At 51.3% G+C, this 115,343-nt stretch carries 85 protein-coding genes, 1 tRNA gene and 1 pseudogene (2 of these 87 running past the window's edge); 40 read left to right on the forward strand and 47 right to left on the reverse strand.

What is annotated here, in order from left to right:
- From HY774_13185 to HY774_13210, 6 genes are all read left to right on the forward strand, one after another.
- Window positions 1-203, forward strand: the 3' portion of a protein-coding gene (locus HY774_13185) for a serine/threonine protein kinase (protein MBI4749438.1). It extends 1,033 nt beyond the left edge of the window; only the last 203 of its 1,236 coding nucleotides appear in the window; the start codon falls outside the window, past its left edge; it ends in the stop codon at window positions 201-203.
- A 134-nt stretch (window positions 204-337) separates the two neighbouring features.
- Window positions 338-1,108 carry an FHA domain-containing protein gene (locus tag HY774_13190; GenBank protein MBI4749439.1) on the forward strand — a complete coding sequence of 257 codons (771 nt, stop codon included), beginning with the start codon at window positions 338-340 and terminating at the stop codon, window positions 1,106-1,108.
- Window positions 1,109-1,205: 97 nt separating this feature from the next.
- A complete protein-coding gene (locus tag HY774_13195; GenBank protein MBI4749440.1) occupies window positions 1,206-2,141 on the forward strand; it encodes an FHA domain-containing protein in 936 nt (311 codons plus the stop codon).
- The gene (locus HY774_13200) at window positions 2,138-3,718 is read left to right on the forward strand and encodes a protein phosphatase 2C domain-containing protein (protein ID MBI4749441.1); all 1,581 of its coding nucleotides are present in this window, start codon (window positions 2,138-2,140) and stop codon (window positions 3,716-3,718) included. Before HY774_13195 ends, HY774_13200 begins: the two co-directional genes overlap by 4 nt.
- Before the next feature lie 308 nt (window positions 3,719-4,026).
- A complete protein-coding gene (locus HY774_13205; protein ID MBI4749442.1) occupies window positions 4,027-5,691 on the forward strand; it encodes an SUMF1/EgtB/PvdO family nonheme iron enzyme in 1,665 nt (554 codons plus the stop codon).
- 282 nt (window positions 5,692-5,973) lie between these two features.
- A complete protein-coding gene (locus HY774_13210) occupies window positions 5,974-6,549 on the forward strand; it encodes a Uma2 family endonuclease (GenBank protein ID MBI4749443.1) in 576 nt (191 codons plus the stop codon).
- Window positions 6,550-6,905: 356 nt separating this feature from the next.
- On the opposite strand, the gene HY774_13215 is transcribed toward HY774_13210, so the two are convergent.
- Window positions 6,906-11,129, reverse strand: coding sequence for a hypothetical protein (locus tag HY774_13215; GenBank protein ID MBI4749444.1), 4,224 nt, complete (start codon window positions 11,127-11,129; stop codon window positions 6,906-6,908).
- Window positions 11,130-11,285: 156 nt separating this feature from the next.
- Between HY774_13215 and HY774_13220 the strand changes: the two genes are divergently transcribed.
- Entirely contained in the window at window positions 11,286-11,537 is a 252-nt protein-coding gene (locus HY774_13220) for a hypothetical protein (GenBank protein MBI4749445.1), read from the forward strand.
- A 66-nt stretch (window positions 11,538-11,603) separates the two neighbouring features.
- Entirely contained in the window at window positions 11,604-12,134 is a 531-nt protein-coding gene (locus HY774_13225; protein MBI4749446.1) for a GIY-YIG nuclease family protein, read from the forward strand.
- Window positions 12,135-12,188: 54 nt separating this feature from the next.
- Here the strand turns inward: HY774_13225 and HY774_13230 are convergent, their stop codons facing one another.
- The 5 genes and pseudogenes from HY774_13230 to HY774_13250 form a co-directional block, all read right to left on the reverse strand.
- Window positions 12,189-12,527, reverse strand: a complete 339-nt coding sequence (locus tag HY774_13230) for a hypothetical protein (GenBank protein ID MBI4749447.1) — start codon at window positions 12,525-12,527, stop codon at window positions 12,189-12,191.
- 45 nt (window positions 12,528-12,572) lie between these two features.
- Window positions 12,573-13,310 (reverse strand): annotated as a pseudogene (locus HY774_13235) (TetR family transcriptional regulator).
- 52 nt (window positions 13,311-13,362) lie between these two features.
- Window positions 13,363-13,722: a DUF393 domain-containing protein gene (locus HY774_13240; GenBank protein MBI4749448.1), complete on the reverse strand. Its 360-nt coding sequence runs from the start codon at window positions 13,720-13,722 to the stop codon at window positions 13,363-13,365.
- Between the two features lie 94 nt (window positions 13,723-13,816).
- Window positions 13,817-14,218 carry a hypothetical protein gene (locus tag HY774_13245; GenBank protein MBI4749449.1) on the reverse strand — a complete coding sequence of 134 codons (402 nt, stop codon included), beginning with the start codon at window positions 14,216-14,218 and terminating at the stop codon, window positions 13,817-13,819.
- 256 nt (window positions 14,219-14,474) lie between these two features.
- On the reverse strand, window positions 14,475-16,976 hold the full coding sequence (locus HY774_13250) for a transglycosylase SLT domain-containing protein (GenBank protein ID MBI4749450.1): 2,502 nt from the start codon (window positions 16,974-16,976) through the stop codon (window positions 14,475-14,477).
- A gap of 217 nt (window positions 16,977-17,193) precedes the next feature.
- On the opposite strand from HY774_13250, the gene HY774_13255 reads away from it, so the two are divergent.
- A complete protein-coding gene (locus tag HY774_13255) occupies window positions 17,194-18,459 on the forward strand; it encodes a sigma-54-dependent Fis family transcriptional regulator (protein ID MBI4749451.1) in 1,266 nt (421 codons plus the stop codon).
- 115 nt (window positions 18,460-18,574) lie between these two features.
- Here HY774_13255 and HY774_13260 read toward each other — a convergent pair whose 3' ends face one another.
- The 11 genes from HY774_13260 to HY774_13310 all read right to left on the reverse strand — a co-directional run bounded on the left by HY774_13260 (window position 18,575) and on the right by HY774_13310 (window position 30,751).
- Window positions 18,575-19,861: a peptidase S41 gene (locus tag HY774_13260; protein MBI4749452.1), complete on the reverse strand. Its 1,287-nt coding sequence runs from the start codon at window positions 19,859-19,861 to the stop codon at window positions 18,575-18,577.
- Window positions 19,862-19,877: 16 nt separating this feature from the next.
- Complete coding sequence (locus HY774_13265; protein ID MBI4749453.1) at window positions 19,878-20,492, reverse strand: DUF4276 family protein; 615 nt, start codon at window positions 20,490-20,492, stop codon at window positions 19,878-19,880.
- Entirely contained in the window at window positions 20,489-21,805 is a 1,317-nt protein-coding gene (locus tag HY774_13270; protein ID MBI4749454.1) for an AAA family ATPase, read from the reverse strand. The genes HY774_13265 and HY774_13270 overlap by 4 nt, the downstream gene beginning before the upstream one ends.
- 243 nt (window positions 21,806-22,048) lie before the next feature.
- On the reverse strand, window positions 22,049-23,020 hold the full coding sequence (locus HY774_13275; GenBank protein MBI4749455.1) for a zinc-binding dehydrogenase: 972 nt from the start codon (window positions 23,018-23,020) through the stop codon (window positions 22,049-22,051).
- 485 nt (window positions 23,021-23,505) lie between these two features.
- Window positions 23,506-25,437, reverse strand: a complete 1,932-nt coding sequence (locus HY774_13280; protein MBI4749456.1) for a hypothetical protein — start codon at window positions 25,435-25,437, stop codon at window positions 23,506-23,508.
- 19 nt (window positions 25,438-25,456) lie between these two features.
- Window positions 25,457-26,680, reverse strand: a complete 1,224-nt coding sequence (locus tag HY774_13285; protein MBI4749457.1) for a DUF4185 domain-containing protein — start codon at window positions 26,678-26,680, stop codon at window positions 25,457-25,459.
- Window positions 26,681-26,819: 139 nt separating this feature from the next.
- Window positions 26,820-27,584 carry a hypothetical protein gene (locus HY774_13290; GenBank protein MBI4749458.1) on the reverse strand — a complete coding sequence of 255 codons (765 nt, stop codon included), beginning with the start codon at window positions 27,582-27,584 and terminating at the stop codon, window positions 26,820-26,822.
- Window positions 27,585-27,860: 276 nt separating this feature from the next.
- The gene (gene queC / locus HY774_13295; protein MBI4749459.1) at window positions 27,861-28,550 is read right to left on the reverse strand and encodes a 7-cyano-7-deazaguanine synthase QueC; all 690 of its coding nucleotides are present in this window, start codon (window positions 28,548-28,550) and stop codon (window positions 27,861-27,863) included.
- A gap of 39 nt (window positions 28,551-28,589) precedes the next feature.
- Window positions 28,590-28,859 (reverse strand): hypothetical protein, encoded by a 270-nt coding sequence (locus HY774_13300; GenBank protein MBI4749460.1) that lies wholly within the window; start codon window positions 28,857-28,859, stop codon window positions 28,590-28,592.
- A gap of 281 nt (window positions 28,860-29,140) precedes the next feature.
- Window positions 29,141-30,694: a 16S rRNA (cytosine(967)-C(5))-methyltransferase RsmB gene (rsmB, locus tag HY774_13305; protein MBI4749461.1), complete on the reverse strand. Its 1,554-nt coding sequence runs from the start codon at window positions 30,692-30,694 to the stop codon at window positions 29,141-29,143.
- A tRNA-Leu gene (locus tag HY774_13310) sits at window positions 30,668-30,751 on the reverse strand. The genes rsmB and HY774_13310 overlap by 27 nt, the downstream gene beginning before the upstream one ends.
- Window positions 30,752-31,021: 270 nt before the next feature.
- On the opposite strand from HY774_13310, the gene HY774_13315 reads away from it, so the two are divergent.
- Window positions 31,022-32,026: an NADP-dependent oxidoreductase gene (locus HY774_13315; protein MBI4749462.1), complete on the forward strand. Its 1,005-nt coding sequence runs from the start codon at window positions 31,022-31,024 to the stop codon at window positions 32,024-32,026.
- Window positions 32,027-32,616: 590 nt separating this feature from the next.
- Here the strand turns inward: HY774_13315 and HY774_13320 are convergent.
- The 4 genes from HY774_13320 to HY774_13335 form a co-directional block, all read right to left on the reverse strand.
- Window positions 32,617-35,475 (reverse strand): pre-peptidase C-terminal domain-containing protein, encoded by a 2,859-nt coding sequence (locus HY774_13320; protein ID MBI4749463.1) that lies wholly within the window; start codon window positions 35,473-35,475, stop codon window positions 32,617-32,619.
- Window positions 35,476-36,165: 690 nt separating this feature from the next.
- Window positions 36,166-39,387, reverse strand: coding sequence for a hypothetical protein (locus HY774_13325; GenBank protein MBI4749464.1), 3,222 nt, complete (start codon window positions 39,385-39,387; stop codon window positions 36,166-36,168).
- 321 nt (window positions 39,388-39,708) lie between these two features.
- Window positions 39,709-41,775: an O-antigen ligase family protein gene (locus HY774_13330; GenBank protein ID MBI4749465.1), complete on the reverse strand. Its 2,067-nt coding sequence runs from the start codon at window positions 41,773-41,775 to the stop codon at window positions 39,709-39,711.
- 221 nt (window positions 41,776-41,996) lie between these two features.
- Window positions 41,997-43,388 carry a radical SAM protein gene (locus HY774_13335; protein ID MBI4749466.1) on the reverse strand — a complete coding sequence of 464 codons (1,392 nt, stop codon included), beginning with the start codon at window positions 43,386-43,388 and terminating at the stop codon, window positions 41,997-41,999.
- 210 nt (window positions 43,389-43,598) lie between these two features.
- Here HY774_13335 and HY774_13340 point away from each other — a divergent pair, with 210 nt between their 5' ends.
- Window positions 43,599-45,560 (forward strand): PhoX family phosphatase, encoded by a 1,962-nt coding sequence (locus tag HY774_13340; protein ID MBI4749467.1) that lies wholly within the window; start codon window positions 43,599-43,601, stop codon window positions 45,558-45,560.
- A gap of 111 nt (window positions 45,561-45,671) precedes the next feature.
- Here HY774_13340 and HY774_13345 read toward each other — a convergent pair whose 3' ends face one another.
- Window positions 45,672-45,878 carry a hypothetical protein gene (locus HY774_13345; protein ID MBI4749468.1) on the reverse strand — a complete coding sequence of 69 codons (207 nt, stop codon included), beginning with the start codon at window positions 45,876-45,878 and terminating at the stop codon, window positions 45,672-45,674.
- Between the two features lie 23 nt (window positions 45,879-45,901).
- Window positions 45,902-46,681 carry a prolipoprotein diacylglyceryl transferase gene (locus HY774_13350; protein ID MBI4749469.1) on the reverse strand — a complete coding sequence of 260 codons (780 nt, stop codon included), beginning with the start codon at window positions 46,679-46,681 and terminating at the stop codon, window positions 45,902-45,904.
- A gap of 168 nt (window positions 46,682-46,849) precedes the next feature.
- Here HY774_13350 and HY774_13355 point away from each other — a divergent pair, with 168 nt between their 5' ends.
- Window positions 46,850-47,371, forward strand: a complete 522-nt coding sequence (locus HY774_13355) for a zinc-ribbon domain-containing protein (protein MBI4749470.1) — start codon at window positions 46,850-46,852, stop codon at window positions 47,369-47,371.
- An 82-nt stretch (window positions 47,372-47,453) separates the two neighbouring features.
- Here the strand turns inward: HY774_13355 and HY774_13360 are convergent, their stop codons facing one another.
- Both HY774_13360 and HY774_13365 read right to left on the reverse strand, forming a co-directional pair.
- A complete protein-coding gene (locus HY774_13360) occupies window positions 47,454-48,500 on the reverse strand; it encodes a hypothetical protein (GenBank protein MBI4749471.1) in 1,047 nt (348 codons plus the stop codon).
- Between the two features lie 85 nt (window positions 48,501-48,585).
- Window positions 48,586-49,920, reverse strand: a complete 1,335-nt coding sequence (locus HY774_13365) for an FAD-dependent monooxygenase (protein MBI4749472.1) — start codon at window positions 49,918-49,920, stop codon at window positions 48,586-48,588.
- A gap of 87 nt (window positions 49,921-50,007) precedes the next feature.
- On the opposite strand from HY774_13365, the gene HY774_13370 reads away from it, so the two are divergent.
- Complete coding sequence (locus tag HY774_13370; GenBank protein ID MBI4749473.1) at window positions 50,008-52,152, forward strand: SUMF1/EgtB/PvdO family nonheme iron enzyme; 2,145 nt, start codon at window positions 50,008-50,010, stop codon at window positions 52,150-52,152.
- Window positions 52,153-52,364: 212 nt separating this feature from the next.
- Here HY774_13370 and HY774_13375 read toward each other — a convergent pair whose 3' ends face one another.
- Both HY774_13375 and HY774_13380 read right to left on the reverse strand, forming a co-directional pair.
- Complete coding sequence (locus HY774_13375; GenBank protein ID MBI4749474.1) at window positions 52,365-53,387, reverse strand: intradiol ring-cleavage dioxygenase; 1,023 nt, start codon at window positions 53,385-53,387, stop codon at window positions 52,365-52,367.
- Between the two features lie 282 nt (window positions 53,388-53,669).
- The gene (locus HY774_13380; GenBank protein MBI4749475.1) at window positions 53,670-54,491 is read right to left on the reverse strand and encodes a Spy/CpxP family protein refolding chaperone; all 822 of its coding nucleotides are present in this window, start codon (window positions 54,489-54,491) and stop codon (window positions 53,670-53,672) included.
- Between the two features lie 243 nt (window positions 54,492-54,734).
- Between HY774_13380 and HY774_13385 the strand changes: the two genes are divergently transcribed.
- Together HY774_13385 and HY774_13390 are read left to right on the forward strand one after the other, a co-directional pair.
- Window positions 54,735-55,445, forward strand: coding sequence for a response regulator transcription factor (locus HY774_13385; GenBank protein MBI4749476.1), 711 nt, complete (start codon window positions 54,735-54,737; stop codon window positions 55,443-55,445).
- 362 nt (window positions 55,446-55,807) lie between these two features.
- Entirely contained in the window at window positions 55,808-57,187 is a 1,380-nt protein-coding gene (locus HY774_13390; protein ID MBI4749477.1) for a HAMP domain-containing protein, read from the forward strand.
- A gap of 103 nt (window positions 57,188-57,290) precedes the next feature.
- On the opposite strand, the gene kynU is transcribed toward HY774_13390, so the two are convergent.
- The 6 genes from kynU to HY774_13420 form a co-directional block, all read right to left on the reverse strand.
- Complete coding sequence (gene kynU / locus HY774_13395; protein MBI4749478.1) at window positions 57,291-58,553, reverse strand: kynureninase; 1,263 nt, start codon at window positions 58,551-58,553, stop codon at window positions 57,291-57,293.
- A gap of 153 nt (window positions 58,554-58,706) precedes the next feature.
- Window positions 58,707-60,764, reverse strand: coding sequence for a dehydrogenase E1 component subunit alpha/beta (locus HY774_13400; protein ID MBI4749479.1), 2,058 nt, complete (start codon window positions 60,762-60,764; stop codon window positions 58,707-58,709).
- Between the two features lie 280 nt (window positions 60,765-61,044).
- The gene (locus HY774_13405; GenBank protein ID MBI4749480.1) at window positions 61,045-62,067 is read right to left on the reverse strand and encodes a ketopantoate reductase family protein; all 1,023 of its coding nucleotides are present in this window, start codon (window positions 62,065-62,067) and stop codon (window positions 61,045-61,047) included.
- A gap of 5 nt (window positions 62,068-62,072) precedes the next feature.
- Window positions 62,073-62,429 carry an Hpt domain-containing protein gene (locus tag HY774_13410; GenBank protein MBI4749481.1) on the reverse strand — a complete coding sequence of 119 codons (357 nt, stop codon included), beginning with the start codon at window positions 62,427-62,429 and terminating at the stop codon, window positions 62,073-62,075.
- 358 nt (window positions 62,430-62,787) lie between these two features.
- Window positions 62,788-63,582 (reverse strand): hypothetical protein, encoded by a 795-nt coding sequence (locus tag HY774_13415; protein MBI4749482.1) that lies wholly within the window; start codon window positions 63,580-63,582, stop codon window positions 62,788-62,790.
- A gap of 173 nt (window positions 63,583-63,755) precedes the next feature.
- Window positions 63,756-64,679, reverse strand: coding sequence for a GntR family transcriptional regulator (locus tag HY774_13420; GenBank protein ID MBI4749483.1), 924 nt, complete (start codon window positions 64,677-64,679; stop codon window positions 63,756-63,758).
- Window positions 64,680-64,967: 288 nt separating this feature from the next.
- Between HY774_13420 and HY774_13425 the strand changes: the two genes are divergently transcribed.
- Window positions 64,968-67,175, forward strand: coding sequence for an ATP-dependent RecD-like DNA helicase (locus HY774_13425; protein ID MBI4749484.1), 2,208 nt, complete (start codon window positions 64,968-64,970; stop codon window positions 67,173-67,175).
- A 573-nt stretch (window positions 67,176-67,748) separates the two neighbouring features.
- On the opposite strand, the gene dauA is transcribed toward HY774_13425, so the two are convergent.
- Window positions 67,749-69,770, reverse strand: a complete 2,022-nt coding sequence (gene dauA, locus HY774_13430) for a C4-dicarboxylic acid transporter DauA (protein MBI4749485.1) — start codon at window positions 69,768-69,770, stop codon at window positions 67,749-67,751.
- A gap of 150 nt (window positions 69,771-69,920) precedes the next feature.
- On the reverse strand, window positions 69,921-71,885 hold the full coding sequence (locus HY774_13435) for a hypothetical protein (GenBank protein ID MBI4749486.1): 1,965 nt from the start codon (window positions 71,883-71,885) through the stop codon (window positions 69,921-69,923).
- Window positions 71,886-72,268: 383 nt separating this feature from the next.
- Between HY774_13435 and HY774_13440 the strand changes: the two genes are divergently transcribed.
- On the forward strand, window positions 72,269-74,248 hold the full coding sequence (locus HY774_13440; protein ID MBI4749487.1) for a hypothetical protein: 1,980 nt from the start codon (window positions 72,269-72,271) through the stop codon (window positions 74,246-74,248).
- Window positions 74,249-74,671: 423 nt separating this feature from the next.
- On the opposite strand, the gene HY774_13445 is transcribed toward HY774_13440, so the two are convergent.
- On the reverse strand, window positions 74,672-77,209 hold the full coding sequence (locus HY774_13445) for a PAS domain-containing protein (protein MBI4749488.1): 2,538 nt from the start codon (window positions 77,207-77,209) through the stop codon (window positions 74,672-74,674).
- A 140-nt stretch (window positions 77,210-77,349) separates the two neighbouring features.
- Between HY774_13445 and xseB the strand changes: the two genes are divergently transcribed.
- The 8 genes from xseB to HY774_13485 all read left to right on the forward strand — a co-directional run bounded on the left by xseB (window position 77,350) and on the right by HY774_13485 (window position 87,299).
- Window positions 77,350-77,631, forward strand: coding sequence for an exodeoxyribonuclease VII small subunit (gene xseB / locus HY774_13450; protein ID MBI4749489.1), 282 nt, complete (start codon window positions 77,350-77,352; stop codon window positions 77,629-77,631).
- Between the two features lie 12 nt (window positions 77,632-77,643).
- On the forward strand, window positions 77,644-78,612 hold the full coding sequence (locus HY774_13455; GenBank protein ID MBI4749490.1) for an FHA domain-containing protein: 969 nt from the start codon (window positions 77,644-77,646) through the stop codon (window positions 78,610-78,612).
- 270 nt (window positions 78,613-78,882) lie between these two features.
- The gene (locus HY774_13460; protein ID MBI4749491.1) at window positions 78,883-79,779 is read left to right on the forward strand and encodes a polyprenyl synthetase family protein; all 897 of its coding nucleotides are present in this window, start codon (window positions 78,883-78,885) and stop codon (window positions 79,777-79,779) included.
- Between the two features lie 136 nt (window positions 79,780-79,915).
- Window positions 79,916-80,665: a DUF4412 domain-containing protein gene (locus HY774_13465; protein ID MBI4749492.1), complete on the forward strand. Its 750-nt coding sequence runs from the start codon at window positions 79,916-79,918 to the stop codon at window positions 80,663-80,665.
- A 354-nt stretch (window positions 80,666-81,019) separates the two neighbouring features.
- Window positions 81,020-82,151 (forward strand): peptide chain release factor 2 gene (gene prfB / locus HY774_13470; protein ID MBI4749493.1). Its coding sequence is split into 2 segments (ribosomal slippage): window positions 81,020-81,094 and window positions 81,096-82,151, totalling 1,131 coding nucleotides; the frame shifts between segments, so codons are not numbered across the junction.
- A gap of 594 nt (window positions 82,152-82,745) precedes the next feature.
- On the forward strand, window positions 82,746-85,250 hold the full coding sequence (locus HY774_13475; GenBank protein ID MBI4749494.1) for a DUF87 domain-containing protein: 2,505 nt from the start codon (window positions 82,746-82,748) through the stop codon (window positions 85,248-85,250).
- 124 nt (window positions 85,251-85,374) lie between these two features.
- Window positions 85,375-85,878, forward strand: a complete 504-nt coding sequence (locus HY774_13480) for a dual specificity protein phosphatase family protein (GenBank protein ID MBI4749495.1) — start codon at window positions 85,375-85,377, stop codon at window positions 85,876-85,878.
- Between the two features lie 167 nt (window positions 85,879-86,045).
- Entirely contained in the window at window positions 86,046-87,299 is a 1,254-nt protein-coding gene (locus tag HY774_13485) for a phosphatase PAP2 family protein (GenBank protein MBI4749496.1), read from the forward strand.
- Window positions 87,300-87,311: 12 nt separating this feature from the next.
- On the opposite strand, the gene HY774_13490 is transcribed toward HY774_13485, so the two are convergent.
- From HY774_13490 to HY774_13540, 11 genes are all read right to left on the reverse strand, one after another.
- Window positions 87,312-87,626, reverse strand: coding sequence for a type II toxin-antitoxin system PemK/MazF family toxin (locus HY774_13490; protein ID MBI4749497.1), 315 nt, complete (start codon window positions 87,624-87,626; stop codon window positions 87,312-87,314).
- A complete protein-coding gene (locus HY774_13495) occupies window positions 87,604-87,810 on the reverse strand; it encodes a hypothetical protein (protein MBI4749498.1) in 207 nt (68 codons plus the stop codon). The genes HY774_13490 and HY774_13495 overlap by 23 nt, the downstream gene beginning before the upstream one ends.
- A gap of 60 nt (window positions 87,811-87,870) precedes the next feature.
- On the reverse strand, window positions 87,871-88,065 hold the full coding sequence (locus tag HY774_13500; GenBank protein MBI4749499.1) for a hypothetical protein: 195 nt from the start codon (window positions 88,063-88,065) through the stop codon (window positions 87,871-87,873).
- Between the two features lie 28 nt (window positions 88,066-88,093).
- A complete protein-coding gene (locus HY774_13505) occupies window positions 88,094-89,251 on the reverse strand; it encodes a hypothetical protein (protein ID MBI4749500.1) in 1,158 nt (385 codons plus the stop codon).
- An 18-nt stretch (window positions 89,252-89,269) separates the two neighbouring features.
- A complete protein-coding gene (locus HY774_13510) occupies window positions 89,270-89,920 on the reverse strand; it encodes a carboxypeptidase regulatory-like domain-containing protein (GenBank protein MBI4749501.1) in 651 nt (216 codons plus the stop codon).
- Between the two features lie 134 nt (window positions 89,921-90,054).
- Window positions 90,055-91,269, reverse strand: a complete 1,215-nt coding sequence (locus HY774_13515) for a redoxin domain-containing protein (protein ID MBI4749502.1) — start codon at window positions 91,267-91,269, stop codon at window positions 90,055-90,057.
- Window positions 91,270-91,399: 130 nt separating this feature from the next.
- On the reverse strand, window positions 91,400-92,686 hold the full coding sequence (locus HY774_13520; GenBank protein ID MBI4749503.1) for a redoxin domain-containing protein: 1,287 nt from the start codon (window positions 92,684-92,686) through the stop codon (window positions 91,400-91,402).
- A gap of 142 nt (window positions 92,687-92,828) precedes the next feature.
- Complete coding sequence (locus HY774_13525; GenBank protein MBI4749504.1) at window positions 92,829-94,979, reverse strand: glycogen debranching enzyme family protein; 2,151 nt, start codon at window positions 94,977-94,979, stop codon at window positions 92,829-92,831.
- Between the two features lie 153 nt (window positions 94,980-95,132).
- On the reverse strand, window positions 95,133-96,488 hold the full coding sequence (chrA, locus tag HY774_13530; protein MBI4749505.1) for a chromate efflux transporter: 1,356 nt from the start codon (window positions 96,486-96,488) through the stop codon (window positions 95,133-95,135).
- A 214-nt stretch (window positions 96,489-96,702) separates the two neighbouring features.
- Window positions 96,703-97,782 (reverse strand): PilT/PilU family type 4a pilus ATPase, encoded by a 1,080-nt coding sequence (locus HY774_13535; protein ID MBI4749506.1) that lies wholly within the window; start codon window positions 97,780-97,782, stop codon window positions 96,703-96,705.
- 253 nt (window positions 97,783-98,035) lie between these two features.
- Window positions 98,036-99,016 (reverse strand): VWA domain-containing protein, encoded by a 981-nt coding sequence (locus HY774_13540; GenBank protein ID MBI4749507.1) that lies wholly within the window; start codon window positions 99,014-99,016, stop codon window positions 98,036-98,038.
- A gap of 158 nt (window positions 99,017-99,174) precedes the next feature.
- Between HY774_13540 and tgt the strand changes: the two genes are divergently transcribed.
- From tgt to HY774_13615, 15 genes are all read left to right on the forward strand, one after another.
- Window positions 99,175-100,302: a tRNA guanosine(34) transglycosylase Tgt gene (gene tgt / locus HY774_13545; protein ID MBI4749508.1), complete on the forward strand. Its 1,128-nt coding sequence runs from the start codon at window positions 99,175-99,177 to the stop codon at window positions 100,300-100,302.
- A gap of 72 nt (window positions 100,303-100,374) precedes the next feature.
- The gene (gene yajC / locus HY774_13550) at window positions 100,375-100,692 is read left to right on the forward strand and encodes a preprotein translocase subunit YajC (protein ID MBI4749509.1); all 318 of its coding nucleotides are present in this window, start codon (window positions 100,375-100,377) and stop codon (window positions 100,690-100,692) included.
- A 95-nt stretch (window positions 100,693-100,787) separates the two neighbouring features.
- Window positions 100,788-102,470, forward strand: a complete 1,683-nt coding sequence (gene secD / locus HY774_13555; GenBank protein MBI4749510.1) for a protein translocase subunit SecD — start codon at window positions 100,788-100,790, stop codon at window positions 102,468-102,470.
- A gap of 206 nt (window positions 102,471-102,676) precedes the next feature.
- A complete protein-coding gene (gene secF / locus HY774_13560) occupies window positions 102,677-103,852 on the forward strand; it encodes a protein translocase subunit SecF (protein MBI4749511.1) in 1,176 nt (391 codons plus the stop codon).
- A 622-nt stretch (window positions 103,853-104,474) separates the two neighbouring features.
- On the forward strand, window positions 104,475-105,257 hold the full coding sequence (locus tag HY774_13565; GenBank protein MBI4749512.1) for an energy transducer TonB: 783 nt from the start codon (window positions 104,475-104,477) through the stop codon (window positions 105,255-105,257).
- Between the two features lie 233 nt (window positions 105,258-105,490).
- Window positions 105,491-106,243: a MotA/TolQ/ExbB proton channel family protein gene (locus tag HY774_13570; protein MBI4749513.1), complete on the forward strand. Its 753-nt coding sequence runs from the start codon at window positions 105,491-105,493 to the stop codon at window positions 106,241-106,243.
- Window positions 106,244-106,246: 3 nt separating this feature from the next.
- Complete coding sequence (locus tag HY774_13575; protein MBI4749514.1) at window positions 106,247-106,675, forward strand: biopolymer transporter ExbD; 429 nt, start codon at window positions 106,247-106,249, stop codon at window positions 106,673-106,675.
- Window positions 106,676-106,837: 162 nt separating this feature from the next.
- Entirely contained in the window at window positions 106,838-107,278 is a 441-nt protein-coding gene (locus HY774_13580; GenBank protein MBI4749515.1) for a biopolymer transporter ExbD, read from the forward strand.
- Window positions 107,279-107,307: 29 nt separating this feature from the next.
- A complete protein-coding gene (locus HY774_13585; GenBank protein ID MBI4749516.1) occupies window positions 107,308-107,754 on the forward strand; it encodes a biopolymer transporter ExbD in 447 nt (148 codons plus the stop codon).
- Between the two features lie 101 nt (window positions 107,755-107,855).
- Complete coding sequence (locus HY774_13590) at window positions 107,856-108,734, forward strand: hypothetical protein (GenBank protein MBI4749517.1); 879 nt, start codon at window positions 107,856-107,858, stop codon at window positions 108,732-108,734.
- A gap of 347 nt (window positions 108,735-109,081) precedes the next feature.
- Entirely contained in the window at window positions 109,082-111,289 is a 2,208-nt protein-coding gene (locus HY774_13595) for a bifunctional (p)ppGpp synthetase/guanosine-3',5'-bis(diphosphate) 3'-pyrophosphohydrolase (protein ID MBI4749518.1), read from the forward strand.
- A gap of 251 nt (window positions 111,290-111,540) precedes the next feature.
- Window positions 111,541-112,965 carry an alpha-amylase gene (locus tag HY774_13600; GenBank protein ID MBI4749519.1) on the forward strand — a complete coding sequence of 475 codons (1,425 nt, stop codon included), beginning with the start codon at window positions 111,541-111,543 and terminating at the stop codon, window positions 112,963-112,965.
- 25 nt (window positions 112,966-112,990) lie between these two features.
- Window positions 112,991-113,887: a class I SAM-dependent methyltransferase gene (locus tag HY774_13605; GenBank protein MBI4749520.1), complete on the forward strand. Its 897-nt coding sequence runs from the start codon at window positions 112,991-112,993 to the stop codon at window positions 113,885-113,887.
- A 286-nt stretch (window positions 113,888-114,173) separates the two neighbouring features.
- Window positions 114,174-114,437: a hypothetical protein gene (locus tag HY774_13610; protein ID MBI4749521.1), complete on the forward strand. Its 264-nt coding sequence runs from the start codon at window positions 114,174-114,176 to the stop codon at window positions 114,435-114,437.
- Between the two features lie 393 nt (window positions 114,438-114,830).
- Window positions 114,831-115,343 carry the 5' portion of a protein kinase gene (locus HY774_13615; GenBank protein MBI4749522.1) on the forward strand. Its footprint extends 2,538 nt past the window's final position, so only the first 513 of its 3,051 coding nucleotides appear in the window; the start codon lies at window positions 114,831-114,833; the stop codon falls past the right edge of the window.

Below are 115,343 nucleotides of genomic sequence, written 5' to 3' on the forward strand. Positions count from 1 at the left end.
TGCGTCCAGTTTTTTTGATTGTATCCCTTTTGTTTGCTCTGTTAGGGAGCTGGCAATTTTTCGGGTTTCAACATACCAAAGAAGAAAATACACATTTTTGGGTTGCGATTGGATTGTTTTTGATTTCGTTTGGCTGTGCCTGGCTTTTTTTCTTTCTGAGTATCAGAAAGAAAGATTCAGAGAAACCAAACACTCTGGTTTAGGAATGGCATCCTCATATGACCAGGAAGCGAAAGAACTGGAAAAATTGGATTTCCCCGCAACCGGAACCCGGTATCTTGAACCCGAATTGGTATCACAAAACACGAAACCACCAGAATTCATTACGTGAGGCATTATGGGTATTTTTGATAAACTATTTGGAGGCAGACACCGCCAGCCACTCGAAATCCTGGACGATATTTTATACGAAGTTGAGTCCTACATTCAGCCCATTGGCAATGGACACAAGATATTTCCCCATCCTGTGATTCAGGTTCAACTGGCGGCAGCGGATGATGCCCACTGGGCCGTTCTGCAAGCTGCCTTTATCCAGGAAAAGCGTCTGGAGACTTCGATCAAGCAACGCTTGCAAAAATCAGGGTGTGACACCACCCAACTCCAGGTATTGGTCGCTCGGGCGGCACCAGATACGGCTGAGATTGGTCGGAACGGGTATGTGATTGAGTTATCGGCAACCCCACAGGTGATAGCAAAAACCGGAAGACTTGGCCCCCAGGTTCCCCCCGCCAGACTTGAGGTAATGGATGGTACGGCTGGTGTCTCGGCTTCAGATATTACCAAATCTCCATTTTTCATTGGACGCACTCCCGAAGTCAAAGATACCGCTGGGCGGATTATTCGGAGAAACGATCTGGCGTTTGAAGATGATGGGACGCATATAAACAAAACAGTCAGTCGTGAGCATGCCCGGATTGTCTATGTATCAAGCGAAGATCACTTTCGGCTCTGTGATGAGGGAAGTAGTAAGAGAACCAGCATTTTCCGGAACAATCAAACCATCCAGGTGATTGCCAATGACCCACGGGGTGTGGCACTCCACAATGGGGACGAAATCTACTTTGGACGGGCACGAGTCAAATTCAGTATCCTTGAAGAAACCGCATAGCCCGCTGTTTATTTTGCCTGGTGGTTGCCTTGACGGTAAGTGTCTGTTGAAGAAAATGGTTGAAGGTTGTGATAGACAGAAAAAAAGGAGCTGACCAATGCCCGAGCGAGCAACTGGACGTGATATCGTTTTTGAGATTCTGAAAAATATGCGTGAGAGTGCCGAACCCCTCACCCGCGATGTTCTGGTCCCAGGGATTTATAACGTTTACCTTCATATTGAAGACCATACCCGGCTGGCCGCGATTCAAGGAGATATCGCCACCGATGCCAAACAGGCGTTGGAAAATGAAATCGACCGGTCAAACCAGTTGCAAACGCCAAAGCCGCTTGACCGATTGAAGGGGATGTTTCGAGGCGGGACTGACAAATTAGGGGAAACGCTCCCGTATCGCAAACCGGTCAGTGGCTGGCAAATCATTTTTCACATCGCCACCGAGGCCGAGTTTCTCCCAGGTGAAATCGAAATCCACTCACAGTTTGCCCACAATGTAAAAACCAATCGTGGTGGCCAGGAGACCGTCATGACTGAAATGCGCCAGGGAACAGGGACTACCCGGACTGCTATGTCTCCGAAAAGCCGCCAACCGGTTGGTCCTGCGCTGGCTGAAGAACAAACTCATGTCCGAGATGGTGGCAGCGTCCCGTTTGCGCAATCTGGTGTCCGCCCATTTGCAGTTCTTCGATATGAGAGCAAAACTGGGCCGAAGGTGCTTTCAATTCGCAAAGACGATATTGTAATTGGTCGCGGCGGTCCGAATTGCTGGGTTGATTTCCGGATTATTGCCCCGTTTGAAGCGGATACCAAAATGGTATCGAGCGAGCATATCCGGCTGAGGCGTGACCCAACGACAGGCAAGTTCTTTATCAAAGACACCAGTTCAAATGGAACGACCGTCAATGGACAACGAATCCCACCAAGTTTAGATAATGGAACCCCCCGACGGGATCGCAATGTCGAAGTTCCGCTTCCTGAGAGTTGCCGAATTGGGCTGGCGGATGTCGTTTTTCTGGAGTTTGAGGTGTGTCAATGACCCTAAGTCCCCCTGCGCTCAATTCAGGTATCCGTCCGGTTGCCTCCGCTGGGGCGACGGACCCCGGCTTGATTCGTGCCAACAACGAAGATCGATTTGGATCCACCCCTGATGCCGGGTACTTTTTTGTGGTTGATGGGGTTGGCGGCCAGGCTGCCGGAGAGATTGCCGCCCAGATTGCCGCTGATTCCCTTTCGGCTCGATTACACCGCCGGGTCGGTACGCCTGAACGACGAGTCCGCGAAGCGATCACGATTGCCAACAACAACATCTTTGCCCGTGCCAGTGAAAACCCGGAATGGTCAGGGATGGCCTGTGTGTTGACGGTTGCGGTACTGGAGCAAGAGCGGTTGACGATTGGGCAAGTCGGAGACACGCGGTTGTACCTGATCACGGCTGATGAGCAAACTCAAACCACCACTATTCACAAAGTAACGCACGATCATTCGCCGGTGGGTGAACTTGAAGACGCCGGAGACCTCACTGAGCAGGATGCCATGCTCCATCCGGATCGGAACCAGGTCAACCGGCAGGTCGGCATTGAGGACCATACTCCAGATGACGAGGCATTCATTGAAATCACGGAAATTGTGTTTCCTCCGTCAAGTGCGCTGGTTTTGTGTAGTGATGGGTTGAGTGATGTGGTGACCTCCGATCAAATTCGAAGTTGTGTCCAGGAATCGGCTGGAAACCCGCACGAAACAGCACTGGCTCTCATTACCGCCGCCAATGCCGAAGGCGGCAAGGACAACATCACCGTCGTGGTGGTCGAAGGCGAAAGCTTTTCCAAAGCGGTGCGATCTCAGGTGATACCTCTAACTGAAGTGTTGCCGCTCTCACCACCGGTTCCGAAACGGCCTCGCCGGTTTTCCATTCCAGGCTGGTTGCTGTTTGTCTTTGGTGTTGTGGTTGGAATTGCACTTTCAACTGTTTTTTGGAAACGATTTCCAGTGGAGTTGCCGCCAAAGCCGATTTCCAAACCAGTTCCCGTGTCAAAGATTCTTCTGGTTGGTCCAGATCGTCAATTTGCCACAATTTCAGAAGCACTCCTGGTTGCCCGCGCTGGCGATACGATTTCCGTTGCTCCAGGCGAATATCGTGAGCAAGTTAAACTCAAGAATGGAGTTACAGTCATTTCGGAAGAATTTGGAAAAGCAGTGATTCTCCCTACGACAACTCCCGGTGCGGCGGTGATTGCCGAACAGGTTTCCAATGCACGCTTTGCGGGATTCAAAATCCTGGGCGAAGAAACAACCCCGCTGGCAGTCGGATTGTTTATCAACGGTGGGTCACTTGAGGTTGAAGATCTTGAAATTTCACAAACCAGGCAATCTGCGATTGAAATGACCGGCAATGTTTCTTCCGTATTGCGGGCGAATTATCTGCATGACAATGCCGGAAACGGGATTGTGGTGCGGGGTCCGGCGGCTGTACCACGCCTGATCGGCAACATTATTGTGACAGTTGGACGTGACACGCCAGCACGAAAGACCGGAATTGTGATTCTGGACGGTGCTGCTCCTCGTGACGAACGAAACCTCGTGACACCTGTACTCATTATGAAGGATGAGTTATGAATGAGCTATAGCTTTTCAGATAAATATTTCCTGAGTTTCTATTTTTTGAAATCTCATAAACCATTGAAAAAATTGGATTTATTTTCCGTGTATTCCGTGTATTCCGTGGTTTCTTTATCTGAAATTCTATAACCACCTGATTTCCAATCAAATGACTCCAGGTTGTTAATTAACCGATATGAAGTCACCTGAATCTCAGCCGGCGAAGTTGACGATAGAGAGGAGTCAAACGTTGCTATCAACTACTTGCGGACGCAGGTGGTGGTGATACACATCCTTGGTGTATCGAATTTCCTGGAGACGATGACATGTTGCCAAAATTGCTGAGCAATCGGTATCTGTTGATTGAGAAATTGGGTTCAGGTGCTTTTGGGGAAACTTTTTTGGCGGAAGATACCCAGAGTCCATCACAGCGAAGGTGCGTTGTGAAGCGGTTGAATCCAACGGGAGCGTGCGATTTTCAACTGGCCAAAGAACGGTTTGACCGGGAAGCTGTGGTACTGGAATCTCTTGGCGAAAAAAACCGACAGATTCCACGGTTGTATGCCCATATTGTGGAAAACAACGAGTTTTATCTGGTTCAAGAACTGATCGAAGGACCTACGCTAACGCAAAAGCTCGCGAGTCAAGGCCCCTTGTCCGAAGCGGCGGTGCGTGGAATTTTGGTGGGACTCCTGCCGGTATTGGAGTTTATCCACAGCCAGGACATCATCCATCGAGACATCAAGCCGGACAACATCATTCTGCGAACGAAAGATACTCTTCCAGTATTGATAGACTTCGGCGTTGTCAAGGAAGTCACTCAGTTGGATGCATTTGGGAATCCAACCAGTTCAGTTCTGGCGGGAACCCCGGTGTTTATGCCGCTGGAGCAGGCGGCAGGACATCCGATGTATAGCAGCGATTTGTATGCCTTGGGAATGACCGCCATTCAGTTGCTAACTGGAAAAAGATTGAGCGAGATGCAAGATCGTCGGAAAGGAACCCTGAATTGGAGACCTCATGCCACAGGTATCAGCCTGGAATTGAGTGAAGTCTTAAATCGGGCGACGGAGAGGTATCCTCAAGACCGTTATGAAACCGCATCGGAAATGCTCACGGCACTGGATCAACCGCGGTTTCAATTAGATCAACGTCGAGTTGAACCGGTGGTGATTCCACCGCCACCGGTTATCGTGACTCCCAATCCAGAAAACCCGATTTTGGGTGGGATGAGAAAGTTATTCGAGGGATTTAGTCGAAAATCAGGACCGCCACCGCCGCCACCAAAACGAGTTGAACCGCAACCACGGGTTCAGCTTCCCAGTGAATTCAAGAACAGTCTGGGGATAGAATTTGTGTTGATTCCAGCCGGAGAATTCCAAATGGGATCAACCCAGTTTGGTGATGAAAAGCCAGTGCATAAAGTGAAGATCTGCCAGCCGTTTTACCTGGGAAAATATCAGGTGACACAAGCGCAGTGGCAAGCGGTGATGGGAAGCAATCCGTCATATTTTAAGGGAGAAGACCTGCCAGTGGAAAATGTGTCATGGGACAAGGTGCAAAGGTTTATCAAGGCGCTGAATGGGAGAGGGGATGGACCCTACCAGTTGCCGACAGAGGCGCAATGGGAATACGCGTGTCGAGCGGGGACGACAGGAGATTATGCGGGAAATTTGGATGAAATGTGTTGGTATGAGGGTAATTCAGAAAGTAAAACTCACCCAGTAGGTCAAAAGAAACCAAATGGATGGGGGCTGTACGACATGCACGGGAACGTGTGGGAATGGTGTCAAGACTGGTATGACAACGGATACTCCGCGAAGAGCGCTGGGAGCGATCCGAAAGGTCCCAGTGATGGCTCGGCCCGGGTGTATCGGGGCGGCAGTTGGTTCTACACCGCCATCTACTGTCGGTCGGCGAATCGTGCCCGCAACACGCCGGGCACCCGCAACAACGACCTGGGTTTCCGCCTTGTGAGGACGGCTCGGTAACGCTTTGCACTTTTACCCTTTTACGCTTTGCCTGGGTTTGGGGCGCGGCGAGCGAGAACGAAGCCGAGGAGCAGGAGCGAAGCGAAGCCGCCCCTACCGGAAGGAATGAAGGGTGAAAGATGGAGAACAGGAAACTGCCTACCCTCGATTTCAATGGTTTCCAGATTGAGTATCACCATGCTATATAAAAACACCCAATTCGAGATTTGGCAGTTCCCAACTTCATTTTTGGCCAGAATGTTATGTCGGACCTGGGCGTCCAGGTAACAAAAGGAAAAATCCATGTCGTCCCATCCCAAACATTTTTACACGCTGGAAGAATATTTTGCTTTAGAACGGGTGGGAAATTCCCGGTATGAATATTGGGATGGCGATATTGTGTGCATGAGTGGCGGGAGCGAAGCCTACGGACGCATCACCGGCAATGTGCATGCGGAGTTACATGCTCAATTAAAAAAGAGTGCCTGTACCCCGTTCAACACTGAAATTCCAATCAAAACACCATTACTCCCACCATATCGTTACCCGGATGCCAGCGTGGCTTGTGGGACTCCGAACTTTGAAAAAATCTTTGGAATTGATGTTTTGACCAATCCGGTACTGGTGGTTGAAGTTCTGTCGCCATATACGGAAGCCGTTGACCGAAAAGAAAAATTTGAAGCCTACAAAGCTATTGAAACGGTGCGGGAATATCTCTTGATTGCACAAAATGCGCCACTGATCACTCATTACGTCAAACAGGAAAATCACGAGTGGAAACGGTTTGACACGGCAGACCTGACCGCCACTTTAACCTTGAAGGCAATTGGGGGCACTCTGGCGGTGAGTGATGTGTACGCAGGTGTCGAATTCAAATAAGGGAGCGTTAAAAAACGAATCAGATAAATATTTCTGTTCAGAGTAACGCCTTCAGGCGTGAGACGTGCCGGGTGGGACGGAAGAAAAAACCTCTCGTCTAAAGACGATACTCTGAACCTTTTTCTGAAGATCTATAGACTGTCCGGCTAAACTTGCTCCATCCTTCCAGGATGAGAACGAATGGGCTCAATACTGATCGAACCCAAACAAAAAACCTGCACGTGAAAAGGCTGACGCACCGGCGATTGGTATGTCGTCCCTGCGGGACTAAACCCACCCGCTGATGCAGGTGGTACTGACAAAGACCCCCCACCCGCTGACACAGGTGGTACTGACAAAACTCGATGCTCAGGTGTTTATCTCCAGCCTGATAGGGTTCGACGGCTGTTTTCGAATTGTTGCTGGAGATTCGCCTGAAATTCCTCAAGTTCACGCCGTTTTCGACTGATGGCCCACCCTGAGCCAAACAACACCGCTCCAACAACCGCCAGATACACCGCGTAGTGAATCTGTCCCCACGGCACGCTGTGCAGCGTTACCACTGTCAAATGAAAGATTGCCGTGGCCAATCCGAGCAAGACCGGCGCCCGAAGCTGCAACAGGATTCCAACCACGATCATTCCTAGCGCCACCGTGTCAAGACCGATGTCAATCCACAGGGATGACTGTTGCGCTACAAACCGCAGATGCAGGGCATGCAGCAACATTGGACCGCACAAAAGCAGACTCCCTTGCCAGATGCAGAACAGATTGAGTTGTTCGTTTTCGTCGCTTCGACGCAGACCCAGATAGCCGACCAGTAACAGCGCGGCCCCAATCGGCAAGCTGAATACTTCGATGTCTCTGAACAACCCATAGCCCAAAAACAACCCCATCCGAACATAGAACAGCCCTCCCAGCAGGTAACTCGCCGGGGCATAGAATTTTCGCCAGGCTGTTCCACGGGTGATGATGCTGATCAATGTCGTTGCGAGCAATCCGAGCATCAACGCCACCAGCAAATATTGCTCATCGCGACGAATATCCGGTAGCCAGACCAGCGCCTGTCCCACCAGCCCCGCCAGCGAGACCAGACTGATGAAATGGCCGATGTGCTCAAGCGGGTTGGCCAAAACGTGGGATGTTTCACGGTTGCGGTTCAGACGTGGCAGGAGCTGAAGGCTCAGCACCAGCAACAGGAATCCAAGGAACAGGTAGGCGGCTGGGAAATAGGCTGGCTTGATTCCTAAATAATTGAGCACCACCGCCCAGGTTGACGAAAGCGACACCCCCAACCCGATCTTGTGGTACCAGGTCGTTTGTGAACTCAACACCCATCCGGCCCAGATAACGGTAATCAGCGTGAAAGTGAGTAACTCAGCTTCTTTGGCCGGGAATGATTCCACCACGGCCATTGGGAGAATGAAAAAGTTGACGACCAGCACCGGGAAGGCACACAGGTCATTGGTCAATCGGGCGGCTTTTGCCCACCGTTCGTCTTCCGTCCAGCTTTGAGAAGCAGCTACCCGCGCAAATCCATGCTGGACAAGCAGCCAGAGCGCAATCAATGGCATTTCCCATCGCTGATTTTTCAATGGCAAGTAATCAATCAACGCCGCATAGCCGAACGCAATCAGACCCATTCCGCCGATTAAATGCACGATGCCCAGGTGTCTCTGGCGAATCCAGTGCCCGCAAATCAACAGCAGGCCGGCGAGTTCTATCGTCAGAAGGACGCTTGGCCAGATCAGGTAAAATGGATGTGAGCGGTTTGGCCAGGTGTAAAACAGCATTTCCAGCCCTACTGCCAGGACCACATAACTGACTGCCCAGAGTGTTTGACCAATGATTCGCTGCCGAACGGCTTTGGTCTGATATTCAGGCAAACCGTTGGCGACCAGAACTTCCTGCTCTGTGGCTTTTCGGAATCGGTCAAGTGCAGCCCAGAGCAGTATATATCCTGCCGTTGCCCAAATGATGGTTTGTGGAAGGTAGCTCCAGCGATCAGGAAATTTGAGGAAAGAAACTGCGTGCCACCACGACCCAAGCAACGACATCCAGGCCGTCAGGCACAACCACCCAAGTTCCACTTCCGTTTTCACCATCCGCGAAGTCACCAGCGTCAGGGTCGCCAGTTCAACTCCGAGGCCAATCGCCGCCATTCGTGGTGAAAACAACATCGCATACCCGACCAGAACGGCTGACCCAAGCGCCACAAGCTGGGCGACCCAGGTCAGTTCGGTTACATAATGAACTGGTGAAAGTGGGTGAAGTTCTTTGTCTTCTTCGAGTTGTGGTTCACGATGAAAGCGAATGGCGCATCCGGCAAGGCCAAACCCGGCGAGCATCCACAAGGCAGTTCGCAGGTCATTTGAAAAGTGCAGCCGATTCTGAACACCAATCACAGCCGTGCAAAAACTTCCGGTCAGCGCCACGCCAATTCCCAACCCAATCCAGCTTTGAATCAATCGAGTTTGAGCCGTGATCACCCAGGCCGCAATCCAGGCCCCAATTGCCAGGAAGGCGATTGACCCATAAAAGGGTTGATCCCACATCAGATGATCGGCAATCAACAGCGCTTTGAAGGCAAACAGACATTCCCAAACACAGAGTGAGCCTCGGAGCCATTCGGTTGCTGTTTCAAGCCGATCTTCCCAGGCTTCCAGGTCAGGTTCAATCAGCCAGCGTCCACAGCGCGGCACCACAAACAACCCGGTGGTTGGCAGTGCCAGCAACATCACGACCAGCCCAGGAATGGTGACGATGGTTGGCCAGGCCATCCGCAAAGCGGCCAGCCCTGAAAGGCTCATCAAAAACGCAGTGCTGGTGCCAAAGAGGATGCCAATGCGCAGAAATGCTTCAGATTGACTGGCCCAGCGTGTCCCAATCGCAAAAAAAGTGGTTAAGACCAGCGCCGTCAGCGCAAACCAGAGCGCATCAAGTGGTGTGCGGAACCAGCCTTGAACCAGACTGAAATCCTCGGTGAAAAAGGCATGCAAGATGGGGAAGAGTGGCGAAACTGTGGTCAGTACGGCCAGAACCCAGGCGGCCTGATGGTTTGGCTCAGTCAGAATTCGCAGCCGTTGGTTTGACGAGAAAATGACTTCGGTTCGTGAAGCGAGCAGGAGCCCCAGGGCGCATAACGCGAAAGTGAGCAGCGTGATGACAAACGGAGCGTGAAACCAGATGAGTTCGTTGACGGCAACCGTGAGGAGTAACCCAGTCGAAAGATAGCTCCAGGCAGAGTTTTGCCGGGTGTAGGCGGTCATTCCATAGAGCGCGGTGCCGACGAGCGTGACCCCAATCAAGGCTGGATGTGAAATCGTCCCAACCAGATTGCCAGCCACCGCATTGAGTGCCGCCAGCACTTCGAACGGAAGCCAGCGGAACAATCCGGTATAGACAAACAATCCTGCCGCCAGGATCAGGTGACCTGAAATGAAAAACGGTTTTTGGACTTCACGAGCAAAATCTTGATCTGACTCAAGTTGGGGGAGTTTTTGTTCCAACACGAGCAGCCCGCCAGCAAAAAGAACCGTGACGGCGGCATAGACATCAGGCGGAGCGTGAACCACCGCGCCCAAAAATCCATACACACTGGCCAGCAAGGCTGGAATTGCCAGATACAGCATCAGTGTTTCGCGGAGCACCATCGCCGTTGTCGCATACAGCACCGCGCACAGGAGTCCCACCATCCAGGCCCGGTTGCCACGGGCAATCAATCCAGAATGCACCAGAAACCATGGATTGGCGGGTACTAAAAGCGACCCAAGCAGCAGCAAACCGCGTCCGGCGAGTTCTTCCTGGGTTCGGCGCAAGAGCCACACGCCCGCGCCAAACGTGGCCATCGTCAGGAGTGCCAGCAAGCCCGCCTGAACCACAGGTCGTTGTAATTGCAGGCTAATGACGTCGCGCAAGTAAATAATCGTCCCGATCACAAACATCATAGCGCCGCTATAGACCATCCAGCGGAGCATTTGCGGGTCAGACAGCCGTTCCAGCAAACTGACTTCGGGAACTGGTTCGGGTTGTGGAATTGGGCGAGGTGGAACTGGGTAGGCTGTCTTTGGTGGCTCAGCGGAGGTGCTTTTCGGAGGAGTTTCACTAAGTTTGGCTGCAAATTGCTCGGCACGACCTGGGGGAGCTGGTGTCACGGGGGCCTGGGGCACCACCGGTGGGGCGTGTGGAACCGTTTCCGTCCTGGCTGGGGCTTTCTGGAGCAACCGGTCTACAATCTGCTGCCGATACCCTCGATAATAGGTGCCAATTTTTTCCTGCAGAAACTGATTGGTCAGATTGCGTTGCGGCCAGGTATTGATCTCAGCCAGCAGGAAGTCAATATGCGAAATAAATTCCAGCGCCGGGGTGTCGAGCTTGAGGCCGCAGGTGATACAAAACGTCCAGTGCGGTTCAAGGGCGCTTCCACAGTTGCAACAGGTTTGGCGATATCCGGGCAGTTCAGGATGCGAAGATTCAGAGCTGGTTTGCGTCATAGGGTTCCCTCCGATGCTCATTCTTAAATGAACAGCGCGAGTGTAGGCAAGCAAGCCACCAGCATTTGGTGGAATCTGTGTCACTTCACCAATTGACACAGATTTCATTTTGGCCTGATATGCGACCAGACGCAAAGGTTTCTTTTAGAGGTAAAACTCACTTATTTCCGCATATTTGGAGGGAATCGCTGTGCAAGGAGCGCAAAAGTTGGTAAGCTACCGGCACTCGTTCACGTTCAACATTCCACGCGGAGTACCAAAGCCATGCGGCTCTTTTGGATCGTCTACATTGCCGGTGTCATTCTTTCTTCTCCATTATTCTATGGATACATGAAGAAGTATGAGTTTGCCCTGCGCCATTTGATCGAGCGGGAACTCGAACTTGACGACGATCCGGAAAACGACAAATTGAACGAATGGATTTATGACAATGCCGTGGTCTTGATGACCTGTTTGCTCAGTCTGAGCTGGCCAGTCTCGCTGCCGGATTTGTTTAAGGACAGTGATGGGCTGTGAGCTTATTTGCAAAGATTAGTTTGAGTTGATAAACCTTCTATAAAGTGTTGGATGAGGATGAGTTGTATGGGAAATGAAGGTTTTGTTTATATACTAACAAATGAGTCAATGCCTAGTGTTATTAAGATTGGACGGACACAAGATGTAGAGGGGCGTGTAAAAACACTGTCTCAGTCAACTTCAGTTCCAACCCCCTTTAAAGTTATTCACCAAGTCCGGGTAAGTGATTGCGTCAAAGTAGAAACAGAGGTACATCAAATTCTGACAAAGCAAGGATATAGGGTTAATAAGAAAAAAGAGTTTTTCCATTGTTCAACATCTACTGCTATTGAAACTTTGAATTCTATTTGTGGGTATCCAGTTCCCCAAATTGAGATCGAAAATAGGAATTTACCTGAACATACCTCAAAACCTCTTGATCCGTTTAATCGAGTGAGGCGATCCGCTGATTCTCCTCAACTTAAGTCAGCGAGTGAAAGTGAAAAAGCTACATGCGGTTTATTAGTGGTTTATTTTCTTATTTTTAGTGTGGTTGCTTCTTATACGGTCGGCAAATTGATAATTGCTATCTTGAAAACCTTACTATCGATAAATTGATTTTTTTCAACTTGAACTAACCAATCCCTTGCCGGAGTACCAGGCAAACAGGTTTTATTTTGGTGTCTTGAGATAGTCTCTAAGTACAAGTCCCCATAAATTGGGGATGGAATTTGGTTCTTTGATCGAATCAACTCGGTTTTCGCCCGCAGGGCGGCGGAAAGTAGCCGGTGGTTTGCCGCTTTGGGCATACCACCGGAGTTCAACCCACCCAGCCTTGCGCCCGGATGGGCGCTGGAACCGGTCATCGGCCCGGTTCATCATCCGTTCTCGCTGGCTGAATCCAGCGCCCATCCGGGCGCGAATCAGTTTGCGGCCTGGATTCCGGTGGGTGCGCTGCAAAGCCAGCTTCCCACCGGCTACTCTCCATCGCCCTTCGGGCGGAAACCACATTTGATTTTATTTCATCCCTTTTTTATGGGGACTTGTACTAAGTCATTATTCAGCCACTGAGTCGGTTTCCTCAAATTCTTCTGATTCTTCCAGCTCAACTGGCAGTGTATCTGGTGTTCCGATCTCCACGGCGGTCTGGCGCAGGTCAGTCATCATTCGCAGAATTTTCTTTCGCAGTGGAATCAACAGCGGCGTGCTGGCCAGTGCAATCAGTTTCACAATGATATCAACCGTGTGGTCAATCAGCAGATGTGTCCGCCGACAACCTGGAGAATTGTCGTGAATCCAAAAAAGCACCACGCCCATGTGATAGACCCAGAGCAGGTTCGCCAGTTCGGATTGTAATTCCAGCGGCACTTTTCCCTTGGCGCCGCGCAGCACTTCGGCAAAAAGTTCGGTGCTTTCTTCACGGGTGCGGGCTGAGTCTTCACTGAACGGATTGAGCGGACTTTTTGGATCCGCTGCTGTTTTAAAGAGCACTCCAGAGAAGGTGTGATACGGTTGAATGGTCGTCAATTTAGCTTTCATCACCCCGAGCAGTCGGCCTTTGAGCGTTTTTTCCTGGGCCAAAACCGGCGCGCTGGCAGCGACGTGTTCGCTGTGGGTGTGGGCGTAAAATTCCTGGATCAGGACTTCTTTCGATTTAAAGTAATAATAGGTATTGCCCAGGGAAATATTGGCGCGTTCGGCGATGGCCCGCATCGTGGTTTCTTCGTAACCGCGTTCACGAAACAGATCCAGCGCGGTTTGTAAAATCAATGAGCGGGTTTGTTCAGATTTCGAAAGTTTCGGTGTTGACTCAGCCGGTGTTCCCACGGGTTACTTGCCTCCAGGATCAAAAAAGTGATGAGCGGCGAAACCGGTGCCGATTGCGCGAGATCATTGAAACAAACCGGCGCACGGTTGGCAAATACTCTGGCGCTGCAAGTTTCAATGACCAGTGGCGATATTCACGCAGCGCCCACAAACACATCAGCCAGCCCTTCGCCCCGTAGTAAACATCACCTTTGTCGCTCACCACAGTTAAATCCTGAAGCGTCGCCGGGTGGTTTAAATCCGGAAACCGACGCCGGGCAAACTCCGATGCTGCCGGGACAAACAGCATTTCGATATATTTTGGCTGCTTCTCAAGCCAGGTTCGAATGCTGGTGCACAACTCACAGTTGATGTCATAGAGCACGGTCAGATTTTTCATAGCAGCACCATTTTAGGGTTCAGGGTTCAGGGTTCAGGGTTCAGGGTTTCAAATTTTTGTCCCTTTTGTCCCTTTTGTCCTTTTTGTTGTCCTGTTAAACCTCATGGCAGTTGATGCAGGCATCTGGCATGACTGGCGGAGGAACGTTGTCGAGCATCGCCCGTCGCCGCAACCGGCTGAAAATGTAGAGGTTAAAGAAGTGCATTCCACCCAGGACAATCGCCACTGTTCCAATCTTTGACGATAAGGCTTCGATTCCAACTTGTGTGCTGTCAACTTGATACCCCAGTTTAAGGGCCAGGCTGATATAACCCAGATTGATCAAATAAAACCCAACCACGAGCAAATGGTTGACTGAGTCGGCCAGTTCGGTGTTGCCGTGAAACACATCCACCAGAAAAACCCGCCCGTTTTTGTGGAGCGTTTGTGCAACCCAAATTGTCAAAATAATACTCAGGACCAGATAGGTCAGGTAGGTCATTACAATGATGTTCATACAGCTACCTCTTTGAAGATTGTTTTTGAACGTGTTCAAAAAAGAGAGTACGCCGTTCGAAGACCAGTGTCAATAACTTTTTTGAACGTGTTCAAAAAAATAAAAAGGAGGCTGTTCGAGTGCAAAGTGGCGTTAAGCCGCCGCACTCCAGACGTGTACCGTGCCCTAAGGTTGCTGAGCGGTTGAATTTTGTAAGTGTTTGATTCTTTTCGTGTATTTCGTGTATTTCGTGGTTAGAAATGGCTTGGATTTTATTTTAGTGTTCTTTCAAGATCGCCACTGCGCCGCCTTCGACCAGTGCCATCGCCAGTTCGTGAAGCTGGGAACTGGCTGTTTCATCCCGGGTTTGTGGGATTGTCGAAGCCGACTGGCTGGCTTCTGGCTCGGTCAGATCACGTTGATAGAGTTGGCGATAGGCGGCGTAGTTGTTCATGACAATAAAGACGTAATCCTTGGTTTCAGCAAACCCGACTTCGGGGGTAAACCGGTCTACGTCGTCACTTCCAGCCCGTTGCAGCCATCGCCGGACACCGGCTTCACCCCCATTGTATGAGGCTACGACTGCCTGTGGGTGGCCAGGGAACTGCTTAAACAGGTTTGAAACGTATTGGGCGCCAAACAACACCGCATATTTGGGCTCATACAAATCATCTCGCGAGTAGGTATCGAGTTTCAGTTGAGCGGCAATCTGATCGGCGGTCGAATCAATAAATTGAAACAGGCCGCGTGCGGCGGCGGCTGATTTCACCCACGGACGGAAGCGCGATTCCTGCCGGGCAATCGCCAGCAGGAGCCGTGGATCAACCTGCCGTGGGCGAGTAGCTTTGAGGATTGCCGGACGGTACGGCGCGGGATAGAGCAATTCGGCCACATCGCGAGGCATCAATTCGAGCCGAAAATCAGCCGGGAGTGACCCAAAAACCCGTTCGGCGTAATCAATGGCCTGCCAGGCCCGATTTCCCCGATTAGAGTACACCGCCAGTGAATAATTCCAGTTGTCATTCCCACCTGCTTTGACCCGTGGGGCTGGAAGTTCGGAAATACCTTCATCAAACAGGCCCAAAAAGCAAAGTTCATCACCTAAATCACGCTGGACTGGAGTGTTGCTGGCACTGGTGATGACATTCCGGCCAACAGGAACAAGCTGGTAATTCCAGGCTCGGGCATAGTCGGGCAGGTTGCGATAGCAGGTTTCAAGCAGCCGAAACAATTCACGCTGGGTGGCCAGGTCGGTTGTCAACCGGAGCGCCTGGTGGGCTGCGTATTTCGCTTCCCCATAGCGTCCTGCCGTGCTCGCCGTTCGGGCCGTGGCCAGCAAGGTCGTCAATCGTTTGCTGAATTCATTGGCCGCGCTGCCTTTGAGTGTTTCCCGCAAGTTCATCAGGCGTTCGGTGGCCCGCTGGCCATAATATTGATTTCGTTCGTCTGGAAGCCCAAGGTAAACGTCAATCGCCGGACTATATTGCTTGAGTTGCTCCAGGCAATAGCCGCGCAGAAAGTTCACTTCGCCCCGGTTGGTTGCACCCGGTGCCCGACGTCCAAGCGGCTCATTTTGGAGTTGATTTAAGACATTGAGCGCCGCCTGGAACTGGTTCAAATTCATCAGAATTTTGGCTCGCAGGAATTTGGCTGTGACTCCGGCTACTTCGGTTGACAGTCGTGTTTCCGTGCGGGCGCACCAGTCAAGCGCCGCCGTGGTATCTCCGGCCAGTCGAAGGGTATCAATCGCATTTAAGTGGGCACCGCCCAGGGTTTCACTCTTTGGGTACTCCGCAATAAAGGCTTCATACTGGGCAACGGCTTCACGCGCCCGGCCAGCGTTTTGATGGGCGTGTCCAAGCTGGTAAAAAGCCAGTTCACCATCCGGGGTTTTGGGAAATTCACGATGCGCGCGGTCATACCAGGTAATGGCTTCATCCCAGCGTTCTGAAATGTAGTGGGCGCGTCCGATTCCAAACAGGACTTCGGGCATTTGTTTGCAGGCCGGGTATTGTCGGACGATGGTCTGAAAGTGGCGAATTGCCCCTTCCGCGTGGCGATTTTTGAGAAACAGTCGTCCGCGAGCGAGGTGGTCAGCTTCAGTGAGTGTTTCGCCGCCGAGTTCGTCCAGGTTTTCAGCCGCCAGCAGGGCCTGGTCATCTTTCCCGGTTTGAAGCAGGCGTTGAAAAATCAATCGGGCAGCATCGGCTTTATCCGCTTTGCGCAGTGCGATTGCCGTTTTTCCCAAAATTTCGCGGTCGGTGGTTGAAATATTCTGGTACACGCTGGCGGCAGCGCGGTAATTGCCGCTGTGCTCATAACTTTCAGCCAGTTTCCCCAGCGTCCCTTTCACCGCCGGGCTATTCGGATAGGAGGTCCGCAACAATTGCCAGTACACCTGTTCGTTTTTGAAGTCTTTGCGCTCGTGCTGGAGTTCAGCCAGGTGCCGCATGGCAAACGGGGATAATTTATTCTTTTGTTCAGCCACGGTGCGATAGAGTTGAATCGCTGTTGCCCCATCACCTGTCCAGTCAGCCAGTCGGGCGCGCAAATACTCATAATTGTTGAGCTGATACAGTTCCGGCTCGGCTTTTTTCAATTCATCAAGCAGGCGGATGGCAACCTGGTAGGTGCGACGCGCCATGGCTTCCTGGATTTGGGCATGGTGGGAGGCAATTGAAAGCTTCGCTGTTTGGGCTGAAAGTGGAGCAACCATTCCGGTCATTCCTGAAAAAAAGACAAGGATCAGGCAGGCAAGTCGCCGCAGTTGATTGCGCATGATGTCACCATTGATATACGAGTTATGAATTATGAATTATGAAGAGAGTAAATGCTTTGTTTTCAATGAAATGATCTTTTTATGATTCGTCTGGTTGTTGAGAGGGGGAATGGTGTTGGGAAAAGTATCGCACACGTTTCATTGGGTGTGGTATGTTTACGCGCTCCCTTCTTGGATTTTAAACCTCAAAAAAGTCTGTTTCTACCCTTAAAAATTTATGCGTTTTCCTTCACGTTCCGAGTCATTTGACCGCATTCGTGAAAAGGTGATTTCTGGCCAGGCGGCCCTTGAATTTGGAGATTCAGCCCAGGCCCTGACGTTGCTCGACGAAGCTGTGGGCCAGGTGTTATCGCTTGATTGGTCGGATGAGACCGTCTGGAAGCGATGGCCCGTGATGCAGGGGGTTCTGCAGTTTGCCAAACAATATCTTGATCAGGAAATTGCGGAAAGCTCGCTTGCCCCGGATGTCTCGGAAAATTCAGATGAACCACGGTTTCTGACATCAATTCCCGAGTTAATGATTGTCAATCGTGAAATGCGGGCCATCATTGATCAAATTGTGCGCATCCGGCATACCCGGATGAATGTGCTCATCACGGGTGAATCTGGCGTTGGTAAAGAGTTGCTGGCGAAAGCGATCCACGTCGAAAGTGATCTGCGCGATAACGTCTACATTCCCTTCAATTGTGCTGCCGTTGCTCCTGAACTGCTTGAAAGCCGGCTCTTTGGCCACCGCCGGGGTGCCTTTACGGGTGCGGTCACCGACCAGCGCGGCGTGATTCGAGCGGCTGAAGGCGGAACTTTGTTTCTGGATGAAGTTGGGGAACTCCCGCTTGAGGTCCAGCCGAAATTGCTTCGGTTCCTTCAGGAAGGCGAAATCCAGCCCTTAGGCGAAGACCGTCCGATCAAAGTGAAGGTCCGTATTGTCGCCGCGACCAACCGCCATCTGGAGGCCCAGGTCGCTGAAGGGAATTTTCGCGAAGATTTATTTCACCGGCTCAACGTGATTCGGCTCGATGTGCCACCGCTTCGTGAACGTCGCGAAGAGATTTTGCCGCTCGCCCAGCGGTTCTTGAAAGAACTGGCTAGCCGGGCCAAAAAAGACCTGCAACTCTCGGAAGGCGCTGCCTTTATGCTCCAGAATTACAACTGGCCGGGCAACATTCGCCAACTTCGCAATGAAATGGAGCGAATGGTGGCCTATACCGAAGATAAACAGCTTATTACGCCCCGAATGTTATCTCCGGAAATTACATCGTTCAAACCGGTGACATCGGCCACCGTTGGTTCAAGTCGTTCAGATGGAAGCATCCGGGTTGAGTTTCCGCCTGGTCTGGAACTGGCTCAGATTATGGACGCGGTCGAAAAGCAGATCATTACCGAAACGCTGGCACGCAATAAGAACAACATTTCCAAAACCGCCCGTGAATTGGGGATTACTCGCAAAGGGCTGCACATCAAGCGGGACCGACTCGGGATTTGAGAGAGGAATAAAGTCAGTACCACCTGCGTGAGCGGGTGGGTCTGGTTGCTTTCAACTTCCACCCGCTCACGCAGGTGGTACTGACTTGACGATGACTTATCTCCAAACTCCACAATTATTTGGCTAAAATAGCCGCCAGGATCGGGTCACGGGCATTTAAAAAGTCATCTATTGAGGTTCGGACATCAACATCCGGCAGCATCGAAGGTTCGTCTTTGTCCGAAGTCTTGAAGTATTTGGTCGAATAGGAAACTTCAAGGCCGGAATTGGGGAGTTTGAACGATTTGACTTCACCGAAGGCATTTGGTTTTTGCCCGGTTGGCTCTCCGAAGATCGTGGCTTTGGTTTGTTGTCGCAACTCAAGTGCATTTAAATACCCGGATGAAAACGTTCCTCGACCAATAATGGCAAAGAGCCGTCCGGGCTGGTTGATGGCAGTTCGTTTTTTGATTTCTTCCAGCATTGGCCGGAAAATCACTGAATTCCCGCCGCCATTGTGCCGCAAATCAATCACCAGCCGATCTACCTGGTGCTGGTCAGCAAAAGCCCAGAGATCCTGATTAAATTTGGCAAAGGGCAGGTCATCCATATCCCGGCAGCGGTTGTATTTGACAAACAGCGTTTTCGACTCAGCTAGATATTCAAACCAGTAGTTGAGTTGTTGTTTCTGCCGATAAAGCGGGGCGCCACGTTTTTCAGGATCCAGCGCCTGAACCCAGGAAATTCCGTCAAGTTTCTCAACCGAATTGATTTCAACGGTGTGCGTTTGTCCTTGACGATCCTGATAGGTCAAACTGGCTCGGATGTCATCCGGAATGATTTTGAGGACCTTTAAAATTCCTGGATTCATCAAATACTGAGGGCTTTCAGTCAAGAGCCACTGGTCGTTTTCATATGAAATCAATGGTTTCACCAGTTTGAACGCCTGATCAATCGGTGTATTTCCAATTCGGATTAGTTTGCAGCCGAGCAATGCCTGATGTTCTGCTGGGGACCGCAACAGATACAACCCATCTTTGAACCACAGATGCGCCAATGGAAGCACTTTTTTAAACTGCGGATTGAAATCCGTGTGCGCATCATTGACTGAAGCCACAATTCGCATCAGCTCAACTTTGATTTCATCATCCGACAGCTTTGGAAGTGTTTTGTCCAGTTGCTGAATAGATCGGTTGAAATCGGCTTTTTTGAGGTGAAAAAAGAGATTTTTGTGACGCGCCGGGAGTTCTTTGGCCAGGAACTGCACATCCTGGCGCCACTGCTCATCACGCGAGAGAGCTGGGGGAGATGCAGTTTGGCCAAACCCATCACTGGAAAATATTCCACATCCGAGCGTAAGGAGAAGACTCCAGACGAACAAAAAACGAAACCACGGTTTTTCAGGAACAGAGATCTTCATCATAACCTTCAATTGAAAGTTAGCTTCGAAGCTGGTTCAAAAGAGATTCCACATCACGGTAAAGTTTTCGAAATGAAGCAGATCGCTCCAATGCTAATTCGAGGTCGAACTGCGCCGTAAGTGCTGCCTGATCAACTGTTGGGCTGTATTTTTGACCAGAGGGAAGGCGTTTGGTGAGCCATTCTTTGGTCCCTCTGATGGACTCAGGTTCTGGCGGTGTTTCTAAATTGCCAGGAAGTCCACGGATACCTCGCAATGATTCAGCCGCCGCCAGAAACCAGGCTTCATATTCGCGGTGTGCAAAAATAGTCACGATTGGCACATCAGTCCGAAGTCGTTTGGCTTCTTGGAGCAATGCTGGACCAAGTTGAGCCGGGCAATCATCGTCACTATCAAGCAAAATGAGAATGGCACCTGGACCATTCAGTTTGGCAATGGCCAGGCGGAGTGCTCGTTCAAATTCTCCACTTTGAGCAATTTGACCTTGTCTAACAATTTTCGAACGATCAGTTAGGACTGGCTGCGGCACATCAACCCACAACTCAGGATCAATCCGTTCTCGAATCCGGCGGATCAGAATCGGTAAGGCGACAACTTCTCCTTTTCCTTCAACAATGCAACTGATACAGATCATTGTGCCTCGACCCCGAGATCAAAAAGATTGGTTCTGGTGTCAGCCACCGCTATTATTGGGGTAAGCTGGTCCATTCGAAGGAGTTCACCCGGAGTGAAGAGGTGATCTTTCAGAACAGTCATCCCTGCCTGTGAGAGGTGACCAATTTGAGAAGCACCTTTGTCAGAGATAACCGCCAGGATTGAGTCTGGATTCACGGTGTGATCATCGAGAATGTCAGGGCTGTGGCAGGTGACGATGACCTGTTTCGTGAGGCTAGCTTCTTCCATTGCCTCGCGCAGGACTGCTGCAGCGGCTGGATGCAAGTAAAGCTCAGGTTCTTCAATGCAAACGACATTGACTGGGTGGGGGCCAGTTTGAAAAAGAGCGGTCAGGATTCCAAGGATTCGCAATGTTCCATCTGACATTGCTGAGGCTGCAAAGGCAGACTTTTGAGCCGCTTGGCCATTTGGTGGAATCTGTTCAAAGACCAGTAATGCTTCCTGAAAGCCGTGTATAACTGATGTGCCGGGGAAAAGAGTACTTGAAGGTATTACTTTGATCCCATGAACTGATGGGACAACAGCTTTGAGGTAGTTTTCAATACGTTCTTTTATTTGTGGATATTCATGAGCAAGAAAATTGATGATGCTTGCAAGATTATCTCCGTTCATACTCAACGGATAGCTGTTGGTTAATTGTTGGATTTGCCTTATTTCAAAAAGGTTATCAAAATCATATAGATTGATTTGAGTGAGCGCCGTATAAACTTGGCGAAATGGTTCAAATCCGGATAAACCTATTAAACATAAAGATGTTTGGGGAGGAATCGGAGTCCAGGAAGTAACCTGAGAAGGAGACCATTGAAAAAGCGGTTCAAGGTTAGTTTGAATTATCTTCCCTTTATGAGCGCGAAAGAAAATCTCTGTTTGGCCAGGTGGGTTAGGAAAAGGTGACAGTACTAACTCTTCATCCTGAACCTGAAAATCAGCCGTTGGAGTAACCTTTGATTTTAAACGCAAAGCATAATGTCCTGTTTGGCCTGATGGAAAAGCAAACTCCAACCGTATGCCAAGCATTCGGTTGGGTTGTGGGGCTTGAAATGATTCGTAGAGGCCATGAGATGAGTACAATAAACTCGAAAAACCACCTCTTCTTTTAACCACCTCATTTAGTGAATATTGCAAGCTAGCGGAAACAAATCGCAAAGCTTGCAAAAAGTTCGTCTTTCCCGCTCCATTTGGTCCGACAAGGTAAGTCAACGGGCCAAGCTCAACATCGCAAAAGGCGATGCTTTTGAAATTCTCGATGACGACTCGCTTTAGAAAAACCATACTTCACCAGCCTGTTTCCTGGCAAAAAACTCAACATTTTTTCCAGCGCCCATCCGGGCGCGACGTGAAATTGGGCGGTGACCCGGTGGTAGCGCTCAAAGCAGCGCGACCACCGGCTATTTTCCGGCGCCCATCCGGGCGAAAACCAGATGTGCCAACTTGGGCAAACCCTCGATGATCTGGAGTGATCCTTTACCCAAAAAATTTGGTTTTCTCTCAGCCCAAACCCTCAGCCTTCAATCCTTATGGAATCAGCAGTAATTTCCCCATCACGTTTCGGCTTTCAAGTTCGCGATGGGCATCAGCCGCATTTGCGAGTGAAAATGTCTGGGCAATGTGGGGAACGAAGGTTCCTTCCGCGACATATCGCAGGATATGCGACATATCCGAATTGGGAAGGTAGCGCCCGGAAGCCAGCAGGTTTCCATACTGAAAGCCAAAAATCGCTGCATTTTTCGGGTAAAAATCGCGCGTGTTGATCAGGCTGTCTTCCAGCGTGACATTGGCCAGGGCGGCGACGCGGCCAAACGGTGCCAGGACTTTGAGCCCCTGAGCAAAGACTTTGCCTCCAACGGCGTCGAGGAAGGTATTGATGCCTTTGCCATCGGTGGCTTCACGAACAGCGCTCACCAAATCCTGACTCGTGTAGTTAATCATCACATCCGCGCCAAGTTGCTGCGCCATCGCCAGTTTTTCATCGCTGCTCGCGCTGGCAATGATCCGGGCTCCGATTTGGCGGGAAATCTGAATCGCGGCATGTCCGACACCGCTCACGGCGGCTGGAATCAGGATTGTCTCTCCGGCCTGGAGTTTTAAGAGTGAATGGATGCAATACCAGGCGGTGAGCCAGTTGATTGGTAAGGCAGCGGCCTGTTCGTACGAAGTCCCGTCTGGAATCAACGCCATATGTTGTTCCAGTGCCACCGTTTCCGTTGTATAGAGGCCCGTTCGGTTTGAAAAAATCACGACCCGGCTGCCAACCGGGAAACTGGCCGAAGTTGACTCGACGACCTCACCACTGGCTTCAATGCCAGGTCTGGCCGGCACCTGGGCGCCATGGTAGGCGCCGCTTCGCAAGAGTACATCCGCACGATTAACCCCAATCGCCCGAATTGCCACCCTGGCCGCGTTTTCTCCGAGTGGAAGTGAGGCTTCTTCCACGAGGTTGAGTTGTTCTGGTCCACCAAAAGCTTCGACAAGAATTGAATGACGCATAAGACAGAATGAAGAATTGAGAATGAAGAATTGAGAATGAAGAATGAAGAATGAAGAATTGAGAATGAAGAATTGAGAATGACCTGAATTTCGCCCAAAATAGCACCACTTTGCTGAAAAATCAGTACCGACCAGGTCGGGACACACCTCGTGACCAAAAAGCGGCCAAGTCATTGAGTGGAATCGAAATTCACCGAAATTGAGCCTTCGCAATCACGAACCTGACTTCCAACCTGTCTTTTATGTCCTTTATGTCCTTTATGTCCTTTATGTCCTTTTCGTCCTTTGGCTCTGGCTCAATCAACCACCTGTGTGACCAAAACTGAGGACAAGATCGGTATTTTGGGCGAAATTTGGGGAATGAAGAATGCAGAAAACAATGAGTGGTTCGCGGTTAGTTCTTGATTCTTGGAAAGTATTGGTTCCAAAGTACTAAGTACCAAGCACTCAATTCTTCATTCTCAATTCTCAATTCTTCATTCCTCTTATTCTTCCCATTTGAGCCGCACAAAGTAGAACTCTTCGCTGCGACTCGCCGGGGTGACTCGAAGGCGAGCGGTATAGTTGTTCTCGCGGCTTGGTTTTTCAAGCAGAATGACCCGGCCTGAGCCTTCTCGCTGCTTGACCGTGAAACCTGAAACTTCAAAGCGCGGCAACGGGTCACGAAAATCAGAATCGGCATTGCGGAATTGCCGGCGGCGTTCCTGGGGGCTGTAGAGTTCGCTTCCTGAAACTTCGATTTCCACATCATCGGTCCCACTGACATAAAATTTCAGGTCGCATCGTTTCCGATTGAGGCTGGTTCGTCCATCGCGGTCCCGATTCCGGTCAGTGCTGGAAAATCGGTCATTGGGTCCGGAAACGGGTTCGTCGTCCCAATCATCATCCGAACGGCGGCGAGTGTCTCCGGTAGTTGTGCGCGGACGCTCGCTTCGGTCTGGCTGGTATCGCGAAGCCGATGACCGCCGATCAATTCCAAGGAAGGGATTGTAAATATATTCGAGCGAAAATGACGACTGGTCGGGAAAGCTGAGGTTGTTGCGCGCACCATAGGCCGGATCAAGTCCCCACTGGCCAACCGCAAGCAGGTTTTTCTTCTTGGTGGCTTTGTCTTCCCAGCCCCAGAATGGTTTGGCTTTGTCCGCAGCTTCTTTGCGTCCATAAAACGACCCGGCAATTTGATCTATCTGTGGGCGTGGACGATTTCCAAATGGCTGATAAGCATAGTATTTATCAAAGGTTCGGTCTTCGCGCCCGGCATTGGAATTGGCTCGTTCCCACCACTCCTCATAGATTGGGAGCAGGGCATATCCGACTTCGCGGTCATTAGCGTGGCGTGGGCGCTCAGCCCGTCCGCGATAGACAAAGGTCACCCCGGTTCCGGTTGAAAACGTGTCATTCGAAAGCGAATACCGCGAGTTTTTGCCCTGGCTGCCATACACACCGTGTCCGCCGGATTCGATAAAAATCACCGGATGCGACCCCTGATACAGTTCAACTTCGCCGTCAATATCGTGAAATCCGTTCCGAACCTGGCTATCAGCCCGGAATGAATAAATATTGTTGTGAGCCAGCGTTTCCATGGCTTGAAGGCGACCAAACTGGCTTCGATCTTTGGCAACGGTCAGAATTAACCCTTCGTTGTCATTTTCGTGGCAGCTACCGGCAATGCAGGTGTCTGAATAATCACGAGGATGAAACAGGTTATAGATCACAAACCAGTGGCTTTCGGTTTCCATCACCGTGTAGTAGACATATGCCTGTGACGTGCCCTGATCCAGCGAATCCCAGTTGTTGTCGCCACGCCAGTCGCCGTCATAGTCAAAGCGGGTAATGTAATCAGCTTTGGGTTGAAACCAGGTTTCCTGGGCGACAAAAGGGGCATAGTGTTCGGCCAGTTCAAAATAGGAATCCCGCGAAGCTCGTTCATCACGAAACTCCTGGCGTTCGGCTGGTTTCCGAGCCTGGGCGCTCGTGCTGACATCCATCACCACGGTCGCGGTCTTTCCGTCCAGTGAGGCTTCGATGGTGTAGCGTCCAGGTCGGTCCGGTGCGCTATAGAGAAAGCAATCCTGGATCGTGGCCTGGTTGAGCACTTGAAAAAACCGGTTCTCGCCGCTGACAAACGGCCCATCATCGGTGCCCTGGTATTTAAATTCTTTCGAAATCCATCCGCCGTCACGACTGACAATGCGCACTTTGGCGCCGGTCTTTTTCAACCGCCCGGTCAGGATCTCCTTGTCCTTTTTTTCAACTTCACCAAAGACCCGCACCTGGATCACAGCGGTTTCCAGTGGGCGAATGCGAGTTCCGGGTTCAACTTTGATTTCCAGCCGGGTCACTTTTTCTCCGGCACGGACTGATTGAGGGAGCAATGGGATCAGCGACAAAGCAAGAAACAGGATCAATTTCTTCATAGACAAGAACTTCACTTCTTTAAGGGAGTGGAAGGCGGATAAACCGTGGCCGGTAAATATCCGCATTGGCAAAGTGTTCGGCAAAGGAAAATGTGTTGACGTTGTAGCTGATAAGCAACTCACCGGGGGCTGAAAGATGTGGGTGAGCCTTGGCATTATAGGTTGTGATGTTGGGGGTGAGTGTCGTTTCCGGGCAGGTCCAGATTGGAATTGGTGGTCCCCACGGTCCGGCTGGACTATTACTATAACTAACCGCCACTGTATTGCTCAAGGTATCAAGTTGAAACACCAGCAGATAGCGGCCATCCGCCAGTGGTGTGACGCTAAATTCTGACGAAAGCCGGGATGCAACCGGTGTCGCCGAACGGAAGGTCGTGACCCAGGTTCGGCCATTCCAGAAACGATATTGTGAAAATTGAGCGATTTTGTCTGGTTTGACACGTCCGACAACCAGTTTTTTATTGCCGGGGTCGTTTCTGAGGCCATACACATAGAGGTATCCATCTGGACGCGGGGCACCGGCCATCGTGGTGTTGGGCATCACCGCCATTCCAAAGGCCAGTTCGCCCTGGGCACCACTTGCGGCTTGAAACAACCGTGTATCCACCTGGGTGTAGGTACGAAACGGATCCGCCAGATTGGCCACCGAATCACTCAACAGGGAAATGCCATCCGTTGCAAAATTAAACACGCCGCTGCCACCGGGTTTCATTCGCAGGCTGAACAGATACAGCCTGCCATTGACGACCAGTCCATCATTGGGCCAGAACCAGTGTGAAGCTGAGGTATTGGGTACAACTCTGGGCAAAGCGACACCCGTGTTTGAAGTCTTCCACAAAAATTGGATTTGATTTGGATTGGGCAGACCACCAGAGAGCAGAGCACTGGTGTTGCGAATGATGGTGCTGCCTTCGACTCGCTGGTTTTGCGTGTTGACTGAACCAATAAACGTGTCGCTAAAGACCCAAAATGTCGTGGTGTTGCCAGCCGTGCCGGGACGTTCATCACCAGAAATTGGAATCGAATAAATCCCATCGGCCCCAGTCCAGCCAGTTTGCCGATCAAACAAAGCGTCCCATTCGGGCGCGGCTATAGCACTGTAAGGAGTGATATTGGCTCGGGTTGGGAGGTCTAACTGAGGGTCAGATTGAGCAAAGCAGAAGCTGACTGACTGTAACCAGCCAAAAATGCTCAAGCAAATCATGAGCACCAGAAGTCGAAACGCAAAGAGCTTCCTGGGCATAGGTTTTCCTGAGTTGAATCCCACCCGCCAACGCTGGTGGTACTGACAAATTTGAAATTACATTCTTGATGTATCAGAAAGCGAAGTTATTGAAATGACTGTTTTTCGCTGAACCCTGAACCCTGAACCCTAAATGGTATTAGCTTTTGGCACTGTGGGCCAGATCGTCGAAGTAGCGGCGAGTATGTTCCATCCCGGTTTTCAGGTTTTCAGAACAGGAATGTTGATTGCCGACCGTGCCCGATGTCGATGTAAATTCCGGTCCGAGCACGGTGGCGGCGGCTTCATAATGCAGTTTCCGCCAGCCGAAGAGTTGCTCATCAAACCGGGCAATTTCAGCTTTCAGCGGTTCCAGTTCTTCAGGTTTGACATCTGGATGGCTGGCCACGTGGTCATAGGCTGTCCGGAGGGTGCCTTTTCCGAGCCGTTCCTGGGCAATGCGCGTCAAAATGCCATCCGGCCCCCGATATTTGGCCAGAAAATCCTGCATGCCGCTTCCAGAGACCAGTTCGTGATACATCTCGTCGCCGTGGCGTCCGGTGAGGAGTTCGATGATGGTCAATTGGGCGCTTTGCAGGCCCGAAGCACCACGCAACGCATCGCGAAATGACAGAAAGCTTTCTCGTGAAAGCGTCTTCATCACTTCAAAACCCTGAGTGGCACAGATAAATTCCTGGTTGACCCGGTTCATCAGGGCGGTTGCTGAAACCGCTTCTGGTGGAGAAGCGTGCAACCGGCGGATCACTTCGTCCAAATTGCGAATGATTTGGAAAAACCAGAGTTCAAAATGCTGGTGGATGGCAATAAACATCACCTCATCATACTTGTCAGTCTGGATATTGGACTGCAGGCGGTGAAGTTCATCAAGTTTAATGTAATCCCAATAATTGATTCGGTCAGTCATTTATCTCTTCTCGCTTGGGGGAATTGGTGTGGGTGTTGGGCTGAAGACCTTGGGCTAGGGGCTGAGGGCTGAAGAAAGAGGGCTGAAGAAAGAGGGCTGAAGAAAGAGGGCTAGGGGCTGAAGACTCGCAAGCTCGGGGCTGAAGACTTCGGGTTCAAGACAAAATCCCCGTCTTCTTCAACGCATTTTCTTCAGCCCTAAGCCCCAAGTCTTCAGCCCCAAGCCCCAAGCTCGAAGTCTTCAGCCCCAAGCCCGATATTTTCAGCCCTGGATTTCTCAATCCCGATACGGCACCGGATCAGTTATCCCAGCTTCGGCAAAGCCTTTGAGGCGCAACTGGCAACTGTCGCACTCGCCACAGGCCGTGCCATCTGGGGTTGGATCATAACAACTGTGAGTGAGGCCATAGTCTACACCAAGTTCAAGCCCGCGCCGAATAATTTCCCCCTTCGTCAGTGTCATCAGAGGGGCATGAATCTGAAGGTGCTGTTTCCCTTCAACCCCAGCTCGTGTGGCCAGATTGGCCAGCGTTTCATAAGCCTGAATATATTCTGGCCGGCAGTCGGGATAGCCTGAATAATCGAGTGCATTGACCCCGATGAAGATATCTTCCGCACCCAGGACTTCGGCCCAGGCGAGGGCAAATGACAGGAAAATGGTGTTTCGGGCTGGCACGTAGGTTACTGGAATTCCAGTGGAGAGTTGTTCGTTGGAACGATTTTTGGGAACGTCAATCGCTGCCGTCAGGGCCGAGCCACCGATGGCGCGCATATCAAATGACACGACGAGATGGTCTTTGACCTGTGATTGGGCAGCGATGTGGCGTGCGGCTTCAAGTTCGCGGGCGTGGCGCTGTCCATAGTCAAATGACAACGCATAGACGGCATAGCCTTCTGATTGGGCAATGGCCAGAACGGTGGTCGAATCAAGACCACCACTGAGCAACACAACGGCTGGTTTGGACATAAATCTATAGAGTGCTCTGGCTTGACGGAGCTTTCAAATTCATTCGGTTGGGTTACTTTTTGGTTTATCCTGAATCGCAAGCAACATGTCAATTGCTTCGACGGCTTCTCTCAGGTTGGTTTGAAACAGAATTCGATGGAGTTTGATGGCTTCAATTCTCTTATTTTGAGCCAAAAGGTCTTTGACTGCCTCCAGGTATTCCAGGTTTGAACTGAAATGGGTTGGATTTGGTTTCCGCTTGAGATATTGAATGAACACCACGATTTCGTTGAGTAAAAGCACTGTCAGAATCAAATAAACAAAGAACATACTGCCTCCAGGAAATGTGAATTTTCCTGGGTATGGCAAGATAGGTGCCATTCATTCAAAGAGCAATGGATTGAATGTGTAAGATATTGAAAAAGAATGGCTTTGCTAGACTTGAATAGAGTCTGCGTCGGTGTGATGGATGATAGTTTGCTTCAATTTTGATTTAAATTGAATTACCAAAATCCCCTGTGAGTTCCTTTGGACCTATCCCAAAACTCAGATTTGGTCAGTACCACCTGCGTTAGCGGGTGGGTTGGAACGACTGATGACTGACAGGGAACTCAATCTCGTTTCCGTTTTCGAAATCGGGCAGCAAAAAAACCATCTGGACCTGCATCTGGCCAGGTGCGCAGGTATTTCTCCGAAGTCAGGGCTGACCCCGCATCCGCTGGCGGTTCAAGCTCAAACTCCGGATGGCGATTGCGAAACCGGCGTGCGACTTCTTCGCCTTCTTTTTCTTCAAGCGAGCAGGTTGCATAGAGCAACACCCCACCAGGTTTGACCGCCAGAGCCGCATTTTCAAGAATCCGGCTCTGGAGTTCAGCCAGTTCCGGCAGTTTTTGCGGCGTGAGTTTCCATTTAATTTCGGGATGTCGCCGGAGCGTGCCCGTACCAGAGCAAGGTGCATCAACCAGCACAGCATCAAATCCAGCCGGTTCCAGGTGCAGGTACTTTGGCGCGGTGGCAAACAGCGTTTCCTGGCTGAAATCAACTTTTCCAGTCGTCAGAATTGTGACGCCGAGCCGTTCGCAATTGTTTTTAAGGTCAGTTACTCGTCGCGGATGCAGGTCACAGGCGATCAGTTCTCCGCGATTGTTCATCTGGGCCGCGAGTTGCGCGGTTTTTCCACCTGGTGCGGCGCAGCAATCAAGCACTCGCATACCGGGCTGGACGCCGAGCCAGCGGGCTACCTGTTGTGAGGCCGCATCCTGAACATAGGCCGCGCCTTGTTCGACCAGTGGCCACAGGACTGAAAAATCACCTTCAATCCAGTGAACCGTTTGCGGGTCGTTACCAACGGTCTGGAGCTGAACGCCGGCTTGTTCAAGAGTTTGCCGTGTCTGGTCAATCGGTGCCCGCAGTGGATTGAACCAGAGATAGAAATTGGGAATTGTATTGTCGGCCTGGGCAATCTGGAGGGTCCGTGCCGGTGACCACTGGCGTGCCCAGTGGGTGAGAAGCCACGACGGATGCGACACCAGGTGAGCGAGTTCGTCCCAGTTGCGCCCGGTTGGTTCCGGGAGTGGTGCCGTTGCATCAAAGCGAATCCCCTGGCGGAGCGCCTCGCGCAAAATTGCGTTAGTAAATCCACCTAAATGAACAAGTTGCGTTTGGAGTTTGATGAGATTGACTGATTCGTTAACGGCGGCTGATTCGGGAATGCGTGACAGAAACGCAATCTGGTACAGGCCCATCCGAAGGGCTGTTCGGACGGCTGGTTCAATGTGTTGGAGCGAACGGCTGGCCAGCCGGGCAATCTGATGGTCAATCCACCCACGCCAGCGCAGCACGCCAAAGGTGATTTCCTGGGCCAGTCGGCGGTCGGCTTCGCGGTGGTCGGCATTTCCGGCGCCTTCACGGAGTGCTTTCTGCAAAAAACCATCCAGCACGTCGGAATCGAGAAAGTCACCCTGCTCAACAAACATCAAGGCATCAAAACTGACACGACGGGCAAGGGTAACCACAGGTTGGATCGGGAGCGATGGCTGATGGGAAACAGGAGATTGGCGAGAAGGCTTTGGGGAATTGGGGTTCGCTGGTGGGCGGCGATGTTTCACTGACGAATACAAACTGAGGGAAATGAAAAATGCCGGAGGAGAGACTCGAACTCTCACGAGGTTACCCTCACCGGATTTTGAGTCCGGCGCGTCTACCAGTTCCACCACTCCGGCATAGAAAAAATTTGTGTGTGAAGAGAACGCGCATAGTAGCCAAAAAGCCCCCATCCGTCAACACCCTTTTTTGGTGAAAATCTCAATTGGATCTCCCTGGTTGAACCGGGTTGGCGTTCTGATGGAAGTGATGTAAAAAGCAGGCTCTCATTTCTTTTCTTATCAAATAGCATAGGAAATCAATCAGTACTACTTCCCGTGAGCTGGTTAACCCACCCGCTGACGCAGGCGGTACTGACCATTTATCCTTCACCAAATGGAGCAAATCAAATGACGACCCGAATCAACCGGCAATGGCGACTGGCGACCCGGCCCGTCGGACTGATTGACGATAGTGTGTTTACCTGGACCGAAGAACCAGTGCGCGAACTCAACGAAGGCGAATTCCTGGTTCATAATTTGTACCTGTCGCTTGACCCAACCAACCGCATGTGGGCTCAGCACGATACTTATTTACCAGTCGTTCCGATTGGCGATGTCATGCGCGGCGGCACCATCGGTGTGATCGAAGCCTCGCGCAACCCCAATTTTCCGGAAGGCGCCCACGTCCAGGGGTTGCTTGGCTGGCAGGATTACGCCATTAGCAAAGGGCCCGGGGTCTCGATCTTGCCGGTCAATCCGCATATTCCGCTTTCAGCCTATATGGGCTTGTTTGGGCATATTGGGATGACCGCTTATTTTGGGCTGCTTGACATTGGCCAACCCAAAGAAGGAGAAACCCTGGTGGTTTCGGCTGCCGCTGGTGCGGTTGGCTCGATTGTCGGCCAGATTGGAAAAATCAAAGGCTGCCACGTTGTCGGAATTGTCGGCAACGATGAAAAATGCGACTGGATTGTCAAAGATCTCGGGTTTGACTCCGCCATCAATTACAAGACGGAAAACATTGCCAAAGCGCTGAAACAGCATTGTCCAAAGGGCATTGACATTGATTTTGAAAATGTCGGCGGCGAAATCATGGATGCCATCCTGGGCCAGATCAATCTCCGGGCACGAATTGTCCTGTGCGGGTTGATTTCACAGTACAACTCGAAGACACCCCAGCCGGGGCCATACAATTTTGCCAATGTGCTGGTCCAACGTGCTCGAATTGAAGGCTTTATCGTGCTTGATTACGCTGCCCGAGCCCACGAAGCCTTTGCCGAATTGGGCCAGTGGATGAAAGAAGGGAAGCTCAAATACCGCGTGGATGAAGTTGAAGGTCTGGAACATGCTCCACAATCCCTGAACAAACTCTTTGAAGGTTCCAACATTGGGAAACTGGTGGTGAAAATATAAGGCTGAAGAAGCCTGGGTCTCAGGGCTTGGGGCTGAAGACTCTGTAAACCAAAACGGGGAGGCTTTGAAATTTTCAAAGCCTCCCCGTTTTGGTTTGAATCTGAAACCGAAGTCTTCCGCTCGAAGTCCTACCTTTCCTGGTAGAAGTTTTTGATTGGATTCGATTGGGTCGAGTTGATTGGTTCTCATCCTGAAAGGATGGAGCAATTTTAGCCGGTCGGTTGGCCGCTTTGGGCCTACCACCGGAAACAGGTTGAATTTCCTCTCCTTCCCTCACGGCCCGCGTCCCATTGGGGCGCGGGCCGTGCAGGGAAATCTGGAGACTGACCCGCATCCGGTGGTGGCGCGTCCAAAGCGACGCTGACCACCGGCTAAAATTGCTCCATCCCTCTGGGATGAAATCAAAAAACCGACATCTGAAAGCTCAAGGCTTGGGGCTGAGAAAACCAGGGTTGAGGGGTGAAGAAAACGGGCTGAAGAACATGTAAAACAAAACGGGGAGGCTCTGAATACTTCAAAGTCTCCCCATTCTGTTTGGAGTTTATCTTCAGCTCAAGGTCTTCAGCCCCAATCCCTGAGCCCGATTGGTTTTACCTGACTCCGGTTGGAGTTCGGAATTGACCCACGGCAGAGCCGATGGTTGCGGTTTGGCCTGGGAGTGTCCCCGTAACCAGGGTAAACCCGCCAACCAGGGCCGGTCCTGAGAGTTCGTGCATCTGGATGCGATTGTTCATTGTGTCACCAATGACGAGATGGATCACTCCGGACGCAGCCACTTTGGTTGGCCGACCATCCATCACCATGGCATCACCTGAAACGGTGACTCCGGCTGGACCGCGAACTTGACCCAGTGCTGACCCAGTGCCCGCCACGAGAGAAGCATCACCCAGGGCGACAGCGGTGCAAACTGGTCCGTTGGTGTAACGGGTAACCCGGTTGTTACCGGTGTCAGCCACAAAGAGATCACCAGTCAGGACATCAACCGTGACAGCTTTTGGTGCCCGGACCTGGTTCAAGGCCGAACCCATTCCGGCGACCACAATCCCGGAGCCAGGTGTGACTGGCGCCGCCACAATATTCACTGCTGGTTCGTAAGCCACAATGCGGTTGTTCAGGGTGTCGGCAATCCAGAGGTGGCCCTCGCAGTCCACAACCATGCCTTCTGGGCCACGCACCTGATTTGGACCTGAGCCAGTACCAGCCAGCAGCGTCCAGGTCGCACCGCCATCGGAAGAAGCCAGCACCCGGTTGTTGCCGGTGTCGGCGACATAGACGATGTTTGGATCATCAGGTTGAACCGCCACGCCTGCCGGCAACTTAAAGCCAACCGGCGCAACGGTGGTGTTGGGCAGGAGTGCCCAGGTGGCACCGCTGTCGGTTGATTTCTGGATGCGATTGTTCCCTGTATCGGCAACATAGATGTTGACGCCGTCGCTGGTCTGGGTGACACCCTTTGGATTCTTAACCCGTCCGACAGATGTGCCGGTGGTCATGAGTGGCGCCAACCAGTCGGTACCATCAAATACCTGAATGCGGCTGTTGGTCGTGTCGGCCACGAGCAACGTCACGTTCGGGTTGGTGCAGCCCATTTCCATTGGCTCGCAGTCATTCATGATATCGAGCGAAAAGGCACGGATATTTCCTGTGTCCGAGATTGCATTATCGCTGACAAACAGGGTCCAGGTGCCGTTGGGGTCTTCACCATCAAAGGCATTGAGAGAGTTGTTAGGTGAGTAGGTACCAGTAAATGGATTTTCAGCCGACGTAGCGTCTTCAATGGCTGGTGCCCCGCCATCACTGTCAAGCACCGTCTGGCAGAAATTGTTCCCTGAGTTACCGACCGAAGAGGTGACTGGCACCCCCATTCGATCAATCAAAGTAACCGTCGTGCCACCTGGCGAGGTCAATTGAACAATCAGATCACCAACCCAGCTATGGTCAAGCCCGGCGTTGGTATCGCCAATGTTTGGCGTGCAGGAAGTACCGTCAAATCGGAAATTGAGGTCACCAATCATTCCGGTAAATCCACTGACATTGAGCGTCACCGTGGTACCGCCAGCATTATTGTCGGGAATTGCCACCACCGGCCCGGTGTAGCTATAGGTTTCAGTGGTCGGCATACATTCACCACCGCCGCCACCACCTGAGGCGCTGGCTCGGGCCACCATCAGGTCATAGGTGCCGGTGCTGGATGCACTAAAATGTGTCACACGGACAAAATAGGTACCAGCAGTCGGAATGAGGTAACTAAAGCCTTCTGCTGCCCTGGCACTGGAGATAGAGGAATCAGCACTGAACAACAGGACATCACTCGGATCACGCAACTCAACCACCAGATCTGTCCCACCATTGTTTTCAGGGTCACAATCAGCATTGATGGAGAGGATGTCTCCGGCTTCACAGACGATGGAATAGTAATCAATGTCAGCCGCAACACCGATTGAAGCTGTACTGACATCAACTACTTCACCAGCGGTAATGAGTGGCGTGGCGGTCGCGGAGGTATTGTTGGATTCGACTTCAGGGATGGAGGTCGAGGTCACCACCACATAGAGTGTACAGGGGTTAATAATAGCTGCGGCACTAAAAGCATTCACCCGAAGGAAATAGGTGCCGGTGGCTAGAATCGTGCGACCTGCGATGCAGGAGGCAAGTCCACTTTCCTCGACCCCATCTCCACCATTTCCGCTGGCGTCATCATCGTCAAACTCGATTTCAGTGGTGCCGTCAGTGTCAAACAATCGAAGCTGCGAGTCACGTGAGGTACCAACCTGGGCTGGTGGTGAACCGGTGTCCACATAGGCCCAAACGCGTGAGCCTGCCGTGGCGGAAAACGAAAAGAAATCCTGGTCAGCCGCCGGGCTGATTGTGAGCGTCACAATTGCGGCGGGATCAGTTGGGGTAATCGTCAGCGGTGTGGCCGTGGCTGAGGTGCCGTTGGGTTCAGTTTCGGTCACCATCGAAGTCGGAACCGGCTGACTGGCGCGGGTGTTGAAGTTGTAGTAGGGCTTGAGTGAATCAAGCTCAGCCCGGATCGCATTAAATTCAGCAAGAACGGAAGCCGAAACTGGTGGTGCGGATTTGCTGTATTCCGATTGCGCGATCACGATTTTCAACTGGGCCAGGCGGGTGACCAGTTCGGTGACTCTGGCTTCAAGGGCTTGACTGTAAACTGCCTGGGCGGCATCGGTTGCCAGACCGTTTTTCTTGCTTGGCGATGCTTTTTCAGTGGCCTGGGCCTGTTCCAGCGCCTGACGAGCCAGATCAAGGTTGGTTTTGGTATCCTGAGCCGCTTTGGCGGCAGGTGGCGTGACGGCTGATGTGGTGTTTGTGCTGGCGTCTGGAGCAAAGACTCCAGTGAACCCACACAAAACCAGCGCGGTAACGGCCAGTATCCACTTGCTGAACCAGCGTTGTGTCGCATTGTGTACAGATGGTCGGTTGATCATTTATCCCCCTAAATTGTTCTTTTAATTCTTGAATCCTGATTTTATCGTGCGGGAAATGGAATCAAGAGTGAATAATCTGGAAAAGGGCAGTTTCCAGAGAGACATCAAATGGCATGAGCATGGTGGCTATTTGAAACGAATACTCTTTCTACTCCAGACACTGATGGACGTACCGGATGGCTTTAATAGATAGGTTGTATTTGTTGTATAACCTGTTGAAAGGTAAGGGAAGCGAGGCAACTGAACCCTTTTTGTAACATAAGTAAAGGCTGTGGGTAAATGCCTTCAATGCTGGGCTGAAGAAGGTGGGCTGGGAAAACCAGGGCTGAGGGCTTGGGGCTGAAGACAATGGGTTGAATACCTTGTAAAACAAAGCGAGGAGACTCTGAATAAATCAAAGTCTCCCCTTTTGTTTGGGGTTGATGAGGTCGAGTCCACTGGTTTTCATCCCGGAGGGATGGAGTAAGGTTAGCCGGTGGTCAGCGTTGCTTTGAACGCGCCACCACCGGATTTGGTCACCCTCCAGTTCTCCGCACGACCCGCGCCCCGTTGGGGCACGGGTCGTGCCGAGGAAGAAAGGAAATCGAACCTGTTTCCGGTGGTAGCTCCCTGTAACCGAGCAACCAACCGGCTATCCGAACGGCAACGCTTCGCGGTGCACAACCAAAAACCGACACGTGAAAGGGAGTTCTATCGAACTCCGGTTGGAGCGCGGAACTGACCGACTGACGAACCAACCGTGGCCGTTTGCGTCGCCGTGCTACCGGTGACGAGTGAGAATCCCGCAACCTGGGTAGTTCCGGCAAGTTCAACTCGCTGAATACGATTGTTTAACGTGTCACCAATCACCAGACTGACGACACCGGTGTTGGCCACTTTCGGGGTGAACCCACGGCGATCCATCATCTCAGGAGCTCCACCTGAGACGGTGATTCCGGCTGGACCGCGAACCTGACCCAGTGCCGACCCGGTCGGGGCCACCAGTGAAGCATCGCTCAATACTACCGGTGAGAGGACTGGACCATTGGTGTAATGGGTGATGCGGTTGTTGGCGGTATCGGCCACATAGAGGTCGCCAGTCAACACATCAACCGTGACGCCCTTGGGTGCCCGTACCTGATTGAAGGCTGAACCAAAACCGGCCACGACGACACCCGTTCCAGGTGTGACTGGGATTCGAATGGCCCCTGGTCGGGGAACAAGAGCAGCCGGGTAGGCCACAATGCGGTTGTTGAGGGTGTCGGCAATCCAGAGGTTGCCGTCGCAATCAACGACCATGCCTTCTGGACCACGAACCTGATTTGGATTTGAACCTGTTCCAGCCAGGAGCGACCAGCTTGCGCCGCCATCTGAGGAAGCCAGCACGCGGTTGTTGCCGGTGTCGCCAATATAGACCACGTTTGGATCTGTCGGCTGGACCGCAACCGCCGCTGGTGACTTGAGCGTGTTTGGCGCCGCGCCCGTGATCGGCACCACCGCCCAGGTGGCACCGCTGTCGGTTGATTTCTGGATGCGGTTGTTGCCGGTGTCGGCGACATAAATGTTGACGCCGTCAGCCGTTTGGGTGACGCCCTTCGGGTTCTTGACCTTGCCAACCGTGGTGCCGGCTGGCATTAACACTGACCAGTCACCTTGTGGAGCCGCCTCGCCGCAGGTTACATCTCCAACCACGGTAAACTGGTAGCTGCAGGTTGCCTGAGAGGCGGTGTTGGTCACCACCACCAGGAAGGTGCCGTTGGCTGGTACATCAAACGAGAACGGCTGGGTGACACTTGATCCGACGTCGCCGACAAAGTTGGTCGCCTGGTTATTTGGATCATAGCTGTTCAGATAGGCACTGGCGTGGGCGTTGGTTCCACACGGTGTTCCTGTCCCCATATTCGGGTCAAAATTGACCGTGATGCACTGTGTCGCGGCCATGTTGTTGGTAAAGGTATAGGCATCGTAGTTGTACATCGTCCCCACGTTGAAAATACCTGGGTAGACTTTCGATGGGCAGGTGCTCGGAATCGCATCTCGGAAAATACGTCCGCTCTGGACACCCGTGGTAAACGATGAACACCCCGGATCGCCCGTACCAAACGTCCCGTTGATTGGACCCACGTCAAGCGTGGTCGGCATCCCGTCCCCAACGGTGAATTTCTGAACGCGGCTGTTGGTCGTGTCGGCCACCAGCAGATTCACGTTCGGGTTGGTGCATTCGCCTTCGCACGGTGGGCAGACAATCTGCAATTGCAGGTCGTCAATAAAAAAGTTGGACGTACCACTTCCGGTTGGATTGGTGTAGGTAAAGAGGATGGTGTGCGTTCCCCCATCAGCATAGGCCGACAGGTCAAAGGTTTGCAGGGTATACCCAACCGCACCGGTTGCGGGTTCGGTATAGGTGTTGATCGTGTCGCCATCCACTGTCAGGACCATCGTGGCATCGAATGGGGCTTCGGTGAATGGAATTTCCAGGAAGAAATTCAACGTCGCCGTCGTGCCAGTTGGAATCGTGACATCCTGGCTGAGCGTGGTGATTTCGGCTGAGTCCGTACCACCGCCCCACCACCAGACATCGCCGGTGCGTGGGCCGGTGCCGGTGCCGGTGCCACACCCACCAATCGTGCAGAAACCATTCCCAAAATTGGTCGAGGTTGAATCCCAAAATGTCGTTTGCTGCTCCAGGCTTGGGTCGGTAAACGCGTTGCTGTCTGGGGTGCATGGCTCGCAATCGCCACCACCACCGCCATCAGCCGTTGAGAAAAGGACCGCCAGCCCGTCGGCCAGTGTTGCCGCCGTGTTGCAGGCATAAGTCAACCCAATCGTGGCACCATCATTTTGGATCCCGGTGGTTGAGCCTGACCCGGCTTCGGGGTTTCCTGCTCCGTACTGGTACACGATGTCCCCATTGTCATAGAGCAGGACCTGGAATGAGAATGCATCAGTCCCACCACCAAAATGATCGGAGTTGATCCAGCTAATGACATTGACGCCGGTATTTGGACCGTTGTCGGCTGGGCGTGGCGAGGTTGCAAAATATTGATGCCGGATATTGGTGCTGATCAGATCGTCATGCAGCGGATAAAACCGCGCTCCACCGCCGGTGCTCGGTACGACTGGCAATGGGCAGTCATTCGAGAGGTCGCCACCATTATCACTCAACAACGAGCTGATATACCCGTTGGTTGAGGCTACGACCGTATTGAGCGTGGTTCCATAAAAGCTGAACCCAGCGCCTCCCAGGGTAACAGTTGCTGCCCCTTCATCAGCATCGCCACCCGGTATTAACAGCGTTCCAGTTCCAGAAATATCAATAAACTGGAAGGCGGGTGGGGTAACGGCTTCATTGCTGTCACGGAAGGTGTAGCCAAACGCATCTGGCCCACCGGCCAGATTTGGGTTGATATGGGTATTCGCCGGGCGTTTGTCGTTGGTCCGGGGTTCATCGAGGATCCGCCGTCCCTGCTGTCTGACAAACTCGGAGTATTGAGCCAGCAATGCTTTCTTTTTGAGATAGCCTTGATCCAGATTTGCTGGCTCAGTGCGGAAATGGTACTCAAACAAGATGCGTGAAATGACGGTTTTGACCTGGAGATCGTTGAGTCGAACCCCATTGCCATACTCTTTGAGCAAATATTGCTCTTCCTTTGAAAAGGTCAGCGTGCTGTTGCCCCGCTCACCGCTCACCGGACGTTGAAATTCTGAATACAACTGAGAGAGTTGCTTTGATTCTTCTGGGGTTAACCCGGCGTTGGGAGAACCCTGGAACTTTTTGGTTTTATTGGGTTTTTGTTTGTTATTAGCAGAGACCTTGTCGTTGAATCTTGCAAAGCTGCCGGCTGCGATCATCGCAACCACGCAACACAGCGCAAAACACAAGGCAATCTGCCACGGAGAAAACTTGAGTCGGGAAGTGATTTTTTCGGGCATGCTGTCCACTCCTGGGATAAGGTAATAGAGCGTACCTTGCCTGAGGCCAGGTTCATTTTTTTGGAGAAACAACTGATGGTAAAAACTTTAGAGATCTGATTGAGAACGCCGAAACCGCAAGATGAATTGGTGCTATAAGTAGAACGATATGTGTGAGATAGGCTGTGCCAATATACACGGTTGACCTGTCACCGTCAAACGATTGTTTTGATGGAAAAGTCGTTTGTGGCAAAGCAAGGAATTTACGATTTTGAAGACCAGTATCTCTTGAGAAAAAAGAGGTTTAAGGGAGTAAGGTTCTTGTTGAATATTGAGGGATTGTCAGTCAAAGGTTGGATTGGATTTGTGCTTTGTTTTGGACCTGTTTGGGCGTTGAATTCCTCTGGCCTGTTTGAGTTGTTTGTTGAGCGGGCTGATATATCTGCGAGGTCCATTCAGAGCTTTTGCCGCGGCAATTTCAGTTTGGGCTTGATCAAGTTGTTCCAACCGCAAGGCAACCTGGGCCCGAATCACATGAATGCCAAAATAATGGGGATTGATGGTTTCAATCTCATCGCTCAGGGTATCAGCTTCAAAAATTTGGTCATTTTGGAGCAACAATCGGGCTTGAAAAAAACGATACTGGTCGGGAAAGAGACCATGTGGAAGCGCTTTTTCAGCTTCGGCAGCCGCCTGGGTCAGGAAGAAATCCTGGTCGCTGTCTGGTAAGAGAACCGTGATGGCCTCCAGAGCACGCGCAAAATAATAATGATGGTCGGTTTGATACAGCCCATAAGAAAAGGCTTTTTGGCCGAGTTCCAGGCACTGCCGGGTATTTTTCTGGCGCGCGGCATCCATGCTTTGATAGATGGTGTATTCAGCCGCGACTATGGGGAAAAGATAGATCACGGCTGCCAGCACTGGCGTTCCCAGCAGCCCCCAGACCAGAAATTCACGTGATTGAGCTGGTTTGTGACGAGTTGACGTTTTCTGTGAGGAGGAGCGAACTGACGAAGCGGAGGTTGATTCCTTTGCAAGCTGTTGATTCCAGACAAAAATGATGGCGATGAGTCCAAAGAAATACAGCCCAGTGGTCAACGTGAAATAAATGAACAGCAAGTCAATCGTAACCGCCAGGAGCGCCAGGATCAGCAGAAGACTCACGCCTTTTTCCTGGATGGTGGTTGATTTCTTCAATGCCTGCCAGCCGGAAATAAAGGCGAATCCGACAATCACCAGCAGCATCACACTTGAAAACGCCCCATAGTTAACCAGATAGCTCAGGATAAGGTTGTGAGGATCTTCGACCGCCAGCCCGGAGGTCGCCCGGGCATCATCAGCCGTGATGTAATTCAAGCAGGCGAGCCGATACATTTCTGGCCCGCACCCGGTGGCCCAGTAATCAGGCACAACCCGCAATGCCCATTTCCACAGCGTTGTCCGGCCTGCACCAGTGAAGCCCTCCTGAACCGTCCCAGCCAGACGGGTTCGAACCGTATGCCCAATTGGGGTGAACCAGACCAGCCCTCCGAACACAAGGAGCAGACACCCCGTGACAATCCAGCCCTGGCGAACCTGTTGTGGCGAAAGCTTTTGAAAGAAAGTACTTCGTTCCCGAAAAACCAGTATCAAGCCCACAACTCCGGCCACGCCGAGCCCGGCCCAGGCCCCGCGTGTTCCAGTAAACAAAATTGCCGCGAGCATCACTGCCGCTGCCGCCAGATTGATCCATTTCCAGAGTGATTTGGTACTCACCACGGTCGCGGCCAGGGCTGCAAACAGCGTGAAGAGCAAGAAATTTCCCGCATAGTCGGCATGTCCGAGGGTCCCTTTCAGGCGAAACAAGAGGGGATCCGCCGCATTGACCGCCGCTGGCTGATGGAAAAAGGCATAGAACCCAAGCAGGGAAACGCCAATACCCGGCAATACCAGGATCTGAAAAAACCGAAAGAGCCAGATGCGATCTGCCGTCAGGGCAATGGTAAGCGCAAGAAAACACACCAGATAACCGGCATATGTCAAAAAGCCTGTCCGGATGTCGAGCGATCCAACCAGAGAAATGATCGGGGAAAGCGAAAACAGGGCTGACACCCCAATCATCAAGACCAATCCTCCCACCAGGAAACAGATGGGAGTTTGAATGGCGGTCAACTGGCGCTCACGTAAGGCATAGCCACCCATCAGCGTGATCAGGAGCGCCGAACCGACCAGTAACAGCGCAAACTTTGGGGTCACCGCCGAGTACAGCAGGGTTTCAATTTCCAGTAATGGAATCACCACCGCCAGTGCCGACACCACATGGAAAAGTTTTCGGCGCAGACGCTCGATGTGAAAGGCAGGAAATTCGGGCAATGGAAGCAGGGCCTGGGCAAAGCGCTCAAAGGCGCCAGATAGAGGTGGATTTGTCATAGTTGGGTTTGGAGTTGAAAAACCAGGGCTGAAGACACCGGGCTTGGGGCTCAGGGCTGAGGGCTTGGGGCTGAGAAAACCAGGAGCAGGGCTGAAGAAGTCGAGCTGAAGAAGTCGGGCTGAAGAATTGGTTTTATTTCATCCCTCATCCTTCATCCCTCATCCCTTGGATTGCCCCGAGCTTGCGAGTCTTCAGCCCTGAGCCCCAAGTCCTGGTTTTCTCAGCCCAGCGCCTTCAGTCGGTTCAGAAGTTCTTCCTTTTCATCCCGATAGAACATGTTGAAGGTATCAAACGGGATGATCCGTCCATCCGGGTGGACAATGTGAACGCAGCTTTTTTTGACGGATCGCACGTCGAAGTTAAATGGATCCAAAAATTGCATAATCAAAATCCGGAAGACATTTTCATAGCCAATCGAATCGGGCACCTGAACCAGCGGCAGACAACACAGGAGTTGTTTGAGTGACAGCGCGGAGGATTGGGGTGAATGCGAGGTCGAAAAGAGCTTGAAGACGTGGTCTTTGATCGCGGGATCCTGTTCATACACGATGGTATTGCTGCCGTGCTGGAGCAACACGTTTGGGTCAATCAGGCTGGTCAGCGGGACCGCCTGGCCATTGACTTTCAAGGCGTAAGCCATCGCCAGACAGTCAGGATGACATGGCACCGGGATCATATCTGCCGGAGAGAGCCACGAGCATTGTTTGAGAATTTGCTGGCGGACTTCGCCAAGTGTCAACCGGTCTCGGGCTGGATCAAAGTTTTCCACCCGCCCCGCATTCTGAATCGGCTGAAACGTCACGCCGCGAACGCAGGGCTGTTGCAGCGCAAACTCAACGATCTCACCGATTTCGCTGTCATTTAACCCTTTTTTCAGCGTCACCACCAGCGTGGTTGACAGGTTGTACCGGTTAAGTCGTTCGAGTGCCCGCCGGTGGACTTCGCGTAAATCGAGGCCGCGCAGTTCCTTGATTGGCTCGGCTCGAAGCGAGTCAAACTGCAGGTAAATTTCAAAATCAGGCAGGTATTCGCTCAGGCGTTTGACGAATTCTTCATCTTGAGCAATCCGAATCCCGTTGGTATTGACCATTATATGTTTGATCGGACGGCGTTTGGCCGCATCAAGAATGGCAAAAAATTCAGGATGAATCGTCGGCTCTCCACCACTAATCTGGACAATATCGGGCTCGCCTTCATTACAGACGACACAATCGAGCAAAAACTCAACCTGTTCGAGTGAGCGCCACGTCTGGCGATGCGGCCCCGATTCGGCATAACAAATTGGACATTGCAAATTGCACTGGTCGGTAATTTCAACCAGCGTCAGGCAACTGTGCTGTTCGTGGTCGGGGCATAGACCGCAATCGTAGGGGCATCCGTACCTGATCGGGGTATTGAATTTAAGCGGCATCTGGCCTGGTTTCAGGTAGTTGCGCGCGAGTTTGTAGTATTCGACATCCGTCGAAATCAGCACCCGCTGGTGTTTGTGCTCCGGGCAGTATTTGTGCAGAAACACCTGGTCATCCTGAAAAATGACTTTGGCTTCGACCTTGCGGAAACAGGTCGCGCAGATGCTGTTGGTCAACTCATAGAAAAGATAAGGTCGGTCCATAAAATAGGGTTCAGGGTTCAGGGTTCAGGGTTCAGGGTTCAGGGAAATCCAATTTTTTCAAGAATGACAGGCATGGTTGAGTAGAGCTTACTGATTGAACACCCGCATGTAACTTCAGGTTCAGGCATTGTTCATTTTCCATTCAGGATTTGGAAACAGCGTTGTGACTAATTCTCAAGTGTAACCAACCATTACCTGAGAGGAATTGCCATGAAACTGTTTTCAAAATCTGAACCTGCTGAAAATACAACATTTGAAGAAATCCTGTCGCGCCGCATCGAGCGCCGTTCATTCCTGAAAGGGGCGCTTTCCGCAGCCCCATTGCTGGTGGCTGGAACATCGTTGATTGATTCGACCGATGCCAGTGCTCAGGAACTTCCACTCGACGATGAGGACCTGACGCTGGGAACGGCTGAAAATCGAGCGGCAACCCTGGCCGATAAACTCGAATTCCTCCCCATTCGTCTCAATACTGAAGATCGCATCACGGTCGCCAATGGATATGCGGCCTCGGTTTTGCTCAAATGGGGAGATCCGCTGACGAGCAATGCCCCGGCGTTCAGTTTGATTCGCCAAACCCCAGCCGCCCAGGCTGAGCAATTTGGCTTTAACTGTGATTATGTCGGCTATTTCCCCTTGCCGAACTTTGCCGCCAAAAGCTCAACCACTGGACTGCTGGTGGTCAACCACGAATACACTGACCCGCTTAATATGTTTTTGGGCTATCAGGCGGGAAACCCTACCAAAGATCAGGTGGATATCGAACTCGCTGCCCACGGGGCGTCAGTGGTTGAAATCGAGCGGACGTCAAACGGGTGGCGCTATAAAGTCGGTTCTGCCTTCAATCGCCGCATCACCGGTCAAACCGAAATCCTGTTTACTGGACCTGCGGCTGGAAATGAATTGCTGAAAACTTCGGAAGACCCAACTGGAACACGTGTGCTTGGAATGCTCAACAACTGCGCTGCCGGAAAGACGCCGTGGGGCACGGTACTCACCTGCGAAGAAAACTTCAACCAGTATTTTGCCAACAACGGTAAGCTCACGGATGCAGACCCACGCAAACGAGTTCACAGCCGGTATGGGCTGACCAGCGCGGCGAGCGAACGGGCCTGGGAAAAGTTTTACAACCGGTTTGACATTGAAAAAGAACCAAACGAACCGTTCCGCTTTGGCTGGGTGGTTGAGTTTGACCCCTATGATCCGACGTTTGTGCCGCGCAAACGCACTGCCCTGGGGCGGTTCAAACACGAAGCCGCGACAACTGTGGTCGCCAAAGATGGCCGGGTTGTGGTCTACACGGGGGATGACGAGCGGTTTGACTATATGTACAAATTCGTCACCAAAAACAAAGTCAATCTGCAAAATCGGGCTGCGAATTTCAACTTGCTGGATGAAGGCACCCTCTATGTTGCCAGATTGAGCGACAATGGCACTGGAACCTGGATTCCATTGATTGGCGGCCAGGGCCCACTGGCTGGCTGGACGCAAGCCGACGTCTGTATCAACACCCGTGGAGCGGCTGACCTGGTTGGCGCCACCAAAATGGATCGTCCTGAAGACATTGAAGTCAACCCGGTCTCCGGTAAAGTATATTGTGTAATGACCAATAATACCCGCCGGGGAACTGACAACAACCCGACCACCGATGCGGCTAACCCACGCGCAGCTAACAAACATGGTCATATCATCGAACTAACCGAAGCCGGTGACGATCATGCCGCAACTGCTTTTGAATGGGATATTTTTATGCTCTGTGGTGACCCACAAGTTGCTGCTGACGGTGTGTATTACGCCGGATTCAGTCTGGCGGGAATGAGTCCGATTTCAACGCCGGACAACATCACGTTTGATAAGCGTGGGAATTTGTGGATTTCAACCGACGGCATGCCGTCAACCCTCAAAGTTCACGATACCATTTATGCTGTGCCCACCGCCGGCCCCAATCGTGGGAAGCTCAAACCATTTTTGAGTGCTCCGATTGGCGCCGAGATTTGCGGCCCGGAAATGACTCCGGCCAATGACACGTTTTTCTGTGCGATTCAGCATCCAGGTGAAGGCGGCACGGTTGAAAAACCAACCAGCACCTGGCCGGATGGCACCACACCAGCTCGTCCGAGCGTGATTGCCGTGGTCAAAACATCAGACGGTTCAAAAATCATCGGGCGGTAAAAAAACAGGGCTGAAGAAGATGGACTGAGGGTTAAAGAAATCGGGTTTCATTCGACCTGACTTCTTTAGCCCTCAGTTCGCATTGGTGGCATAGTCTTCAAAGTGTTGATTTTACTTTGTTTCATTTTCGTCAGGGATAAAAATGAGGTTGAGAAGGTAACACATACAAATCACAATCCCTAAAACTGAAAGACTTCCAATCCAACCCAATTCAATCTTGAACTGCTTTAAAACAAATACAGTTATCTGCCAGAGAAAGAGCGAAATCACATAGAGAATTGCTTCTCGTTCATACTTTTCTTTCCAATCTAATCCCATAAAATCCATTCAATCTTGAGAGGTTAAATTTCAGCTTGATTGGCTGGGGGAGTTGTCTGTTGAAGCCCAAATTTGAGTGTGAACCAGCAAAACACTGCCGCACCAAGCGCCGCCCACTGAATCGCGCTCAACCCAAAATATGGATAAGGTCGTGGCTTGATAAACTCAATTCCAAATCGAAATGCAAAGTAGCCGAACATAAATAGCCGGAACAAATACCCGTTAAAGTGTGGTTTCTGGGTATGCCAGCGGAGGAACATCCCAAACAGGATCAGAAAGAGTATTTCATAGATTTGCGTCGGGTGACGCGGCAGGTGGTCTTCGAATCCAAAATCAACGCCCCAGGGAAGGGTCGTGGGCACACCATACGTCACATCATCTTTTCCAGTCAGAAAACATCCAACCCGACCGATGCAGGTTCCGACAATCATCGGAAAGACATAGACATCACCTGTCGAATAGGTAACACCAACCAGCTTTTTCGCCAGTTCGACCCCCATCCAGCCTCCGATAAACCCGCCGACAATCGTTTTTCCCTCCAGCCAGACCATGGGGTTGGTTCGCGTGTGTTCGAGGTAGTAGGGCAAAGCTTCGAGCCAGTTCAAGATTTTAGCCCCAAACAGTGCGCCGAAAATACACCCGACTAAAATCACCATGATTTGTTCAAGTGGCACAAACGCGGTCTGGTTGCCCTTGCGCAAATGCCGGTACAGATGAAAGCCAACTGAATAGGCAATCAATTCAAAAAACAAATGTGGGTGAATCGTGAGTCCAAACAGGTGGATGTAAACCGGAAATGTCATTGGTTCCAGGGTTTAGGGTTTAAAAGACAAAAAGGACGAAAGAGATATAAAATTGAAATCCCGGAATCCTCGGGGTACCTCGAAGAGATTGGAATTTCAAAGCTGAGTCGGTAGTATAGCGCGAACTGTTATTTCCCCAACCCCAGGCAATCAAAGGAACATTTTGCTATGTACTGCCCTCAATGCGGTTCGCAAAACAATGAACAGGTCAAATTCTGCCGGACGTGCGGTACGAATCTGGGTCAGATCTCACAGGCCATCACCGGTCAGAGAACAAAGAAAAAGAAAAAATCCGTTCCGCTCTCTGAAGTTGACCAAAAGCGAATGACAGCCAGTTTTGGTCAGCTTTTTTTAGGCGTCGGTTTTTTTCTGCTGGCCATCATGATGTATTTCTCTCGCCAAACCTGGGGCTTGTGGTTGCTGATTCCAGCTTTTGGCATCTTTGGAAAAGGGGCCGGCACGCTACTCACCATCGCCATAGCATATGGAGAAGCTGAGTCCGCTGATGAAGATGAAGCCGAATCAACGGCTGCCGTCACTGCTGAAACCCCAGCCCGCCGAACGGCTGAACTCCCGCCTCCGGCCTATGATACCAACCATTTTATGAATAACCCCCCATCAAGCGTGACGGAATCTCCCACTCAGACCTTTGAAGACAAGGTCCGAATTCAAAAACAGGAAAGACAATAAAGCCGGGCTGAAGAAAACGGGCTGAAGATTTCAAACGTGTTTCTTGAAAGGTATTTGTTCCGAAAGGCCAGTCATCAGAGACTCAGTGAGAATCTTCTTTTTTCAGAGGAACCACTGCATCAAGTTCCTGAATAAATATGATTAAGTCTCTCGATGTCAATGCTTTGTGCTGCAGCTCAACCAGGTGTGATTCGTTCAAAATTCCCTGGATGCGCTCTTTTAAAGAAGTCGAAATTTGCCCGAATCGAGTCTCCAGAGTAATCAATAGCATTTTGATGATGCCTTCGAGTTTGCCTTCGAGTTTGCCTTCGAGTTTGCCTTCGAGTTTGCCTTCGAGTTTGCCTTCGAGTTTGCCTTTGGCCAAAGCCATTCGCTCAATACTGGTTACATATGGCATATGATTTTCATCCTCGTAAGTTTGTAATTCATCCTGGAACCTTCGCTCCAGTTCAGGTGGAAGCTCCATAAACCAATCAATTAGACGAAAGAGTTTTCGGATATCGGCGGCTTCAAATCCACGTTCGTACAGCGAACGGACGATGCGAAATTTCCATTCGCCACGTGTTTGCGGTTCATTTTTGGTTTCCATCGTCTTGATGTGAGCCAAAACAATTGGAGCAAATCGATTTTGGCTTGCTTCAAGCGCTTCAACCGACAAATCCATCAGCTTGACGGTGGGAAATCGGACCGACATGTCATATCCCCACCGTGACCAGCCGAAAGAATTTGGTCGCCAGTCTTTGGTTTGATCACCCAAGACAACCAGACTCACCACTTGTTTTCCATATTCATCATAGATGCGCGCCCCATATCGAAAGAGACGCTCTGGGAACTTACTTTCCCGCCAGCCCTGGACTTCTGTATGGACCAAAACCCATTCGGTTCCACCATCGAGTGTCCGAACTTCCTTGAGTTTATCAGCCAGTTGTCGCCCGAACTTTGCCGTCGCCGTGATTTTCTGAAATTCCTTGTCGCGCGATTGGGGTGGCACACTCCAATCAATGGCATCATGGACAATCGGAAACAACAACTCCAGGAAGTCTTTGAAATATTCGTCCAAAGCTTCTTTCCATGGGCTGTCGTAATCATCACGCTCAGTCGGTTCCGTGAAATCGGAATCATCCACCATCTTCGTTCCTCTCAAAATGATTGTTGTTACCCCTGATGGTCTTCAGCCCGTTTTCTTCAGCCCCAAGCCCTAAGCCCTGCTTTTTTCAGCCCAGGTTCCCCAAAACCCACCAACCGGCGAGCAAAAGTGGCAGCAAGAGTATTCCAATCCCCGCCATCAACAAAATTCGATCCTGTTTTTGGGCCCGTTCCACCGCATCGGCATAGGGAATCAAGGTGAAGGAAACCATGGTGTAGAGCGGGAGGTACACGCCCGGCAACAAGGTGGCCAGGAAGTTGTCGAGTTTCTTTTTCATCAAAAACCAGGGAGAAGCCACCTTGTCCCGCATTTCCAGATAGTTGGCAATCGCCAGTTCTGAGAGGACATCGGTGTTTCGTTTACGCCGTGACTGATAGGCTTCAAAAACGGCGGGCCAGTCTTCGCCGTGCATATCCATACAGGCATTCAACACTGAGCAATCTTCAAACGAGGCGTTCATCCCTTGACCGTAAAATGGAACCACCGCGTGGGCCGCGTCCCCGGCCAGCACAAAGCGTCCCCGGTAATGCCACGGGGCACACCGAACCGTGACCATGGCACCCGTCGGGTTGTGGAAAAAGTCTTCGACCAGTGTCGGCATCAGTGGCACGGCATCCGGGAAATGGAGCGTGAAAAAGCGCCGCACGTCCTCTGGGGTTTTCAGCGATTCAAAGCTCATTGGCCCCTGGTGTGGAAAAAAGAGCGTGCAGGTAAATGTTCCATCCAGGTTTGGCAGCGCAATCATCATGAAATCGTGGCGCGGCCAGATGTGAAGTGCATTTTTATCAAGGGCATGAGCTCCATCGGGAAGTGCCGGGATGGTGAGTTCTTTGTAGCCGTGACTCAAAAACTGCTGGCTATAGTCAAAGCGCTCGGTCCGAACCTGCATGGTATCGCGAATGGCCGAATAGGCGCCATCCGTGCCGACAACCATTTCGGCTGAAACGGTTTTAACTTCTTTGGTGAGCTGGTCTTCGAGTGTGATGGTCGTGCGATTGAGATCGGCCCCGACGCATCTATGGTTAAAGAATACCTCGACGTTTGGGTAAGTTTCCGCCAAATTGATCAGGGCAACATTGAGTGCATTGCGTGAAATCGAATAGATCACTTCCTGGTCGTTTTTCCCATAGGGCTGGAAAGTCAGTTGACCCGTCGGGGAATGAATCATTCGTCCCCGCATCGGAATCGCCAGCTCCATCAACTTGTCACCAATGCCCACTTCCTGCAAAGCATTGATTCCACGTCGGGAAAGCGCGAGATTGATTGACCGTCCTCGGGGGACGGGGCGATCTCGCATATCGTCGTTGCGTTCAAAAAGCGTCACTTTATAGCCGCGTTGAGCCAGATAAACCGCCATCAGGCACCCGGCTAACCCCGAACCAACCACAGTAAAAGAAGGCATGGAAAAAAACTCCTGTTTGACAGTCGAAGTGAAGCGAAAGAATATAGCATACCCTACTTAATTTCGGTTTCGGAGCGCCCCAGCACAATGAAGCAATGTCCCGACTGTAAACGAGTGTTTCGCGATGACGAGATGGTATGCCCTGAGCATGGGAAATACCTGACACCACAAATGATCCTGGATGGGAAATACCGGCTGGAGGAAAAAATCGGTGAAGGCGGCATGGGCGAAATCTATCGTGCCACGCATATCCGTCTTGGAACAACCTGGGCCGTGAAAATCCTCAACCTCGATTTACTTTCAGACGAATCTTCGGTTCAGCGATTCTGGCGTGAAGCCCAGGTCTCAACCCAGATCAATCACCCAAATGTGATCAATGTCGTGGACATCGTCGAATCGAAAGAATGCGGCGTGATGTACATTGTGATGGAACACCTGGTTGGAAAAAACCTGAAGGAACGGCTCTATGAAGGGCATTTTCTGACCTGGGAAGAAATCCATCTCGTCCTCAGACAGGTGTGCAATGTGCTTGATTGCGCCCACGCTAAAGGGATCATTCACCGGGATTTAAAGCCGGATAACATTTTTCTGGTGGATACTCCGGAGATTGCCCGGTCAGTCAAAGTGCTCGACTTTGGCATTGCCTATGTGGGGAGGGATATGCGGTTGACCATGACCGGCGAATTGATGGGCTCGCCGGAGTATATGTCTCCCGAACATTGTGAAGACCGTGACATGGATTTTCGCGCTGACATCTACACCCTGGGCGTGGTGCTCTATGAACTGCTCACCGGAGACGTGCCGTTTTCGCTGTTGCGCTATGGCTATCAAACCATCATGGTCAAGCACCTGAGCGAACTTCCGCGCCGAATTCGCGAGATTCGGCCCGATGTTCCTGAAGCCGTCGAAGCGGTGGTCTTAAAAGCACTCAGTAAAAATCCAAACCAGCGCCAGCAATCAGCCTTGCAGCTTGCCCAGGAGTTTGAGGAGGCGTTGATAACCTCAGGCATTCACTTAAAAGAGCTGTCGTTTCCATTACTTCAAACCCAATCAACCAACGCCATGCCGGATGTGATGGGGGCGCCATCCCCGTGGAGCATTTCTCCCCTGACCCAGGAAAGCCCGACCAGTTTGACCAACCCTGGGACGGAGACGTTGGATCCGTTTACCTCCCCGCTGGCATCTCCTCTGACCAAAGAAGATTTGGACCCGGTGACGGATCCGGCGGAAGATGTAGTGGTTGAACCGGCTGAAACCATTGAAATGAATCCAGGGCCGGCGCTGACTGAAGATTTTCTGCTGCCATCTGTCACCCAAGAAGTACCCTCTGGGCATGACCCGCTGGCCACAAATCCAATTCACATTGCCGCACGCGAAGGGATGATGCTGCCGCTGCGAACGGTTTCGTTTGAGGTTGTGACGCTCAACACGTTTGGACAGGTCGTCTTTCAAACCAAACGTCAGGCTGAAATTTTTGATGAACCGCTGGTCAGTGGTGATTTTCTGGAGATGATTGAAATTCCATCCGGTAGTTTTGAGATGGGTGACACTCTGTCGGAAGCTGAGCAGCCCGTTCATAAAGTGGTGATGCCAACCTTCTTTATCAGTAAATTTCCAATCACCCAGGCGCAATGGCGCGAAGTCTCAACCTGGCCAAAAGTTGAGCGAGATTTAGTACCGGCGCCATCGAAATTTTCAGGCCCCATGTTTCCAGTCGAACAAATTACCTGGGATGATGCGATGGAGTTTTGTGCCCGTCTGGCCAAAAAGACCCACCGGAGCTATCGCCTGCCGACCGAAGCCGAATGGGAATATGCCTGCCGGGCAGGGACGGTTTCGCCCTTTGCTTTCGGGGAAACCCTCACGGCTGAGATTGTGAACTACAATGGGGAATACCCCTATGGTCAGGCGCCGAAAGGTGAAAATCGTCGGAAACCAACCCCCGTTGGCAGTTTGCATATCCCGAATGCCTTTGGCGTGTATGACATGCACGGAAATGTCATGGAATGGTGCCTGGACGTCTGGCATCCGACCTATGTGGACGCTCCGACCGATGGAAGCGCCCGCCGTCACACTGACGACCAGCGGTATCGGGTGGTACGAGGCGGTTCGTGGAATCACAGCGCCCATGACTGCCGCTCCGCCTACCGATATGGCCGGCTTCCGGATCTGAAAAATAGTTATCTGGGATTTCGGGTGGTGATGACGTTGAGCGACTGGTGGCGGGCTTGAAGAAGAATGTGGTTAGTGGTTAGTGGTTAGTGGTTAGTGGTTAGTGGTTAGTGGTTAGTGGTTAGTGGTTAGTGGTTAGTGGTTAGTGGTTAGTGATTAGTGATTAGTGGTTAGAAATCAATGCTTTCGAAGAAGCACCAGGCACAATGAACCAGGGACTAGCCACTAACCACTAACCACTAACCACTAGATGGTTTCTTCATTCCACAGGGTCAGGGGCGGGTAAACTGGAACTCACTCGAAATCAACCCACCTGGATTTCTGACCTGTAAGGTAACGGTTTGCCCGGAGGCAATTTTTTTGCCAGCTTTTTTGGCAATCAAGATACTGGTGGGATTGGTGGTGTCGTTGGTGGTTTTCTTTTGGGAAACGCCATTGACCAGCAGGGAAGCCCCGCTGTCAAAATTGCTCCCAGTCACGATCAATTGCTTGCCGTTGATGACGGCACTGGAAATAGCTGGTGATTCAGAGGTTGAAATTCCTTCGAGGGCAATGTCAAAAGTGGCCAGATACCCTTGCTCATCCAGGGTAACTGGAAGCAGCAACTGGTCTCCGTTATTGCGATAAATGCCATCCTGGGTATTGCGGGTGTTTCGCGTCCCTTTTGAACTATAGGGAGACTGGGAATGCACCAGATCAGTGACGGTATCGTCAAAATAGAGTTGTGACGTGAATTCGTGGGTAACGCTGGAGCCGTTAAAGAGTCGGATTTTAAAATGGATGTGAACCGTGCGCCCCGTGTACCAGCCCGGATAAATGGTAATGAATTCAACCGCACCGTTGGCATCGGTGACCTGATACCCGCGCAGGAATTTCTGGCCTACGGTATTAAATCCTTCGCCAGTATCCCGCACGTCGGAATAAACCCCCAGCGCATCACAGTGCCAGATATCAACCAGAGCACCTGGCAGCGGAACACAACTTCCTGCGGTTGTTCGGGTGACATTGATTCTTAACCGGAGCGGCGTTCCATCCTTCACGGTGTTATTGGTGGGATCCATTCGAATATCAGAGCGGTTGAGCATTTCATCAACAAAATAGGGACCTTCGGTTTGTTCTGGCCTGACCACACAGGACAGAGCATCCGCTTTGACAGTTGGGAGGGATTTGGAACTGGACCAGAATCCAGGAGGCAAGGTTTCCCACCCGGCGAGCATGGCCACTCCGGTGGCTCCAAAAAGCCGAAGCAAATCACGCCGGCTTGAAAAACGGTTAGTCAGGTGTTTTTTGGCCATAAGGAATTCCTTTACATTTGGGATGAGATGGCGGGGAATGTGCCAGTATTTTGATTCAGTCGCCTGAAGGAATTGTTTTTTGAGCCGTAGGTGCTATCAACTTGTGAAAAAATCCCGCTGCCGTCGGACAGCGGGAGAGATGTGTGTAGCGAAGTAACTGGAAGGAAAGAGCTATAGAAACGAGAGAAGGGGGAGCCGGCGGACCGGCTCCGGACGCTGTTTTGGATTCGGCCTGGTGAGTTCACAAAACAGCCTGTCCCAACTGAGAGTCCCAGATCAAAGTTATTCCGCGCTGTGACGACCAAACCGTTCGCCCATCATCATTTTCATCCGATCATGGAGCGCTTCAGCCGTGGCACGTTGTTCCGGGGTTAAAATCGCATCATTTTTGAGCCGGGTTCGTTCACGTTGCACAATCAGGTCGGTCATGGTCTGAGTCTGTTGATCAAGCAGGGCATTGATCTGAGTTTGGTCGGCGGTGCCGGTGGCAGTCAGGGTTTTCAGTTGCTGGTTTTGGGTATGCAGTTGTTGCACTAAATTCGAAACGACTGGGCGGTCAGCTTCAAGATTGGTTTGGATTTTGGCTTCTTGTTCTGGGGTCAGACCCAACACTCTGGCCATTCGCTCTTCACGATGATGGGCGCCCATAAAGGGCATTGGGCCAAAACCTCGATCAAAATTCGGTCGAAGGCTTTCAGCTTTCTCAAGCTGTTCAGCCGTCAAAATCTTCTGCATTTGACTGCGAGTCTCGGTGTGGCGCAATTGCAGGCTGGTCATCAGTTTCGCTTGCTGTTCAGCCAGGGCCCGGACTTCAGCTTCGTGAAACTGACCATCGGCATTGACGTCGCGAATTTGATCCTGGAATTGGGAAAGTTGTTGAAAGATGGGCTTGACGGCCTGATGTTCGCGCGCCATCAAGGTTTTCATCTCTGATTTTTGGGCGTCGGTTAAATTCAATTCCTGAGCAAATTGAGCCCGGCGGTCCTTCATCCCTCGTCGTTCTGGGTGCTGGCCGAATGCAAAGGTTTGAGGAAGGAAAGTGCTCAACAAAACAGCACCCAAAACGGCAACACTGCCAAAAAGGAAAAGAAATTGTTTTTTCATGGTCGGTTCTCCTGCGGGATAAGATCTGTGATTGCCAGAGCCATTCACTGTGTATTGGAAGATACGCCAGTTTGGTCAGATGTGCGGTCTAGGTATGTCAACGGTGCGTCAGGATTTGTCATGAAGACGCTGACCTTTCTTTACAGAAAAAATGGAACCGGTCGAGTATAGTCAAAAAAAGTATTTGGAGTGCTGTGACTTGTCACAGCTTTGATTTCCAAAAAACCTCAGCCCTGCAAACCTATGGACTCAATTTTACTCATTGACGATGACATTGAACTGTGCCAGCTCATGGAAGAATACCTTGAGCCTGAAGGATTTTTAATTGAAAAAGTCCACACTGGACGACTTGGGGTTGAGCGAGCTTTGGCGGGAACCTATTCACTGGTTGTCCTGGATGTGATGTTGCCTGAATTGAACGGTTTTGACGTCCTTCGCCAGATTCGGGCACGCTCAAAAGTACCTGTCTTGATGTTGACCGCCCGTGGGGAAGATGTGGATCGAATTGTCGGCCTCGAAATCGGTGCGGATGACTATCTGTCCAAGCCATTTAATCCACGTGAGTTACTGGCTCGAATGCGCGCCATCCTACGCCGTACCCGCCCGGAACCAACCCCAACTGGTTTGGTTTCACCGACAGAAAAAATCCAGGTCAATGATGTCGAACTCGATCCCCGGTCGCGAACTGTCCGACGCGGTGGAAAATTGATCGAACTGACCACGGTTGAATTTGATTTACTCGATGCGTTGCTCAGAGCGGCTGGCAATGTCGTCTCTCGCGAACATTTATGCGAAACCGCGTTGGGTCGCTCATTTCATCCTTTTGATCGCAGCATTGATATGCACATCAGCAACCTGCGCAAAAAGCTCGGGACACGATCTGGCGGGCAAGAGCGGATTAAATCCATTCGGGGCGTTGGGTATATCTACACCTTTGACAGTGATGAGGCGTGAATCTGGGTTCCGGGTTCCGGGTCTTTGAAGTTTGATCCTTTTTGTCCTTTTCGGGCTCTTATGTCATTTTTGTTTTTTTCCTAATAAGTACCTTACCGAAAATTTCCAGACATTTTAACCACGAAACACACGAACGACACGAAAAGAATCAAACACTTACCAAGCCCAATATCTCAGGAAACGTATGACAAGGTACTTACTACAGCGAGGTTTTGGTTTTAACCTGCGAAGCGGGTGATGGCTCGTAGCCCAGGGGTTGCACCCTGGGCTATATGCCTTCCGCCCAGTTCCTGGGCTCAAAACCAGGCTTCAATACCAAACCTCGTTGTAGTACTAAAACCCTGAACCCTGAACCCTGAATTATGCAAAGCCTTTTTCTCAAAATTTTTCTCTGGTTCTGGCTGGCAATGGCGCTGATGGTTGCGGCATTGATTCTCGCCACGATGACGGTTGATTCCTCTGACCGTCGGTTTCGAACTTCGTTTGGGCGAATGATTTCGGTTCAGGCATTGAGTGCCGTCGAAACCTATGAGCGGTCTGGGGCGGCTGGCCTGACTGGTTTTTTAGAGCGAGTCAATAAAGTTTCAGGCTTACGCGGATATTTTTATGACCGGGAAGGGGTTCTGGTCAGTGGGATTGGGGCGGATAGTCCTGAAAAATCCGGCCTGGCTCAGCAAGTGAAAACTCAGCGACGAGTTCAAGTTGAATCACTTGAAACTGTGATGCTGGTGGCGACCCCAATTTTTGATTCCAAAGGGACCTTATTTGTCTACATTGAAGAAATTCCGCGTCCCCCATTCAATCCATGGCTCGGAAATCCAGAGGTTCTGTCAGTCCGCATTTTTGCGGTGGTGTTGACCGGGAGCCTGGTTTGTTATGGACTGGCTCGCTATCTGGCCCATCCGATTGAGAAATTACGGGTTGCGACGCAACAATTTGCCAATGGTGAATTGACTGTCCGGATTAGTTCAGCAATTGGGCGGCGACGGGATGAAATCGGCCAACTGGCACATGATTTCGATGGGATGGCTGAACGCATTGAAGGACTGGTCAATTCACAACGACGGTTGCTAAGTGATATTTCACACGAACTGCGCTCTCCGCTGGCTCGCCTGTATGTCGCGCTCGGTTTGGCCCGCCGTCGGTCAGGGCCAGACGCAAAAGCCGCGCTCGACCGAATCGAACACGAAACCGAGCGACTCAATGAACTGATTGGGCAACTTCTGACGCTCACGAAACTGGAAAGCCATTCCTTGTTGGCTGATGCTGAAACTTTTGATCTTGGGCGGCTGGTTCAGGACGTGGCGGCGGATGTGGATTTTGAAGCGCAGGCCATCAACCGTGGAGTTTCTGTGGAGGCTGTCAATTCATGCCGGTTGACTGGTTCGTACGAACTGGTTCGGCGGGCAATCGAAAATGTGCTCCGCAACGCGATTTCCTACACGCCAGAGCAATCTGAGGTCAAAGTTTCACTGGAAACTTTTTCAAGCGGTGGCAATCAACTGGCGCGAATTACGGTGCGCGATTTCGGCCCTGGCGTGCCGGAAGCGGAACTGAACCGAATTTTTCAGCCCTTTACCCGGGTTGGCGATGACCGTGACCGTAAAACCGGCGGCATCGGACTCGGTCTGGCGATTACTGAACGAGCAGTAAACGCTCACGGAGGCACCGTGCAGGCGGCAAACCTCCCTGATGGGTTTGAGGTTGCATTGACCTTGCCGTTGTCTGAACAACACCTTTAAACCTGCCAGGTTTTATACCATTTTGGAGTGAATACCTCGTATTATGGGAAAGCTAAGCCCTTGAAGAACTTAGATTTCCTTGACCCCTGACCCCAAACTGGTATTAGATGAGCCCTTGCCAGATTTGGGCAAAGCGCCAGACTTCATGAAAGGTATTGTACAGCGGTACTGGCGCGACCCGGATGACGTTTGGTTCGCGGAAATCGCCAATCACCCCGACTTCTTCCAGGCTCTGAAATACAGCGCGTGCTTGATCAAAAACCCGGATTGAAATCTGACACCCACGGTCTTTAAGTTCACGGGGAGTTATGACGGATGCTGTGCCAGTCTGGTTTTGATCAAGCAAGTAGAGCAGATAACTGGTCAATTTTTCGGATTTTTCCCGAAGTGCCAGGATTCCCGCTTCGTGAAAGACATCAAGCGAGGCTTTGAGGGCCGCCATTGACAGAATTGGCAGATTACTCAACTGCCAGCCCGCAGCACCAGGTTGTAAGTCAAAGGTGGGTCGCATTTCAAAGCGAATCTGGGGTTTGGTGCCCCACCACCCGGTAAAGCGTGGCAGTTCCGGGGCGTTTCGATGACGCTGGTGGACAAAACACCCGGCCACGGCACCAGGGCCTGAATTCAGGTATTTGTACGAACACCACACCGCAAAATCAACGTCCCAGTCATGCAGCCGAAGCGGTACATTTCCGACCGCATGGGCCAGATCAATCCCCACCACACAGCCCTGTTGATGAGCTGCCTCGGTGATGGCCGCCATATCAAAGACCTGGCCCGTCAGGTAGTTCACGCCGGCAAACATCACGAGCGCAATTTTCTGACCATGTTCTTCGATCAATGCGACGATATCTTCCGTGCGGAGCGTGTCTTCACCTGGACGGGGATGGGCTTCGAGGAATGCCGATTCCGGGTCAAATCCATGAAACCGAATCTGGCTCTGGAGGGCATACTGGTCCGATGGGAAAGCGTTGGCTTCGAGCAGAATCTGATGGCGAGTTGCCGTTGGACGAAAAAACGAGACCATCAACAAATGCAGGTTGACGGTCAGGCCATTCATAATCACAACTTCTTCGGGCTGGGCACCGACCAGTTCGGCCATTGGTCCAAGCAGGGCCTGTTCGTACGAAACCCACGGATTGTGCTCTTTAAAGTGTCCGTGGACCGCCAGTCGTGCCCAATCGTCAATTTCCCGCAGAACTGATTCACGGACTCCCCTGGGCTGCAATCCAAGTGAATTTCCACAGAAATAAATCAGCGGTTCGCCAGTTGAACTGGGTTCCGGCTGGTGAAACTGGTTTCGGAAATGGGCAAGCGGATCAGCCTGATCCAGTTGGAGTGCAAAGGCTTCGGTTGGAAGAAACATAAGGACTGACAGGGTGACAAGATGACAGGGTGACAAGATGACAACTGACAGAGTGACAAGATGACAGGGTGACAACTGACAGGGTGACAATAAGCAGATTTGTCATTCTGTCAGTTGTCACTTTGTCACCCTGTCACCTTGTCACCTTGTCAGTTAGTACTCGGCCAGTTCTTTGATCCTGGCCAGCACGTCGGGGATTTGCGGCAGGATGTAATCTTCAACTTGTGGCGCATAGGCCACAAAGGTATCGAGGCCGCCGATACGTTGCACCGGGGCATCGAGGTACTCAAACAACTCGGTACCTATCCGGGCAGCCAGTTCGGCACCATAGCCCCATGAAAGCGGTTCTTCGTGGGCGACAATGACGCGGTTGGTTTTCTTGACTGAGGTGGCAATGGCTTCCCAGTCATAGGGAACCAGTGTTCGCAGGTCAATCACTTCGACGGAAATGCCTTCTTTTTCAGCCTGTTTGGCAGCCACGACAGATTGTTGCACCAGCGCGCCATAGGTCACGATGGTCAGGTCATCGCCGGGCCGAACCAGGTTGGCCTTCCCAAAGGGGATCATATAATTTGAACCGGGGTTCCGTCCTTTATTATATGCCTGGCGATAGAGGTGTTTGTGCTCAAGGAAAATCACCGGGTCTTCGCACCGGATGGCTGTTCGGAGCAGCCCATTGGCATCCTCGGCGTTGCTTGGGAAAACAACCCGAAAGCCCGGTGTGTGGGTAAAGAGGGCTTCGGCACACTGGCTGTGATAAATCGCACCGCCTTTGAGGTAGCCGCCGGTTGGGACTCGAACCACCACGGGTGCCGCAAACGCATTGTTTGACCGCCAGCGCATCAGGGCCAGTTCATTTCGCAGTTGCATAAAGGCTGGCCAGATGTAATCCATAAACTGGATTTCAACCACGGGTTTGAAGCCGCGAGTCGCCAGCCCGATGGCCCGACCAACAATGTTGGCTTCGGCCAGTGGCGAGTTATAGACGCGAGTTCCACCGAATTTTCGCTGCAGGTTGTGGGTGACTTTAAACACGCCGCCTTTGCCTTTGACTTCCGTGAGGACTTCTTCACGGCTGGCATCGGCCACATCTTCGCCAAAGACCACAATCCGTGGATCGCGTGTCATTTCGTCGTGCATACAGGCATTGAGCAGGTCAACCACGGTCAATGGTTTGTCGGCGTCAAAGGTGGCCGGGCTGTCAAAATCGGCTGAGGTTGGGTCTACGTCAGGTGAAAAAACGTACCGGGTTGCCGTTTCGGGGGCTGGTTGCGGAGAGGCCAGGGCCGCGTCGGTGGCTTCAGTCAATTCTTTTTCGACTTCGGCTTTGAGGGCCGCCAGACCGTCGGCGGTCAAAATGTTTTCGGCGATCAGAAAATCAGCAAAGGTTTTGATTGGATCGCGTTTGGATTCTGATTCGCGTTCACCGGGCAGGCGATAGAGTTTTTCATCGTCTGAGAGGGAATGTGAATAGGGGCGGATGACCTGGGCATGCACCAGCGCGGGTCCACGTCGGGCACGGGCATAGTCCACGGCTTCGCGCATCACAGAATAACTCGCCAGCGGGTCCGTTCCATCAACTTCCAAAATCAGCAAATTCGGAAAGCCGCGCACCAGCTTGGAGATGCTGCCGCCAGCGGTTTGAACTTCAATCGGAACTGAAATCGCATAGCCGTTGTCTTCGATGACAAACACAACCGGAAGTTTCAGGTTGCAGGCCGTATTGAGCGCTTCAAAAAATTCACCTTCGCTGGTGGTTCCATCGCCAGATGAGCAATACACCACTTCATCGGCTTGAAAACTGGTCTTAAACGGCAGATCAGTATATTTCAACTCTGAGTGTCGGAAGCTGGCTTCAGCGCACCCAACCGCTTGCAGAAACTGAGTGCCGGTGCAGCTTGATTTCGAGACAATGTTGAGGTCCTTATGCCCCCAATGTGAAGGCATTTGACGACCACCGGAATTTGGATCGGCTTCGGCACCAACTGCGGCCTGCAGCATTTCCAATGCTGTCATCCCCAGTTGTAAACACAGGGCACGGTCACGGTAATAGGCATAAAACCAGTCATAGGCTGGTTTCAAAACCTTTCCTGCTGCGACCAAAATCGCCTCATGCCCGGCACCGCTGATCTGAAAATAGATTTTGTTTTGACCTTTGAGTTGAATCTCTTTGTCGTCAATGCGACGTGAGAGATACATCGTGCGGTACATCTGGACGAGTTCCTGGGGCTGCAAGCCGTGGTATTTTTCAGGTTGCTGAATCGTTTGCACGGGTAATTCTCCTACGGAATGAAAACATGGTGCTGCCGCCGCAGTACCAGTGATGATAATGAATGATTGGCGGTATGAAAGAAATAAATGACGGGAAGAAGACGCATCCTACCGGAACCAGACAGGTTCCACAACTCTCCTTCCAAAATGACCTGATGACGCAATGACTTTCAGTCGCTTGACTCAATGCCGCAGTCGCTTTGTCCGAGCCGACAGTGTGTCATTGCTCCATTTGGTTGATGGCTTGTAGAAGTTGGGGGAGGGTGTATTTCCCAGGACCGCTGTGCTCACGAACTGAAGCCAGCACACCCTCGCGCAAAACCGAATTGCAGGGGGTTGGCACGCCAAATTGATTGCCTAAGCGCACAATTTCGCCGTTGAGCCACTCGACTTCAGTCACTGGGCGACCAAGACGCAAATCCTGCCAGGTCGAAGGATAAGATCGTTCGTGCTCTGGGGTGTCATCCAAAACCGTGGCGGTTGAGCCGTGGTTGCGCACCATTGATTCCACCTGAACGCGAATATCGAAAAAGCCGAGTTCGTCAGTGTAATCAATTCCCGCCGCGTCGAGGACGCGCATGCCTTCTCTCACCACGCGTTCCATCAAAGCCACATTTTCCGGAATACTCAAAGCCTTCTGAAGCCACAGGTTTTGGAGTGAAAGGGTGGCATTATTCAGATTGGCGAGTAATTTCCCCCATTTCAAGTTGATGATTTTGGGGTGCTCACCGGTGCGAAACCCAATCGCGGCGGCATCTGCCGCCAGTGTTGCCGTCAAGGCATCGGTGCCGGTTGGATATTTGCCGAAGTAGATTTGATCAAGGATGGTGCGCCGAACCACGCCTGGGCTGATGAAGTTGGCGTTGACGTTGACCAGGGCGCCATAGACGTGCGTGAAGTGGGGGCTGAGTTGGGGCTCGTTCTCCACTCCGTTTTGAAAACTGACGACCGGGATGTCCGAAGGGAAATGAGCTTTGAGTTGAATCAGGCTTTCGGCTGTGTGCGGAGATTTGACACACACAAACAGAATGTCGTGCGGATCTAGGGTGATTGAACTGAGGGTGTCAGTCGCAACAATTGGAACCTGGATTGTTTCACGGAGCTGTTCCACCACCAGGCCGTGCCTCTGGATGTGGGCAACATGTTCTGATCGGCCAACCAGGATGACATTGCGTCCAAGATGGGAAAGTAACCCTCCGTAAACACTTCCAACTGCTCCGGCCCCAAAAATGATGTACCGCATGGCTTTTAGACGGTTGATAAAATTTGGCTCACTCGGGCAAACTCAGCTTCCAGCTCATCGAGCAGTGCAGCCGCTGTGACAAAGTCCCGTTCAAGTCCTTTGTGCTCAAGCGTGGCACACAACTGGATCATCCGGCAAGCGCCAAAGTTACTGCTGCTGCCTTTTAGTGTATGGGCCGCACTCTTCACGCGCTCGCCATTGGCAACGGCAATATTTTCCCGAATGGCCACCAGATGCAGCGGTGTATCTTCAAGGTAGAGCGACACCATTTCGCGAAAAAAACTATCATCATCCCCATCCTGAAGATTGATTTTCAGTGTTGTGAGAACTTTAAAGTCAATGGAATCATTCTGATCAGTCATAAGTGACAGGATATTGGAGGAAAGAGGTGAAACCGGAAACCACTCAAACGGCCACTGATGAGCACAAGCCCGGAATTTGTTGAGAATGAGGTGTTTCCAGTTTGGCGACGGCCCGAGGGAAAAGAAACATCACCTGGTAAAGAATTCAGAAACTATCGCATACCCGATTCTCAGGGCGCAACGGTTCCGGGTTCCGGGTTCCAGGTTTGAAAAACAGGGTTCGAGATTCCGGGAAAGGACATCAAGGACGACAGGGACAAAAAGGACCAAAATTCGAAAACCCGGAACCCGGAACCCGGAACCCGGAACCCGGAACCCGGAACCCGGAACCCGGAACCCGGAACCCGGAACCCCCAAATCACGCTTGCTTGATCAGTTTGGCAAAGGCCCGGAGCCCGCTCACAATATCTTGATTATCAACCGCCTTGAGCATTGAGCGTTCGACTTCGTCGCTGAGCATCTGCATGCGATTGTGGAAGGTCTGTTCGGTTTGGTGGAGTGCATTTTGGAGTTCAGTCAAATCGCTTCGCAGTTTGCGGTCGGTCTCGTTTCCAGTAATGAGCTGACTATCAATGTTTTTGAGATGTTCGTTCACGGCTTCCATCTGGACTTTGAGTTCGCGAACGTCATTGACCAGTGAAATGACATCATCGCGTGGATATTTCACTTCGCGGCGAATTTCTTGCAGTTTGGCCCACAAAAACTGATGGGCGGCATGGGCTGGACGAAAGAAGGTCGCCAGCAAATAAAAAGCCGCAAAGTAGTATCCGGTTTGACCTTGTGACCAGTAGGTCACGCCGGCAATCACCGCTGCGGCACCGATGTGTGCTCCAATCGCCGTCACCAGTGTGATCCATCGCATCCGCAGTAGATATTTTTCACGGTCTGGATTGACTGCAATCTTCCGCTCGTGTGAAAGGTGCATTTCAAACAGCAGCGCCCGGATTTCAAAGTGCAAATCCCAGGGCACTTTCAGAATCACCATCAACCCGGTCAGGCACAGAAATCCCATGCCGACATTGAGTAACACCGCACCTGAAACCTGGGGCAGCGGACTCCAATGAAACACCCAGGACAATACACTCAAAACGCCAAAGGCCAGACATCCCAACACGCAAAGCCCAAGGATGGCTTCAAAGAATTTTTTCGACATGGTTTTTCGGACTTCCTTTCGAAGATGAGTGAATGATAGGGCGTAAGCCTAGCCACGGCAGGTTCGCGGAGAGAATATCAGTATGGCGGTTTGTGGGTTGTCCCATCCGTGGGGCTGGGGGCTAGGGGCTGAGGGCTGAAGACTTCCGCCCCGAGCTTGCGAGTCTTCAGCTCTCAGCCCTCAGTCTTTTGAGGTAAAAACTGTTCGACAAAGGTCCGCAATTCGGCCAGCGAAGTATCAGACAACACATGGAAAACCCAGGCTTTACAGTCGGCGGGAATCAGTTTGGCGGTCAACACATCGGTGAGCAGAAAGCCGCAGGCGCGTAACCCGCGATTCCATTCCGGTTCGCGGGCATCGCGGAAGTTCAGTGCCAGTGAGTCAACCCCCGCTGCCACGAGTGTGGTATGGGCCCAGCGCAAGAATTCCGGCCAATGTGAGACCACCGTAACCACCGAATCCGCCGCCCGAATATCCTTGACCGGGAGTGTTTGATGAACTGACCTTGCTCGCAAAAACATGCAGTTATAATCAGGTGGCAGGTCAGCCCGGACATGCTCGGCCAGACCATACATGGCAATCGGCGCCGAATTTTCCAACATTTTTGGATCCGAACAGGCTTCAAGTCCAGCGCCAATCGCCGGAAACCCTGTGAATTCAGTGATTTCAGCCACCAGGATGCGACGAAATTCCGGGTCGCGTTCAATCAGCAGAAAATGATCCGGCGGCTGAATCGCCATCCATTCCTGGACCGAAGCTTTAATTTCAGCCAGTGAAAACCCTTGCTGGCGGGCAATTTTAATAAAGGTTGAAATAATCTGGTCGAGCTGAAGCCGTTTATTAAACTCAGTTTCGCCAGCCAGCTCTCGGACATAGACTCCGCTGCCTTTGCGGAACTCAACCCATTTTCGCCGGGCCAGGTCGCGATAGGCGGCACTGACCGTGTTGGCGTGGATTCGAAACCGTCGCGCCAGTTCGCGGGTACTCGGGAGTTTTTGACCCGGTTTAAGGTCATTGCTGACAATTGCCATCATGATCTGCGTGGTAATTTGTTCGCGGATCGGAACTTCGCTATTTTTCGATAACCAGAGTTGCATAAGAAAATCAATCGGTTTCAGGGTTTTCGGAAGGGATGAGGGATGAAAAAATCACCATGTCACCATGTCATTCGGTCATCTGGTCAGGATTTGGGGTTCAGGGTTCAGGGTTTGCCCCTTGAGAAAATGACAATGTGACAAAATGACAACGATGACAAGCTTGCCTGATGATAAAATGATCAAAAGAACACACAAGACAACAAATGATTCAGAACTTCGAACCTTGAACCTTGAACCCTGAACCCTGAACCCTGAACCCTGGTTTTCGAACCCCGAACCCTGAACCCTATGGACTCGACTCAACCCAGAATTTTAGTCGGTGTTGTTGAACGTGTAACCTATCATAATGCAGATAGTGGTTACACGGTTGCTCGTTTACGCGTGGCTGGTGAAAAAGATCAGGTGACAATCACCGGGAATTTCCCGGCGATTACACCCGGAGAAACCCTCCGCTTGACTGGGGTTTGGATCAGCCATAAACAATATGGCCCGCAATTTAAAACCAGTTCCTATGAGGTGTGTAAGCCAGCCACCATTGCCGGGATTGAAAAATATCTTGGGTCTGGATTAATCAAAGGGATTGGACCTGTCACCGCCAAACGAATCGTGGCTCATTTTGAAGACAAAACACTCGACATCATTGAAAATGAAATCGAGCGGCTACTGGAAGTTGACAGCATCGGCAAAAAGCGGGTTCAGATGATTACCCGGGCCTGGGCTGAACAAAAAGCTGTTAAAGAAGTCATGCTTTTTCTCCAATCGCACGGGGTGACGACACACTTTGCGGTCAAGATTTTTAAGGAATACGGCCCTCGCGCCATTCAAACCGTTTCAGAAAACCCCTTTCAACTGGCGCGAGACATTTACGGCATCGGGTTTAAAACGGCTGACCAGATTGCCGCCAATCTGGGAATTGCGCCAGATTCAGTCGAGCGGATTCGAGCCGGAATTACCCACATTCTGTCAGACGCCACCGAGAACGGGCATTGTTTTTTACCTGAATCAAAACTGATTGCCGAAACCGAAGCTCTGCTCACGACCAACGTTCCGGAATTGATCCGGCGCACAGCCATGCAAATGGCCCACGAAAAGGAAGTCCAGCTTGAAGTTCGACCGGCACCAGATGACGACGACCCGGAACGGTTATTCTACCTGCCGTCGCTCTGGTATGCCGAACAAAACGTGTCCCGATTACTGCGCGGGTTGCTGGCCAGACCGCTCAATTATGATGAATTGAAAGTCTTTAGCTGGCTTGAACGCTACACGAGAAAAGAAAAACTCGAACTCTCTGACGAACAAAAACTGGCGATTTTGACTGCCACTCAGCACCGGGTGATGATTCTGACTGGCGGCCCTGGGTGTGGGAAAACCACGACGCTCCGGGTTATGGTGAAACTGTTGACGGCGATGGGGAAGCGGGTCCAGTTGGCCAGTCCCACCGGTCGGGCATCACAACGACTCTCGGAAGTGACTGGCGTCGAAGCCCGCACGCTCCATCGGTTGCTGGCGTTTGACCCCAAAGAACGCGCCTTTACACGCAATGCCGAGTTCCCGCTTGATGCCGATGTGGTGATTGTGGATGAAGCCTCAATGCTCGACATTGTACTGGCTTCGCACCTGCTCAAGGCGGTTCCATCCACCGGGCAACTGGTGCTGGTGGGCGACGTTGATCAGTTGCCGTCGGTTGGTCCAGGCCGAATGCTGGCCGATGTGATTGATTCTAAAGTGATTCCGGTCATCCGACTGACCCAGGTGTTTCGTCAGGCGCAGGGAAGCCTCATCATTACCAATGCTCATCGGATTCGGGACGGACACTTTCCGCGATTGATTGCCCCCGGTGGTGCGGAAGTCACCGATTGTTATTACCTTGAGGCTGAAGAACCCGAAGATATTCACAAGCTGCTCATCAATGCCGTAACTCGAAGCCTTCCCAAACGGTTTGGATATGATCCGCTGGCTGACATCCAGGTGTTGACCCCGATGAACCGTGGTTCGGTAGGCGCCGCCGAACTCAATTTGATCTTGCAGCAACACCTCAATCCGTTTGCTTCAAACAAAGAGCAAATCGAGAAAATGGGCCGTGTCTTTCGCGAAGGCGACAAGGTCATCCAGAAGGTCAACAATTATCAACTCGAAGTCTTTAATGGAGATGTGGGCCTGATTCGCAACATTGACACCGAAAATCACACGGTCTGGATCGAATTTTCCGAGCGCGAAGTCGAGTATGACTGGGCTGACCTGAACGAACTGGGGCACGGTTTTGCCATGTCGGTTCACAAAAGCCAGGGTTCGGAATATTCGGCGGTGGTGATGATCCTGCATGCTCAAGCCTGGCCGGTGCTCAGCCGAAATCTGGTGTACACCGGACTCACCAGGGCGAAAAAAACCGCCGTCCTCATCGGCAACAAACGTGCCATTGGCGCCGCCATGCGCAAAATGGAAGCCAGTACGCGCAACACCCGGCTCGCTGAAATTTTGCCGTTGCCGATTGAATGAAGAATGAAGAATGAAGAATTGAGAATGAAGAATTGAGAATGAAGAATTGAGAATGAAGAATGACCTCAATTTCGCCCCAAATAGCACCCTGTTGCGCAAAGATCAGTGCCGACCAACCCCGGACCTTGCTCGCAACGGGAGATTTCGTCGAGCCGTACCTGGCATCAAACTTCACCACAGGCTCCTGATGACTCCCACAAAACTGACTTCCATCTGGGCCTTTATGTCCTTTGGTTCAGGCTCAATCAACCATCTGGGTGACCATACCCATCAGCGCCAGGATAAGGGTTTTAGGCCCGCAGGGTCGCTGTGTAATAGCCGTGGTGCGAAGCCCACGGTTTCGGCCAGATCGAGGTTTGAGCCCTACAAAAGCATCGTTCAATGCCAACGGAACGGAGTTTTCTTATCCTGGCGCTTATGATGGGATGCTCCCGTGAGTGGCGCTGACGCTGACCCACGGCTGTTTGAAGGTATCTCGTGCAGGATGCGCGGTCAGGTTGAATGTTCAAACGCATCCCAAATTTGAGCCAGCGGTAAGCTGATGCTTTGGGTCCACACTGAATTGACCAGTCGTTACTCACTTTTTTTGGTTTTGGGAGGCGGTTCCGACACCAGCAGTTTGGTTTGACGATCAGGATTTGAACTTTCATCTGAACTCGGAGTCGGATTTGGGGGAAGCGACCCGGTTTGTTCTTTTGGTGTTTTTGATGAAAGACTTCCAGTTGATCGGTCTGGTCGCAAACTTTTCAGAAAATCGGTACTGAGGCTTTTGGTTAATCGCTCTGGGGTCAGGCTGTGCAAAAATCCGGTTGATCTGGCGGCACGTTCGGCTTCGGCGAATTCATCGGCGCGCACTTTGGCGAGGGCCACCGCTGTTTCAAGTTTCTTGCATAATTCGAGCTGGCGCGGCTTTTTGCGGACCCTGGCACGTGCCAGTACCGTGGCTGGCTGAGGCTGGATGCCAGTAATGATGACATATATTTTTTCATCAAGCAGCCGATCCAGCAGCGATTGCAGGTTGACCAATCCAGTCGCATCCATAACCGGAACTGATTGAATATTCAAAATAATAGTGCGAGTTCCGTCGGCCACTTCGGTAATGGTCGCCATCGCTTTTTGCGCGGCGCCAAAAAAGAGCGGGCCGGCGATTTCATACAAAATCGTGCCTTTGGGAAGCGGTTCACGCAGGGTAGGGTGATAATCCTCGATGAGTTGGACATTTGAAATACGGGCCATCCAGTGCATAAACAGGAACGACGCCAGCACCATACCGGCTGAAACCCCAACCACCATATCAAATACCACTGTTAGCAAAAAACACACCAGCATGACCACCACGTCACTTCGTGGTGCCACCTTCAGCAGGTGGACAAAGTGTTTGGCCTCGCTCATATTCCAGGCCACGATGAGCAACAGAGCCGCGAGAGCCGCCATTGGGAGCATTGCCACCACCGGGGCCAGCATCAGTACTGCCAGGAGCACAAACAGGGCATGAACAATGGCGGCGATGGGGGACCGGCCTCCGGCGCGGATATTGGTGGCGGTTCGGGCAATGGCACCGGTGGCGGCAAATCCGCCAAAAAACGGAGACAGCATATTCCCCAGCCCCTGGGCAAAAAGTTCAGCATCCGGGTCGTGCTGCGTTCCGGCCATACCATCGGCCACCACGGCTGAGAGCAGCGACTCAATCGCCCCAAGCATGGCAATCGCACAGGCGGATGGGAAAAGTTCATGAATCAGGTGAAACGTAACCACCAGCGGCTTTCCATCCGCACCGGGGAAATTCCAGGGTAAGGCTGGAAGTGGCGGCAGGCGTGGGATTCCAGCCTGCTTCAGGCCGTCAATTTCGTAAGAAAACCGGCTTCCAATCGTGGCGACATCAAAGCCTGGAATATATTTTCGCAACAGAAATGCGGAGAGAGCCGCGACCACCAGAGCCACAAGCGGCGCCGGGATGCGTTTGGTGAGTCGAGGCCAGACCAGCAAGAGGGTTAGTGTCAAGATTCCAATGACGAAATCTTCCCAGCGAGTTGTCGGGAGGGCCAGCACCAGAATTTCAACCCGCTCCAGGTACTCATCCGGCATGTGCGGGACGGAAAGCCCAAGAAAATCCTTGAATTGCAAGGTGGCAATGACAACCGCAATCCCCGAGGTAAACCCGGTTGTGACCGGATAGGGCACATATTCGATAAATTTTCCGAGGCGCATCACCCCAAAGATGGTTAACATCACGCCCGCCATCAGCGAAGCCAGGAGCAGTCCTCCAAGGCCAAACTTGGCCGAAATCGGGGCTAAAACTACGACAAATGCTGCCGTTGGGCCCGAAATCTGAGTCCGTGACCCACCCAGGACAGCAATGATCGTACCGGCGACGATGGCTGTATAGAGACCATGTTGCGGAGCGACTCCGCTGGCAATCGCAAGCGCCATTGAGAGCGGAAGGGCAACAATCCCGACGATGATACCGGCCAGGGCATCGGCCCGAAAATCACTGGCGCTATACCCAGCCCGAAAAGCTTCGCGGAGTGCAAAAGCAGGTTGAACTTTGAACGACGTGAAAATGTCGTATCGCTTGGGAAGCCAGGAATCTTTCATGGAAATACAATTCAGTCAGTTGCGAATAGTGAGTTCAGAATGAAGCATGAAGCATGGAAATCCTACCCTGTCACCTGGTCATTTTGTCACCTTGTCACCTGTCATTCTGTCATTTTGTCACCTTGTCACCTGGTCACCTGGTCAACTCTGTTATCCCATTCCTTCCTTGCGTTTGGTGGCGAGCCGTCCAGCGGCCTGACGAATCATATCCGGAATACCTTTGCTCTTGCTCAAGTTAATCAGGTCACGTTGTTGCAAGCGATTCAGAAACTGCATGCTGAAACTGACCGGGCAGCGTGGGTTCCGAATCAGGTTATGCATGATGTTATAGGAACTGATCCAGGCGCGGTTCATGGCAATGGCCCGCAGTACGTCTTCATTAATGCCCTTGATTGCGGCAAAAGCTTCCACTTCCAAATCAGTGATTTTGGGATTTTTGATCACCGCCGTTGAAATCAGTTTGTTGGCATCCCGGATCAAAATTCCACGGACTTCGCGGTTCCCACGAAACGCGGCGAAAATCCGTTCTTTGATCGACATTCTGGCCAGTTGTTGATAGATCGAAAGGCGACTGATGTCTTCGCCACCTTTCTGATGGTCTTTGATGAGTTGTTCCGAAAGCGGACTGGTCTCGATCAGTTCGGTATCGGCAACATCCTTTACCATCCGATTGAAAATCGCGAGGGCGTCTTCGACCGAAGGCGCCTCGTCTGAAATTGGGACTCCGGCTTCGGCCTCAAACTCCGTTAACAGCGCTTCAAATTCATCTTCAACAAACGGCGTTTCAGTGATTCCCGCAAATTTATCAGCCCGGGCCTTTTTTTCTTCAGCGATTCGGGCGGCCCCGAGTTCCTTTTCGAAGAATTCAAGTCGGACTTCCTTCGCCCGGCGCTCGGCTTCAAACGTTCTGGAAGGGTTATTTAAAACAGCATCAATCAGCTCAGGTGTTCGAATCAGACGCTGCTGGTTGATGGTGACGGCTTCGAGCAGTGACCCGCTCTGGGTCATTTTGGCAAAGGCCAGAACGGCATGGTCTGGCGTTGAGGCATTCACGAGCAATGCTTCACCCAGTGAAACTGAAGTCCGCGGCCAGGTCATGAGAAAGACCAGGACTTCTTCGGGGGTTTCCCGATTTTGGGCAAACGGCACCAACGATTCCGGATCCTTTTCATCCAGGGAAGCCATGGCGGCGGTGGCGATTTCCGCATCCGTGTCCTGGGTCAATAAAACTTGAGCAAACAGCAAATCTTCCGGCGCCAGCGGGATTTTGCCCATGGCGGTCATCAATTTGGCCGGACGGGGTGCTCTGCCTTGCTGAATCATCGCCACGGGTGGGGATGACGACAGTTTGATATCTTTCTTCGGACCAGTCGGTTTGGGTGGTTGAGCCGGTGCTGGTGGACTCGTTGCCAATGGCGGAGGCGGAGGCAATGGCGACAGCGGAGCGCCTGGGGCCGTGGTGACCAGCGGAGGCAGGTCTAAATCCGCAATCGGAGCGGTAAACATTGATCCGCCAGCCGTGGGCTTTGGCGGCGCTGCGGCGATAACCGTGAACTGAGCATCCGCCTGGGTGCCACGGCTTTGAGCGGCGGCCTCCTGGCTGATGCGCTGTTTTCCATACTCTTTCTCGAAAAATTCAACCCGAAGTTCACGTGCCCTTCGCTCGGATTCGGGCGAACGCTTTGGGTTATGCAGAATGGCATCAATCAGTTGCGGATTCCGGATCAACCGCTGCTGGTTGATGGTCAGGACCTCAATCAGCGATGTACTTTGGGTTGAAAGTGCAAATTTGACAATTGCCTCATCGGGTGTAGCCCGATTTAAAATGACAGCTTCAACCACTGCTTCCGGGATGCCCGGCGTCGTGCATAAGAAAAAGAGCAAGTCCGGCGGAGTGTTGGCCTGATGGGCCAGTGACAGCATCATTTCGGGATTGAAGCCGGCCAGCGTTTCAGGTACTGCCGCTCGAATTTCTTCTTCCTGGTCGCGAACCAGAACCGAAAGAACCATTAACAAATCTTCCGGCGGAAGAGGGAGAATGCCCTTGGCGGCAGCAAGCCGTGCGGCTTTGGGAGCTTTACCGGTGCGGATGGCGTCAACAATTGGATGAGGCATAGGCGTTGAGTTGGATCTTCCACCTTTGAGCGGCAGTCGTCGCTAAAGTTCAGTATGAGTTGAAAATGGAAATTTGGCGGTGTGATACTGGAATTTTGAAGGGGCATTATGCCACAACTTTCGGGAGTGGCCGAATGACAATTTTGGGGTGGAAGAAGTCGGGCGGAAGAAAACGGGCAGAAGACTCGCAAGCTCGGGGCACAGGAAGGGATGAGGGATGAGGGATGAGGGATGAAAGAAAACCAATTCTTCAGCCCGATGTCTTCAGCTTCGGCCCAAAAATCTCTTGACTCTCTTTCCGATTCAGAGTTGTATATCGAAACCTGTCTGGAACCATATCTCTTCTGTTTTTAACTTACTGATTTTAAGGAGTTTTATTCTTTATGCTGAACATTCGTCGGGTGATTTTATACAAACACGGAGTCGGATATTTTGAACGAGTTGGCGACGTCGTTGACGATCAGCGGGTTGATCTGTTTTTCCGCGCTTCGGAAGTGAGTGATGTGCTGAAATCGCTGACGGTGATTGATTTAGATGGAGGGACGGTCGCATCAGTCTCATATGATTCGATCAAACCCATTGAAGAGCTTCTGGCCGACATTGCGTTTAATATCCCCGATGAAGGTAGCCTGCTCCGATTGTTGCCGCAGTTGAAAGGTGCTGAAGTTGAAATTCAAATGGGCAACGAATCCATTGCGGGAACAGTGATTGGGATTGATTTCTCAAAGGCCCAGTCGGCTGATGGCATTGTGACCATTCCGTTTGTGGCTCTGTTGACCAGGGCTGGTCAGTTGCAAAGCCTGAGTTTGCGTGAAGTCCGGTCAATAAAAATCCTGGATGATCGCCTGCAACGGGATCTTGAGTATTACTTAAAAACGTATCTTGCGGCGAAAAAGAAAGATATCAAACAATTTACGCTCTTTGCCCAGGGAACGGGCACCCGGCGGTTGCAAGCCAGCTACACCGTGGCGATGCCGGTGTGGAAGGCAACCTACCGCATTATTTTGCTGGATAATTCCGAACCGACGATTCAGGGATGGGCCGTGGTTGATAATACACAGGATGAAGACTGGGAAAATATCCACCTGTCGTTGATTTCAGGATTGCCCATTTCATTTGAGCATGATTTGTATACGGCGCGATATCTGCGGCGGCCAGTGGTACAGGTCAAAGAAGAATCGGCGGTCGCTCCACCAACGATGGAAGAGGGAATTCCGACCGAATTTTCCCGTGAGCGTTCAACTCGTGAGATTGTCCCGCCACCACAATCCGTTTTTGATGAAGGTATTGCCGCGCCGGCTGCGGTTGCCCCAGCCCCAGCTCCAGGCTTTGCGGCCCGGCGAGCTGCTGTCAGTTCAGTTCAGGTCCAAACCCGAGAACGGGCCATTGGCGATTTATTTCAGTATGAAATCGTCTCTCCCGTGACGATCAAGCGCAATCAATCAGCACTTGTGCCGATTGTGTTTACCAAATTCAAAGGGCGTTCAGTCCTTTTGTACAATGAACTGACCCGTGGCCGGAACCCATTGACCTGTGTGGAGATGGAAAATACCACCGGGTTGACGCTTGAAGGTGGTCCGGTGACGGTTTTGGATGGCAGTACCTACGTTGGTGAAGCTATGCTGCAAACAATGCGACCTGGCGACAACCGGCTGATTCCATATTCGGTTGAACTCGGCGTCCTGGCCGATGCCACAATTGATGGGCGCAAGGAACGCACGCATCGGGTTCGAATTGCCAATGGCACCATTGAAGCCAGTTATCTGGACATTCGACAGAAGGTCTATTCGTTTCACAATAAGACCCCGCAGGAACGGACCATCTTTATTGAACACCCCCGTGACACCGGCTGGGAATTGTTTAACACCCCGGAACCCATTGAGACAACACCCAGTTATTTCCGGTTTAAGGCCAAATTGCCGGCGGCTTCGACGGGTAAATTTATGGTCTTGGAAAAGCAGGAGCGGAGCCATTACTACCAGTTGCGCAATATTACCGACGATGAACTGATGTTTTATACCCAGCAGCGATATGTCAATCGTCCGGTTGCCGAAGCATTGATGAAAGTGCTTGAAATCAAACGGCAACTGACCGAACTGGACCGTGATTTGAGTCGCAATGAAACTGAATCACGTGATATTGAAAATGATCAGAAACGAATCCGGGAAAATCTGCAATCACTCAAGGAAACGCGCGGCGAGGAAGAGCTTCGTTCCCGACTGGTCGAAAAATTGATGACGCAAGAAGATCGCCTGGAGCAACTTCAAAAAGCCATCAGCCTGCAGCGGGCCGAACGCATTACCCTTCAGGAAAAAATCAGTACCATCATTGGTGAAATCTCATTTGAAGTGAATCTGGACTAGGGAATGAAGAATGAAGAAAGCTTTTAGTGGTTAGTGGTTAGTGGTTAGTGGTTAGTGGTGCCAGTTAAGAGTTGAAGCGGTTTTGGGGTTTCAGCCCAGGAACTGGGCGAAAGAGTGAAAGCCTCAGGTGGAGCGGAGCGGAATCCGTGGAAAACAAAATTGGTGGCGATGAATTCCGCGGTTGCCCAAGGCCACGCTGACCGGTGATGGAGGCCACGGATTCCATTCGCTGACGCTCATTCCACCCGAGGCTTGAAGACTGTCACCCGCTTCGCGGATTCAAAACCAGTCTTTTTTTTTCAACCCTTAATTCGCACCACTAACCACTAACCACTAAGGGAGCGTTAAAAAACAACTTCCCGATTTTCATTTGGGTCGAAGCCATTTTCTTTTGAGTTCGGTGGCACTTTCCCTGACAAAAGCTCAGACCCCATTGAAGTCTTTGGATTTCTTTTTCGTGTTTTTCGTGGTTTTCGTATTCAGACACTGATGAACTTTTTCCAAGAGACTATCTGGGGTAAAGGGTTTCATCAGGTAGCTGGTCGGAGGGATGGCGATGTTGTGGCCTTCCAGCGCATCAAGTGAATAACCGGAAAGATAAATCACTTTGAGATTCGGATTGGTTTTGGTTAACGCCTGTGCTAATTCGGGACCGCCCATATGTGGCATGACGACATCCGTAATAAGTAGCTGAATCGGTTGATCAAATGATTCAGCGGCTTGTAATGCATCAAGGCCATGAATTCCTTCAAGCACTGTAAATCCCTGATCCTTCAACACCTCTGCTGCCATGACCCGCACCAGCGGGTCATCTTCAACTACCATCACGGTTGAAGCCGGCGAGCTTCTCTCCTCCTGAAGTATCAGCCGGTTCATTTCAACTGAGGGTTCAATTAATGGAAACAGAATGGTAAAGGTAGTTCCTTTCTCTGGTTTGCTATTTACCAGAATGTGACCCTGGTGCTGTTTGACAATCCCATAACAACTTGCCAGACCAAGACCAGTCCCTTTGCCAACTTCCTTGGTGGTAAAAAAAGGTTCGAAGATGTTTCGGCGAACCTCTTCGGTCATTCCAATGCCGGTGTCGCTGATTTGAACTTGAACATAGTGGCCTGGGCGGATTTCCGGATGCTGCTCCGCTGGTTCTGCCTCAAACACCACATTGCGGGTTGAAATCGAGAGTTTTCCGCCTTCGGGCATGGCATCACGAGCATTGATCACGAGATTGAAGATCACCTGTTCAAATTGAACCGGGTCAAGTTTGACTTTACCAGCAGCGGGGTCCAGCTTGATCTGGAGTTCAATATTCTTTTCCAACAGATCTGAAAACAGCATTTCGGTATCGCCGATAACCTCATTGATCAGGGCTTCCTGAGGTCTGATGGGCTGTTTGCGGGCAAAGGCCAGCAATTGATGCGTCAGTGAAGCCCCTCGGGTTGCTGCTTCCTGGATGTTGGACAAATAGCGTTGGAATGCTGAATCCTGCGGAAGTCGTTTGGCGAGCAAATCGGTGTACCCGGTGACGACGGTGAGCAGGTTGTTAAAGTTATGTGCGATTCCGCCAGCCAGCCGTCCAATGCTGGTCATGCTGTGGGATTGAATCAGTTGCTCTTCAAACTGTTTTCGTTTGGTAATATCGAGGTGTGTGCCAGAGACCCGGCGAGGGTTTCCATTTGGGTCACGTTCCACCACTTTCCCGCTGTCAAGAACCCAGCACCAGTCCCCAGATTTGGTTCGGAGGCGGTATTCAGTCTGGTAAAAAGGGGTTTTTCCGGCAAGATGCTCATTCAGGAGTGCTTGAGCCTGAGGAAAGTCATCGGGGTGAACCAGACGCTCCCAGGTATCCTGATGCAGGTCTAGTTCATGGCGCTGGTATCCAAGCATTTCGGCCCATCGGTCATTGACGAAGATTTCCTTGGTTTCGCAATTCCAGTCCCACAGCCCAAGGTTGGCTCCATGAACGGCGAGTTCAAATCGTTCTTCGCTCAGGTGGATGGCTTTTTCCGCCTGGTGGCGTTCGATGGCAATCCCGGCCAGTCGGCCAGCGCCAATAATCAGATTTTGTTCTTCGGCGGTTGGCTGGCGCGGTGTGTGGTAATACATGGCAAATGTGCCCAGTACCCGACCAGTCGCGGAAATAATTGGCTGTGACCAGCAGGCCCGCAGGTTGAATTTCTTGGTGAGTGAAACATAGTCGGTCCACAGGGGATCAGTGAAGGTGTCTTCGACAATGACCAGCTCTCGGCGATACACGGCGGTTCCACACGACCCAGCCTGGGGGCCGATTTCAATGCCTTGAATTTGCTGGTTGTATTCGTCAGGCAGGTGCGGCGCCGCACCCTGTACCAGTCGTTTTCCGTCATGATCGAGGAGCAGGATCGAGCCAATCATGCCTGGAATGAGGTCTTCGAGGGTTTGAATCAACAGGTGAAAAACCTGATTCAGGTCAGCATTTTGGGTAATGAGTTCTAAAACTTTCTTTTGCGCCGCTTCCCAGCGTTCGGTTTGTTTGCGTTCGGTAATATCAATGCAGCTTCCAACATAGCCGGCAAAACTTCCGGCGACATAGTGGGGGCGTCCAATATCCAAAACCCAGCGGTATTCGCCATCTGCCCGTTGAAGGCGGTATTCCATTTCAAACTCTTTTTGCTGGCGAAATGCTTGAAGATAGGTATCAAAGCAGTACTGGGCATCGTCTGGATGAACGCCTTCGATCCAGCCATCGCCGCTTTCCTGGTTCAGGGTCCGGCCTCGGAAGATGAGCCAGCGATCATTAAAAAAGAAGCATTTACCATCAACGCCAGACATCCAAACCATCACCGGCGAAGTATTGGCCAGGGCCAAAAACAGATTTTCCTGTTCCTGTAAGACCACCAGCGTTTGTTCAATTACTTGCAGTCGGGCATTCTCCTGACGCAAACGTTCAAGTTCGGAGTCAAAGGCAGAAGGGGAAGACGTCATCGGAACGTGCTCCGGTAAAAAATCGGCATCAAATTGGAAAATTTGTGACTTCTCAGCGTCGTGTCTCGCGCATATACTAGGCGACCACATCGCTTGAACCCTGGAAGGCTTGGTCAAGGCAGCATATCAGGAAATCCGGAATGAACCAAACACCAAAAACGCAAAACCAACCACTTGAATTTGAACATTCACTCGCTGAACTGGAACAAGTTGTCCGCCAATTGGAAGCCGGTGATTTACCCCTCGACGAAGCGCTCACCCTGTTTGAACGCGGGGTTGGATTGGCGCGACTGTGTCGGCAACGACTGGACGGGGCAGAGCGCCGGATTGAGATTTTGCTCAAAGGGACTGGGGCGGAGCCGACACCCGTGCCGTTTGAAACCATGGCGGAAGACGCTGGTTCTGAATCCGACAACCAATAGGGAAGGGCCGCTGTGGACGTGCTCGAAGTCACCATCACTCACATTACAGGCCGGCATGCTGGCCAGCGTCAGGCGTACACTGCTTTTCCGGTCACGATTGGCCGGGCGCCAGTCAATACGGTTCAACTGGCGCCGCACGATACCCGTGCTTCAGCCCGGCACGCCGAATTGATTTTTGACGGGAAGAACCTCTACCTCAAAGATCTGAACAGCACCAATGGCACCTTCCTCAAAAATCACCGGGTGACCTATACCAAACTGGTCGGCGGCGATGTGGTTGAGTTCGGCGTCGGTGGGCCACAATTGCGCTTTGATTTTGTACTCCCCGGACCAGAGATGTCAGCACCACCGGTGATGGAAACCGTGCCCGCCGTACCGCCTGCTGTTGGCGGCGGCCTGTCACTGCCGGCGGCACCTCCGGTCAATGCCCCAGTCCGTAGTGCCCAGGCCGCCCCCCAGTCACCTGGTTCACTGCCTCCAGTTCAAAATCCACCAGCCAATCTTGGCCTTGAGTGGGAAGGGAATGCCCCATCACAAACGACCCACATGGGGAATCGTGAATTCCCACTTCAGACCGGGATCCAATATTATTTTTATGTTCCGGGTACGTTGCTGACCTTGTTTGGAATCATTGCCGTTCTGGGAAATACCTTCTACTGGTTTGCGATTACGATGCTGGCGGTTATTCCTTTGACGTTGCTGGGATTGTTTTTACTCCTGACTGGCTGGAGTTACTCGCGGGTGAACATCACGATCACGTTTGAAGGCATCGAATATCAGGGCGTCTGGCAGCAGTATTTTATTCCCTGGGCTGAAGTTGTCGCACTCCACGCTGAACGGAGCCAGACCCGGTCAATGTCTCATCTGAAGTATACGGTTCGCGGACAATATACCACCATTTCGTTTACAACCTCATCGTTTACTGGCGGCCTGGAACTGGCTCAATTGATCACCCGCCGAACGGGTCTCAAGTGGGAGTGATAGTTCTTCAGAAAAAGATTTCTGGTTGAGAGCGCGGGCGTCTTGCCCGCAACGCCGTTGTTATCAATAGGTCTAGTGCGGGCGGGATGCCCGCGCTCCCAGGAAATATTTATCTGAAAAGCTAGAGGTTCGGATTCCGGGTTTTTGAAAAGATGAGGGATGAAAAATTTCCTTGTCTTCTTTGTCAGGGTTCCAGGTTGCTCAAATTCAGGACCCACAAACCAATCCCCAGGCATTTAACCTAAAGGACACACCACTGACCACTGATTTATGGAACTTTCACTTGAAACTTATTTCACGCTCCGCCGAGAGGAGATCAATGCCTGTTTAGAGCGATTGATGCCTTCGACCAGCACTCCCCCCACCCGATTGCACGAGGCCATGCGATATAGTGTGTTTGCCGGTGGCAAACGGCTGCGTCCCTTGCTGGTCATCGCTGCCGGCGAAGCGTTCGAAGGGAATTTAAACTATTTGCTTCCAACGGGTTGTGCCTTTGAGATGCTGCATACCTATTCGCTCATCCACGACGACCTGCCCGCCATGGACAACGATGATCTGCGCCGTGGAATGCCAACCTGCCACAAACAATTTGACGAAGCCACGGCCATTCTGGCTGGAGATGCGTTGTTGACCTGGGCGTTTCAGGTGCTGGCCGAAATGGAGGTCCCGCCAGCCTTGATCGAGCGGAAAATTCGGGTCATTGCTGAACTGGCACAGGCCGGAGGGACGGTCAACGGGATGATTGGCGGTCAGATGGCTGACATCCAGGCTGAAGGCCAACCTATAGATGCCGATATGCTGGCCTACATCCATCGCTCCAAGACTGGTGCCCTGATTCGGGCGGCAGTTGTGTGCGGTGGTCATATGGCGGGCACAACCGAAGATGAAATCCGCATCCTGGGCCGGTATGGAGAGTGCATCGGGCTGGCATTTCAAATTGCTGATGATATTCTCGACGTTACTTCAACCTCCGAAGCTCTTGGAAAAACGCCGGGGAAAGACGTCGCCGCTGGAAAAGCCACCTACCCGGCACTGTTCGGACTTGACGCTTCACGTCAAAAAGCACGCGAGGTGGTTGACGAAGCCGTTGACCTGGTCGCTCCACTGGGACGGAGAACCGATATTTTAGTTCAACTCGCCCGGTTTATCGTTGACCGCCCTTCCTGAGACATGGCTGTTAGTACCACCTGCGTAAGTGGGTGGGGTCAGGGTTCTTGCCCACCCACTTACGCAGGTGGGACTGACTCTTGCTGCTTCATTTCTTTTTGACATCATACAAATCAAAGCTTTAGGACTTATCAACATGATTTATTCTGCACGAAAACTGCTCACGATGTGGGTATGGATTGGACTCGTTGTCATTACCGGTGTGGCCTGTAATCAAGAAAACAAATCAGGCTTTACCATGAAGGGACCGGTTGATTTGACCAAAATTCCCAGAACCTTTCAGGCCAAAATGCAGGTCCAGTATGAAATTGGGATTCAAACGGTCCGGCCTGATGTGGTGACGATTGCTCGTAAGGAAGGGAATGTTCGGGCTGAAGTCACTCGGGATGGGAGAAAGGTAATTCAAATTTTAAATGAGGCGAAAAAGAAACTGTATCTCATCAGTCCCGCTGAAAAAAAATACATTGAATTGCCCTATAGCCCGGAAACAACCGCACAATTAAAATCCCAGGTTTCTCCGTTTGAGGAAATTTACACCGACCCAAAGATAAAAGTTGAAGATGGGGGGATTGAGACGCTGCTGGGATATGATTGCCAAAAGGTTCGGGTGATTCAGGAAAAAGGCGCCGGGAAACAAATCGTCACGCTCTGGTGTGCCAAGAAACTGCAGAATTTCCCAATTCGGATTGCTGGTGACAACCCTGGCCGAAAAGGCACCTTTTCATTTGTCGAGTTGAGTTTTGATGTGCCGGATTCACTGTTTGACCCGCCGGCAGACTACACGCTTGAAACCGCCTCGCCTGCGGCGCCACCTGCGGTTCCAGCCCCAAACCCAGCCGAACTGGCCGGACCTCCACCTGCTAAGTCAGCAACTGAAAAGAAATGACGTGAGAATGAAGAATGAAAAAAGTGGTTAGTGGTTAGTGGGTAGTGGGTAGTGATGCCAGTTAAGGGTTGAAATTGAGGCTTCAAAATCAGCAAGTTACAGGCAGCACTTTAACCGATTACATTGTGCGGTTTTGATAACCCCTTTGTTTTCAACGAAGGATTTTTTCAACTCTTAACTGGCATCACCAACCACTAACCACTATTTGGTTTCTTCACTCTTCATTCTCAATTCTTCAGGCAAAGCGTGGCAAATCCTTTAAAATTCAGGCCGTAGACGCTTGTATTTAAAGTATATTCTTTGCTACGGTTGGTCTTCTCTATTTTTTTATCAAACCAAAAGTGAATAGGACTTATGCTTGAGCTCGATGAGCTTTCTCGAACTTTTTCTGACTTAAAATCCCGGATTTCTCATTTGCGGAGGTTTCTTTGACCCGGATAGCAAGCGTGTGATCCTGGATAAACTTGAAGCGCAGATCAGCGCTCCGGACTTCTGGAACGATCAGGAGCAGGCCCAAAAAATCCTGAAGCAGCGCAGTCGAACCGAAGAAGCTGTCCATCAGGCCGAACGATTTGACCGCACTGTGGCTGATGTCGAAGTCCTCTTTGAATTTGCAGCCGAAGACGAAAGCTCGTACACCGAACTTTCCTCAACCCTGACGAAGCTGGCTCAGGAGGTTGAAGCCGTCGAAGCCAAAATGTTGATGTCTGGCCCCAATGATGCCAACAACGCCATTGTCCGCATTCAATCGGGTGCGGGTGGGACAGATGCTCAGGATTGGGCTGAAATGCTCTTGCGGATGTATGTGCGCTGGTGTGAGCGACGGGGCTTCAAGGTCGAAGTGGTGGATCTTCAACCAGGCAAGGAAGCCGGATTGACGTCGGCAACCTTCACCGTTGACGGCGAATATGCCTATGGGCTGCTGTCGTGTGAATCGGGTGTTCATCGCCTGGTTCGTATCTCACCATTTGCCTCTGGCGCCAGTCGGGAAACAAGTTTTGCTTCGGTGTTTGTCTATCCGGAACTCAATGACGATATCGAAATCGAAGTCAATGACAGTGATCTCCGGGTGGATACCTATCGGTCATCCGGTGCTGGCGGCCAGCATGTGAACGTGACCGATTCGGCGGTGCGATTGACCCACCTGCCAACGGGCATTGTGGTCAGTTGCCAGAATCAGCGATCACAACACCAGAACCGCGAAGTCGCCATGCGCGTGCTCAAATCGCGCCTGTATGAACTCGAACTCGAAAAGCGGCGGGAAGAGAGTGCCAAACTCGAAGCTTCCAAACGCGATATATCCTTTGGATCCCAAATCCGCAACTACGTGATGCAGCCTTATCGGCTGGTCAAAGACACCCGCACCAAATTTGAAGTGGGCGACGTTGACTCAGTGCTTGACGGAGATATTGATGGGTTTATCAAGGAATTTCTGATTTTTCGTGCCAATCCGGACCGCGATGGGGCCAGCGCCGGAGACGACTAGAACCTGGGTTTGGCGCCGTGCCAGTTTTTTCACAACCGGCAACGGTGAATTTGAAGCCCCAACCCCCCAAAAGAGGCAACTATGGCGGCTGTTACCAAAATCCTTCCAGCCAGCAAGCGGGTTGAAAACCCACAATCTGAGTCCTCGACCCCTCGGGAAGTGCTTGGGTTGGTGGTGGTGGCGATTGCACTGGCGATGTTGTTGAGCCTGATTTCCTTTCACCCGGCTGATGCTTCGTGGAGTGTTGTCGGTTCACGTGGCGATACTCATAACTGGATTGGGCGGGTTGGGGCGATTGTGGCCGATTTGGTATTGCAGACATTTGGATTGGTGGCGTTTTTCGTGCCAATTGTGATTGGCTTCTTTGCCTGGAGGCTGTTTCAAGAAGGCGGGACACTTCCTTCCCTGGCACAGTTTGGCGGAGTCATCTTAGGGATGATCGCCTGTACCGGGTTGCTCAGTTTGGTCCCCCAGTTTCCTCTGTTTCGAGAGCGGATTCGCCCTGGTGGGTTTGTCGGATATTTGATTGCCACATTTCTCGAATCCAGCTTGAACAAGGTTGGAACGGCGCTTCTGCTTGGTGTGGCAATCTTGATGGCGCTTATGTTTATGACCGATTTTTCTCCGCGCGATTTCTTCCGCCAGACACTGCGGTTGAACGCTCTGGCTGAATGGTGGACCCAGTGGAAAGCCCGCCGCCAGGAGCGGAAAGCGTTGCTTTCCGCTGGTACCTCATCAGAAGTCAGTTCACGTGCACCAGAAGCCCAGCTCCTAAATCTGGCTGAAGCGCAGCCTGCCCCTGGCAAACCGGCAGCCGCACAAGCCAAAGTGAAGAAACCCACCCTCCGCCCTGTGTCAAAAGAAGAGGGTTTGAGCGAAGGCGATGTTCTCAAAGAGTTGTATGGTGATTTGAAAACTGATGTGGGCAGTGGTCATCAGATGCCGAAACCCCAGCCAGTTCGTCCGACAACTCCGGAATTCGAACCGATTCTCACGCCTCCGCCCCAGGCTGCTCAATCAAGTCAAGCGCCAGCCGAGGTCAAACCAGAGCCTGCCCCCCAGACACCGGCTTCAAGTCGCAAGCCGAAGCATATTTCTTCATTAAATGACGTGGTTCGAGCCGAGCCAGTGGGTGCACCGCCGAATTTTGCCGTTCCGTCAACTGGGGATTTTGACACGCCCGGTTCCGCAACTCGTCGGTTGTTGCGTGAAAAGCTGAAGCAGAAGCAACAGCAGAATTTGCAAACTTTCACGGATGAACCCGTCCAGCCAGTCTTTGAGCCGCCACCAACGCCAACGCCACGCCGTCCAACCGGTGGGTCTGATACACGGCAACTGATTGCCGAAGCCAAAGCTGCCGCCGAAGCTCGCCAGGCGGCTGAAGCCCGTCAAGCCGCCGACGTCCGCCCAGTATTTGACCCAACACCAGTCCCAAAGGCCAAGCCGGACCCTGAAATCGAAAAAATGGTTGGTTCGGCACATATTGTGCGCCACCAAACCGGTGAACACCGGCGTGACACGTTGGAGCGAGCCAAATCCTCGATGATGGCACCTGCCACGCCAAAACCACCACCATCAATGACCCTTGGATTTGGTGGCAAGCCCGGAGCCTCTGGATATCAAAAGCCTTCGATCCTGATGCTCGAAATGCCCCCGCCACGCCAGGAACAGGCGGACGCTGAACTGTGGGATCGTGCCCGGTTACTGGCTGAAAAATGTCGTGAATTCAATGTCACTGGGAAGATTGAAAATATTCATCCAGGCCCGGTGGTGACCACCTTTGAATTCAAACCCGACCCAGGCGTGAAATATAGCCGGGTGGCCAATTTGACGGACGACCTGTGTCTGGCCATGAAAGCCGTGTCGGTCCGAATTGACCGGCTCCCAGGCAAGTCAACGATTGGGATTGAAATTCCTAACCTGAAGCGGGAAGTGATTTTCTTGCGTGAAGTGGTTGAGTCAGATGACTATGAGCGAAAGCATCGGGACTCGGGCTTTTCGCCCTTGATGATTGCGCTTGGAAAAACAATTGAAGGCAATCCATACGCCAGTGATTTGGCCAAAATGCCCCATTTGTTGATTGCCGGTTCGACCGGTTCCGGGAAATCGGTGATGGTCAATGCGCTGATTTGCTCGCTGTTGCTCCAGGCCACGCCTTCGGATGTAAAAATGATCCTGGTTGATCCAAAACGGGTAGAACTTGGGCTCTATGAAGGCATTCCGCACCTGTTGACCAAAATCATCGTGGACCCGAAATGTGCGGCGAACGCACTCAACTGGGCGGTTCGGGAAATGGAAACCCGGTACAAACAACTGGCGAATTTCGGGGTGCGCAATATCAGCCAGTTCAACAATGAAATCTGCGGCTCCGGCGATGTCGCCCGATTTGGGCTGGATGAACCACCCGCCAAATTGCCCTATCTCGTGATTGTGATTGACGAACTGGCCGACCTGATGATGGTGGCTTCATCCGAAGTGGAAACCGCGATTACCCGACTGGCCCAAATGGCCCGTGCCGTTGGAATCCACCTCGTGGTGGCTACCCAGCGACCGTCAGTGGATGTCATCACCGGGTTGATCAAAGCCAATTTTCCGGCTCGGATGTCATTCCGGGTCTCGTCAAAAGTTGACTCGCGGACAATTCTTGATGCCAACGGGGCGGAAGGGTTACTTGGGCAAGGCGATATGCTGTTCCTCCCGCCGGGAACCTCTCGATTGGAACGCATCCACGGGTCCTATGTCAGTGAAGCCGAAATCAATCGGATTGTTGATCATGTCAAAGCGCAGGGGCAGCCTCAGTACAATGACAGCATTCAGCGCTCGGAAGATGAAGGCGAAGGCGGTGAAAACAGCCTGGGCGAACGCGATGAACTCTATGACGATGCCATGCGGATTATTGTCCAGATGGGACGGGCATCAACTTCGGTGCTCCAACGCCGGTTGAGCATTGGCTATGGTCGGGCGGCGAAAATCCTCGATATGATGGAAATTGAAGGCTACGTTGGGCCGTCTGAAGGCAGCAAACCTCGTGAAGTCAAACGCATTGCCGTTGAGTATGTCGAGATGCTCGACGGTCATCGGCTCAATGGAGACGACTAAATCCAGGTAGGGCTGAAGACATTGGGCTTGGGGCTGAAGAAAACGGGCTGAAGAGGTCAATCTCACTTCAAAACGGTATTCCAAAATAAGGGGTGGTTTTTCAAACAAAAGCAATGATCATTCAATGAACATTCCGCTCTCACTCCGAGTCTTTTGGGTTCGATCAGTTCAGCCGAATCTGGCCATCATGCCCTGCCCTGAAGGTGGTGCTGAACTTGAATCTGAAATTGAAGCGCTTCAATTGGATGGGGTTGATATCCTGGTTTCATTGTTGACGCCGGAAGAAGAATCAATGTTGGAAGTTGAAGCTGAAGCCACCCTGTGTCAGCAAAAAGGACTCCGGTTTATCTCATTCCCAATCCCAGATTTTGATATTCCAGCTTCTTTTCAAGCAGTAAACCAGCTTGTGGATCAACTTCAGGACGCACTACTGGCTGGTCGTAAAGTTGTGATCCATTGTCGAGGCGGGATTGGCCGCTCGGGGATGGTTGCGGCCTGTCTTCTGGTCAAACAGGGACTTTCCGTATCCGACAGTCTGGCTGCGCTTCGAACCGCTCGCCGGTGTGCGGTCCCAGCAACCCGCGCGCAGGCTGATTGGATAGAGAAATATAGTGAAATAGTGAAGTAGTGAAGTAGCGAAGTAGCAGAAGAAAAAGAACTTTGGGGTTGACACACCAGGACTGGAAATCAAGGCTGAAGTCCTTCGCTACTCGCTACTCGCTACTTCGCTACTCGCTACTCGCTACTTCGCTACTCGCTACTTCGCTACTCGCTACTCGCTACTTCGCTTCTTGAATGTCAAATCCACAAACTCCTGAACTCAAAAAAATCGTCTGGGCACTGACGGTTGGAACACTCATCATCGAATGTATTGCCCGGACCGGCATTTCCAAACCTCCCCTGCTTAATCTGTATACCTCGTTTCTGGACGGTGAAGTATTTCTCTCGCTGGCCTTGATTGGGACGTTTTTTATCTACCTCTGGCGACGTCCACCGCTGACGGAAGTATGGATAACCATCGGAGTGGGAATACTGGTCAATGCGGCCTTAGCTACTGGCCGTAGCAGCGAATGGCGAACGCTTGAACGCTTGATTTTGAGCAGCGGCTATGGTTTTGGCGGCGCGAGTCTGGTGATGCTGGCGATCCAGGCGGTTCGGGCTGAAGGCGAAGCGCGTGAAAATCGGCTGATTACGCTCATGGCGTCGAGCATCATTCCGAACTATGTCATTCTGGTCGAATTTTTTCTCCGGCTCACTTTTTTGCATCCGTTGACTTATGACCGACTGCTCTATGCCCTGGATGAAGCCTATGGCGGACAGATCAGCTTTGTTATGGGGCGGTTGTTTTTGAAATACAGCCTGTTGTTTCAAACCAGCTTATTGATTTATCTGGCCCTGCCGTTGGCGTTTTCGGTGCTGGTGGCGCTTCAAATCAGCCGTCCGAAACGGGTCCCGGTGAGCATTTTGGTGGCGTTCTTGATGGTGGGTGCGGTTGGATATTTCGGCTATCACCTGTGTCCGGCGATTGGTCCGCGCTATATGTTCGGAGACATTTTTCCGATGAGCGCTTCACCTCCGGCCACTGATCTTTCCTATCTGGCCGTTTCGGTTGACGAACCGCTCCGGCGCAATGCCATGCCGTCACTGCACACCGCCTGGGTATTGATTTTACTGCTGAATTCGCGCTGGTATGCCCGCTGGGCACAGGTGATGGCGTGGATTTTCGTGATTTTCACGCTGATGGGAACTGTTGGGCTTGGCGAGCACTATGTGATTGATCTGGTGGTGGCTGTCCCCTTTACAATTGGAATCCAGGCAGGGTGTGCAACTGGTTACCCGTTGCTGGCCAAAGAGCGACGAGATGTCTTGATCGGAGCGGCGGTGATGTGTGTGTTCTGGGGGATTGTGATTCAGTGGGGCGTGCCGTTGTTTCTCAAATGGCGGGTGTTGATCTGGGTCAGTACGCTGGTCACGCTGGGGCTGTCATTCTGGCTGGAACGGAGATTGGCCAGGGCTTTAAAAAATGCGGAGTGCTACGGCTTGACGTAGCTTTGGAGTTCTTCAGAGTCCAAGCCATAAACATAAGCTGTTTTCAACAAGCGTCATGTTTTCATCAGAAAGCTTCCCGAGTCGTTTTAACAATTTGGCCTCTGGAATTGTGACGAGATTCTGAGCATCAAAAACCCCTTCACGTAAATATGGAACTTTGATCGGCACTTCAAAACGAGTCCCTCTTGGGTTGGTTGTATGTGAAATAAGTGTCACAAGTGCCCGATCTTGAATATGAGCAGGAATGCTGATCACTAACCCTGGCCTGACTTTGGCTGCTAACCCAAGATCAACAATCCACACTTCACCTCGATTCGGTGTCGGCATTACCTGCCTCCTGTGCGTCCAACTCAAGGAATTGCTCTTCCGCAATCATTGTCAATTCATCATCAGATATTGGACCGAAATCAATGTCAGAGGTCCGTAACAAGAGTGCTCTCATGAGGTGTTGTTTTTCAATGTTTGGAAGCAAATCAAACGACTTGAGAATTTGTTCAACAGTTGTGCTCATAATACATTGCCTTCGAAAATCAGTTCTCTCAGTGAGAGAACACCGTTTCTCAACTACCCTTCAAATGACACAAACACGTCCAGTAATCGGTTGAGCATTTTTGGCCATTAAAATTTGAGGGTTTGTTTCAAGAATAAGGTCTGTAAATTCACAAAGCAATTCCATTCTTTCCTCAAGGGATAAGGATTGGAACCATTGTGCTTTGGATGCAAGTGTTTCTTCCTCTTGAAATTCATGGGTTACGACAAATGGCATAAGGCTCGTTCTTTTATTTTGTTTCAAGTTATGCAGCGCTTGAAGATGGCTTCGATGCGGCGTCTTCAGGCAGTAAAGCTTTGATTTCACGGACGATGCGCTGGAATTCTTCCTGGTCTTCAAAGGCATACATCACGAGTTGATAGCCGTTATAAATACAGACCAGTCCATTTCCAAACAACCAGACGGTTTCCAAAATCGGATTTCCACCAAGCACAATATCAATCGGGAAGCCAACAATCCGGCCCGGTGTGAAAATCTCAGTTAGCAACGTTGTTCCGAGTGCAATGTTAAACGCACCCAGGAGTGGGGCGCCGACATATTGAGCCGCTTTGCGTTGAAATCGAATGCGTTCCACTTCGGCCTCGGTCAAATTTCCTTCCGCCACCAGCCGGTCCTGTTCTTTCAGGTATTTCATAAACCGCTTGGAAAGCTCAGTTGAGCCGACTGAAATCAGCGCGCTGTGGAACAACCAGTGCCGTGAAACTCCAAACAACACTTTGTCCAATCCAGGAAAAGCTGAACCCAACCGAATGCCGGCAATCGCGGCAACGCCAATCAGCGCTGCCGTGCCAGGGTTTTCTTCGATCCATTGTTTGGCAGATGAAATGCCATTGAAGGTTGAGGTCGTGGCGCGCGCAGCACGAGTGCCGAAATCGTAGGCTTCCTCAGCACGGGTGTAATATTCTTTGGCGGTTTCGCGGGCTGAACCATAGGCTTTGGCGGCCTTATCAGCGGCGTCAGAGGCGGTTTCTTTGGCGGTGCTGTACACTTTGGCGGCTTTTTCAGCCGCTTCAGCCGCTTTTTCGGCGGCTTCCTCGGCTTTTTCCACGGCTTTACTGGCGCCGGTTTTGATGGCGTCGGCGCTGACTTTGGCTGAATCTCCAGCGGCTTTTTTGAGGTTATCCGTGATTTTGTGCTCTTCGTCGAGCTTCTGAAATCCATCGCGGGCGGTATTGACGGCTGAAGAAATCGTCGGCTCTACCTTTTCGGTCACCGTTTTGGCCGCTTCGGAAATGGATTCAGTTGCTTCACGGGCGGCTTCTTCGCCTTTGCGAACGGCATCGCCAGCGGCTTTCACCGTTTGCTCGACTTTATCGGAGAGATTGTATTTCTCGTCGAGTTCCTGAGCCTTTTCCTGGGCTTTTTTCCGCCATTCCGAAAATTTATCAAAGTAATTAGACATAAAGACCTCACCAAAATTTCACCGTTTATAGACAACTGCCGTCAATCCGACGGTAATGGCCGAGCCGCTGATTCCCTGAATCTGAACTTTTTCTTTCTCAACCTTAAATTCAAAAGCGGAGGGTGCCATGACGCTTAAACTATTGCCATCAGGCAAATTGAGAGCAAATGTGAGTTGGTTGCCACAGGTCAACTGGGCGGAAACTGGCCCTCCGTCTTTGGTTCCAACTGACAGTGTACCGCCGCAGTTAAGCTGGGACTTTGTTTTATAGTGTTTGACTTTGACCTGTCCGCTCTGGACCTTTGCCTCAAATGTACCACGAATCGCCCGGTCAAAAGCCGTGTTGAAATACTTTTCGCGGTAGTCAGGGTGGCTAAACACAATCTCAAAATCTTTCATTTCTTTTGGCGACGCGACTTCCAGGACAAACTCACCATCGGAGTCGGTGTACGTCCGGTATTCATCATATTCAGTGCGAATGGTAACCAGGGCGTTGGATAGCCCGACTTTACGGCTGGAATCAATGACCGTTCCACGAAATGTGATTTTGGCGGCACCAACCATTGAAAATTGAGCCTGTGCTGCTTGACTGGCGCCGAGGAAAACTACTGCCAGCACAATCACTCGACCCATCATCGAGAAAAACGAACCTGACAAACCTGAAAACACAACCGACTCCTTTTAAAGTATTTAGAATGAAAAATGAAGAATGAAGCGCAAAGCCGAATGAAGAATGAAGAATCAAACCAATCAAATTTCTTCAGCCCGTTATTCTTCAGCCCGACTTCTTCAGCCCGATAAGACTAGAGTCCCAGCGCCTTGGTGACTTCCGGTTCCAGCTCTTCACCGCGTACATTAACCGCTGCGATTTTGCCATCCTTCCCGATCAACAAGGTGAAGGGAATCGCCCGAATTTTGAACTGGATTGCCAAATCACCCTTCCAGGCTTTGCCGTCAAAGACGTGTCGCCAGTTCATTTTACTGTCCTTGATGACTTCGAGCAGCTTGGTTTTGGCGTTGGCTTCATCGAGTGAAACGCTCACAATTTCAAACCCTTTTGGATGGAGTTTTTGATAGGTTTCCACCAAATTCGGGATTTCAGCCCGGCAAGGACCGCACCAGGTGGCCCAGAAATCCAGCAGGACTACTTTGCCTTTGTACTGGTCGAGCACTAACTCTTTGCCCACCATGTCTTTGGCGGCGGCGAGCTTGATTTCACCACCCGCTTTGAGTGATTCGTCATAGTAGGCCGGTTCTTTTTCCGGTGCGACTTCTTTGGCACCGGCTGGTGGAGTAAAGGCAAAGGCCGTTTCAGTGAGTACCGCATTGGGTTTGATGTTGGAATGAGTTTCAACCAGCGAAATGGCATTGCTGCCAAAGGTTACCTCAACATCGAGCTGGTACAGAAAATGATCTGCCTTCCCCACATAAAACACGAGCACCCCGACTGGTTGCTTTAATTTGGCTTTGACCACATCAACTGCAGTGCCATTTAGATTTTGACTCTCACCCAAGACAACCGATTCGGCCAGGTTCAGAATGTTGTTCAACACACCTGAGCCAGTCACGATATAGGGACTGAGGGCACCATCTGGGGCCAGATTGCTGGTGATCTGCATGAGCGCTCCCTTGTCAGTTGGAGCCGGCCCTTTCACAAATTCGTCTTTTTTACTTGGGGAGTAAAAGAAATAATTCGTGCCATCAGACACGGCTTTTGATTCGCCTTTGGCATTGGTCAATGTGGCGGCAACCTGGTTGGGGCGTTTATAGGAAATAGCGAGTGTGGAATTTTCGGCTTTTTCGCCTTTACTCTGAACTTGAATCGTCACTGACAGGGAATTGAGAACCTTATATGCCTCATTCATTTGATTCAGCACAACTTGTGCCTGGGGATCAATGTTTGGCGGAGTCGGTTTTTTCTCCTCCGTTTGGGCATAAATTGCGGTCGTTGTGGTCAATACAACACAAACGGCCAGGGTCAGCCAGCGGTGAAGACGATGTGAAACGAACGATACCATGGTGAAAAGTGCTCCTTTGATTAAAAACAAAAACCCGCGAAATACTTTGGGACTTGGTGTTTGGTGTTTGGTGCCTGGTGTTTGGTGTTTCTTCGAAAGTATTGATTTCTAACCACTAACCACTAACCACTCAACTCTTTTGGGCCAGTGCCTGTTGAATGGCAGGTTCAAGCGTTGCACCCCGAACGTTCACCGCTGCAATTTTTCCATCTCGGCCCAAAAGCAGGGTGAACGGGATGCTTCGGACCTGATATTGGGTTGAAATCGTTCCCTCCCAACCTTTGCCTTCATAAATTTGGCGCCAGGGCATTTTATTTTCTTTGATAAATTGGGTCAGGGCTGTTTGGGCATTGGCATTATCCAGGGAAATGCCGAGGACCTCAAACCCTTGTTTTTGATACTTGTTGTAAGCGGCAATGACATTTGGGAGTTCCGCCCGACAGGGGGCACACCAGGTTGCCCAAAAATCAAGCAGGACAACCTTGCCTTTGAATTGATCAAGTGAAACCGGGTTGCCAGCCAGATCAGTGGCGTTGATCGGAATCGGAGCGGTACCGGGTTTATATTTCGAATCTTGAAGTGCCTGAACCGCGGCAACTTGTTGGGCTCCAGCCGGTGGCGTAAATGAAAACGTTTGTTCCGTCGTTGCAGCGCCTGGTTGAAGCCGGGTATAGGTCTCGGTCATCTGACCCGCGACCCGGCCCTGAACTGAGTGTTCAAACATGACCTGGCGGAGCAGGCGATCAGACTCGGCAATCACAAAGGTGAGTTTTGATTCACCTTCCGCCGAAGATTGAACGGCAATAATGGTTTTGGCCGGAACCCCGTCAATCGTCGTGGATGGGCCAAAGGAGAGTGACTTCATTTGTTCCGACAGCCCCTGCATCAAATCCAGTCCGGCCAGCACAAACGGGGATGGCCCGACGTTGCCTTCGCCTGAAAGTTGATTGGCAAACATGATTGCCGCCAGGACACCATTCCCACCTTCCATTTTTGGTGTTGCTTCTTTGATAAACTGGTTTGGGGTATCACCTTTCATTCCGTACAGAAACTTCCCATCGCCAACCACCTGGGTTTCAGACTCTTTCCCTTTAATCTTGACCACCGCCTGATCTGGCCGACGCAGCAAGATTTCTGAAGTAAATGAATTTCGAACCGTTGGCAGGTCGGCGTTCGTCGAATCAGTCACATCAGTTGTGATGGTAACTGAAAATGACCCGAGTTTTTGATACGCCGTCGTCATTTCACCAAACAATTGTTTGGCTTTCGGGTCAATGCCAGGTGTGGTAGCGGATGAGTCAGATTCGGCTGGCGCAGATCCGTTCTGGTTATTTTTCTGAAACCAGATAACAGCAAGCGCAACGGCGGTGAGTAGCAAAATGATGATTGCCATTCGCTGTGTTTTGTGATTTGTCATTGATCGCTCCAAGGAAAAGGCGGAATGAAGAATGAAGAATGAAGAATGTGGTTAGTGGTTAGTGGTTAGTGGTTAGAAATCAATACTTTCGAAGAAGAACCAGGAACCAGGAGCCAAAAACTAAAAAAACAAAAACCAGGAACTAACCACTAACCACTAGCCACTCACCACTTTCTTCATTCGGCTTCATTCCCCATACTGGCGGGCAATTTCCATAAATGTCTTCGACCAGACACCGGTAAATTTCAGCCACGCTCCATGCCTGGGCAATACAACCCCGAGGTGTGTGTGGGATGTCGCCGTCAAATATTTCTGAAATGCTGCCAATCCCGGCTTCTTTGAGGTGGGTTTCAAATCCCGAGAGCCACTGGCGGGCCTGGGGAGCCGCTTCAGGTTGATTCGGGTGATTTCGAACCCAGGCGGAAACAAACCCTCCCATCAGAAATGGCCAAACTGTTCCTTGATGATAGGCGGCATCCCGTTTTCGTTGATCGCCTTCATAGCGACCAGTGTAGCCAGCTTCTTTGGGGCCCAATGAACGGAGCCCAACGGGGGTCAAGAGTTCCCGCTCAACCTGAGTCAGGGCCTGAAGGCAACGTTCGGCATCATCAAAAATTGGGTAGGGCAAACTCATGGCATAGACTTGATTGGGGCGCAGTGCCGGGTCAGATTGGTGATCGGTGACCACATCAAACAGACATTTGCGCGACTGATTCCAGAACTTTTCCGCAAAGCTGGCTTTGGCCTGGCTGGCGATAGCCGTGTATTTCGCCGCTGTTTCCGTATCGCCAAGGGCTTCGGCAATCGAAGCCGCCACTCGCAGGCCGTTATACCAGAGGGCCTGGATTTCAACCGGCTTTCCAATCCGAGGGGTGACGACCCAATCGCCGATTTTGGCATCCATCCAGGTGAGTTGGACGCCGTCCTGACCGCCATAGAGCAACCCGTCCTCAGTCGCATGAATGTTGTAATTGGTACCCGCAAGGTGATTCCGGAAAATGTTTTGCAGCGTCGGATAGAGTTCCTCGGCGACAAACGTGAGGTCGTTGGTGTAGTCCAGATAGCGTCCAACGGCATAGACAAACCAGAGCGTCCCGTCAATGGTGTTGTATTCCGGCACGGCATCTCCATCCTGGAACCGATTCGGAATGAGTCCATTTTGTTCAACTTCGGCAAAAGCTTTCAAAATATTGCGGGCTGTCGCATATCGCCCGGTCACCAGGGTCAATCCGGTCAACGAAATAAAGGTGTCGCGTCCCCAATCGGTAAACCACGGATACCCGGCGATGACTGTCTCTAACTGATTTCCTCGCGACACAATAAAAGGCGAAGTTGCTGTAGCCAGCGGGCGAATCAGAGGGTCAGCCGAGAGGGTTGCGGCTCGCTGAGCACGGTTTTCCGGCATTGAAGCGTCGAGTGGGCGGACTTTGGCGTCGGCTTGAACGCCTGATGAGAGCACCGAAGTTGGAACTCCGAAGCGGCGCACCATTTCCTGGTCATGCAAACTTTCCCACTCTTGAATCTGATGCGGATGGGTTGAGGCAATAACCACCGCTGGGCCAAAGTTGAGATGAAAACTAAAGACCAGCGGTGAATATCCGTCTTCTTGAAAATCGCTCCCCCGAGCTAATTCCTCTCGATATTGGAACCGGCGATACCAAAAACCTTCAAGCGAGACCTCGGTGGCGTTGTGGGCCAGATACAGCGCCGGCATGTCAGAGTAGGGGGTGAGGGTGATGAGTCCTTGATCAACCCCAACCTTTTTTTCGAGCTGAGGATTCTCAAAGGTCAGGCTGTGATAGTCACGAAAGGCCAGAATCGGGCGTAATTCAAGCACCACCGGCACATCCGGGGGAGACGTCAGCCGATATTCAACCACCGTGGTGTTTTCCCCCTGCACCATCCACAGACAGGCTTCGATCTCAACCTCACCCAGCCGATAGGTCCAGGTTGGCCAGGGCGTGTTTCGAAACCGCACCAGGTATTTGTAGCCGGCTGGATAGACTGTATCCGGGTACTGATTGGTCGAGGTTTCATAGCGTTTTCCATCAATCTTGACTGATGATTCAAACGCATTGAGCAGGAGTTTTCGAACCACTGGAGGTTTGGTGGCTGCAAATAACAAACCGTGGTAGCGCCGGGTTCGCACTCTTGCCAGCGTACCTGATGCAAACCCGCCAATGCCGTTGGTGTCGAGCCACTCCTGGGAAGATGCCGCCTTGAAATCCTGGAGTACTTCGCGCTCAACAACAATAGTTGATGTGTCAATGATCGTGGTTTTATAGGAAGCCATAATGATGATCTCACAGGGAGGGCAGGTGATTGGGATTGGGGAATCGAGGTCTGTGACTGTTGACCGGCAGTCAATTGAAGCAGAGCCAGCCATCAAGAATGAGGGGCCACAAGCCAGCCCAACCCAAAGAAGCAACCGTGAGGTACCAGATTTTTAAGGGGCAAAAAACCAACCAAGTCCAGTTGCCGCAATTAAAATATAAAGAGGATTGAACTTGCATCTTACAAAGATTGCAGCACTAAGCGCAATGATGGAAAGAACCACCAGTTGCGAAAGAGGCGGTCCAACCAAAGCTGTCAGCCCAAGGCTGGTGGCTGCTGCCGCCAGTAAGGCAATTGCCGTTGGCGTGACCCCAGCCAGCGCTCCACGAACGAGCCGATTTTGGTGAAAAATCTCAAGCGATTTGCCCGCCCACACCGTGAAGAAAAAAGGCATGACAAAAACACCGATGGTCGCAAGCAGGGCACCTGGAAATCCGGCGACCCGATATCCAATAAAAGTGACCGTAATGACAACCGGGCCGGGCGTGAGCTGTCCCAAAGCCATGCCGTCCATAAATTCATGATGCGAAAGCCACTGGTGGTTGGTGACAACTTCATGCTCCATCAATGGCACCATCACATAGCCCCCACCAAAAGTAAACGCTCCAAGTTTAAGCGCCATAAGAGCCAGAGACACCAGTCGGTGATGAAACACCCAGGTTGAAAATCGCCGAAATGAGTCGGCCATCGAAATATTATTGGCCAGGGCGTACCCTCCAAATCCCACGAATGCAAGAAAAATCAATCCAACCCCTGTGAATCCGATCACCCAAACGATTTTATGAAAGCGTGGCGCCGGCTGCGGGTTGATGATGGAGGTGGGTTCAGGCGTGGGCGTTTCCAGCGATGTAAACCCCCATATGGCGCCTCCGGCAAGCGACAGAAAAATAATTGGAAACACCAGACTGGGAAATGCCACCGCGATTCCATAAACTGCCAGGGCTTGAGCCAGTTGATATCGGGTTTGGAGGGCGGATGTGCCAAGCCGGATTGCGGTTCCAGCGACCAAACCAGTGACGGCTGGGTTTAATCCGAAGAAAAGATAACCGACGGCTGGGATATTCTTGGTGTATCCGTAGGCAATCGAAAATCCAACCATCAGTAAAAAGGACGGTAGGATAAACATCACCAGCGAAACCAGTGCTCCAGGTATTCCCTGTAAGCGAAAGCCAATGTGCGCAATGGCATTTGGGCCGATTGGACCAGGGAGGCTCTGACCAAGGGCAACTGACTCAATAAATTCCTGATTGGAAATCCATTGTTTCACTCGCACAACTTTGTCTTGAATCAAACCCATCACGGCACCGCCGCCAAAGCACGTCATGCCAAGCAGGCTAAAGGTCAGGGCCAGATCGCTCAGTGTAATTTGTGGAGGGTGATGAGTGGGAGCAAGAGGAACGAGAGGTGTGAGGTGTGAGGTGTTGAACCCTGATCCGGACGGCTCAACTTGTAAATTTCCATCTGCCATAGGAAGAACCGCTTGAATGAAGAATTGCGAATGAAGAATGAAGAAACCAATGAGTGGTGAGTGGCTAGTGGTTAGTTCTTGGAAGGTGTTGATTTCTAATCACTAATCACTAGCCACTAATCACTAACCACTACTAATCACTAACCACTCACCACTCACCACTACTAATCACTCACCACTACTAAGCACATTCTTCATTCTCAATTCTTCAACCCTAAGCGCCTTCAAGGGTAATCGCACGCTCAAATTCGCTTCGGCTGGTGGCAGCCGCCCGGGCGATTTCAAGGCTGATTTTCCCTTCGCGATAGAGCATGACCAGGTGCTGGTCAAAGGTTTGCATTCCGTAGTGATCCTTGCTTCGAGCAATCAATCCTGGGATTTCAGACGCTTTTTCCGGATTGCGGACACAGTCCTGAATCGCCGGGGACATGCGCATGATCTCAACCGCTGGAATCCGTCCCTGGCCATTCTTCATTGGCAACAGTCGGAGCGAGACAATCGCAGCCATATTTTCCGTCAGCCGGGCACGAACCGTTGCTTGTTCGCTGATTGGATAAAACCCGACGATTCGGTTAATGGTTTTTGGAGCATCGGTGGTGTGAATGGCGCTCAGAACCAGATGTCCGGTTTCGGCGGCTGAAAGGGCCGTGTCAAAGGTCTCGGAGTCACGAATTTCACCCAGCAACACCACGTCTGGGTCCTGTCGAAGCGCGGAGTGCATGGCCGTGCTGAACGATTTTGTATCCTGACCGATTTCGCGCTGGGTGATGACGCCTTTGTTGTTTTGGTAGAGGACTTCAATCGGATCTTCAATCGTGACGACGTGAACTTTCCGGGTCCGATTGATGTGCTCAATCATTCCCGCCATCGTGGTGGACTTCCCATTTCCAGTGGCCCCAGTCACCAGGATCAACCCACGAGCCAAATCCGCAATTTGAACCAGCGTGGGAGGCAGATTGAGCTGGTCAATGGTGCGTGGCTCAATCGGAATCGCCCGGAGCACAATACCAAAACTACCGCGTTGTTTGAAAATGTTGGCCCGGAAGCGACCTGCACCTTCAACCCCATACGAGACATCACGCTCAATAAAATCGTCGTAATCGTGCAGGCGATCCATGCGGAGAATGATTCGGGCAATCGCTTCGGTATCGCGCGGTGTCAGCATGTCATATTTCACATCCATCAGAGCACCGTTGTACCGAAACAAAGGAACGCTTCCAGCTTGAAAGTGAATATCCGAAACGCCGCTTTTGACGGCCATGGTGAGAATGCGGTCGAGTACCTTCTTCTCCATATATGAACTATCCTTAGTTTAATCTGAGGGACTTCCTGTGTGAATTGACCTGGAAGAGCGTTTAGATGGCGTGCATCCATAATTTGTCATATTCGCCGGGGTGAAGACAAGTCGCAAGCGTGAGATTGTACTTCGGGCAAAATGACAATCTGACCGGGTGACTGAGTGACAAAATGACCGGGTGACTGGGTGACAAGGTGACTGGGTGACAAGGTGACCGGGTGACTGGGTAACTAGTCACCCGGTCACCTTGTCACTTTGTAAATCCCTGACGGCTCAGCCGGAGTGTGAGATGAGGGTGGCGAGTCGTCACGCTTAGCTTCCGAAATTGTGGAGTTGCGGATTCGGGGGACGGCTGGTAGGCAATCGTATAGCTTTCAATGACTTCGGCGGAAATCGCACGGAACGCGCTGGTATAGTCAAACCCTTCTTCAACACAAAAATCGCGCCCCCCGGTTGAAGCTGCAATCCGTGTTGCATCCAGCAGGGTCGGGACACGCTGGCGTCCATTGAGGCTGACCGTGTAGGAGGGAACCGTCACCGTATAAATGCTGATTCCTTCTTCGGTTGCCCGGCGAATAACTTCACGGGAATTCACCATGCTGCTGCTGTCAAAACCATCGGTCAGGACCACGATGCAGCGGCGAAACAGTCGCTCGCCATATTTTCGAGGTGACTTTTTGAGCAGGGTGATCGCCCGATCAATGGCATCATAAATGCGGGTTGACCCGCCATATTCCTTTTGTTTTTCAACGGCTCGCAGGAGCCGCTTCCGGTCTTTGGTAAAGTTTTCAAGGACATTGACCTCGTCATTAAATCCAATCATGGCAAAGAGGGAATTCGGATTTTGGTCATTCAAAAAGGAACTGAGTGCCCGTTGTTGGGTGGTTGCTTCTTCACGGGTCACGCTTCCTGAAAAGTCAATGGCGAAGACCATGGAGACCAGGCGCGGCCCCTGAGTTGAATTCGGCTGAAAAAATTCAATCGGGCAAGGTTTGCCGTCTTCAAACAGTGAAAAGTCAGTCGCGCTGAGGCCGTGGACATAGTCTCCCTTCTCATCCACCACGGTTACATCCACCGAAACCAGTTCGGAATTGACCCGCAAAATGGTGTCAGAGTTGGCGGATTCGACTTGTGGACGGGATGAAAGTGGGCTTTGGGCCAGGTACGGAAGTGACACACAGAGTGCAAACCAAATTCCAAGCGATAACTGGAGCAGACGTGACACACGCATAAAAACCTCTCGTCAATTCCTTTTTGGAATGCCTGATAAAAACGAATCGTGATTCGGAAGCTGATTTGAAACAGGAAGGATAATGTTGCCACCAAACGACAGTTCAGGATATCGTGTTTCGTTTGTGATGAATCTCGAATAATTCTCTCCTTATTATCATGTCGATTCAGTTTGAACTGCTTGCTCAAGATACACAGACCAATGCCCGGGCTGGAATTCTCCGGACCGCCGCCAGTGAAATTGAAACCCCGGTGTTTATGCCGGTTGGTACCCTGGGAAGCGTCAAAGCCCTGACCCAGGATATGCTTGAAGAAATGGATGTGCGAATCCTGCTCGGCAATACCTATCATTTGTACCTGCGTCCCGGACACGCCGTCGTGCGTGAACTGGGCGGGCTGCATTCTTTTATGAGTTGGAACCGCTCGATTTTAACTGATAGCGGTGGTTTTCAGGTTTTTTCGCTCGGGAAACTGCGCAAAATTACCGAGGAAGGGGTGATGTTTCAATCACACCTTGACGGGTCTCGACATCTGCTCAGTCCTGAAAAATCAATGGAGATCCAGGCGGCGCTTGGCTCAAACATTGTGATGGCGTTTGATGAATGCACGCCCTATCCCGCCACCCGTGAACAGGTTGTCGCCTCTCTTGAATTGACCGCCCGCTGGGCCAGACGTTCACGCCAGGCTTTTGATCGTCTGGCTGACCGTGAACGCCAGGTTCTGTTTGGGATTGTACAGGGTGGGGTTCATCCTGACTTGCGGTTGCGTTCGTTGGAAAGTCTGGTTGAAATCGGGTTTGAAGGCTATGCCATCGGCGGTCTGAGTGTTGGCGAGTCAAAAGAGCAAATGTATGATACGACTGAGTTTATTGCCCCTCGATTACCAGCCGACAAGCCTCGCTATTTGATGGGTGTCGGAACCCCCGAGGATCTGGTCGAATGTGTCGCGCGTGGGGTGGATATGTTTGATTGTGTAATGCCAACCCGCAATGCCCGAAACGGACAGGTCTTTACGTCACGAGGAAAGGTCAATATTAAGAATGCCACTCACATCCGCGAAGAGGGGCCGATTGACCCAAACTGCGCCTGTCGGGTATGTCAGCGCTATTCACGTGCCTATGTTCACCACCTGTATCGAACCGGTGAGATTCTGGCCTCGATCCTGTGTACTTACCACAATATCCACTTCTACCTTGACACTATGCGGAGCATAAGGCAATCTATCCGGTCTGGTCTGTTCTCGGAATTTCGGACATCTCTGCTCCGTAACCTCACGTCAGGAGAATAAGCACAAGGTTTGAGTGAAGCGCCAATGCGCCAGCGTTGAGCTTTGCCCTGCGGTGTTTCTTTTTGAGTTGCAATGCATTTAGAACTTCTTTTGTTTCTACAAAATAGCGGCGGCAGTGCGCTGAGTGCCTTCTTGCCCATCATTATCGTCATCGGCATTTTCTTTCTGCTCGTCATCCTGCCCCAACGCAAGCAGCAGCAGAAACACCAGGAAATGCTCGACAGCCTCAAAAGCGGTGACAAAGTGATTGCCCTTGGCGGGTTGCTTGGCACGGTGATGAGTGTCAGCCCAAAGGACAATACCGTTCAATTGCAGATTGCTCCTTCTGTGCGAGTTGAGGTTGTTCGGAACGCCATCACCGCCCTGCAGCAAGAGAAATCCGAGAAATAAGCTTCGATTTTTAGATTCACGGTTTCAGGTTCTGACCTGTCCTGAGGAGGGCAAGCCTGGCTGAAGTCGTGGACGTTTTCATGAGGATTGAGAGAATGCGTAAGAATTTGCTCCAGCGTGCCGTCCTGATTTTATCCGTCACGGGTATCTGTCTGTACCTGACCCTGATTGGCTATCGCCGACCAACCATGAAGGATTTTACCTCCTGGTCACAGGTCAAAACCAACCTGGCGAACAATCTTAAACTTGGACTTGACTTGAAAGGCGGCTCTCAGTTGCTGATGCAGGTCCGGGCCGAAGAAGTCATTGCTCAGGTGACCACGAACAATATTGAAGCCGCCAAAACTCGCCTTCAAAAGAAGGGAATTACGGTTGCCAATGCCAGCAGTAGCCGACCTGGCCAGATTTCAGTCACGATTTCTGATGCCGCCCGCGCCCAGGAAGCCGAAACCGAACTCCGCCTGGATCTTGATAAACAGGAATGGGCGTCCTCGATCAGTGGCAGCACCGTCACCTTTACGCTCAACGAATCGGCGGCTGAAGCCATCCGTGAACAATCCGTGACCCAGGCCATGACGATCATTGAGAATCGAATCAATGCCTTTGGCGTGGCGGAACAAAGTTTACAGCGGTACGGACGGCAAAATTCTTACCAGATTCTGTTGCAACTGCCTGGGGTGGATGATCCGGAACGTGTCAAAAAGACGCTGGTTCTGGAATCCAAGCTTGAACTTCGCCCCACGGATTCGCCTTTCCAGACCTATCCTTCCCTTGAAGAAGCCCAAAAAGCGGCGGCTGGAAAAAAAGATAGCGAAGGCAATGAGTTTGAACCGCTCCCCTACGATGAACGCGGGGATGACGAAACCGAAGAGGCTGCCACTCCGGCCACGCCTGACCCGTCAAAACCCGCCGTGTATGTGCTGATTGCCAAAAAGAACGTCATCACCGGAGGCGACATTCGCGACGCGCTTGCCATTCCGGCTGATACATCCGGCAAGGACTATAAAATCAATTTCCGACTCAAACAGGCGGGCGCTGAGAAGTTTAAGACCTGGACCGGCGCCAACATTGGCAAAAATCTGGCGATTGTGCTCAACAACCGGGTGAAGTCAGCCCCATCAATTCGCTCTGAGATCAGTGATTCCGGTGAAATTACCGGCAACTTTACCAAGACATCGGGTGAAGACCTGGCGTTGGTGCTCCGCTCGGGCGCCCTTCCGGCACGGGTTGACTACATTGAAGAACGCACCGTTGGCCCGTCACTCGGAGCAGATTCAATCCGAAGCGGTGTGCTGGCGTCGGTGGCTGGACTGATCTTCATTATGATTTTTATGGGGATTTACTACCAGTTTTCTGGCCTGAACGCCATTGTGTCGCTGGTTTTAAATCTGATTATGTTGATTGCGGTGCTGGCGATGTTTGGTGCCACCTTGACCTTGCCTGGAATTGCCGGGATCATCTTGACGATTGGGATGGCGGTTGACTCCAACGTGCTGATTTTTGAGCGCATTCGCGAAGAACTCAAACTTGGGAAGGCGGTTGTCTCCGCAGTTGAAACCGGATTTGCCAAAGCGTTCATAACCATCATTGACACCCACGTGACCACAATTGTGTCATCCACCTTCTTGTTCATCTTTGGAACTGGGCCGATTCGTGGTTTTGCCATCACGCTCATCATTGGGTTGCTTGCCAACTTGTTTACCGCCACTTTTGTGTCCCGAACGATGTTTGGCTATGTGCTGACGCGAAAAGAACGTGTGACCAGCTTGAGCATCTAACAACCAATTGGGTTCAGGGTTTTGAGGAACTCTAACTCTTTCAATAATTGAAACCCTGAACCCTGAACCCTGAACCCTGACCAGACCACCAACTACTTCATACAGCTATGATTGAGATTTTTAAGAACCCCAATTACGACTTTCTTGGCAAAGCCAAGTACTTCATTGCTTTTTCTGTGATTCTATCGCTTGCCGGGATCATTTCGATGGTCACTCGTGGGTTTAACCTGGGTGTCGATTTTGCCGGCGGTTCAAAAGCGACCGTTCGATTTAAATCCGACCCCAGTGAAGATCGCATTCGGGTAGCACTGGAAAAGGTAGGGATTGCCGGCGATAAAATTACACTCCAAAGGTCAGGTCAGCGGATTGGCCAGGGGGCTCCTCGGCATGAAATGATCGTGACGGTGCCCGATATTCCGAAAGATAAAATTATCGAAGCACTGGAAAAGCACTACCCTCAAGCAGCGCCGCCAGCCGGGCTCACCAATCTCAATAATGGTGGTGCCCGGGAAATTGCCATCATTTTGTTGGAGAAAGACCCGCTTTCTTTCAGGACCAACCTTCCACCTGGGGATGCTGAAAAAGAATACAACCGGTTTGCTGAAAGCGTGATTCGCTACCGAACCAGTGCTCCAGCCGGGTTGATCACCGAATTGAACCAGATTCCCGTGGACGGCTTTGATGCCAAATTCCGCGAAGCCCTTCCCAAGTTCTTTTATGCCGGCGAATTTAGCCTGATTGGGTTTGAAAACGTGGGGCCACAAGTCGGGCAGGATTTGCAACGCCGGGCCGTGTTGGTGACGCTGGTTTCATGCCTCGGGATGCTTGTGTTTATTGCCTTCCGCTTTGAGTGGATTTACGGCGTGGCGGCGATTGTGGCCACTCTGCACGATGTGATTGTTACCCTGGGGATGTTTTCTCTGTTTCAGTGGGAAATCTCGTTGACCTTTATCGCGGCTATTTTGACGCTGATTGGGTATTCGATGAACGATACCATCGTGATTTTTGACCGAATCCGGGAAACATTGAAGGTCCGACGGCGTGAAGATTTGGTCAAAGTAACCAACGACGCGCTTAACCAGACACTGTCCCGAACCATCATTGCCTCAGGATTAACGTTCCTTTCGGTTGTGGCCTTGCTCCTGTTCGGCGGGGAAGTCCTCAAGAGCTTTTCACTGGTGCTGGTGATTGGGATTTTAATTGGGACATACTCCTCCATCGCCGTGGCCAGCCCAATTATGATCTGGTGGAAGCGTCGTGAAGAAGGCCAACGTCAGCAGCAAGAAACTGAGAAGAAAGCCTTGAAAAAAAAGGGAGCCGGTGAGTCAAATGCGGTAAAGGTTGAATCAAAAACCACGGCCAAATCGGCACCAGCCCGGTAACCGGCCATGTGCCGCTGACCGAGATGACGAGAAAGCCACTTGCGAAAAGCGTATCTTTTCGTAAGTGGCTTTTCTCATGCCTGCCTGTCCCAAACACCGGCGTCGCCATGTGGAAAAAAAATTCCGAAACCCCAAAAAAAGTCGGAACAAAGCCAGAAACAGGGTGTCAAATGGGGGGAAGAGTGAAGTTGAAATATGAGTCGTAAACCGACTCAATTTCTGGATTTTGAATCACTCGATAACGTCGGTATCTGAGAAAAGTGCTTGACTTGGCTTGTAGGTGAACGGTAATCTCTGTGCGTCACAAGCCTGTCACAACAATCAACACAATCAAATCACACACGAAGTTAAGGACCTGAGAACTGCTCGGGAGAACTCCACGCTCAATCCAGTAATACGCTTCCACCACGGATTTTCTCACTTGTTGTCAAGACGAACTAGCTCGGGAAATAAGGGCTGCTTGGTCAAGCCAAAGTGTTTTCTGGCGCAGCCTCCGATGGAATTGGAAGTTGGTTTGAGCGTACGGTCTTCAGGTTCATTGCACAACGTGTGGGGCAGGCACAAGGCACTTCACAGACCTTCGGCGTGAATATTCGAGGGAGGGAAAGTAGGCCAAATTACTATGTTCAATAACCTGGTTGAATCAACGTCGCATCGTCCGGAGGCAAAACGGAACGCCACGTTTATTGCGGTCACATTTGCCATTTGGACACTGGTTTTCCTGGGAGCATTGGTCGCTGGGGTCCTCTATTTCAATGCTCAACTGGATGAACAGCTCTCCAAAATTGAGATTGACGTCTCTTTTTCAGGTGGTGCTCCGCCACCGGTTGCCAGCGGGCCCAAGCCGAAAGTACAGCCCAAGGCTGTACCCGTCGTTGCCCCTGTTTTTGCTGCACCCAAAGAAGCCCCCAAGGTAATTGACACCACCCCATCACCCCCCAAACAGATTGTGGCATATGATCCAAACGCAACCGGTCCGGCTGGTCCGTCCGGCCCGGCTGGCCCAGCCACGGGACTTGGCGGCTTTGGCGATGGTGATGGTGATTTCGGGGATGGTGACGGTTCAAATGCTCGCCCAGCACCGCCGCCGCCACGACCGCCAGATCCACCGCCGCCCCCATCAGTGGTCCGTCGGAGTGAAGGCGTTATCCGTGGAAATGCCAGCAGTCGTATCACGCCCGATTATCCGCCGCTGGCTCGCTCAGCCCGCGTGGCTGGTGACGTCGTGGTTGAAATTACCATTTCCGAAAATGGAGACGTCATTGCCGCCCGGTGTGTCAGTGGGCACGCCTTGTTGCAACAATCTGCGCTGAGTGCTGCTCGTCGTTGGAAGTTTAAACCGACACTGCTCAACAACACACCGGTGAAGGTCACTGGTATCTTGACGTTCCGCTATACACTCTAAGGCTGAGCGCCCCACAGAACGGCATCCTGGGTGAGGCCAACCACCTGTTAGCCTCACCTAATGGAGAGAGCGGCGGGAATGAGCGCCAAACGCTTCCTACAGGAACTCGTCAACTGAAATTAGGAAATTGATGATGGTACGGGGCGGAGGTTTTACCGTTCGCCCGGTGCCTAAAAATTGCAATTGTTACAGTCTGAATTGATCAGAATTTGTTTTGGAGGGAGACAACAGTCATGACATTGGTTTTGGCAAAGCTCGGAATTTGGATGATGCAGGTAACCCCCGTGCTGGCTTTCTTTCAGGAAGCCGCCCCAGAAGACTTTTCAATGCTGGGAATGATCAAAAAGATGGGGTTCGTCGCCCTGTCCGTAGCCATCATTCTCGCCTTGATGTCAATTTACTCAATCGCCATCATGGTGGAACGCTTCTTGACCTACAACGCGGCCAAGAAACAGTCCCGCGAATTTGCACCCAAGGTTGCGCAAGCCCTGAAGGACGACCGCATCGAAGAAGCGATCAACATTTCAGACCGCCACAAAAAGAGCCACCTCGCCATTGTGGTCAATGCCGGTTTGCAAGAGTTCCGGGCTCACCAAATGGATTCACAGATTTCAGGTGAAGTGGTTGAAGCCTCGAAACGTGCCTTGCAGCGCGCCACAGCCGTGAAGATGGCTGAATTCAAGCGCGGCCTGTCGGGTCTGGCTACCATCGGTTCCACCGCCCCCTTCGTGGGGTTGTTTGGAACAGTGGTCGGGATCATCAACGCTTTCCAGGAAATGAACAAGCAAAAGGCGACCGGTATCGGTGCTGTGGCTGGTGGTATTTCCGAAGCTTTGATCGAAACCGCATTTGGTCTCGTGGTGGCTATCCCCGCAGTGTGGATGTTCAACTACTTTACCGGTAAGGTTGAAGCTTTCCAGGTTGAAATGGAAAACTCATCCTCAGAACTGATTGACTACTTCTTGAAACGTCGAGGAGCGAAGTAAGCTATGGGAATGTCAACTGGTGGTAGCAGCAGCTACAACTCAGAAATCAACGTGACTCCCTTGGTTGACGTGATGCTGGTCTTGCTGATCATTTTTATGGTGATCACCCCGCTCTTGTCGGAAGGTGTCAAAGTGAGCCTCCCCGAATCCGAATATGGGAAGGAAGATGAGGATATCACCAAAGATGACTCGGTGGTGGTTTCCGTGGCAGGGGTTGGCATTGTCTACCTGGGCAAGGAGCCCATCAGTAAAGACAGCCTGGGCGAGAAGTTAAAGGAAAAAATGGCCAAGGCGGCCCGTGATCGCACGTCGCAGGTGGTCTATGTCCGTGCTGAAAAAACAGTTCCCGTTGGGGAAGTGTATGACGTCATCAAGGCGGCTCAGGACGCAAACGTTCCAAACCTTGGGTTAGTCACTGAAAAGAAAAAATAAGCCCTCGTGCTTATCAACCGTGAGAAAAACCACAGATTTGGAGAAGTTTTTGACGGAAGCAACCGACGTTCTGTCGGTTGCTTCCACACTGTTCTTGGGATGACCCGGCTTGGGATGACACCTCATGTCAGCACCAAAGGAAGGGAACCGGAACCTATGGGAATGTCAGCATTCGGAAGTAGCAGTCAGACCAAACCTGACATGAACGTGACCCCGCTCATTGATGTGCTGCTGGTGTTAATCATCATTTTTATGGTGGTCAAGCACAGCGATCCTCAGAAGTTGGATAGCGACGTGCCGGAAAAAACATCGGAACAAGTCTATGTACTGAGCCACTTCCGTTTGTTTTTTGTTGAGTGCGATGAAAACGGGAAAAACATCAAACTCAACAGGATTCCAATGGCCACATCTGAGGAACTTCGGAACCGGCTCAGCACCGAACTGAAAGGGCGATTGCCCGATGATCGAAACACCTTTATCAGTGCGCCGCGCAATACCAAATATGAGTATGTGGCCAATCTGGTTGACGTCGTTCGTGGCGCGGAACCTGATCCACAGAACAAAACCGTCCGGGTGGGGCTCGATCACGAAAACAGAAAATAGCGGTGAAGTGTTAAGGAGACAGAAACATTATGGCAATGTCATCAACCGAGGGCGGCAGCAATGCCAAACCAAACATTAACGTGACTCCATTGATTGACGTCCTGCTGGTGTTGATCATCATCTTCATGGTGGTTAAGCACAGCGATCCACATAAGCTCGACAGCGACGTTCCGGAAAAAACACCGGAGACTTTACAGGCACAGCCAAATAACCGGTTGTTCTTTGTTGAGTGTGATGAAAACGGGAAAAACATCAAACTCAACACGCTGCCGATGGCCACCACCGAGGAACTTGGCAACCGACTCAAGTCGGAAATGAAGGGCCGCTTACCGGATGACCGGAACGTGTTTATCAGTGCGCCACGCAACACCAAGTATGAATATGTGGCCAATCTGGTTGACGTCGTTCGTGGGGCGGAACCTGATCCACAGAACAAAACCGTCCGGGTGGGGCTCGATCACGAAAACAAAAAATAGCCGATCCCTGTTCTTTCCTGAGCCTGCTTCAATGGATCTTCCAACAGGCCAAGCGATCCTCTAAATAGCTTCGGAACTACTCTTCGTCAGGTGTAAAAATTATGAACCGAACTGAAGTCATCTCACCGTGCCAGCGACGGTCAATGGCCCGACGCATTCTGTTGAGTCTTAGTCTTTGTTTCTTCGTGACCAATTTCACGGGTTGTTTTTTATACCAGAACTTGCGTGCCAAAGATGACCTGAACAACGGTGTGCGGTTTTTCAACGCCAGTTTGTATCAGGAAGCGGCTGATAATTTCAAATCAGCCTACACACGTAATCCAGAATTGGTGCAAGCCAAGCTTTTTTATGCCACGTCGCTGTTTAAAATGGCGACCAACGCAACCGACGAAGCTGCCAAAAAGAAAAACATTGATGAGGTTCTCCGGTTTTCAAAGAGTCTGTTGGAAGGCGGTGACGCTGGAAAGCTGAATGAAGACCAGAAGAAAATCATCCACCAGGCCATCATTAGTGCTTATGGACTTTTGAAAGATGACAAAAGTCAGCGGGATTGGTGGGAAAAGAAAAGCAAATTGCCTGCTTTAACCGCCACGGAAAAATCTGAGTGCTATTTCCAAATGGCCAAGATTGATCTGGAGCAAATGTCAGATCTGGTTGATAAATATAAAAACAAACCCACCCCCGAAGAGCCATTTCCGGCGGTCCTGTATAAAACACTGGATCAGTGGGAGCCAAAAGATAAAGATGAATTTAATCGTCTGGCTTTGCAGGGATTAAAGTTTGCAAATCAATCAATCTCAGCGGATGCGGAAAATGAATATGGTTTCCGAACCAAGGCCGCGATTCTGGATCGCCAGATTGCCCTGGAAACCGATAAAGACAAGAAAGCCGAAATGGAGCGCGAGCGCAACAGCACCCGCGACAAAGCTGAAGAAATCAATCGCCGTCGAGCCGCTGAATCAGCCGGACAGGCTGGCTAACCAGTCATTCACGGTCAGACCTAAACCAGTTGAACCCAAACGAGCAGGTACTTTGTGCCTGCTCATTTTTGTATTTGGGAACTTATACCGGTTTGTCGTCAGTCATTAGTCTTATACCATTTTGGAATGATCCTATTGTATTAGCAAAAGGTTAAGTTGTTGATAAGATGGTATTTCCCTCAGCCCTTAGCCCGATACCCTCAGCCCAAAATGGTATTAGTTCGCAGGAAGATGTGGACCGGAAAGAACTTGTGCCCCAAAATTTCACACCTGATTGATTTTGCTATAATGAAATGAGTGTTTTGACTTTGAGGTTGCCGCACAGGGAAGCAGGAGAGTAACCACACATGATTCGGATTGAAGATATTCTGGACAAAATTGAACGCTATAACCCGACGGCTGATCTGGATCTCCTGCGCCGGGCCTATTTGTTATCGGCCAGAATGCACAAAGGCCAGGTTCGAAAATCAGGTGAGCCGTATCTCACTCACCCGATGGAGGTCGCCAATATTCTGGCTGACCTGAAGCTGGATGTCGTGTCAATCTCAACTGGATTGCTCCACGATGTCGTTGAAGATACACACGTTACCGTCGAAGAAATCGAACAACAATTTGGAAAGGAAATTGCTGAACTGGTGGATGGGCTCACCAAAATTGCGCATATTGAAAATGCTTCCCGCGAAGAGCGGCAAGCTGAAACCATGCGCAAAATGTTACTGGCAATGGTCAGTGACATTCGGGTGATGCTGGTTAAACTGGCCGACCGGCTGCATAACATGCGGACCATGGAGTGCATGGCCCCAGAAAAAAGGGCGGCCAAAGCTCAGGAAACGCTGGACGTGTATGCTCCGATTGCCCACCGGTTGGGAATGGGAAAGATCCGTGGCGAGCTTGAAGACCTGAGTTTCCAGTATTTGTACCCGGATGATTTTCTTCAGTTAAAAGCCATTGTTGAAAAACGCCGTGAAACGCTGGAACCCTATCTGGACGAAGTCAAAAAAGAGATCAACCGTCAGATGACACTTCATGGGATTCGAGTCGTTGATATTCAGGGACGAATCAAGCGGCTGTACAGCCTGTTTTTAAAGTTAAAGCGCCAGCGAATTCCAATTGACCAGGTCTATGACTTAATGGCGGTCCGGGTGATTACCGAGACCTTACCAGATTGTTATGCAGCGCTTGGGGTCATTCACAACACCTGGAAACCGGTTCCTGGCCGGTTTAAGGATTGGATTGCCATGCCACGAAATAATATGTACCAGTCGCTGCATACCTCCGTGGTGGGTGAAAAAGGACAGGCGTTTGAAATACAAATCCGAACCGCCGACATGCACAAAGTTGCCGAGGAAGGCATTGCGGCCCACTGGAAATATAAAGAAGGAAAGGTGAGCGCTTCCCAAAAGGACGATGAGATGTACCTGTGGCTCAAACGACTGGTTGAGTGGCAACAGGAAGTCTCAGATTCCAGGGAATTTATGGATGACCTCAAGGTCAATCTGTATCCCAATGACGTGTATGCCTTTACTCCAAAGGGGAAAGTACTTGAACTCCCCCGTGGTGCAACTCCGATTGATTTCGCCTATTCGATCCATAGCGACGTGGGGCAAACCTGTGCTGGGGCCCGAGTCAATGGCCATATCGTCAAACTGTCCTACCAGATTAAGAATGGGGATGTGGTTGAAATCTTAACCTCCCCCAATGCCCGCCCGTCCCGTGACTGGTTAAAGATGGTGAAGACCGGGCGTGCACGAACTCGGGTCCGCAAATACCTGGCCGAAAGTGAACGAATTCGGGCCTTGGAAATTGGCCGGAAAATGCTTGATCGTGAAGCCGAGCGGTTCAAGCTCAATGTGAAAAAAGAGGTCACTGAAATTGAATTGCAGCGAATTGCGCCAGACTATGGCCTGCAGCGAGCTGATGACATTATTTCAGCAATTGGGTACGGCAAGCTGGAAGCACGTAGCGTTTTATCGAAACTGGTTTCACCTCAACGGCTGGCCGAAGTCGAGGATGCTTCAAAAGATCCGACAGGTTTGAAACAAGTTGGAAAATTCATCAAACGAGTCCTTCGATTGGGCACGGACCGGATTCAAGTCCGGGGCGTGGATGATGTCATGGTGTTTCGATCCAAATGCTGCAATCCAATCCGAGGCGAGAAAATCATTGGGTATATTACTCGGGGGAAAGGGGTTGCAGTGCATCAGGTCCAGTGCCCCAACGCCCAGGCGCTGATGATTAATCGGGAACGCATCATTGATGTCGAGTGGGTAACAGACGATTCGATGTCGGCCTCGTATGCGGTCAGCTTTACCGTTGTGACTGAAAACCGTCAGGGGATGCTCGCTGATTTAACGGCGGCAATTTCAAATATTAAAACTGATATCCGGGACGCCCGGGCCTCGGTTTCAGACGATGGACGGGGACGCATCAACATTACGGCTGAAATTTATGATGTAAAACACCTTGAGCGTGTGATGCGTGCCGTTCGAACCGTCCCCGGAGTGGTGGATGTTGAGCGTCGGTTTGAGGCTGGAAGCGGCAACCAGACAGGGTGACGAGGTATAAGCGCCAGGGGAAGAAAATGTGAGCCTGTTTGAGACACGGAGCTGGGGAGACAAGGAGACAAGGAGACAAGGGGACAAGGAGAAAAAATATTCTCCCGCTCCCAACGTCGGGAGGAGGATCTCCTTGTCTCCTTGTCTCCTTGTCCAGATCGGGCTCTGTTCCTTATCCTGTCACTCAGTCACTTTGTCACCGTGTCACCCAGTCACCTGGTCACCTTATCACCTTGCCACCTTCTCACTCTATGCTGTTATATGAACTCAATGCCCGCCTGAATGGGGGGACTTTCGAGAAAATAACCCTCGAAGAACTTAACTACCTCAAAAAACTCCAGTTTGACGCCGTCTGGCTGATGGGAATCTGGCAAGTGAGCCCGCTCGGAATCAAACTCTCCCAACGCCACGCTTCAGATTTTTTTGGTTCTCCATATGCCATTTATGAGTACCAGCCCAATCCGGTGTTGGGTGATGTCTCAGCATTACGAGCATTGCGCGACCGGATCCATCAAGCTGGCCTGAAACTCATTGTTGATTTTGTACCCAACCATTTGGCGCTGGATACACCATTGATTGATCATCATCCGGGCTATTTCATCCAGAGCAGTCCACGAATGCGCCAGGAATATGCCAACGATTATTACCTGCACATGTCGGGACGTCGGCTAGCTCATGGGAAAGATCCATATTTCCCAGGTTGGGAAGACACCGTCCAACTCAACTATGCCAGCACCGGTTTGCGGGCGCATATGCGTAAAGTATTGAAATCAATTGCCACCCTGGCTGATGGGGTACGGTGTGATATGGCGATGCTGGTCCTGCGAAACCAGGTCAAGCGGCAGTGGTTTACCCGTGTTCCACAGGAAAAATTTGATGAATTGATGCCCCACGAGTTTTGGGACAAAGCCATTGCCGAGACCCAAAAAGTAACCCCTGAGTTTCTGTTTATTGCCGAAGCCTATTGGGATACGGAAACCTACCTCAACCAGCTTGGATTTCACTACACGTATCACAAGCGGTTATATGATGTGCTGCTGAGTGAATCACCCGCCCAGGCTGTGAATCATCACCTCCGGCATACGAACCAGGCGTTCCTCCAGCATTCAGTCCATTTTATTGAAAACCATGATGAGGATCGAGCCGCCACCCGATTTTCCCCCCAGGCTGGCCGGCGAGCGGCAGCCCTCATTGGGTTGTTACCCGGAATGGTTTTGATTCATCAGGGTCAAATGGAAGGAATGACCGAAAAACTTCCGGTACAACGGTTGTACCCCTTGCACCCACATACTGCGGACGCTGAGCTTCAAGCCTATTATCGCACTTTATTGGGGGTGGCCGCCCATCCTCTGTTTCGTAAGGGGCAATGGGCCTGGGCTGATTCAAACTGGAAGGATGGGGTGTGTTTCTGGCGTCAATATGGGGAAACACTCGGACTGGTAGTAATTCCAATTGGGCGGAAATCAATTCGGCTCCCACAATATTTGAAGGTCACACTGCCACCGACTGAGTGGGGATGCCCAACTCCAACCATTGCGCGAAGTTGGTGGCAAAACTCAAAACCCTTTGCCGTTGCGGCTGAATCCGACACTCTGGCCATCAAGCGGGCTGATGTCCGCAAAGGGTTGCACCCAATCCTGGAGGCAATTGTGATTGAGGCTGTCTCAGGAAACTAACCGACTGATGGGAAATGAGGTAGGCGTGAAAGTACCTGTCACACGCTATGACCGGTTCCAAAAAGTATTGGTGGCACTTCGCTGCCCAGGGTGCCAAAAAACTGGGTTTGAATTTGAATTTGAAGCTGAAAAACCAAATGCCAGGTCTCAGTTGACGGGGATCATCCGGTGTCTGCATTGTGTCAAAACCTACCTCAGTGAAGAGGGGGTTGTGGATTTGCTCCCAGATGGACCAACCGGGTTGACTGTGGCTCAATGGTCGGGCCAAACCAGCACCGTTTCCTGGTTATATGAACGCATCTGGCGCAACCGAGCCCTGGGATTGATGACTGGACAGGCATTCCCTCCTGAGCGGGAATATCAAGTCCTGGCCGAATATTTGCAGGCGTCGTTGACGGCGACTTCACACCTGTTTTTGGATCTGGCCTGTGCCACCGGGTATTATGGCCGGGCTCTGGTTGATCTTTTACAAAAAAATCATCGGGCTGATGGTGTTGATGTGGTGATTGGGCTTGATATTTCGCGTCCAATGCTTAAACAAGCCCTTGATTATGCCCGTGAAAATCACACCTTGGACCACACAATTTTCATTCGAGCCGATGCCACCAGTCTTCCGTTTGCAGATGGAACTCTGGCCGGGATTGCTTGCGGCGGGTCGCTCAACGAATACCGTGATGCGTTTCGGGTGCTTGTGGAAGGGAAGCGGGTATTAGAGCGCCAAAAGGGACGATATTTCGTCATGAATCTGCTCAAACCCGAAACCATGACCGAAAGGATCATTCAATCAACTTTGACACTTGGGAGTGGCCTGACATTTTTCACCAAATCAGAAGTGAAGGACTTGTTTTATCGGGCAGGACTTGAACTGGGCCGTCATGAAACAGTGGGACTGGTGGCTTTTTCCGAGTTAATGCGAAAATAGCGACCCCCATTCTCGGGTTCAGGGTTCAGGGTTCAGGGTTCAGGGTTCAGGGTTTTCGGAAGGGATGAGGGATGAAGGATGAGGGATGAAAAAATCACCCTGTCACTTTGTCAGTCGGTCATCTTGTCAGGGTTTAGGGTTCAGGGCAGGATCATTCAACTTGAATGGTAACGGCTGGTTTCTCAGCACGTATCTTGAGTGGGATCAGTCAACTCATCGCCGAAACCCTGAACCCTGAACCCGATTTCAGTGGGATTTTATTTTCTTCTGGGTCCCTTAAACAGAAATGACCTTTCGCCTTCCTTCAACCATCATTCTCAAACGAAAAAAATGGCACCAATTTTGTCTGGAGAATCAAGCGCTGATTGATGCAACAGGCTTGCCCATGATTGTGTTTGAAACCTGGGAACATTTCGAAGATTTTCTGATGCATGGCTATCTGGATCACCACCTGGATCCAACATCGGCCACCATTGAGGTCCTGACAAATGATCAGCAACAGGCACTTTACCTGCTGAAGCACCGATTTGAAGCGAACTGGTATGCCTGACGATTAGAAAAAAACGAGTTGATTGGGCTTCTTCCAGTGTCGGTTATGGAAATTCCAGGAATCCTTTTCCTTTTTTCCCTATCCCAGTATCATTTTTTCGGAATGAGCTGGTCAAACTCCCAAACCATTGATTTGCTCCTCCCCGTAAAAACCGATAACCTTCAAAAACCCCACCGAACCCTTCAAAAACTGATGCTTGTGGAACTCTTCTGATGTTTGAAACGAGATCATTGATTCTGCCAGCACAGCATCCTCAGATCGAATTGGGGCCGCTTTACCTTTTGGAAAATTAAGTGTCGGATATTGGAAAGAGTAAATTCCAGGTTCTTTGTAAGAGTCAATTTAAAGACCGACAGTCCTATCTCAAGGCGGTTCTATGTCAGAAAGAATGCAATGTTGAATCAACTTTCAGAAAAACCATTGTTTTTTCGATGTGTTCTTGCCATTGGAGTTATCGTGGCCGTGTATTACGTGTTTGGCCTCGTCATGATTGGGCGATATGGGACACTGACAAAAGACTTTGGGTGGAAAGCAAATTCGCAAGCTGCAGGTGTGGTTGTGACTGAGGTGGATCCTCAAGGTCCCGCTGCTGAAAAACTCCAGGTCAAAGATCGAATCCTGGCGATTAACGGCGAGTCTCGAATTCAGGGTGGAGCACGTGATCGAGCCTACTGGCTCAATCTGCGAAATATTGCTCCTGAGGTTCCCTATTGCCTTACAGTTGCCCGTCAGTCGGCTGTATTAGACGTTCAACTTGAAGCGCGGTTGATCCAGGACTTCCGAAATTTCATTGGGATTCCTTGTTATTTACTGGTGAGCCTGGCTTTTTATTCAGTTGGAATGTTGATCGGGCTTTCCAAACCCGAAGATCGGGTTGCCAGATTGGCGTCAATGGCTTCACTGACG

The organism is Acidobacteriota bacterium (genome assembly GCA_016208495.1).
Lineage (GTDB): Bacteria > Acidobacteriota > Blastocatellia > Chloracidobacteriales > Chloracidobacteriaceae > JACQXX01.

Bases quoted from the DNA above. Each gene is read 5' to 3' on its own strand.
- dauA (MBI4749485.1), bottom strand. From the start codon at position 69,770: ATGAAAGATTCCTGGCTTCCCAAGCGATACGACATTTTCACGTCGTTC.
- HY774_13495 (MBI4749498.1), bottom strand. From the start codon at position 87,810: ATGAGCACAACTGTTGAACAAATTCTCAAGTCGTTTGATTTGCTTCCA.
- HY774_13590 (MBI4749517.1), top strand. From the start codon at position 107,856: ATGAACCGAACTGAAGTCATCTCACCGTGCCAGCGACGGTCAATGGCC.
- HY774_13580 (MBI4749515.1), top strand. From the start codon at position 106,838: ATGTCAGCATTCGGAAGTAGCAGTCAGACCAAACCTGACATGAACGTG.
- HY774_13445 (MBI4749488.1), bottom strand. From the start codon at position 77,209: ATGACGTCTTCCCCTTCTGCCTTTGACTCCGAACTTGAACGTTTGCGT.
- HY774_13440 (MBI4749487.1), top strand. From the start codon at position 72,269: ATGCTGAACATTCGTCGGGTGATTTTATACAAACACGGAGTCGGATAT.
- HY774_13350 (MBI4749469.1), bottom strand. From the start codon at position 46,681: ATGACATTTCCGGTTTACATCCACCTGTTTGGACTCACGATTCACCCA.
- HY774_13285 (MBI4749457.1), bottom strand. From the start codon at position 26,680: ATGCCCAGGAAGCTCTTTGCGTTTCGACTTCTGGTGCTCATGATTTGC.
- HY774_13375 (MBI4749474.1), bottom strand. From the start codon at position 53,387: ATGGCCAAAAAACACCTGACTAACCGTTTTTCAAGCCGGCGTGATTTG.
- HY774_13320 (MBI4749463.1), bottom strand. From the start codon at position 35,475: ATGATCAACCGACCATCTGTACACAATGCGACACAACGCTGGTTCAGC.
- HY774_13475 (MBI4749494.1), top strand. From the start codon at position 82,746: ATGGCGCTTATGTTTATGACCGATTTTTCTCCGCGCGATTTCTTCCGC.
- HY774_13275 (MBI4749455.1), bottom strand. From the start codon at position 23,020: ATGCGTCATTCAATTCTTGTCGAAGCTTTTGGTGGACCAGAACAACTC.
- HY774_13565 (MBI4749512.1), top strand. From the start codon at position 104,475: ATGTTCAATAACCTGGTTGAATCAACGTCGCATCGTCCGGAGGCAAAA.
- HY774_13515 (MBI4749502.1), bottom strand. From the start codon at position 91,269: ATGGTATCGTTCGTTTCACATCGTCTTCACCGCTGGCTGACCCTGGCC.
- HY774_13200 (MBI4749441.1), top strand. From the start codon at position 2,138: ATGACCCTAAGTCCCCCTGCGCTCAATTCAGGTATCCGTCCGGTTGCC.
- HY774_13410 (MBI4749481.1), bottom strand. From the start codon at position 62,429: ATGACTGATCAGAATGATTCCATTGACTTTAAAGTTCTCACAACACTG.
- HY774_13535 (MBI4749506.1), bottom strand. From the start codon at position 97,782: ATGGAGAAGAAGGTACTCGACCGCATTCTCACCATGGCCGTCAAAAGC.
- HY774_13390 (MBI4749477.1), top strand. From the start codon at position 55,808: ATGCAAAGCCTTTTTCTCAAAATTTTTCTCTGGTTCTGGCTGGCAATG.
- HY774_13250 (MBI4749450.1), bottom strand. From the start codon at position 16,976: ATGCGCAATCAACTGCGGCGACTTGCCTGCCTGATCCTTGTCTTTTTT.
- HY774_13340 (MBI4749467.1), top strand. From the start codon at position 43,599: ATGAAACTGTTTTCAAAATCTGAACCTGCTGAAAATACAACATTTGAA.
- HY774_13315 (MBI4749462.1), top strand. From the start codon at position 31,022: ATGACGACCCGAATCAACCGGCAATGGCGACTGGCGACCCGGCCCGTC.
- HY774_13575 (MBI4749514.1), top strand. From the start codon at position 106,247: ATGGGAATGTCAACTGGTGGTAGCAGCAGCTACAACTCAGAAATCAAC.
- HY774_13490 (MBI4749497.1), bottom strand. From the start codon at position 87,626: ATGCCGACACCGAATCGAGGTGAAGTGTGGATTGTTGATCTTGGGTTA.
- HY774_13255 (MBI4749451.1), top strand. From the start codon at position 17,194: ATGCGTTTTCCTTCACGTTCCGAGTCATTTGACCGCATTCGTGAAAAG.
- HY774_13460 (MBI4749491.1), top strand. From the start codon at position 78,883: ATGGAACTTTCACTTGAAACTTATTTCACGCTCCGCCGAGAGGAGATC.
- HY774_13485 (MBI4749496.1), top strand. From the start codon at position 86,046: ATGTCAAATCCACAAACTCCTGAACTCAAAAAAATCGTCTGGGCACTG.
- HY774_13500 (MBI4749499.1), bottom strand. From the start codon at position 88,065: ATGCCATTTGTCGTAACCCATGAATTTCAAGAGGAAGAAACACTTGCA.
- HY774_13215 (MBI4749444.1), bottom strand. From the start codon at position 11,129: ATGAAATCTGTGTCAATTGGTGAAGTGACACAGATTCCACCAAATGCT.
- HY774_13260 (MBI4749452.1), bottom strand. From the start codon at position 19,861: ATGATGAAGATCTCTGTTCCTGAAAAACCGTGGTTTCGTTTTTTGTTC.
- HY774_13360 (MBI4749471.1), bottom strand. From the start codon at position 48,500: ATGGTGGATGATTCCGATTTCACGGAACCGACTGAGCGTGATGATTAC.
- HY774_13595 (MBI4749518.1), top strand. From the start codon at position 109,082: ATGATTCGGATTGAAGATATTCTGGACAAAATTGAACGCTATAACCCG.
- HY774_13415 (MBI4749482.1), bottom strand. From the start codon at position 63,582: ATGTCGAAAAAATTCTTTGAAGCCATCCTTGGGCTTTGCGTGTTGGGA.
- HY774_13585 (MBI4749516.1), top strand. From the start codon at position 107,308: ATGGCAATGTCATCAACCGAGGGCGGCAGCAATGCCAAACCAAACATT.
- HY774_13280 (MBI4749456.1), bottom strand. From the start codon at position 25,437: ATGAAGAAATTGATCCTGTTTCTTGCTTTGTCGCTGATCCCATTGCTC.
- HY774_13330 (MBI4749465.1), bottom strand. From the start codon at position 41,775: ATGACAAATCCACCTCTATCTGGCGCCTTTGAGCGCTTTGCCCAGGCC.
- HY774_13205 (MBI4749442.1), top strand. From the start codon at position 4,027: ATGTTGCCAAAATTGCTGAGCAATCGGTATCTGTTGATTGAGAAATTG.
- HY774_13600 (MBI4749519.1), top strand. From the start codon at position 111,541: ATGCTGTTATATGAACTCAATGCCCGCCTGAATGGGGGGACTTTCGAG.
- HY774_13380 (MBI4749475.1), bottom strand. From the start codon at position 54,491: ATGAAAAAACAATTTCTTTTCCTTTTTGGCAGTGTTGCCGTTTTGGGT.
- tgt (MBI4749508.1), top strand. From the start codon at position 99,175: ATGTCGATTCAGTTTGAACTGCTTGCTCAAGATACACAGACCAATGCC.
- secF (MBI4749511.1), top strand. From the start codon at position 102,677: ATGGTCACTCGTGGGTTTAACCTGGGTGTCGATTTTGCCGGCGGTTCA.
- queC (MBI4749459.1), bottom strand. From the start codon at position 28,550: ATGTCCAAACCAGCCGTTGTGTTGCTCAGTGGTGGTCTTGATTCGACC.
- HY774_13420 (MBI4749483.1), bottom strand. From the start codon at position 64,679: ATGCAACTCTGGTTATCGAAAAATAGCGAAGTTCCGATCCGCGAACAA.
- HY774_13240 (MBI4749448.1), bottom strand. From the start codon at position 13,722: ATGAAAAATCTGACCGTGCTCTATGACATCAACTGTGAGTTGTGCACC.
- HY774_13190 (MBI4749439.1), top strand. From the start codon at position 338: ATGGGTATTTTTGATAAACTATTTGGAGGCAGACACCGCCAGCCACTC.
- HY774_13400 (MBI4749479.1), bottom strand. From the start codon at position 60,764: ATGTACCGCACGATGTATCTCTCACGTCGCATTGACGACAAAGAGATT.
- HY774_13290 (MBI4749458.1), bottom strand. From the start codon at position 27,584: ATGACTGACCGAATCAATTATTGGGATTACATTAAACTTGATGAACTT.
- HY774_13335 (MBI4749466.1), bottom strand. From the start codon at position 43,388: ATGGACCGACCTTATCTTTTCTATGAGTTGACCAACAGCATCTGCGCG.
- yajC (MBI4749509.1), top strand. From the start codon at position 100,375: ATGCATTTAGAACTTCTTTTGTTTCTACAAAATAGCGGCGGCAGTGCG.
- HY774_13265 (MBI4749453.1), bottom strand. From the start codon at position 20,492: ATGATCTGTATCAGTTGCATTGTTGAAGGAAAAGGAGAAGTTGTCGCC.
- HY774_13505 (MBI4749500.1), bottom strand. From the start codon at position 89,251: ATGTCTAATTACTTTGATAAATTTTCGGAATGGCGGAAAAAAGCCCAG.
- HY774_13435 (MBI4749486.1), bottom strand. From the start codon at position 71,885: ATGCCTCATCCAATTGTTGACGCCATCCGCACCGGTAAAGCTCCCAAA.
- HY774_13370 (MBI4749473.1), top strand. From the start codon at position 50,008: ATGAAGCAATGTCCCGACTGTAAACGAGTGTTTCGCGATGACGAGATG.
- HY774_13245 (MBI4749449.1), bottom strand. From the start codon at position 14,218: ATGAACATCATTGTAATGACCTACCTGACCTATCTGGTCCTGAGTATT.
- secD (MBI4749510.1), top strand. From the start codon at position 100,788: ATGCGTAAGAATTTGCTCCAGCGTGCCGTCCTGATTTTATCCGTCACG.
- HY774_13345 (MBI4749468.1), bottom strand. From the start codon at position 45,878: ATGGGATTAGATTGGAAAGAAAAGTATGAACGAGAAGCAATTCTCTAT.
- HY774_13230 (MBI4749447.1), bottom strand. From the start codon at position 12,527: ATGTGGTTTCCGCCCGAAGGGCGATGGAGAGTAGCCGGTGGGAAGCTG.
- HY774_13300 (MBI4749460.1), bottom strand. From the start codon at position 28,859: ATGTTCTTTGTTTATTTGATTCTGACAGTGCTTTTACTCAACGAAATC.
- HY774_13195 (MBI4749440.1), top strand. From the start codon at position 1,206: ATGCCCGAGCGAGCAACTGGACGTGATATCGTTTTTGAGATTCTGAAA.
- kynU (MBI4749478.1), bottom strand. From the start codon at position 58,553: ATGTTTCTTCCAACCGAAGCCTTTGCACTCCAACTGGATCAGGCTGAT.
- HY774_13480 (MBI4749495.1), top strand. From the start codon at position 85,375: ATGAACATTCCGCTCTCACTCCGAGTCTTTTGGGTTCGATCAGTTCAG.
- xseB (MBI4749489.1), top strand. From the start codon at position 77,350: ATGAACCAAACACCAAAAACGCAAAACCAACCACTTGAATTTGAACAT.
- HY774_13325 (MBI4749464.1), bottom strand. From the start codon at position 39,387: ATGCCCGAAAAAATCACTTCCCGACTCAAGTTTTCTCCGTGGCAGATT.
- HY774_13220 (MBI4749445.1), top strand. From the start codon at position 11,286: ATGCGGCTCTTTTGGATCGTCTACATTGCCGGTGTCATTCTTTCTTCT.
- chrA (MBI4749505.1), bottom strand. From the start codon at position 96,488: ATGGCAGATGGAAATTTACAAGTTGAGCCGTCCGGATCAGGGTTCAAC.
- HY774_13540 (MBI4749507.1), bottom strand. From the start codon at position 99,016: ATGCGTGTGTCACGTCTGCTCCAGTTATCGCTTGGAATTTGGTTTGCA.
- HY774_13465 (MBI4749492.1), top strand. From the start codon at position 79,916: ATGATTTATTCTGCACGAAAACTGCTCACGATGTGGGTATGGATTGGA.
- HY774_13385 (MBI4749476.1), top strand. From the start codon at position 54,735: ATGGACTCAATTTTACTCATTGACGATGACATTGAACTGTGCCAGCTC.
- HY774_13610 (MBI4749521.1), top strand. From the start codon at position 114,174: ATGACCTTTCGCCTTCCTTCAACCATCATTCTCAAACGAAAAAAATGG.
- HY774_13520 (MBI4749503.1), bottom strand. From the start codon at position 92,686: ATGACAAATCACAAAACACAGCGAATGGCAATCATCATTTTGCTACTC.
- HY774_13210 (MBI4749443.1), top strand. From the start codon at position 5,974: ATGTCGTCCCATCCCAAACATTTTTACACGCTGGAAGAATATTTTGCT.
- HY774_13225 (MBI4749446.1), top strand. From the start codon at position 11,604: ATGGGAAATGAAGGTTTTGTTTATATACTAACAAATGAGTCAATGCCT.
- HY774_13355 (MBI4749470.1), top strand. From the start codon at position 46,850: ATGTACTGCCCTCAATGCGGTTCGCAAAACAATGAACAGGTCAAATTC.
- HY774_13425 (MBI4749484.1), top strand. From the start codon at position 64,968: ATGGACTCGACTCAACCCAGAATTTTAGTCGGTGTTGTTGAACGTGTA.
- HY774_13365 (MBI4749472.1), bottom strand. From the start codon at position 49,920: ATGCCTTCTTTTACTGTGGTTGGTTCGGGGTTAGCCGGGTGCCTGATG.
- HY774_13525 (MBI4749504.1), bottom strand. From the start codon at position 94,979: ATGGCTTCCTATAAAACCACGATCATTGACACATCAACTATTGTTGTT.
- HY774_13270 (MBI4749454.1), bottom strand. From the start codon at position 21,805: ATGGTTTTTCTAAAGCGAGTCGTCATCGAGAATTTCAAAAGCATCGCC.
- HY774_13570 (MBI4749513.1), top strand. From the start codon at position 105,491: ATGACATTGGTTTTGGCAAAGCTCGGAATTTGGATGATGCAGGTAACC.
- HY774_13405 (MBI4749480.1), bottom strand. From the start codon at position 62,067: ATGCGGTACATCATTTTTGGGGCCGGAGCAGTTGGAAGTGTTTACGGA.